This window comes from Seonamhaeicola algicola, assembly GCF_007997385.1.
Lineage (GTDB): Bacteria > Bacteroidota > Bacteroidia > Flavobacteriales > Flavobacteriaceae > Seonamhaeicola > Seonamhaeicola algicola.
Genome location: NZ_VOSC01000033.1, coordinates 775 through 116,117, shown reverse-complemented (window position 1 = coordinate 116,117; position 115,343 = coordinate 775). Strand labels below are relative to the sequence as shown.

The following is a 115,343-nucleotide window of genomic DNA, read 5'->3' as shown; positions in this document are numbered from 1 at the left end:
CGGAGCAAGTAGTGAACGTATGGAGCTTAATACGCACATAAACACTAAGGTTTCAAGTAAATGGCATACCGGTTTGTATGTGCATGGTAACAGCCACCAAGCTAAACATGATGTAAATGACGATGGTTTTTTAGATATGCCAATTTACAACCAAATAAATATTATGAACCGCTGGCAATACACCAATGCCGAAAAAGGTTTTGTTAGTTTTATTAATTTGAAGTTTTTAAATGACGACAAACAAGCTGGTGAATTAGACTTTAATCCTAATAACGACAAGCTTACTACAAACCATTGGGGAAGCGAAATAGATACCAAGCGCTACGAAGTTTCAGCAAAATTAGGCTATGTGAATCCTGAAATTCCATGGCAAAGCATTGGAGTGCAAACCGCTTTTAGTAGCCATGAGCAACAATCATATTTCGGATTGAATACCTATGATATAACCCATAACAGTTTGTATGCAAATGCTATTTATAATTCTATAATTTCAGATTCCAGACATAAAATAAAAACAGGCATTAGTTATACGTATGATGATTATGACGAGCTTGTTAATACAACAGATTATGAACGCACAGAGCAATCTGTAGGTGCATTTTTTGAATATAATTATGATAATTTAGAATTATTTAATGTTACAGCGGGCCTGCGTATAGATCATCATAACTTACTAGGTACTTTTATTACGCCTAGGCTACATGCAAGATATTCGCCTTGGAGCAAATCGGCATTTAGGGCTTCGGTTGGGCGTGGCAAGCGCAGTGCTAATATTTTTGCCGAAAATCAAAATATATTTTCAACATCAAGAAGCATTAATATAGTAAATACAACTGGTGAAATTTATGGTTTAAACCCCGAAATTGCATGGAATTACGGCGTATCGTATTTACAAGGTTTTAATCTCTTTGGAAGAAAAGCCGATGTTACTTTTGATTTCTATAAAACCGATTTTAAAAATCAAATTGTTGTAGATTTTGAAAATCCTCAAGAAATTAGTTTTTATAATCTTGAAGGCAATAGTTACGCTAATAGCTTTCAAATAGAAGTAAATTATAACCCGTTTGAAGGTGTTGATTTTAGAACGGCCTATAAATATTATGATGTTAAAACAGATTATAAATCAGGAACATTAGAAAAACCACTAACACCTAAACACAGGTTTTTTGCAAATTTAGGATATGCAACTAATAGAGAAGAAGGGGCACGTAGCCGTTGGAAGTTTGATGCCACATTTAACTGGCTAAGTAGCCAAAGGTTTGCATCAACATTAGGTAATCCATCTCAATACCAATTACCAGAAAGCACACCAACTTTGGCAACCTTAAATGCGCAGGTAACAAAAGTGTTTTCTCCTAAATTTGAAGTATATTTAGGTGGCGAAAACATAACAAATGTAAGGCAATCAAATCCTGTTTTAGGAGCTAATGACCCTTTTGGAGCAAATTTTGATACCACATTTGTATACGGCCCAATTTTTGGAAGCATGTATTATGCTGGGTTGAGGTTTAAAATTAAATAGTAGCTATCATTCTAATGAAGGAGTGAATTAAATAAAATAAATAATTTAAATAGATTTTCGCTTCCGCGGAAATGAAAAAAATAAAATAATCATGAAAAAAATATTAACACTAGCATTAATGCTAACCGCAACAATAACATTTTCACAAAATAAAAATGCAAGAGCCAGTTTAGAGGTTGATGGCGTTTGTATGATGTGTAAAAGCCGCATAGAAAAAGCAAGTTTAAACACAAAAGGTGTAAAATCTGCTTTATGGAATGTGAAAACGCACGAACTTAAATTAATTTTTGACGAACGAAAAACCAATCTAGATACTATTCAGGCAAATATTTTAGCTGTTGGACATGATGTTAAAGATAAAAAAGCTACAGATGAGGCTTACAATTCAGTACATCCCTGTTGTAAATATCGAGATGAAGAAGTAAAAGACGCTCATTAATTATAAATTAAAAACACAACAAATTTTTATGGATAGTATTTCGGTATTTTGGTTTAGAAGAGATTTAAGATTACACGATAATACGGCATTAAATAAAGCACTTTCTGGAACACAGAAGGTGCTTTGTGTTTTCATTTTTGATGAGCAAATTTTAAATGAATTACCAGAAGATGATGCCAGAGTTAATTTTATTTATGATCAATTGAAGGGTATAAACAATCAGTTAAAAAAACATAACACCTCATTATTAGTATTAAAAGGCAAACCACTTGATGTTTGGAAACAATTAACTGAGAATTATCAAATTAAAACCGTTTATACCAATAAAGATTATGAACCTTATGCCCAAAATAGAGATGCTGAAGTAGCTAAGTTTTTAAGTGATAATCAAATAACATTCAATACTTATAAAGATCAAGTAATACATGAAGAAAATGATGTTTTAAAAAATGATGGCAAACCATACACGGTTTATACGCCCTATAAAAATAAATGGTTAGCGGTGTATAAAGCTCAAAACCCTGAAGCACTAACAAACACCAATAATTTTTTAAATAAAACACACAGTTTTCCTGATTTAAGTGCAATTGGTTTCAAAGAATCAGGCATAAAGGTGAAGGCTTATAGCCTTGATAATTTGGATGTTTATAAAGAAAAACGCGATTTCCCAGATGCCGATATTACAAGTTATTTAAGTCCGCATTTACGTTTTGGTACGGTAAGCGTAAGAGAAATAATTAGCAAATTGAATGATAAGAATAGCGTTTTTTTAAGTGAATTAATTTGGCGAGAATTTTTTATGCAAATATTATATCATTTTCCTAAGGTGGTTACTGAAAATTTCAAACAAAAGTACGATGGTGTGCAATGGCGTAATGATAAAGCAGATTTTAAAAAGTGGTGTGAAGGAAAAACAGGTTACCCAATGGTTGATGCTGGTATGCGGCAATTAAATGAAACAGGCTATATGCACAACCGTGTAAGAATGATAACTGCTGGATTTTTATGTAAACACTTATTGATAGATTGGAAATGGGGTGAAGCCTATTTTGCCAAAAAGTTATTAGATTATGAGTTAGCAGCCAATAATGGTAACTGGCAGTGGGCAGCAGGAACTGGTTGTGATGCTGCGCCTTATTTCAGGATTTTTAATCCTATTGAACAGCTTAAAAAGTTTGATAAAGATTTGAAATATGTAAAACAATGGATTCCTGAGTTTGAAACATCAAAATATCCAGAGCCTATGGTTGAACATAAGTATGCCAGACAACGCGCTTTAGATGTTTATAAGGCTGGTTTAGATTAGAAAAAAACAATTTATTTTCATAAAAAAACGCTTTTCTAGAAATAGAAAAGCGTTTTTTTATTTATCACCTCACTGTAAAGCTTTAGTGAGATATGTGTTAATACCATTAGTTATTACATCATACCTGGCATACCACCACCATGTGCATGACCACCCATTGCAGGAGCCTCTTCAGGAATGTCAATTAATGCACATTCTGTGGTTAAAATCATTCCAGCTACAGAAGCAGCATTTTCTAAAGCAATACGTGTTACTTTTTTAGGGTCAATAATACCTGCTTTAAGCATATCAACATAAGCTTCAGATTTAGCGTCGTAACCAAAGTCTTTTTTACCTTCTAAAACTTTGTTTATTACAACAGAGCCTTCACCGCCAGCATTTTCAACAATAGTTCTTAAAGGCGCTTCAATAGCTTTGTTTACTATTTGTACACCTGTAGTTTCATCTAAATTAGCAGTTTCAAGGTTTGCTAATACAGTTTTAGCTCTAACTAAAGCTACGCCACCACCGGCAACAATACCTTCTTCAACAGCAGCGCGTGTAGCATGTAAAGCATCATCAACACGGTCTTTTTTCTCTTTCATTTCAACTTCAGATGCAGCACCAACGTATAGTACAGCAACACCGCCAGCTAATTTTGCTAAACGCTCTTGAAGTTTTTCTTTATCATAATCTGATGTAGTTGTTTCAATTTGCGCTTTAATTTGGTTTACGCGTGCTTTAATAGCTTCAGCATCACCATTTCCGTTAACAATTGTAGTATTGTCTTTATCAACTGTAACAGTTTCAGCAGTACCTAACATTGATAAATCGGCGTTTTCTAAAGTGAAACCTCTTTCTTCAGAAATAACAGTTCCGCCAGTTAAAATAGCTATATCTTCAAGCATAGCTTTACGTCTGTCTCCAAAACCAGGAGCTTTAACTGCTGCAATTTTTAAACCACCGCGTAATTTGTTTACAACTAAAGTAGCTAAAGCTTGTCCGTCTACATCTTCAGCAATGATTAATAACGGACGGCCAGATTGTGCTACGGGTTCTAAAATTGGTAAAATCTCTTGTAAGTTAGAAATCTTTTTGTCGAATAATAAAATGTACGGATTTTCTAAATCTGCAACCATTTTATCAGAATCTGTTACAAAGTAAGGAGATAAGTATCCTCTGTCAAACTGCATACCTTCAACAACATCAACATACGTGTCCATACCTTTTGCTTCTTCAACAGTAATAACACCTTCTTTTCCTACTTTTGAGAATGCTTGTGCAATTAACTCACCAATAGTGTCATCATTGTTTGCAGAAATAGCAGCTACTTGTTTTATTTTTTCAGAAGAATTACCAACTTCTTGTGCTTGTGCTTCAAGATCTTTAGTAATAGCATCAACAGCTTTATCTATGCCACGTTTTAAATCCATTGGGTTTGCACCAGAAGCTACGTTTTTTAAACCTTCTTTTACAATGGCTTGTGCTAATACGGTAGCAGTTGTAGTACCATCACCAGCTAAATCATTGGTTTTACTAGCAACTTCTTTTACCATTTGTGCGCCCATGTTTTCGTGAGCATCTTCTAACTCAACTTCTTTTGCTACCGATACACCATCTTTAGTAATGTGAGGTGCGCCAAAGCTTTTAGAAATTATTACGTTACGTCCTTTAGGACCTAATGTTACTTTTACAGCATTTGCTAATGCATCAACACCACGTTTTAATCCGTCGCGTGCATCTATATCAAATTTTATGTCTTTTGCCATGATTGAAAACTATTTTTATAATTCCTGTTTGTGCAGAAATTTTTTTAAAGTTAATATCGTTTTATTTTATAGGTTTTTTGTTTTTGCGGAAACTAACAAGCAATTATTTATACAATTGCAAGTATGTCACTTTCGCGCATAATTAGGTAATCTGTACCTTCTAATTTTAATTCTGTTCCGGCGTATTTACCATATAAAACGGTATCACCAACCTTAACAGTAATAGGTTCGTCTTTGGTGCCAGGTCCGGCAGCCACAACAGTTCCTTTCTGTGGTTTTTCTTTTGCATTATCAGGAATGATAATACCCGATGCTGTTTTAGTTTCAGCTGCAGCAGGTTCAATAACAACTCTGTCTGCTAAAGGTTTAATGTTTAAGCCCATTTTGTATATAGTTTTTATAAAATTAATATTGTTTAACGCCTTACCATTAAGCTAAAAATGTGCCAATGCCATTTAACTGACAAACTTTCAGATTAACTGTCTTTGAAATTATAAGGCATAAAAAAAGCCAGCTAATTTAGCTGGCTTTTAAATTTTTCTAATTGGTTTAGTTGGTTGCTGTAGAATCTGCCGCAGCACCATTATTTGTTGGTTCTGTAGCCTGTGTTGGTAATTCAATTTCATTTACCGCATCAGTGTCTAACGCTTTTGAGTCTGCAGACTCATTACCACCTTTTATAGCTATGTTTGATGCTAAAATTAACACCAATAAAAAGGTTGCTAAATACCAAGTACTTTTATCTAAAAAGTCTGTAGTTTTTTTTACGCCTCCTAATTGTTGAGTACCGCCACCACCAAAAGACGATGATAAACCACCTCCTTTAGGGTTTTGTACCATAATAACAACTATTAGTAAAAAAGCTACTACAACAATTAAACCTAAAAATATTGTAAAACTCATTATTCTTTATTGTTTTGTTTTTGTAATTGTTCTACTGCCTTAATTTGGTTTGCAAAGAAACTACTTTTTTCTGGATATTTCAAACTTAAAATTTTATAAGATTGAATTGCCTTTTTAAAGTTTTTTTGTTCCACATAAATTCGTGCCAAAGTTTCCGTCATTAACGCCTCGGGTTTTACCATTTGAGCTTTGGCTAAATTCCCTTTTTTACTAGGTGTTGCGCTGGGTGTTATTTTTGGGGTGTTGGTTATAAATTTATCTATAAGCTCAAACTTTTTAGCCTTTTCAGAATCAATTTTTTGTATGCTTTTTTGTGGTGCTTCTTCTTGTTTTTGGGCAGTTTTATTATTTATGTTTTTTCTTTCAATTGGTTTAAAACGTGTTAATTTTAACCATTCATTAAAAGAGTGTTTTTCATTTTTGTTAAATTGAAGCGGTTGGCCTAAGTTTAAAATTTCGGAAGGTGAGGGTGTTGTCTCTTTGTCATTTTTTGTGACATTTGAAATGCTTTCTGATGTGTCTAAACTAAAGTTTACGGCTTTTTTTTGAGGTTCTTTGGGTTGAAACAGTGCGGGGTCTAAAACATCTTTAGTATCATTAATGTGTTGTTTTAAAATTTCATCTTCAATAACCCTTCTGTTTACATTAATATTTTCAGAATCAACATCAATATTATTTAAATATACGCTGTTTCTTTTTATGATTTGTGATATTTCATTTTGCGAAAATGCTTCAGAAGTAATAAAATCAAAAAGTATACTACGGTCTGTAGTGTAAGCTGCTGTGGTTTTTAAGGCTTGGTTGTATTTTAAGCTGCTTTGGTTTTTTAAGCCTTTAAGGTAAATGGCGCGTGCTGCTTGAAAATACGGAAATTCATTAACAATATTTTGTAAAGCATCGGTTTGTTGGTGCGTTACTTGCTGCGGATTTTGCAATATGTTTGTTAATTGAGACGAATTCATTGATTTAGCCAAATTTACATATTATAAATAAATGTTGTTGTTTTTTGTATTTTAGGCTACCATCTGGCTAAAGTGGCATTAAAAATATCTTGTGTTAAGCGGTCTAGAATTTCTTCATGAGCTGTATCTTTTACAGAGCCTACTAATTGTGAGCTTGCAGGAAAATCATAAAAGAATGAGAAGCTTTGTTCTAAATCGTCTTCGCTATTATTAGTGTTAAAAAACCTAACCTTAACGGTAATAGTTAACCGGTTTTGTGCTGCTGTATTTTGTGCTGTTGATGTTGTAGGGGCAATGGTGTAATTGGTTATTTCGCCTTCGTAAATTAAATCAGCACCCGAGGGTTCTAGTCTGTAATTGGTTTGATTTTGTATTAAATCTTCTAACGCTAATTTAAAATCTCTATCTAAACCGGGTTCAAATAGTAGTGATGTGTTTTCAAACCTGTTAACCTGATACGTGTCTGCTTTTATTGATGTTGGTGGCGAAAACCCATATTGAACTTTGCAATTGGTAATTAATACTGCCAAGAAAACTAATAAAAATAAATATGTAGTGTGTTTCATTTTTTTTGAACTTGTTTATAGAAAGAACTAAAAATTACAAATCATATTGTTTAATTTTTCTATATAATGTGCGTTCGCTTATACCTAGTTCTGCCGCGGCTAATTTACGTTTTCCGTTATGACGTTCAAGTGATTTTTTAATTAATTCTAGTTCTTTATCTTGTAATGACAAGGTTTCTTCTTCCTCTATTTCTTCGGCAAAATGATATTTGTCTTGTGAATTATCAATAGTTTCAGAGTTGCTGGTATGCTCTGGTATTGATAATACCTCGGTTTCTTGTACAGGCTCTTCATAAAGCGCATCATCATCAGTGTTATTACCGTAAATTTTCTGAATTAAATGTTCGTTGTCTTTTTCAACATCTTTGGTATTACCATTTTTCATGAGTTCCATGGTGAGTTTTTTTAAATCGTTTAAATCACTCTTCATGTCCCATAAAACTTTATAAAGAATTTCGCGTTCGCTACTAAAATCGCTTTCAGATTTTGATGTTTTTATTACCGCGGGCAAATTGGTGTTAGCGCTTGGTAAATATGAGCGTAGGGTTTCGGCAGATATGTTTCTGTCTTGTTCTAAAACTGATAATTGTTCGGCAATGTTTCGTAACTGCCTAATATTACCGTTCCATCGGTATTTTACAAGTATATCAATAGCGCCATCGGTTAATTTAACGGTTGGCATTTTATATTTTAATGCAAAATCACTGGCAAATTTTCTGAATAATAAATGAATATCACTTTGTCTTTCACGAAGAGGCGGTAAGTGAATTTCAACAGTGCTTAGGCGGTAGTATAAATCTTCTCTAAACTTTTCTTTTTCAATGGCTTCAAACATATTTACGTTTGTAGCAGCCACAATACGAACATTGGTTTTTTGTACCTTACTAGAGCCTACTTTTATAAACTCGCCATTTTCTAAAACACGTAATAACCTAACTTGCGTGGTTAATGGAAGCTCGCCAACTTCATCTAAAAAAATAGTGCCGCCATCGGCTACTTCAAAGTATCCGCTACGGGTTTGGGTGGCACCTGTAAAAGCGCCTTTTTCATGGCCAAAAAGTTCACTATCAATAGTGCCTTCGGGTATGGCGCCACAGTTAACTGCAATGTATTTGTTGTGTTTTCGGTGCGATAATTGGTGTATTATTTTTGGTATACTTTCTTTACCAACCCCGCTTTCACCGGTTACCAATACCGAAATATCTGTAGGTGCTACTTGTATGGTTTTTTCAATAGCGCGGTTTAGTGCTGGCGTATTGCCAATAATACCAAAACGTTGTTTTATAGCTTGAACAGATTCCATTTAATTTATTAAGATTTAGATGAAAGAGAAGCATAACAAACGCTTTTTATTCACCTTTAGTCTGTATGTTTTTTTAATTGTTTTCAGAATAACCAACGGCTTCACCCATTAAGGTGGCGCTGGTGCAATTGGTAATTTTAACGTTTACAAAATCGCCTATTTTATAGTTTTCTTTAGGAAAAACTACCATGGTGTTTTGGCTGTTTCTTCCAGACCAATGAGCATCTGATCGTTTTGAAGTTTTTTCAATTAAAACCTCTTCAATTTTACCAACATGCTCTTGGGTACGCATTAAACCATGTTTTTGTTGCAGTGCTATAATTTCGTTTAAACGTCGTTTTTTTACATCTAAAGGAATATCGTCTTCCATTTTACGTTCAGCCAATGTGCCTGGTCTTTCAGAGTAGGCAAACATAAAACCAAAATCATATTTTACGTATTCCATAAGGCTTAATGTATCTTGATGATCTTGTTCGGTTTCGGTAGGGAAACCAGCAATCATATCTTGACTAATAGCACAATCTGGTATAATGCGTTTTATATTATCAATGAGTTCAAAATACGCTTCGCGGGTATGTTGGCGGTTCATTTCTTTTAAAATGCGGTTACTGCCACTTTGCACAGGTAAGTGTATATATTTACAAATGTTTTTGTATTTACCCATGGTTTCAATAACATCTAAGGTCATGTCTTGTGGGTTAGATGTAGAAAACCTAAAACGCATTTTTGGCTGCGCTTGGGCACATAATTCTAATAATTTAGAAAAATTGGTTGCTGTAGCTTTTTGTAAATCAGAAGCTTTATCAAAATCTTTTTTAAGGCCGCCGCCATACCAAAGATAGCTATCTACATTTTGGCCTAAAAGCGTTACTTCTTTATAGCCTTTGTTCCATAAATCATTAACTTCTTCTAAAATACTTTGTGGGTCTCTACTACGCTCACGCCCACGTGTAAAAGGTACAACGCAAAAGGTACACATGTTGTCGCAACCGCGGGTAATAGAAACAAAAGCAGTTACACCATTGCTGTTTAAGCGTACTGGGGCAATATCACCATAGGTTTCTTCTTTTGAAAGAATTACATTAATAGCATCTCTACCTTCATCAACTTCAGCTAAAAGATTTGGTAAATCTTTGTAAGCATCGGGGCCAACTACAAGGTCTACAATTTTTTCTTCTTCAAGAAATTTGCTTTTAAGGCGTTCTGCCATACAGCCTAAAACCCCAACTTTCATGTTTGGGTTGCTTTCTTGTTTTACAGCGTTGTATTTTTCTAGGCGTTTGCGTACGGTTTGTTCAGCCTTATCCCTAATAGAGCAGGTGTTAACTAAAACTAAATCGGCTTCTTCTAAAATTTGTGTGGTGTTGTAGCCTTGTTCGTTTAATATTGAAGCTACAATTTCACTATCAGAAAAATTCATTTGGCAACCATAACTTTCAATAAAAAGTTTGCGTTTATTGCCTTCCTTTTGTGCTAAAACTAAAGATTCGCCTTGTTTTTTTTCGTCTATAATCTTTTCCATAATATAATTCAACCAAATTACGGTCAATATTTATGCCTCTATTAATTTAGGCAGTTGCAAAGATACAATTAATTTGGGTTTTGTGACAAAGTGTCATATGCTATTTTTAGTTAAAATTTATAAGCTTTTTAAATGCGTAAAAACGCAACCATTTGGTGTTTAGTTCATCTTTTAAAAAAAAAGCATAAATGTTTAAAATTATGAAGCAACTTTTATTTTTAGTGGTGTTAATGGTGGGTTTTTTTAATACACAATGTAAAGAAGACGATAGTATTGAAAGTAATACATGTGATTTTACAATACTAGTTGATGAAGAGGCATACACTAAAGGTAATTTTGAAGGTTTAAATATTTTAGATGCTAGTATTGAAGCAGATTGTTTGCAGGTTACATTTGGAGCATCGGGTTGTAGTGGTACAAGTTGGGAGTTTCAGTTAATAGATTCTGGTACGGTTGCAGAGTCATTACCCGAACAACGTTATATGAAATTAAATTTTAAAAATAACGAAGCTTGTTTGGCATATTTTGAGCGTACGGTATCATTTAATTTACTACCAATAAGAGTGAAAGGTAGCCATAAAATACAACTACATTTGGAAGGGGTAAACGCACCCTTAACTTACAATTATTAACACTTTTTTTATGGGTTTTTGTTTGTAATTGAAAAAAATATACCTTTATTCGGTATTAAATAACTAACCCAAACATAATGAATACCTTATCAAATTTATTAGAGAAAATTCAAAATGCCAAAACTTTAGATTTCGGAACCATATTTGGCGAAGCCATAGAACTTTTTAAAAAAACATGGTTGCACGGTTTTTTACTGCAGCTTTTTACCATATTAATAATGCTGCCGCTTATAATTATATTTTATGTGCCTTTTTTAGGTTTAATTCTTGCTCAACAAGAAGGTGGTTATGGAAATGACCAAGCTATAGGTAACTTTTTTGCAGGCATGTCATTGTTATATATACTTGTAGTATTTGTTGGTGTGTTTGTTTTGGGGGCCGTATCTGTGGCGCTTAATGCTGGTTTTTACAGAATTATTAAGAAGTTTGATTATAATGAGCAGGTAACAACCTCTGATTTTTTTCATTTTGTAAAAGTGAAATATTTAACCAAGTTCTTTATGTTAATGTTAATTTCAATGCTAATAGCAATACCATCTGCGTTATTATGTTACATACCTTTATTATATGTAATTGTACCTATAAGCTTTTTTGCAATAGTAATGGCTTTTAATCCAGACTTATCAGTAGGAGAAGTAGTTAAAGTAAGCTTTAAACTAGGAACAAAAAAATGGGGAATTACCCTAGGTTTATTAATAGTTGCTAGTTTATTATCGCAAATAGTAGGTATGCTTTTATGTGGTATAGGTGTACTTTTTACAGGAGCATTTCCGTATCACACAACATATTTAGTGTATAAAAATGTTATTGGTTTTAAAGATAATGATGATATTAATCAAATAGGATTAATAGAAGAATAAACACTTCAAAAGCCCATATTTCCTCATTGAAATATGGGCTTTTTTTTAAAAATATTACAGGGTTAATCCATAAAATGGGGCACATAAACTTTTTTTCATATACATTTGTAGCTTCAAAAACGGAAGTATGGCGAAGAATTTAGTGATTGTAGAGTCACCTGCAAAAGCAAAAACTATAGAGAAATTTTTAGGAAAAGAATTCAAAGTAGAATCTAGCTTTGGGCATATATCAGATCTTCCTTCAAAAGAACTTGGGGTTGATGTAGAAGGTGATTTTAAACCAAAATACGAAGTATCAAAAGATAAAAAAGCAGTAGTAAAAAAACTTAAAGAACTTGCAAAAAAAGCAGAAACTGTTTGGTTAGCAAGTGATGAAGACCGCGAAGGAGAAGCTATTGCATGGCATTTGGCCGAGGCTTTAAAACTTGATAAGGACAAAACAAAACGTATTGTTTTTCATGAAATTACCAAGGCAGCCATAAAAAAGGCTATTGAAAATCCGCGAGGTATTGATTATGATTTAGTTGATGCACAACAAGCACGCCGCGTTTTAGATAGAATTGTGGGGTATGAGTTGTCTCCAGTTTTATGGCGAAAAGTAAAAGGAGGTTTGTCGGCAGGTAGAGTACAGTCGGTTTCAGTACGTTTAATTGTTGAGAAAGAACGCGAAATTCAAGATTTTACACCTGAAGCATCTTACAGAATTGATGCCGAATTTTCTAATGAAGACGGGCAATCTTTCAAAGCTAAACTCCCAAAAAACCTTACAAACAAAAAAGAAGCTCAAGCGTTTTTACAAAAAAATGCTTCTGCCAATTTTAAGGTAGCCGATTTACAAAAAAAACCGGCAAAAAAATCGCCTGCAGCACCATTTACAACATCAACATTACAGCAAGAAGCATCACGTAAATTGTATTTTTCAGTAAGTAAAACCATGACTATGGCGCAACGCTTATATGAAGCAGGTTTAATTACCTACATGAGAACCGATAGTACTAATTTATCTGATGAGGCACGCCAAGGTGCGCAAGCCGAAATAGAAAAAGCTTACGGAAACAATTACAGTAAACCACGTAATTATACAGGAAAAACCAAAGGCGCTCAAGAAGCACATGAGGCTATTAGGCCTACAGATTTTTCAAGGCATACTGTAAATATAGATAGAGATCAAGCGCGTTTATATGAGTTAATTTGGAAACGCGCCATTGCATCACAAATGAGTGAAGCAGAATTAGAGCGTACCAATGTTAAAATTGAAGCCTCTACACATAATGAAACTTTTACAGCTAACGGAGAGGTTATCACGTTTGATGGGTTTTTAAAAGTATATTTAGAAGGTACAGATGATGAAGATGTTGAGCAAGAAGGTATGCTGCCAGCAATGAAAACAGGTGAAACGCTTCTAAATAATTACATTACAGCAACAGAGCGTTATACGCGTCCGCCAGCACGATATACCGAGGCTTCATTAGTAAAAAAGTTAGAAGAGTTAGGTATTGGGCGTCCATCAACTTATGCACCAACAATTTCAACTATTCAAAATAGAAATTATGTTGAAAAAGGAACGGTTGATGGTGTAGAGCGCAATTACTCGCAACTTACTTTACAAGGCGGTACAGTTACAGATAAAACTTTAACCGAAAAAGTAGGCTCAGATAAAGGAAAACTTGTTCCAACAGATATTGGTATGATTGTAACAGATTTTTTGGTGAATCATTTCAACCAAATATTAGATTATAATTTCACCGCTAAAGTTGAAGAAGATTTTGATGATATTGCTGAAGGAAAAGAAGATTGGCAAAAAATGATGAAATCATTTTGGAAAGATTTCCATCCTAAAGTTGAAGATGTAAAAGAAAATGCTGATAGAGAATCTGGTGAGCGTATTTTAGGAACAGATCCTAAAACAGGCAGGCAAGTAAGTGTGCGTTTGGGTAAATTTGGGCCAATGGTACAAATAGGAACTGTTGATGAAGAAGAAAAACCACAATTTGCTAGTCTTAGCCCAGACCAACAATTAACAACCATAACCTATGAAGAGGCTATGGATTTGTTTCAATTGCCTAAAACTTTAGGAGAATACGAAGGCGAAGAAGTACAGGTTAATAACGGCCGTTTTGGTCCTTATGTTAAGTTTGGCAAAGCATACGTGTCATTGCCAAAAGGCACCGATCCTTTAAGTGTAGATTTAGATGATGCTATTGTTTTAATAAAAGAAAAACAAAAAGCCGATGCACCAATATACGTTTATAAAGATTTACCTGTGCAAAAAGGAAAAGGACGTTTCGGGCCATTTATTAAATGGAACAACATGTTTATTAATGTGAATAAAAAATACGACTGGGATAACCTATCGGAAGAAGATATTGTAGAGCTTATTGAAACCAAAATTCAAAAAGAAATTGATAAAGTTGTACATAATTGGGAAGACGAAGGTATTCGTGTTGAAAAAGCACGTTGGGGAAGACACAATGTAATACAAGGCAAAGTAAAAGTTGAATTAGCTAAAACGGTTGATGTTACCAAAATGACACTAGATGAAGCTAAAGCAATTATTGAAGCCAATGCACCAAAGAAAAAAACAACCAGAAAAAAAACTACAACAAAAAAGAAATAACATAAATGAATTTTAACTTTCTTTCTCCGGTATCAGATTTAGTGTTGGCTCACAATGAGTTGTTATCTGCTCAAGCATTAGGAAGAAAACTTAAAATACATTCAGAAAAAAATGGTATTCCAAATCTAGATGATGTAAACATTGCTATAATTGGCGTTTTAGAAAACAGAAACGATGTTAATTATATAGGAGAAACATTTGGTTTAGATGAAATTAGAAAAGCTTTTTATAGCCTTTTTCCAGGTACTTGGAATACCACCATGGCCGATTTAGGCGATATTCACAAAGGTGAAACTGTTGAAGACACCTATTTTGCTGTAAAAACAGCTATAAACTTACTTGTTAAAAAAAATATTATACCCATAATTTTAGGAGGCTCGCAAGATTTAACATACGCAAATTACAGAGCTTATGATAATTTAATCCCCATGGTAAATGTGGTTAATGTAGATAGTAAGTTTGATTTAGGTGATTCTTCAAAACCCATAAAAAATAACAGTTTTGTGGGTAAAATAATTCTTAACCAACCATACAATTTATTTAACTACGCAACTGTAGGCTATCAAACTTACTTCAATTCTCAAGAAGAAATAGATTTGATGAATCAACTGTATTTTGAGTCGTACAGGTTAGGTGAGGTGTCTCACAATATTTCTTTAGTAGAACCCGTTTTAAGAGATGCTAATATTGTGAGTGTAGATTTAACTTCGGTAAAAAGTTCAGAAGTAAGTTTAAAACAAAAATTCTCTCCTAACGGATTAAATGGTAAAGAAATTTGCGCCATTGCACGGTATGCAGGTATAAGTAACAAAGTATCGTCATTTGGTATTTATGAGTATAAACCTTCAAAAGATGATGAAATTACAGCTATGTTGGTTGCTCAAATGCTATGGTATTTTGTAGAAGGTGTAAACTACAGAGTAAAAGATGATGATTTTACTAATGATAATAACTATCAGAAATTCATAGCGTTAGTTGATGATGATGAGCTTATTTTTTACAAGAGCACCAAAACAGGAAGATGGTGGATTGAAATACCATTTATAACCGAAGTAAATAATAAATTAAAGAGACATACGTTATTACCTTGCACCCACGAAGATTACCTTGATGCATGTAATAATAAAGTGCCAGAGCGCTGGTATAAAGCCTTTAGGAAAAATTGCGTGTAAAATAGCTGTTAGGGTTGAAAAGGTAATTTCATCGGTGAAATGCCAAATTTTTACGATGAAACGTAATTTTTTTTTAAAAAAAGTTGGTTATTTAAAAATATATAGATATGTTTACGCCACAAATTAAGAAGCTGAATTAATTAACCTCGAGTTTACTATAGATATGAAGAAGTTTATTTTATTAACCGCAGTAATAACAATACTAGCTAGTTGTGGCTCTAAAGATAGAGGAGAACTAGTGGGTGTTAAAGGTAAAAAATGGCACCCAGAAAAACCTTACGGAATGGAGCTTATTCCTGGAGGCGCTTATATTATGGGTAAAGCTGATGATGATTTAGCTGGTATTAATGACGCGCCAGCAAAAACAGTAACAGTAAGAGCATTTTATATGGATGCTACTGAAATTACAAATAGTGAGTACCGTCAATTTGTTCATTGGGTTAGAGACTCTATTGTTAGAATGCGCTTAGCAGTTTTAGCTGATGAGGTTGGATTAACTCAAGAAGATGAAGGTACAATAGGTGAATTTGCATTTAAAGACGCAGACACTTCAAACATGACTGTTTACGAAAAGTATATGTTTGAAAACTACACAGGTTTAGGGCCTACTGGTTACGAAGGCCGAAAAATAAACAAAGACATTGATTTAATTTTTGATACATCAGAGTATATCGATGAGTATTATGCCGAAGTAATGGATACTATGTATTTACCATTAGAAGAATCATACAATGGGCAACGTACTTGGGATGTGAAAAAATTTAAGTTCCAGTATAATTACATGGACATTAAAGAAGCTGCCAAAAACAGAGGTATAGCTCGTAAAGATGTTATTAAAAAAGAAGAAGTAGAAATTTATCCTGATACCACAGTATGGATTAGAGATTTTGCTTACTCATACAATGAACCAATGCACAATGATTACTTTTGGCATGATGCTTACGGAGATTACCCTGTAGTAGGTGTTACCTGGAAACAAGCAAAAGCATTTTGTGAGTGGCGTACTATAAATAAAAACACATATCAAAAATCTAAAAAAGGCGCAGCTTTAGTTAACAGATTTAGATTACCATCTGAAGCAGAATGGGAATATGCCGCAAGAGGTGGCCTACAAGCAGCAACATACCCTTGGGGAGGCCCATACACAAAAAGTGATAGAGGTTGTTTTATGGCTAACTTTAAACCAGTAAGGGGTGATTATGCCGCAGACCAAGCTTTATATACTGTTGAAGCAAAGTCATATGAGCCAAATGATTATAATTTATATAACATGGCTGGTAACGTCTCAGAATGGGTAAATGCATCTTATGATCCTAACTCATATGAGTACACATCAACTATTAACCCTAACGTTAATGACGAGGATAATACCAGAAAAGTAATAAGAGGTGGCTCTTGGAAAGATGTAGCATACTTTTTACAAGTAAGCTCAAGAGACTATGAGTATGCAGATTCTGCAAGAAGTTATATAGGCTTTAGAACCGTGCAAGATTACATGGGAACCAAAGTAACTAGTAACGGAAGCAACTAACAACGTAACAAATCAAATTTAAATACTATTAATTAACCTACTTAAGTACTAGCGTACTTAAATTTTAAAAACCGAAAATTATGGCACAGTCAAAAGCAAGTAAAAGATTCATGAACATGGCTTATGGATTAGGAGCAGCAATTGTAATTGTTGGAGCATTATTCAAAATTATTCACTTTGAAATTGGTCCGTTAACAGGTAATGTAATGTTAACAATTGGTCTTGTAACCGAGGCTATTATATTTGCTATTTCAGCATTTGAACCAGTTGAAAACGAATTAGATTGGTCTTTAGTATACCCAGAATTAGCTGGTGGTGCTAAAAAAGAAAGAGCAACTTCAGATGAAAACCCTCAAGGATTATTATCTCAAAAGTTAGATAACTTATTAAAAGAAGCTAAAATTGATGGAGAATTAATTTCAAGCTTAGGTGAAAGCATTAAGAATTTTGAAGGTGCTGCAAAAAACATGTCATCTACTGTAGATTCTATTGAGGCTACTAAAAAGTACGGTGAAGAGCTATCATTAGCTGCAGCTCAAATGGAATCATTAAACAGCTTATACAAAGTACAGTTAGAAAGCATTAACAAACAAACGTCAATTAACGAAGAGTCTGTTGAAAACGCAGCAAAATTAAAAGAGCAAATGCAATCATTAGCATCTAACCTTTCTTCATTAAATGGTGTATATGGTGGTATGTTATCTGCAATGAATAAATAATTAGGTAATACCTAAAGTATTAACCCAAAACCTAATTTAAAATGGCAGGAAATAATTTATCACCAAGACAGAAGATGATTAATCTGATGTATTTAATCTTCATTGCAATGTTAGCATTAAATATGTCTAAAGAAGTGCTTTCAGCCTTCGGATTAATGAACGAAAAGCTTACACAGTCTAACAAAGCAGCTTCAGAACGTAATGAATCGTTTGTAGCAAGTTTAGACCAAAAAGCTGCAGATCAACCTGAAAAATATGAACCTTTAAAAGCTAAAGCTCATCAAATAGACGTTTTAGCTACAAACTTCAACAATTATCTTGAAGATTTAAAAGGTAAAATGGTTGCAAAAATTGATGATCCTACGGATTATGAAATTATGGATAAAGGAGATTATTTAGACCAAAATTTCTTTAAAGGCGATGTTATTAAGCCTGAAGGAAAAGAGTTTTTAAATCAAATTGCTACATTTAGAGATGGCGTTTCTGAAATTTTAAAAGATGAAAAAGGAATGCAAGATATTGTTAAAGATGTACAGAAAAACTTTAGCACAGACCAAGTAATTAATAGAGATAACAGACCTGTTGATTGGTTAGATTATCATTACAAAGGTTTCCCTTTAGTGGCATCATTAACCAAAATGACGCAGTTGCAAGCTGATATTAAAACTACAGAGTCTCAAGTGTTATCGGCTATGTTACAAGGAACACTTTCTAGTGAGGTGTCTATGACAAACTATACAACTTTAATGGAAACTTCAAAATCTGCTTATTTCAATGGCGAGCAGTTTGATGGGCAAATTGTTTTAGGTAGAAAAGATGCTTCAACAAAACCATCAAGAGTTGAATTAACATTAGATGGAAGAAAGCTTACTGAAAATCAATATTCAATTGAAGACGGTAAAGTAAAATTAAAAATAGGTACAGGTGGTGTTGGTGAACACAAAATTGAAGGAAAATTAATTTTTGCTCAAGATGGCGAAGAAATTGAAGTTCCTGTAAGTTCATCATTTGCAACTGTATCAAAACCAAATTCTGCAACTATTTCAGCAGATAAAATGAATGTAGTTTACCGTGGTGTTAAAAACCCTATGACTATTTCATTTGCTGGTGTGCCAGATAATAAAGTATCTGCAAGTGCTCAAGGTTTATCAAGATCAGGCGGAAGCAAATACATAATGGATGCTACATCAGTAAAAGGTAGAGAAGTAACAATTAATGTAACAGGTACATTACCTGATGGTGGTAAAGTTTCAGACAGAGCTACTTTCAGAATTAAAGATTTACCAAAACCAACAGGTACAGTTAGAGGAGAAGATGGTGCTTTAAAAATGCAAAGAAACTCTTTAGAAATTTCTACTGTTGGTGCTAAGTTTGATGATTTTGATTTTGAATTACCATTACGTGTAACAGGATTTAAATTTAAAGTACCAGGGCAGCCTACAATAACTGTAAACGGTAATAAGTTAGATAGTAGAGCAAAAGCAGCTTTACGTAAAGCAAAAAGAGGTTCGGGCGTTCAAATATTTGATATTGAAGCTAAAGCTAGCGGTGTTAGCGTAAGGCTTAAAAAAGTATCGCCAGTATTTATTGAGCTTACTAACTAGTACCATAGGTAATACCTAATAAATAAAAAGAAAAGACAATGAATTTAAGAAGTTTTTTATTAACCGTAGCAACTGTTTGTACAGCAACTACCATGTTTGCTCAAGCAAATATTTTAAATGCTAAAAGTCCTGAAGATATTGGGGTACGAACAGATGAACAAAAAGTAGTAGATAATGACAAGCCCTTAGAATACGGTTATGTTGATGATAGAGATATCTTATTTGCTAAAATGACGTGGGAACGCGTAGTGCTTAATGAGCGCTCTAACTTTCCGTTGTACTACCCAATTGATACTAATAACATTGGTAAAGACAGACGTAGTTTATATGATGTTTTAATGAAAAACATTAAAAACGGTAAAATAGAAAACATCTACGATGATTCATACTTTTCAACAAAACGTACTTTAAAAGATATTGAAGCCGCATTAACTAAAGTTGATACCACTGAACTTGGTATTGAGCAGTTAAATGCAGGTGAAACTTTATCTGCAGAGTACATTGATAGAAGAGAAATTACTGCTGCTGATATTGTTGAATACCGTATTAAAGGTTTATGGTATTTTGATAAAAGACAATCTGAAATGAAATACAGGTTGTTGGCAATAGCGCCGGTAGCACCCGATGTTAATTTTATAGACTCTGATAACCCAGATTTAGTGCCATTATTTTGGATATTTTTTCCAGATGCCAGACAGGTGTTACATGAGGCTAAAGCGTTTAACAATGAAAACAGTTCGCAACCATTCTCTTTTGATCATGTGCTAAACTCCAGACGTTTTCATGGATACATTTACAAAGAAGAAAATGTTTATGGAGACAGAAAAATTACAGAGTACGTATCAGACAACGCACTTATGCAGTTGCTAGAATCTGAAAGAATTAAAGATAAGATTAGAGATTTTGAATTAGATATGTGGACATATTAATTTGAAATACCAAAAAATCAAAAAATAGTAAAGCGCTCACTAATTCAAGTGAGCGCTTTTTTTGTATTTCATAAAAAAGAAAAACATCCATTTTATATCTTCGCAGTATGCAAGTAGATTATATTATTGTAGGTACCGGTTTAGCAGGTATTAGTTTTTGTGAGCAATTAAAGGCTAATAACAAAAGTTTTATTGTTTTTGATGATGGTTCGCAGCAATCATCAATGGTAGCAGGAGGTTTATATAATCCGGTGGTGTTAAAACGCTTTACAGCCGTTTGGAAAAGTACTGAGCAGTTAAATATGGCCTTACCAATGTATAAAACCATTGAAAGCAGGCTTAATATTACAATAGATTATAAAATACCAGTTTTTAGAAAATTTGCATCAACCGAAGAGCAAAATAATTGGTTTGCAGCATCAGATAATGCTATGCTTGCAAATTTTCTTTCTGAAGAAATAATAAAAAATACAAATACGGCTATTAATGCGCCTTTTGGCTTTGGTAAGGTTTTAAATACTGGTAGAATTGATGTTAAAACCTTAATTGAAGCCTATAAAAAAGACTTGAAAAATAATAATCAATTACAAGAAAAAGGTTTTGATTATGATGTGCTACAAGTAACAACTTCAAATGTAATTTATAATAAAATAGAAGCTAAACACATTGTGTTTGCTGAGGGTTACGGGTTAACTAAAAACCACTATTTTAATAACTTGCCTTTAGTGCCGGCAAAGGGGGAGTTACTTATAATACATGCCCCAGATTTAAAAATAGATTTTGTACTAAAATCGGCCGCTTTTTTAATTCCACTTGGTAATGATAATTATATTGTTGGAGCTACTTATGAGTGGAAAGATTTAAGTAATAAAACTACAAATAAAGCTAAAGTAACATTGTTAGAAAAGCTTAAAAATTTACTTAACTGCAATTTTACAGTTGTTAATCAGGTAGCGGGCATACGGCCAACAGTAAAAGACCGGAGACCTTTAGTAGGCCAACATGAAAACTATAAAAACTTATATGTTTTAAATGGTTTGGGCACACGCGGTGTAATGATTGGGCCATATGTTGCCCAAAAGCTTTACAATTTTATTGAAAACGGAGTGCCTTTAGATCCTGAAATTGATATAACAAGGTTTAAAGTATAACGCCGTTGCGTTAAGGATGGAAGCGGCATCCTTTTTAAAACGTGTTGTGTAGTGTGTTATTTAAAATACTAAATTCTAGTAATTATAATAGTATTAAACAAAGTGTGGGTGCGTTTTAAAAAGATATAGCGTATAGCCTGACCCTTTAGGGTAACGCCCAAATTATTTTTTAACTAAATCTTTATCATAACTCATAAAAAAGTTAATCCAAATATTTCTAGATAAACGCATAATTACAGGCATAAAAACAACCAATGTGCCAACAATAGAAATAAAAGTAACTTTTAAATTAGCGTTAAAAATTAAGTTACTAATTACAAAAGCAGCAACGGCAAAAGCAACACCAACAGCATAACTAACATACATTGCGCCGTAAAAAAACGAAGGTTCAATGCGGTATTTTGTATTACAGTGAGAGCAACGTTCGTTAATTTTTAAAGTTTCAGTAAGGTTGTAGGCATTTTTGTTAGTGTACATAGATTCTTGGTGGCATTTTGGGCAACTACCAGTAAAAATGCTATATAATTTGGTTCCTTTTGTAAACATTTATTTTAGTGTATTTTTGTACGCGTTTTACTTTACAAAAATAAATCTAATAGTTTTAATAACTGTAACAAAAGTCACATATCTATGCTTAATATACATAATCTTTCAATTTCCTTTCAAGGCGAATATCTTTTTGAAGATATTACATTTAAGCTAAGTGGTGGCGATAGTGTGGGGCTTATTGGTAAAAATGGTGCGGGAAAATCTACCATGCTAAAAATTTTATCAAAAGATTTAGAGCCCGATTCAGGCCAAATAGCTACAGATAAAGCTTTAAAAATTGGTTTTTTAAAACAAGATATAGATTTTGTTTTTGGTAGAACTGTTTTAGAAGAAGCCTATGAAGCCTTTACAGAAATTAAAAGTTTAGAGGCTAAAATGGAAGCTGTTAACACGCAGTTAGCCGAACGTACCGATTATGAAAGTGAAGCTTATAATCAGTTAATGATAGATATCAACGATTTACAACACCATTACGAAATTTTAGGCGGTTATAATTACCAAGGCGATACCGAGAAAATATTACAAGGTTTAGGTTTTAAGCGCGAAGATTTTAATAAACTAACCGATACCTTTTCAGGTGGGTGGCGTATGCGTATAGAGTTGGCAAAGCTACTGTTACAAAACAATGATATTTTACTTTTAGATGAGCCAACAAACCATTTAGATATTGAATCTATCATTTGGTTAGAAGGCTTTTTAAAAAGCTACACTGGCGCCGTTGTAATAGTATCGCATGATAAAATGTTTTTAGATAATGTTACCAACCGTACCATTGAAATTTCACTAGGTAGAATTTACGATTATCCTAAACCGTATTCAAAATATTTAGTTTTAAGAAAAGAGCTGAGAGAACAACAATTAGCATCACAAAAAAATCAGCAAAAACAAATAGAACAAACTGAAAAATTAATTGAAAAGTTTAGAGCCAAAGCATCAAAAGCAACCATGGCACAATCTTTAATTAAAAAGCTTGATAAAATTGATAGAATTGAAGTTGATGAAGATGATAATAGTGTAATGACGCTAAACTTTCCCGTATCTATAACCCCAGGAAAAGTTGTTGTTGAAGCCGAAAAAGTATCAAAAAACTATGGAGACAACCAAGTTTTAAGTGAAGTTAGTTTGCTTATTGAACGTGATAGTAAAACGGCTTTTGTGGGTCAAAATGGTCAAGGTAAATCTACTTTAGCCAAAATTATTGTAGGCGATTTAAAATATAACGGCCACTTAAAACTAGGGCACAATGTGCAAATTGGGTATTTTGCCCAAAATCAAGCAGAATATTTAGATGGTAACAAAACCGTTTTAAACACCATGATTGATGCTGCTAATGAAACTAATAGAAGCAAAGTACGTGATATTTTAGGCTCGTTTTTATTTAGAGGAGATGAGGTTGAAAAATATGTGCGTGTGCTTTCAGGTGGTGAGCGTAACCGCTTAGCGTTGGCTAAATTAATGCTTCAGCCATTTAATGTATTGGTAATGGATGAGCCTACAAATCACCTAGATATAAAATCTAAAAACGTATTAAAAGATGCCTTAACAAAATTTGAAGGCACTTTAATTTTAGTATCGCATGATCGTGATTTTCTTCAAGGCTTAACCAATAAAGTTTATGAGTTTAAAGATCAAAAACTAAAAGAATATTTAGGCGATATTGATTATTATTTAGAGCAACGTAGAGTTGATAATTTAAGAGAAGTTGAAAAACGCACTGTTGTAAAAGAAACTCCAAAAGTAAAAAAACAACAAACCTACGAAGAACAAAAAAAACTCAAATCTTTAAACAACAAGCTTAGTAATATTGAGGCCAAAATAAGCGATTTAGAACGTGCCATTAAAGCTATTGATGCAGATTTAGAGGTTAATTATGAGCAGGTAACATCACAACCCAATTTTTTTGATAACTACCAAAAAAAGAAAAAAGATTTGCAACAATTCATGGATAAATGGGAATTATTGCAAGAAGAAATAGAAATGCTAGAAAATTAAGGAGCCCATTCTTTATTTTATGTTTTTTTTAACTTTAATCACTTAGGGGTTTAGGTAATTTTGCGCGTATACACCATCAAAATTGTACTAAATGCGTAAAATTATACTGTCCGTTATTGGCGTTTTACTAATAGCAGTTTCTTTTTTTATTGCCAAAAGTTTAATTGAAAGCAAAAACAAACCTAAGCCAGTAAAAGGTAAAGTTGTAAAAACGGTTTTTGTTGATACCGTTAAAAATACCACCATTCCTATAGTTGTTACAGCAAGTGGCAATACTGTAGCAAAACGTAGGGTAGAACTCTATGCCGAAGTACAAGGTGTTTTTAAACAAACAGGAAAACTTTTTAAACCAGGACAAATTTATAAAAAGGGGCAACCTTTAATAAGAATTGATGCAGCAGAGTATTACGCAAGTGTACAATCGGCTAAAAGTAATTTGTATAATGATATTGCTGCAATTATGCCAGATTTAAGGTTAGATTTTCCTGAGGTTTATAGCAAATGGCAACAATATCTTTCAGGGTTTAATATTGAAAAAGCAACACCAAAATTACCTGAAATGACTTCTGAAAAAGAAAACTTTTTCATTACAGGTAGAGGTATAGTGTCTAGCTATTACAATGTTAAAAACTTAGAACAACGTTTAGCAAAATATGCAATAAATGCACCATTTACAGGTGTGCTTACAGAGGCTTTAGTAACCGAAGGTACTTTAGTAAGAAATGGGCAAAAACTAGGTGAATTTATTGATACTTCAGAATATGAAATTGAAGTAGCCATAAGCAAAACCTATGCAACGTTTTTAAAAACAGGCAAAAAGGTAGTATTAAAAACATTAGATGGTAACACAACATACAACGGTACGGTAGTAAGGGTTAATGGTAGTGTAGATTTAACCACACAAACCGTTACAGCTTTTATTGAAGTTAACCACCCAGATTTAAAAGAAGGCGTTTATTTAGAGGCAGAATTAGATGCTAAAGATGAAGAAAATGCTATTGAAATTAACAGATCGTTATTAACAGATGATAACACCATTTTTATTTTAAAAGATAGTGTTTTAGATGTTGTACCCGTAAAACCAGTGTATTTTACAGATACTAAAGTAGTTTTAAAAGGTGTTAAAGATGGTGTTGTTTACGTAAGTCAACCTGTGCCAGGAGCCTATAAAGGTATGCTGGCAAAACCAGCTATAACAAAACTAGCAACAACACAAGAATAATGAAAAAGATAATTGAATATTTTATACGCTATCACGTTGCTGTTAATGTGGTAATTTTAGCCTTTTTTGTGTTTGGTATTATTGGTATGCTATCGTTAAAATCGTCTTTTTTTCCGTTAGTAGAATCAAAAATAATTACAGTAGCCATTACCTATCCTGGTGCATCACCACAAGAAATAGAAGAAGGTATTGTGCTTCAAATAGAAGATAATTTAAAAGGCCTAAAAGGTATTGATAGAGTTACATCGGTTTCACGAGAAAACAGCGGAAGTATAACTGTTGAAATTGAAAAAGGTGAAAACTTAGATTTTATGCTTTTAGAGGTTAAAAATGCGGTTGATAGAGTGCCTTCTTTTCCAACGGGTATGGAGCCCTTGGTGGTTTCAAAACAAGAAGCAGTAAGAGAAACCATATCATTTGCAGTAAGTGGTAAAGACATTCCGTTAGTAACTCTTAAACAAATTGCACGCCAAATAGAAACCGATTTGCGCGCTATTGATGGGATCTCGCAAATTGAAATTTCTGGTTTCCCAGATGAGGAAATTGAAATTGCAGTAAATGAAACCAGCCTATTAGCTTATAATTTAACGTTTAATGAAGTAGCACAAGCCGTTAGTAATGCTAATATTTTAGTAACAGGTGGTAACGTAAAAACAGTTACAGAAGAATATTTAATAAGGGCCAATAACAGAGAATATTACGGTAGCGAGCTTTCAAATATTGTTGTAAGAGCCAGTAATGATGGTAAAATAATAAGGCTAAAAGATGTTGCCGAAATTCGTGATGTGTTTTCTGAAACCCCAAAAGCTACCTACTTTAATAAAGAATTAGCAGTAAATGTTTCAGTTACTAGTACTAATAATGAAGATTTAATTTCATCGGCAGATAAGGTTAAAGAATACATTGAAGAATACAACCAAAAATACACCAATTTAAAGTTAGATGTAGTAAGAGATTTATCAATAACCTTAAACCAACGTACTCAGTTATTAGCTGAAAATGCCATTGTAGGTATGATTTTGGTTTTAGTATTTCTATCTATATTTTTAAATACACGTTTAGCGCTTTGGGTTGCTTTTGGTTTGCCAATTTCGTTTTTAGGTATGTTTATTTTTGCAGGCCAGTTTGATGTAACAATAAATGTATTGTCTTTATTTGGGATGATTATTGTAATTGGTATTTTAGTTGATGACGGTATTGTAATTGCCGAAAACATTTATCAACATTACGAAAAAGGTAAAAAACCAATTCAAGCAGCTATTGATGGTACTTTAGAAGTTATTCCGCCAGTAGTATCGGCTATTATTACAACACTTTTAGCGTTTTCATTGTTCTTCTTTTTAGATAGTAGAATTGGCGAATTTTTTGGCGAAGTATCGGTAATTGTAATATTAACGTTGGCAGTTTCATTAATAGAGGCTTTAATAATTTTACCAGCACATTTAGCACATTCAAAAGCACTAAGAGTTAAAAAAGAAACACTTCATAATACCAAATCTTCAAACGGTTTTTTTGCATTTATGCGAGGCTTAAATAAAAGTGGCGATACGTTTATGGTGTTTTTAAGAGATAAAGTTTACACACCAGTATTAAACTTTGTGTTGGCATATAAAATTTTAGCATTAGGTATATTTATAATGCTGTTGGTTTTAACTATTGGCTCAATTGGCGGCGGTATTGTTAAAACAGCTTTTTTTCCAAGAATAGCTAGTGATACTGCAACTATTGAATTAGAAATGCCTGCCGGAACCAATGTTAAAATTACAGATTCTATTATTTCTATGATTGAAGAAAAATCATTCATAGTAAATAAAGAACTTACCGAAAAATTTTTAAAAGGTACAGGTAAAGAGTTGTTTGAAAATACTATTGTAGATATTAGTAGTTCATCAAGTGCAACACTTAAAATCAACCTTTTACCAGGAGAAGAACGTCCTGATGAAATTCAATCGTTTTTAGTAACCAATAGGCTAGAGGAGCTTGTGGGGCCTGTAATTGGTACTGAACGATTAATTTATGGTTCTGGAGGTAATTTTGGAGGTAACCCAGTATCGGTTTCCTTATTAAGTAATAATATTGAAGAGTTAAAAGCATCAAAAGTTGCCTTAAAGAAACACTTGCAAACAAACCCATTATTAAAAGATATTGGAGATAATGATCCTGCAGGAATAAAAGAAATTCGCCTTCAACTTAAAGAAAACGCCTATTTATTGGGGTTAGATTTAAGAACCGTAATGTCTCAAGTTCGCTCAGGCTTTTTTGGTGCTCAAGCACAACGTTTTCAACGCGGACAAGACGAAATAAAAGTTTGGGTACGTTATGATAAAGCCAACCGAAGCTCTATAAATAATTTAGATAATATGCGCATTGTAACCCCAACAGGTGCCCGCGTTACACTGAAAGACATTGCAAATTATAACATTGTAAGAGGTGATGTTGCTATAAATCATTTAGAAGGCAAACGCGAAATACAAGTGTATGCCGATTTAAAAGATCCAAGTAATAGCCCAACAGATATTTTAAATGATATAAAAGAAAATTTTATACCACAATTGCAAATTAAATATCCATCGTTAAGTGCATCTTTTGAGGGGCAAAATAGAGAGGCCAATAAATTAACAAGCTCATTAGGTTTATCAGGTTCAATAATATTACTGTTAATATACATTACTATAGCTTTTACTTTTAGAAGCTATTCGCAACCATTATTGTTAATTCTTTTAATACCATTTAGTTTAACAGCCGTAGCTTGGGGGCATTGGCTATCTGGTTTTCCTGTAAATATTTTATCCTTATTAGGTATTATAGCATTAATAGGTATTATGGTAAATGATGGATTAGTTTTAATAGGAAAATTTAATAGTAATTTAAGAGAAGGCATGAAGTTTGAAGAAGCGCTATCTGAAGCAGGAAAATCACGTTTTAGGGCTATTTTCTTAACATCATTAACAACCATAGCAGGTTTAGCGCCATTATTGTTAGAAAAAAGTAGGCAAGCACAATTTTTAAAACCAATGGCTATATCCATTTCATATGGTATTGGTTATGCAACTATATTAACACTGTTAGTTTTGCCTCTGTTTTTATCATTTAGTAATAGCATAAAGCAAGGGGTAAAATGGCTAATTACAGGAGAAAAAGTTACAAAAGAAGAAGTAGAACGCGCTATTATAGAGCAAAATGAAGAACAAGAACATGAAAATTAGTTTTGTAAGCCTATTATTTTTTACAACTGCTTTATTAGCACAACAAAAAATAACACCTAAAGATGCTGTGTCTTTAGCTTTAGATAATAATTACGGTATAAAATTAGCAGAAAACCAAGTTGAAGTAGCTAAAAATAATGCCAGTATATTAAATGCAGGCTATTTACCAACATTACGAGGTGTAGCCGGAGCAACTTATAATATTGATAATACCGAGGCTGAATTTTCAAATGGCGATGTTACAACCCTAACAGGTGCTGAAAGCTCTCGCTATAATGCATCAGTAGAATTAGGGTATACTATTTTTGATGGTTTAGGGCGTTCATACAATTACAAACAACTAAAAGAAACGCAACAATTAACTGCGCTGCAGGCCAGAGAAACTATTGAAAATACCATTTTACAACTTTTCACAGTATATTATAATGTAGCTGAATTTAAAGAAAATACAGCAGCATTAGCACAAACCCTTGAAATTTCAAACGATAGACTTACTAGAGCAGAGTATCAATTTGACTATGGGCAATCTACTAAACTTGAAATTTTAAATGCTGAAGTTGATATTAATAATGACAGTATTAACTTAATGAATGCCCAACAGCAATTACAAAGTGCAAAAAGAGATTTAAACCTAGTTTTAGGAAATGCCGTTACCAATGCTTTTGATGTTGAAACTAACGTTACTTTTACAAACCTATTAAATAAATCAGATTTGTTAAGTAAAGCAAAAGCTTACAACGCTAGTTTACTTCAAATAAATAAAAATATTGAAATAAATACACTCATTGTAAAATCTGAAAAAGCAGCTTATTTACCAACAATTGGTTTAACAGGTAGTTACGGTTGGAATAAAAATGATAACAATGCAGCATCATTTTTAGCAGTATCAACAAACACAGGCTTTTCAGGAGGTGTTAATTTAAGTTGGAATTTATTTGATGGCGGCAGTACTATAACGCGTGTAAAAAATGCTAAAATTAATTTAGAAAATCAAAACCTTCAAAAAGAAGAATTTTTAATAACCTTAGAACGCGATTTTAATAATGCTTGGGATGATTACCAAAACAAGCTGAACATTTATAAACTACAAGAAAAAAATATAGTTACAACTCAAAACAACTTTGATAGAACTGCCGAAAAGTTTAAGCTAGGGCAATTAAACTCTATTGAGTTTAGGCAAGCACAAATAAACTTGCTCAATGCAGAGTTAACAAAAAACCAAGCTAAATATGCTGCTAAAATAGCTGAATTAGAACTTTTAAAAATAAGTGGCGAAATTTTAAACATCAATTTTTAGCCATTAAAAGCTATGTTTTCGGATGAAATACATGTTTATCCGGATTAAGTGTTAAAGTTTCGTGTATTTAATCGATTAAAATGGTTTTTTATCCTGTTTTAACTTAGTTTCGTAATAGAATTAACCCCAAAACTAGTTCTACAATGAAAACTTTAAAACTTATAGCCCTTTGTTTATTTACAACAGCATATGCTTTTGCTGCTAACGTTTCATCAATTCAAAAAGATGCATTAATAGCATTTTACAATGCCACAAACGGTAGTAATTGGAATACAAAGTGGGATTTATCTGCCGATGTTAGCACTTGGTACGGTATTACTTTAGAAAATAATCAAGTAACCGAAATTAATTTACCTTTCAATAACTTACAAGGTGAGTTGCCACAAGAAATAGCAAATTTAACAAGTCTTAAAAAATTAAATTTAGGCTTTAATAAAATTTCAGGTAATATACCAGCATCATTAAGTGATTTGCAAGATTTAACATCTTTAGAGTTATTTATGAATGCTTTTGAAGGTGATATTCCATCAGAGCTAGGAAGTTTAAAGAATTTACAGTCGTTAAAATTATACAGCAATAAGCTAACGGGCAAAATTCCTGCAAGCTTAATGCAATTAACTAACCTTGAAGAATTGTTGTTAGGTAGCAACTTTTTAACAGGAACAATACCAACCAACATTGATGCCTTATCTAAACTTAAAAAATTAAGTTTAATGGATAACAAATTAGAGGGCGAAATACCAGTTCAAATAGGTAACTTAAATAATTTAGAAGAATTATTATTATCTACTAATAACCTTACAGGCGATTTACCAATTGAATTAATTAACTTAAAAAAGTTAAGCACAGTAATGGTAAGCGATAATAATTTAAACGAAGAATACATAAGTCTTTCAGGTAAAAATCCACCTGGAATGATGACAATAAATACAAACGCAACAGCCGTTTTAGACATTGAAAAAGAATAATTTTTTTAGAGTAAAGTTTTTATATTGTTAGTTTAAAGCAGTCTTTTAAAGGCTGCTTTTTTTATGTTTTAACTGAATGAACAAATTTTAATAATTAATAAAGCCTTAATATTCAGTAACTAAAAATTATTGCGAAAATATTTTTAAATTATTGCTTGTTAAATGTAAAAAGGGTTGTATATTTGCAGTCCAATATCGCGGGATAGAGCAGTAGGTAGCTCGTCGGGCTCATAACCCGAAGGTCACTGGTTCGAGTCCAGTTCCCGCTACTAAATTAAAACCCTAATCATTTCACAATCAAATGATTAGGGTTTTTTAATGCCTTAATCTTCCCAAAATCTACCCAAAAACCAAATGGTACAGTAAAATCATAAAATATTTTATAGGTAAAAGAAAATTTTATTCTTTGGGACTCCTAACATTTTATAAGTATATACTATTTAAATTTTTGCAAATATGGAGGGTTGGGGGAGAAAAAGCTTCACATACAGGGGCTAAACATGATGGTGGTTTCTAATCTGATATAAATAATAAATTAAAGGCTTTTTTTGCCTAAATTTATGATTAAACAAAATTTATGGCTAAAATTGGGAGAAATGAATTGTGTCCTTGTGGAAGTGGAAAGAAATACAAAAAATGCTGTATCGGAAAGTTAATTGAAGAAAATATAAATGAAAATGATTTTTTAAACTACATAAGAAATAATAACTCATTTGAACTTCTAAAAATATTTTCAGTACTTCAACTAATTCCTAAAAACCACTCTAAGCTTATTAGGTTAGAAACAATACAAGATACAATCATATCAAATTTGAATAGTATAAGCAAACCTATTAATTATATGGATTTACAAAATACTGTTCATGTTAATTATGAAACTGATTATCGTGAAGACCCAAGCGAATCTTCATTTACAGAAAATATAACTTTTTTTAATGGAAATAATGTTGTGTTCCCTGGTATAGCTCACGAATCTACAAACGTAAACCAATGTATTCTCCATTCGGTTTTTTTCATTGAGAATGATTTATCAGAATCAACAAAAGATAAAATTAAAGAGGGTACTGTTTTTCTTTTGTCTCTTTTACATGAAATAGCTTTAAAATTAGGTTATACTAGATATTTATTTGAAGATGATTATCGAAATAAGATTACATTTCCAGAAAAGTCTTTTCTCCAGAAACACAAAGAGCTATTTGCTTTTTCAGAAGATACTATTAAAAAGGTTTATAGGAAATACAAAATAAAATCAAACATCATTCAGCAGTTTACTTCTACTATTGAAGAAGTTAAAAGCAACAAAGGAGAAGAAACAGTTTTAATCAATAAGCCTTTTGTTAAAATAGAAGATGAATATTTACTTGTCCTTCCGAGTGCAGAAATGTATTCTCTTAATCAATTTATAATAAGAGTTGCTGAAGAAAATGGTGAGCTTGGTTTATTGGAAGAGAGTTATGATAAAATTATTAAAAATGAACTTACTAAATACCTTACTCCTTATTGGAATAAGGTTCATTTTGAAACTGAATTAAATTGTGACGAATCTATTTGGCAATTTGATAATAATAAATATGCGTATGTATGTTATTTATCTAATTCAGCTAAACCTAATTTAGAAAAAAGAGCTAATAATATTATTAAGAGCATAAAAAGAGAGATAAATAATGATGATGTAGAATTTTTAGCTCTTCATGTTTTTTCTCAATTTTCGATTAAGGAAATGACCGCAATAGGCTTTAACTTGATAAAAGAAGCAAGATACCAACTTGCAGTAAATGTTTTTGATTTGGGTAGACTGGGGTCGCATTGGGATATTGACAAGCTTACACTGTGGAAATATGCAAAAGCAAAGGAAAGAGCTGACAAAAAACGAGTTGAAATAACACCATTTTTTTCAATACTAACTTATTTTAAGTGGTACAAAAGAAATAAAGATTCTTTTTTCTTAACTGATGATGAATCGCCTAATTGGATAAGTTTTGATTTTGCAATGCAAGGTGAAGTTGTTGTGGAAACGAATAAAAAGGAAGATAAACATTTTATTTATTATATAAATGAAAGTAATGGTTTGGGGTACATACCTGTTATTAAGACAGAGACTTTTGCACCTATATATACTTCTGAAGAAATTTTTGATGGATATTTAAAAGTTGCTTTAGAGAAGTATAATTGCCCTATTTGGGTTACCTGTAAAAAAAGATACGATGTTGTTGGTAGAAATTTTGTGGAAGCAATTCTTTATTGGTTAAACGAGCTTGAAAAACCGTTGACGAACATACTAATTCCTTTTGATAAATACCCTTTAGAAATAGAGCTGACATTTGAAAAGGGGCTTTTGGAAATTACCGAAGATAATAACCCCAGTACAGGGAAAATTAATATTGGTTTCAACATAAATCCAAAGTTGAGAAAAATTGAACTAACAATACCGAAAAGTATTTTTGGAGCACTTCATAGAGTTGATAATCATGGGGAAAGAATTTTGATGGATGCAGTAATCCGAGGAATTAACAATTTACTTACTATTTATGATTGCGATAGAATTGAGGAAGGTCAAATTGAGCAGATTTTAAATGATTATATGCCTTTGAGTAGAGCAAAAATGATTTTAACCGCACATTCTGTTGACAATATTAAAATGAATGGGAGTCATATACCTAGAATAAGATTTGTTTATGATGCTGATATAGCTATTGTATTAGAAGATAATGTAAGTTGGTTGCCTGAAAAATCAAAAATTCCTGAGGTTATAAAAACTGAAAAAGAAAAAGAATCCCTATGCCTTAAATTAATAGACTCTCTGATTAAGCAATTAAGGAATAGATTAAAAGAATTTAATTTTGAATCATTATTGCCTTTTTTAATGTTAAGGCATGAAGCATTATCCCATAGTCTTGGTAGAAGAGATTTATCTGTTACTGCAAGAATAGAATGCTTTGGTAAGTATGAAGATGTTGTTGAGTCTTATCAAGAGTATAATGGAAAACTAGTAAAGGCATCACATTCAATAAGATGCTTGATTGAGTTTGTTGTAGCCGAACCGTTTTTTGGTGATAAGACTGTAAATGATGATGATGTGGATTTTCTACTAGCAATTATGACTGAAATAATCAATTACGGAGCAGTTAAAGATTCAATTAAGTTTAAGATTGATAACCCTAAAATGGGGCTTTTGCCTTCTGGAAGAATTGGTATATCTCATGACTTTTATGATAACGTTCTAACTAATTATAGGGAATCAGTTACAAAAGACGAAATTTTGGATTATGATGAATCTTTTGCTAATAAATTCAAAACAAAGAATGGTATTACTTCTGATAAGCAAAAAAAGATTGATGCCTACTATGATAAGGTTGATGAAGCTTTTTTAGCTGATTGGGGAATAACTTTGCCTATGATTATAGCGACAAATAACCTCTTATCAGATTATTGCTTTGAAAATCAAAAATCTTATTATTCCTGTACAGATGAAGAACTTAAATCTATGTTAAAAAGCAGAACAAATATGAATGAGAAAAATATAAATTCATATATAGAAAACATGGGTCTTGAAACTAGGGGTAAAATGGATAAGCCAAAAGTTTTAAATGATTATCCAGAGATATTCCCATGGAGATACAATCGAAAATATTCATATATAAGAAGACCTTTATTAAAAGTAAAAAACGGTAGTAATGGTTTTATTTTTTATTGGAGTGCTAGACATATTGATATGGCATCAGATAATTTATTAGCTCTTTTTCACAACGGCTCTTTAAAGGTTGAGGATGATTGTAAGGCAATTAATAAGTTATTAGCTGAGAGAAATAATATAAAAGGGAGGGAATTTAGAGAAGAAGTTTTTGAGTGGTTGATAAAAAAACCAAACCTAAAAGTTATTCCTTATGAAGTTAAAATAAAAGAAAATGGGCTATTTAATGCTGATAGAAACTATGGTGATGTCGATATTATGGCATTTGATATTAGAAGGAAAATACTTTATTCAATAGAGTGTAAGAATACCAAACAGGCGAAAATCATGTATGACTTTCAAAATGACTTAAAAAATTACATTGAAAAGCAACTTCCAAAGCATTTGAATAGAGAATTTTGGTTAAAGAAAAATATTGGTGATGTGCTACAAGTTTTTAAAATAGAAGACAAGGGATATAAAGTTAAATCAATGGTCATATCATCATATCAACTACCAATTAAGTTTATGGAGAAAACAAAAATTCCAATTTATTCTCTTAACGAGATTAAGATGAATGCTATAATTTGATATAAGAACCAATGACGTTATAAAAGTTTTCAATTTGATAATCAATAGCTTGGCTTGTAATCATTTCCATGGCTTGTTTTCGGCTTTTATTGGCTGTTCTAATTAAATCCTTATAAAATTTAAGCTTCTCTAAATTTTCATTGGTGTTATCAATTTTAAGCTCAATCACAGCATTATTAATTGTCTTACTTATCAATGAACCATTGTCTATTGTATGATTGGTTAAAATTGCACATATAGGCTCAAGATTATATAATTTGTCATTGTCATCTTGAGGGTAATTCTGCCTAACAGGATAAAAAGCCCAAAGAGAAGCTTTGCCTCTTGCTGCCAAAATTTCAACAGAATGAATCAGTACATTGTCAAGCTTCCATAAACCATTTAAAAGATGCTTGTATTCGTTTTGAAGTAATTTCAAGTATGTATCCTCGTTTTTAAAAAAATCGTTATCTCTAAAAATATCGTTAATGATATTGGTTAAACGAATTAAGGGTAATTTTAACATACTACCATATAAAGTTCCTGCATTAGGATGTGCATTCATATTTCGCATTTTCCTACCCCAATCCAATCTTTGTTTATAAATTTCAGAATGCCCATTAGATATTATCTTTATAAGATTGAATAATGATTTATTTTTTATTTCAACATTTAACTCGACAGCTTTAGATTTAACTGCCATTTCAAAAATTCGAGTTAGCCTTGAAAAAGCATCTCCGTAAACTGGATAATGAAAGTAACTTAATGACTGTAACTGTTCTGCAATAGCCATTTCTTTGACAATTTTTTCAGGGACATCAGAATGAACATTTTTTTTGATTAGAAATTGATTATGAAAATCATTTTTACTTTTTATGCTAAAAACCTCCCAAGTAGAATCAGGAGTGTAATTGATTTTTATTGATTGTTCAATAGCTGTTATTTCTTCATCATTTTTGTAATTATAGTTTTCGCTTATTCCCTTTAGTCTATCAAGAGCATCATCAAGATGATTTAAAAAACACTCTTGCTTTTTAATTATTTCCAAACTCTTATTATAAACATTCAAAGGACTATTGCCATTTAATTCTTGAGGGTATCTGGTTGAATTACTATGTTTGGCAGTCAGTATTGAACAAAATAAAAATACATTTGAAGCATAAGCTAAGCTTAATGTAATGTCAAGCAGGTTCTTAACTAATTTAATATAATCAACAAAATGTTCTTCGTTAGAGAGTATTTCTAATAATTCATCAGCTTCTTGATTTGTTTTTTCAGAATTAAACTTTTTGAGCCAAATTGCATAATCATGTAAACTTGTTTTAAGTATTTCAGAAAGGTTTGTAGGGAATTCAAGTTTAGATTCTTTAATTTCTTGAAGTGATTCCAATAGTTTTTTTAAATCAGATTCTTCAAAATCAGTTGCTTCTTGGTTTTTAATACTGTCAATAAATTTTAAACTGGTAGTTAAGTTATCTTTATATTCAGTAATATCAATACTTTTAAGTAATGGGTTTTCAGAAATGAAACTGATTTTATCCTCTAAGGAATTGATGTAATTGATATTGTCTTTTTGACTAATTAAGTTCTTCCTTAAAGGTTTAAATTGGTCATGTCCAACATTTTTAAGCTCACTTTCTTTTAATAGACCATTTAGCATCCAATTGGCTTTGTTCGCCTTTTCTGAGGCTTGTTGGAAATAAAAATATGATTGACTGAAACAGTCATTTTTCAATAGTATTTTTGAAGATTTAACATCGCTTTTTGCAATGTCAATCCATTTAATAATTTCATTCATGTATTATTTTTTAAAGCCCCCAGTCTCTTATAAATTCTTCCTTGATTTCTCTCTCGATTTCAGATTTCTTCCTAATTACTTTTTCATCTAAAATATTCACAAACTCCAAAAGATTTAAATCATTTAAGCTTTTTAAATAATCAATTACTTTTTGTAGTTCGGTTATTTGATTTCTAATTTTTGGAATTCTACTGCCTGTGGAAATCATGCCTTCAGGATAAAAACCAAGCCTGTTAAATTGTGAAGTGCTTATATTTTTATCAATTATTAGCTTTAAAAAATCAAACTTCTTATCTCTGTACTTGTTAACCACTATATTATAAATCATTGCTATACTAGATTCATCGTTTGATGAGATTAAATACTCTTTAAGTACATTTTCCTCCCTTTGATTATTCCCTTTAAAAACGGTTGAAATATCATCTGACCATGAGAATCTATCAAACTTTTTAAAGTATTCTAACATCTTATACATTACAACTTCATAATTACTTAAATCCAATAATTTTGTAAAATCATTTTGACTTAATTCTCGTCTGGATAAATAATCTTTGTAATCATAACTGTTTTTCAGTAGATCAGTTATAAAACTTGGATAGTCATTTAATATTAACTTTAACAACTTTAGGTCATAATCAAAATGCCTGTCTTTCTCGTCAAGAATAAGATAAGAGTGTTTAATTTGTTCAATTTTGCTATTAAACAGTTCAAAATGATTTTTATGAAGATATAAGAAAAAGTCTTTTTCTACATTTACCTTGTCATTGTTAATTCTCTCAATAACTATATCAAATATTTCATATAATTTGATTTTAAAATCATTAAAAACATTACTAGCCTTTTCAAGAAAATTAGGCAAAAACCATATATATTTTACATCATTTCTTTTTATATAGTTTAAGCATAGTAGATAGTCTTCATCTGTCAGCTCGTTATCAGACAAACCATTCCAAAAGAGATTTAAATATAATTGCCCTACACTATTGCTTTTTAACAAGTTTCTTAAACCCTTAATTTTTTGATTGTCGAATTCAATTTTTGAAAAAACCCTGCCAAAAGCAATCTCTTTACAGAAATCATACTGGAGTGTTTTCTTTAAGACTTTAAGAAATAAATGAAAATCCTTTTTGTGTAAATATTTTAAAATGGCTTCAAAGGAATGGTTTACACCAAAATAACCCCTTAATCCTTTAGTCTCTTGCTTATAGATAAAATCAATATCGTCTAAAAGTTTATAATATTCCTTTAATGAAAAATCAGCAATAAACTTTTCAACCTCTTTTTCTTTGTACTCTTCATATTTATCATAATCTCCATTAAAATCTTTGCGTTTAAGCTTGTCTTCACTTAATAATAGAAAAGTATTATATAAATCTCCACAGTGTAAATCTTCTAACCCTTTTTTGTATTTAATCTTATAAAGTCTCAATTTGGAAGTGTATCTATCAACTATAGAATTATCGGTATAATCATCTTTGTTGAAATTGTCCTCAATGAATGGTATTAAAATATTCATATCAAACTCAATAACATCATTTACTCTATCGTGATAAGATAATTTAGAAACATACTTAATTAAGGCGTTCCTACTTTCATTTTTTATTTTGATGTTTTTGTAACAGTTAAAAATAAATTCCCAAAGCTTAGTTCTAAATCTTTTTTGCTCTTCTGTTAAACATATAGGTTTCATGCTTATAGCAAATTTATTACCATAATTAACCGTACATCGATAACTATCAATTAAATAACTTGGTGCAATAAATAGTATTAATCTTGAGTAAAATAAAGGGTTCTCATCGATTTTGGAGTATAGGAAATCAAATAAGTTAATTTGGGTTCTGTATTTGTATTCGTAACTAAATTGACCGTATGTAAAACTTTGTGTATATACTTTAAGAAGTTTTGTGAAAAGTGTTTCATTTGACAATCCATAATCATGTAAAATAGCTAGTGCATGATTGAAGTCATCATGAAAGTTTTCAAACTTGACTAGTATGTCAATTCTTTTGTCTTTATATGAGTTTAAATGGTTTTCATCATAGACTTTAAAAGGGTATTCATTTATTTGTTTGGGAAATTTTAAACGTTCAAACTTGTTGAGATATATCAATGCTTCTGTAGTAAGGTAATACCAAAAGTCATCCAAAAAACGAATTGCAACCTCCTCTTTGTAAATTTCATTCCATACGGTTTTAATATCCTTAACGATTTGATTTTTAACTGATTCAAATCCATAATTGCTAACAATTGGAACTAAAATTCTACTTAATGGGAAAAATCTTTTTTCCACATAAACTTTAAGTAATTTATAGAAAGGTATTTTTTGTTCATTAATAAAAACTAGATAGAAAATATATTCTCCCAGTATTTGGTCGGCAATTTTGTAAGCATTTTTAAATTCATTTGTGATTTCTAGCTTGTATAGTGCCCTTAAATTTTCAATTAACTCATTTTTCGAGATTTCAAAATATTCCTCTATTTCATTAATAGTACTTTCATTATCAAAATCTATAACTCTAAAAAGCGATATTATTCCTGCTGTTTTGAGTAAATTTTCATTTCCAAATGTTTCTATATTGTCTTTTACAGATGAAAAATACTCTTCATATATTTCAGATGCGTTATTTAACTTTTCAATTTCTTTATTAATACCTGCAATTGCAGCCATTATAGCTATTCTTGGATTACCCTTAGAAATTGAGTAAATCCTATCAACATAATAATTAGTGATCTTAAAATCGGGGCTTTGAAGAATTTGTGCCAGTTCAGATTTTTCAAACTCTTTTAATTCAATATGCTTATAGTGTTTTAAAAACTGCTGGACATATTCCTTGACATAGTTTCTTACCGTAAGTATTAATTTAATTTTACCTTTTCTTTCTTCATTTTTAATAAAATTTAGAATTAGTTCAAGGTTTGCTTTAAGTTTATTTGCATCATCAAGAACTATGAGATAATTTCTATCTTTTATTAATTGAACTTTTAAATCCTCCCATATATCCAAACAACCATTATTGATGATATACTTTAAATGAAATTCTGGAAACTCATCTTTAAACCTTTTAGATAACTCCAATGAGAATTTAGTCTTGCCAATTCCAGCAATTCCAGAAATCAAAAGAATATCAGAATCCTTTAGGTACTGAATTCCATCATCTAAATCTTCTTTTCTATTAAAAAAATCATTAGATAACGTGGTTGCAAATTTTGATTTTTCATATTGATTAATAAAGGATTTGACTTCTAAAATTTGACCTGTGTCAATTGGTATATTAAGTTCTCTTGCTATTGAAGGGTAATCTCTATGTATGTGATTGGAAAAGTCAGCTAAATCAATGACCTCCAATTTTGTTGAATTTTGAAATGTATTTTTATATTCTGATAATTCATTAAATAATGAAGCACTAACCTCACTATTACACATCAAAATAATTTTGACAATCTTTTGTTTAGGTATGTCTTCTTGTTTAAAACAATGCTCAATATCCTTTTTAAGTTTACTTTTTAGTCTTTCTTTTTGAGTAGTAACTTCATTAAAAATATAATAATCTTCTATCGGAATAAAATTGTCAGGAGTTCCTTTTTTTGATTTTTCTTTTCCCAAAACAAACCCTGTAGGAATTACATTGTTATACCTGTATGATAAATATAATCGACAGAGGTTTGCATATTTGTCAGAATTGCATCTGATTAAAGCTTGTTCAATTTGTGTTAACATAGTAATTAATGTGTTACCAAATTTAATATTTATTGAGTTAAGAAAAACTGATAAAAACTAATGATTGTTAAATATGAAAATTTATTGGATAAGTGAATTACGGATGAGCTACTTTTCAGCTTTTGATGATTAAGTTGGTAAAATTTAAGTCTTTTTTAGGTTATAAAGTAAATATATAGTGGTAATCGTAACCTAATCGAGTTTACTTCATTATTTCATATTATTTTACTGTAAAAATATACTTGAGATTTTTCATCTTTGATGATAAAGAAATTTAACTAGTTGATTGCCTTTGGAAAAAAATAACCCAAAATAGGCTCAAAAATGGGGTTAAGACATATAGGTCTTTTGTGATTTATTTAAGAAATTTGAAATCGTAAACTTCTTTCATTTCAACTTCCAATGCGAGACAAATTTTAACGATTGTGGAAAATGTAAAATTTGTTCTGCCATTTTCAATTCGAGAAATAGTTGTTTTTTCAAAGCCAATTAAAGAAGCTAAAGCAGTTTGAGACATGCCTTTTTTTAATCGGATTTCCTGCAACCTTTCTCCAAATGCTTTTTTATAAATTTTAAGCTGTTGGGGAGTAAGTTCAATCTCGTTAGTTTTTTGCTCTTCTGTTGACATAGAAGTCAATATTACTTCTTATATTAGCGTACTCGGTAAGCGTATATGTCAACAGTGAAAAACTATGAAAAAAACAATTACTATAAATAAAGATATACCAAAATCAATCATAATTGGACTATTATTAAGTATAATATTGGTGTTTGTAATAGAGCATTTTGGGGACTTCTCATACGTTGCCAATGTAGAAAACACATATACTGGAGGAAAGATTAACCTAGTTGATTATGTTTCGCCTAAAACGCCTTTAGAAAGCATCTATCTCGATACACCTTTTGGTTCAAGATTCATCTTTGATGGTAACAATTTAACAATAGGAGATATGAAGTTTGTTGGTGGAGATTTTAAACCTTATACCAATAGAATTTCATATTACTTTAAAGCTACTTTTATGGATTTCAAGTATGTTTTATTAGTTGGCTTAATATTGACTGTGATAGTTTACTTATCAAAAAATTTTAAGCTAAAATTCAATTAGATATGGATTTGATAAATAATGACTTTATGCCTTTAATTAATTCCTTAGATAGTAAGTCTATTAAAGAGAGGGAAGTTATTGTCAATGAAATTAAATATCAAATGGAGCATATTCTTAGACACTTCATAAGATGCAATTGGGGAACTCATTATAATACTGTTTTCAAAAGCCTTATAAAACCATATCTCGACAACCCTCAAACTTTAGAGGTTGTTTTGAAATCGGAGATGATTAAAGATAAAAACACAGTAGTCGGAAGAACAGGAGTGAAGATATTTCCAAAACTAATGAACTATTTAAAGCGAGTAGATAGCCCTAATATACAAGAATATCTAAAACAAGAATTTAACCTATAACTTATGAAAACAACAATCTATTTTCGACTATTAATTATTACTCTTTTTGCTTGTTCTTGTTCATCCAACGATGACAGCAACAATGAACCAAATCAAACCAATTCGTTTAATATTAATGGCACTAACTATGAGTTGGAGAATGCTTATATCATAAAGACCGAATTAAATAATAATACTATATATGCCATTGCTTTAACCAAAGGAGAGGTTCTAACAATGGGAAACGGACAAAACGAAACAACCTATTCAAATGACTTTTCACACTCTTTTAGCTTTGGATTCCAATACAACAATGGAATTTTAAGTGAACTTCCTATAGGGACTTATGAATATGATGGCAATGGGGTTTTCAATTCTACAAATATCAAAAACCAGTATGTTATGGAAAACAATTTGGCTGTGTCATACAACAATGTTTTTAACCAATCTGATATTGTAGCAAATGAAGGCAGAATAATAATTGCAAAGTTGAGTGATGGAAATTATAACTTTAACTTCAATTTTGTTACTGCTTTGGGACAAATAAATGGTAGTTATACAGGAAGCACAACAGAATTTGTTTTACAATAGTGATGGGGCATTTTTTCAAACTCTGCTTATATTGTTGTGAAAAAAGGCTTTATAAAAGCAAACCTAATCTTTACTATTTTAAGCAACATTAGATAATGAAATATTTTGGTATACTTCAATAGAAATAGATGGGGTAAAGCCAGTATAGTTGAAAATTTCTTTTTCCATAATGTTTTTAACAATATCAACATATTCAGCAGTCGTCATAATAGAATCATGTATAGTAAACAAAGGAATGTTATTGTCGAATCTATTAATGCTTTTAATGCACTTATCTAATATTGCCGTAGCTTCTATATTCTGCAATAGTAAAGCTAGTTTTTGATACTTCTTCTCTTTAATTTTTTCAATTATAGAGTATATAGTTGGAAACTCTTTTTTAAACCAACTTTTCTCTTTTGTATATTGGTTATTCTTTGAGAAGATAACTTCAAAAGCTACTGGTTTCATAAGAGATTTAGGTTTATCGTAAAGGGTGTAGTTTGCTTTATTTGTTTTATGGTTGTATTTGCATTTTTCGTAAATACCACAATTACCTAAATCTGAAATCAATTTATTGCCAAGTACCTCATAAAAAGTCCCTGTAAGAACTAATTTCTTAAACCTTTGAAACTCGCTCTGGTCAAGGCTTTCAGGAGGAAGTGCCGAGATTATGTGTATGTCCTCTGTTATATCTTTAGTTTTATTCTTATTGATTTTATCAAGAAGAACTAACAAGAAGAAGATTTGGGAGCTGTTGATGTCGATATTGACAAGTGGCTCTCCCTTGAATTTGAGATGTTTTCTCACTTCACTTTTCATATTGGTCAAGTTGGTGTGTAGCCTTTTGTCTCCATTGTGTCTAATGAACCATTTGTTTCCATTTATGAAGTTGGATATACCATTTTTAATAGCCAATACTTTTCTTTGGTTAAAATGGAGGTTTTCTATTTCTTGCAATGCGGAGTCCACATCTAGTGTTAAATCATCACTATCAAACCATTTCCAAAGACATTTATATCTTTTTACAGCGGAAGGCATAATTCTTGATTTTTGCTTCTTTTTTAAATTCCAATCTGTAATTTCATATTCGATTAGCTTAGAATCGTCTATCCAATGTGGAATAAGATAAAATTGATTACACTTATTACATTGTTTGCAATAGTTGATTTTGCTTATAATTGTGTGTTTTACAAATAAATCTAGGTACTTGTTATGGTCTTTAGATACTATTTCTCTTAAAATATTGGAGCATAAAGAAACCCAACCAGTTTCTTCAAATTCATCATCATCATTTGTGCCACATAATATTAAGTTTAGTAGATATAATGCTTTGTCTTCTTTAAATTTGAAACCATTATCTAGTGTAGCCAATTCTTTGACTTTGTCAATGAGGCATTCATTTAATAAAATTCTCATAGGATTTAGTTTTTAGTGTTAGTAAATTCAAAATCCTCTAATGAGTCAGTAGTTCTGCTTAAATACTCATCAATTAATACATTAGAATATAAAGGTCTATTGCCACATTTGGCATCAGGGACAAGTTCTTGTTTTTTGTTCCAATTGTGTAGAGTAGTTCTGCAAACATCAAGCTTTTTACAAGTTTCCTCTATTGAGAAGTACTCTTTTGGCTGTTCAGGTTTAATGGGGTTGTGGCTTTCTAAAATATGTTTAAAGCCTTCTAATAGTTTGTTTGCAATGCTATCAGATAATTGTTTAATCATCTGACTTGCGATTTGGTTTAGGTCAATTTGAGACCTTTCAATAATTACTGGTGCGTTTTCCATATAACTAATATTTAGGGCATAAAAAATGCCATTAATAAATCAAGCCTACCAAATTCTTTGATAAGCCACCTTTGTGTTATATGTTGTTTATTTTAGTGGTGTGAAACCCAAAAATATCTTATGGATATTGGGTTTCAATAAAAAAATCAATCTAGCGACTGATTTTGTTTCCTAATGAAAACTAGGATAAGGTTATATTGTTGTTGTAAAGAATAACACAAGTATCGTGCCACATTTTATTTATGAAACGACCTTCATTTTAGAGTTTTTATTTTCTTCTTGTTCCCAATAATCTCTTATCATTTCTATGTATTGGTCATTGCCTATTTTGACGTAGTCTAGTAGCTGCTTTTCTGAAGCGTGAGTAGTAACTGCCATGATTGCTTGATTTGGAAGCTTACCATAGTGATTTGAACAGAATGACCTACGACATATATGCGAACTAACAAGCTCATACTTTGGATATAAACCACGAACATTTCTATTTGTATTTGGGTCTCTTTTGTCTCCAAGTATCACTTGGTCTATTTTAGCCATTTGACATATTTCTTTAATTTTCTTGTTAAAGAGATTTTCCCAAGATTTCTCGCCAATATCAATTTTGGGTAAAGCCCCATTTCGTTTCTTTAAAATATCTCTTACATGAGAATGTATGGGTATTTTAGCAGGAGCATGGGTCTTTTTTGTGCTAGACACTATAATAGTGTCATTTACAATATTCATTCTTTTAAGCTGCTTAAAATCGCTTACTCTTAATCCAGACCATAGTCCGATAATAAATAAATCTCGAATATTGTCTAATCTGTCGTCTTCAATTTCTAAATTATAAATCTTTTCAATTTCCTCTACTGATAAATATGGGTCTAAAGGCTTTTGCCTTCTAAAACTGAATTTAGGACTTTTAAACTCTGGGTTAATGTCGTATTTAGACACTTCTGCTTCTCTGCAAAACGTTTTTATTTGTCCTATGTATTTTTCAATAGTAGTATTCCCATAATTACAATCGATAGATAGATAACTGACGAAATTTTTATGAAAATCTAATCCAATATCTCTGTGCCTTAATCTAGTTGTGTGTTTTTCTTCAAACTCTTTCAGTCTTTCAAGGGTTGTGTTGTATTTTTGAATGGTTTTAGTGCTTATTTTTTTACCTGTACTTAAATTGATTCTGCCTTCTGATTCTTTTATGAACTTCTCTACAAATGGGACAAAGTAAACAGTATAGTTTTCGTTTGAATCTTTTGGGCGATTATTGTATTTGCTTATTACTGCTTTTAACCATATTCTGTCAATTGTTTCTCCATTTCCGTAAGCTTCATTAAACTCATTTAAGATAAAGTCTTTTAAGCCATTGATTTGCTCTCTTAATTTTTCTTTTGGGAATGGTTCAGAAACTGCATTAAATGCTTGTTTTTTGTTAGACCACCACTTGTTCTTAACTAATATGTTTGACTTCTCAAATAAGTCAATGGTTTTGCCGTTATCACTATAATTGAACCTCACATATAGGTTTATAGGGTCTTTTTTTGTTTTTGATAAGAGTGTAATACTAGCCATACAAAGGGTTTTAAGAGATTTCAATATACAAAAAATCTTCCCAAAATCTTCCCAAAAAAGACTGAATAGTGCTAAAAATAGATAAATTTCATTAAATAGTCGATTAAAGTATATTTCTTTTAAACCCTTGTAAATTATGATGTTTTGATGAGTTTTGTTTAATTGTGTTTAAGGCTGTTTAACTTGTTAGAGAGCAGTTCCCGCTACTAAACAAAGCCTTCAACAAAAGTTGAGGGCTTTTTTTATAAATCAAATCTTCTACTAAGCAAAACATAATATTAACTTAATTTTTTAGTAACCTACTCTCTTTTTTCAAAGCAATAATTTAGCAACTCAATTTTTAAGCTATTCTCTCTGCGTAATGAATAAAGATGAAATACTTTTTGAATGTGTTAAAAAAGATAACCAACAAGCTTTAGAGCAGTTGTTTCAAAAGTATTATTTCAACTTATGTTTATACGCAAAAAATTATGTTGGAAGTTCAGATTTAGCAGAAGAGGTAGTTGCCGATGTTTTTTTTAAAATTTGGCAAAACCGTAAAACACTATGCATTACCACATCATTAAAATCTTATTTGTACGTTGCTACTAAAAATCTGGCTATTAATGTAGTACATAAAACAAAAGTAGATGTTTTAAAGCAACAGATTACGGATGTAAACAGTAATTATTCACATTTAAATACCGATGAAACGTTACGCTATAATGAGGTTAAAATTCAAATAGACCAAATTATAGAAGCTTTACCACCACAACGAAAAATTATATTTAAACTTAATAGAATTGATGGTTTAAAGTATAAAGAAATTGCCGATAAGTTAGGTATTTCTGTAAGTACGGTACAAAAACAAATGCTTGAAGCTATTAAGTATGTTTCACAATTTGAATCGCAATTCATCACATTTATAATTTTTTTCTGTTTTAGTTTTATTCACGTTTAGATAACTATTTGTTAACAACCCTCAATGGTAGATTAAGTGTTCAAATTTGGTCTTAGTAGTAAAAGATCAAAAGATATGAACGATGCCGTTTTTTACGAGCTAGCACTAAAAGAAATAGCAAATGAAGCTTCTGTAAAAGATTTAGAATTGCTAGGGCAATACTTGGAAAACCCCGAGTATAAATACAAATATGATGAGCTGGTTGAAACCTTATCGCATGATGCATCTTCTAGTGTTTACAAAGAGTTTGACCTTAAGCGCGGACTAGAAAAGCTACGTTATAAAATACACCAAGAAGAAAAACGTAAACTTTTCATAAGTAAAAAAGCTATGGCTATTGCAGCTTCATTGGTGCTATTTTTAAGTGTTGGCTTGTTGTTAAATAATGTAAGCGGATCAAAAACTTCGGTTAATTATGTGTTAGCAACTAGTTTACAAGGGCAAAGAACAAAAGTTGTATTGCCCGATAGTTCTACGGTTTATTTAAATGCTGGTACAACGTTACGCTACCCAGAAAAGTTTACAAATAACAGTAGAACTGTATTTTTAAAAGGAGAAGCCTTTTTTAAAGTAAAACGAAATGAGCACAAGCCTTTTGTTGTAAACTCTGGTAATTTTAAAACTACGGTATTAGGTACTTCGTTTAACGTAAATAATACCTCTCAAGCTAATTTTAGTGTTGCTGTAAAAACTGGTAAAGTTAAGGTTGAAAATAGCAGTACAAAAAACCAATTTATCTTAATAAAAAACACCCAAGTTGCTTTTAATAAAGAGTTAAATGTTTTAGAGAAATCTAACGTTAATGCCAATTATATATGCAGCTGGCATGAAAATATACTTCGTTTTGATGCAATTACTGTAAAAGAAGCCTTTAGTAAAATTGAAGCATGGTATAATGTTAAAATTCAATGTGAATCTGAAGCTTTACTAAGTAAAAAAATCAAAGCAGTTTATAATAATGAACCTATAGATAAAGTACTTAAAAATTTAGAGTTTATGTTAGGTATTCAATATAACTTAGAAAACAACACCATAATAATTAAATAACTATAAGAGTAAACAAAAAACCAAAAAAAACTGGAGTTGCGTCACCAACTCCAGCCTATTAGATCTTTTAAAATCTTATTTACTAATAAAAGTAATTACTAAATTATGAAATTAAATTTATACCAAAAAAGAAAATTATTTCCCACACGGTTTTTGGTGCTATTTATTTTAACAATTACGTGTTTTGGTTTAACCACACAACGTATTATAGCTCAAACCAACTTAGAAACAACAACCACATTAAAAGTAAAAAATATTACGCTCAATCAAATATTTAATCAATTAGAGCAAAATACACCTTATCAGTTTAATTATTCTGATGCTATTTTGAATAACAAAAATAGTTTCACCTATAATTTTACAAATCAAAAATTACAAACAATTTTAGATAAAATATGTAAAGATGCTCAAATAAGCTACTTAGTTAACGGAACCAATATTACTTTAAGTGGTATTACAAAAGCAAAGGTTTATGGTAAGGTTACAGATGAGCAAGGTATGCCTTTGGCGGGTGTAAACGTAATTTTAAAAGGTACTAATACTGGAGTTTTAACTGATTTTGATGGTAATTATACATTAAACGTACCAGAAAAAAGTACACTGGTATTTTCATTTATGGGCATGCTTACGGTTGAAAAAATAATTTTAAATGGCGGCCTTTTTAACATCACTATGCAGGAAGATATAGTAGCTATTGATGAAGTTGTGGTAACAGCATTGAATATTACCCGCGAAGAAAAATCATTAGGATATTCTGTAGCTAAAATTGAAAGTGAAGAAATAACTAAAACAGTTTCTGGTAACTGGTTAAATAGTTTAAATGGTAAGGTAGCTGGTTTAACATTTACAACGGCTAATTCTGGCCCAAGTAGCTCTATACGTGTGTCTTTAAGAGGCGATCAATCTTTAAATTATGGTAACAACGAGGCGCTATTTGTTATTGATGGTGTGCCTGTAAACTCAGGAACAACAGCTACCCGAAGTGTTAGTAATTATGCCCAAGCCGATGCTCCGGTAGATTATGGTGATGGTATGAGTGATATAAATCCAGAAGATATTGAATCTGTATCGGTTTTAAAAGGACCAGCAGCTGCGGCCCTATATGGCTCGCGTGCGGCTAATGGCGCTATTATGATTACTACAAAATCTGGCCGAAAAAACAAAGGGTTAGGTATTACAGTAAACTCATCTGTAACTTTTGAGCAAGCAGGGTTTTTTCCAGATTTTCAAACACAGTTTGGTAATGGATCTGATATGGGCGCTAGAGAATATTCACTTTGGGAACTTACCTCTGAAATGGCTCCAGATGGTATAGAGCAGCCAAGGCATTATTCGCGCTATACGTTCGGAGAGGCTTTTAATGCTAACGAGTTACGGTATTTATACGCATCAAAAAACTGGGATGATAATACGTATACAAAATTACCATGGGTATATCAAGATGATTGGTACACAGGCTTGTTTCAAACCGGTGTAACCAGAAGTAATACCGTTAGTATTAATGGTAACAATGGTAAAGGTACATCAACCCGCTTTTCAGTAACCGATTTTAATAATGAATGGATTTTACCAAATACAGGTTTTAAGCGTAATACAGTTTCACTGGCTATTAACACACCTGTTTCAGATCATATTAAGTTAACTGCAAAGGTAAATTACAATAAAAAAACAAGTGATAACATGCCGGTAAGTGGTTATGATGAAACTAACCCAATGTATGCACTTGTTTGGGGTTTTAACGTAAACAGTATTAAAGATTGGAAAGACGAATATTTTAATGGCAGATATAATTACGCTAACTGGAATGCTGGTGGCGAAAACGGCATGGGACTTGTGTTTCCATCAGCAAATTCATTTAATCCATACCGTACGCTTTACGAAGCCTTAAACACACAAGATAAGAATCGCGTGTTTGGAAGCATTGGGTTAACATTTAATATTTTAGAAGGCTTAACACTAGATTTACGTTCGGGATTAGATTGGTCTGATGAGTTTAGAACCCAAAGAAAACCACACTACACAGCAGGATACCAAAACGGATTTTATAGAGAGCAAACCGTTAGAGTATTAGAAAACAACAATGATTTTATGCTGCGTTACAATAACACTTTTAGTAACGGGCGTTTTGGTTTTTCTGCCATGGTTGGTGGTAATAACCGTATTAATGAGTATTATAACAACAAAATTACCTTAAGTGAGTTAGGTGAAGAAGATATTTATCACACAACAAACGTACCAACAGGCGTAAATCCAGATCCATATAGCTACAGAAGTGAGAAAGTGGTTAACAGTTTATACGGGTTAGTGTCATTAAGTTGGGACGATGCCTATTTTTTAGATATTACAGGACGTAATGATTGGTCTAGTACGTTGGCAAGAGATAATTGGTCGTATTTTTATCCATCGGTTTCAGCCAGTGCATTATTAGATAAAACCTTCAACTTAAAAAAACATGCACCTTGGGTAGATATGTTAAAAGCACGCGTATCTTGGGCAAATGTGGGTAATGATACATCGCCCTATACTTTAGATCAGGTGTATAGTACAACCTCATTTCCGGGTGGCTATGTATTGCCAGGAAATATTCCAAATCCATTAATTCAACCAGAAAACGTTGAGAGTTGGGAAGCAGGAATTGAAGCTAAACTATTTAAAAATAGAGTGTCTTTTGATGTTACAGCATATCATTCTTCAACCACAAATCAAATCGTTTCGGTAGATGTAGATCAAATTACTGGTGCTACTGGAATGACCATTAATGCAGGAGAAATTTCAAATAAAGGTATTGAGGTTTCTGCAAATTTTGTACCTGTTAGAACTAACAATTTTAAGTGGGATTTTGATGTTACGTGGTCTAAAAACATAAATAAACTAGAGCGTTTGCAGGATGGTTGGGATGCTTCAGTGCCATTACAAACTGATATGGGAACAACTATTGGAAGTAGAACGTATGTGTACTCTTATGTTGGCGAAGAAATGCATGTTTTATACGGGCGTGGTTTTCAAAGAGCTCCAGAAGGTGCAACTTATGTAGATGAAAATGGTGAAACTCAAGATGCATCGGGTATGCATATTGTGAATTCTGAAGGGTATCCGGTGTTAGATAATGCTCCCGAAACTAGAATTGGTAGTGTTAATCCAGATTGGCGTGCTGGTATGGTACAGCGTTTTAAGTACAAAAACTTAATGTTATCTGCCACATTTGCGGGGCAATTAGGCGGTAATGCATTTTCGGTAACAAACTTTGCTTTATCATATCAAGGTAAACTTAATAATTCAATTGAGGGGCGTTATGATGGTATTGTGCATCCTGGTGTTAATGCTATTGAAAATACCGACGGTTCTATTACGTACACAAAAAATAATACAGTTACAAACAGCATTCAAACTTATTACAATACATACGTTTGGAACCGTAATAATACCGAAATGAACACCTTTGATACGTCTTATTTAAAACTAAGAGAACTACGTTTAGATTATCAATTACCTGCAAAATTGCTAAGTAAAATAGGGGTTTTTAAAGATATAAGTTTTGGTGCATACGCCACAAATGTGTTTATGATTACAGATTTTCCGCAGTATGACCCTGATACAGGTATGCTAAATGGCTCTAATATATATAAAGGTATTGAATCAATGACGTTTCCAATGACAAGAACTTACGGACTTAACGTTAAACTTTCATTCTAAAAAATAAGTTATGAATTATTTAAAAAAAATAATAACCCTTGGTTTAATTGGTGTTATACTGTCTTGTACATCAGATTTTGAAGAAACAAATACCAACCCAAACCGCACAAATGTTGGCGATATTAAAGCTAGCGGCATGTTTGAACCATTATTGTACAACGGTATTAATGCTTGGCAATACTACACGTGGTTTTGGAATAACGAATTAATACAGTTTACAGCCTTTACCGGTGGAACAACAAGACAAGAACACCGCTATTTTATAGGCGACCAAAACTGGCAAAATGTTTGGAATACCTATGCCCGCTATACCAACAATGCGCTGCATATGTACGATTTAAGTGTGGCCGAAAACGACAAATCTTTACAAGCAATAGCCTTAACATTAAAGGTGTTGTATATGTCTAATTTAACCGATATGTATGGTGATGTGCCTTACTCTGAGGCATTTAAAGTGCGTGAAGGTGGAACTGCCGAACCCAAGTTTGATGCTCAAAAAGAGGTTTATCTTCAAATGTTTAATGATTTAGAAACCGCTAATAGTTTATATGCCGAAAATCCTGTGTTTATTAAACCTGCTTTAGATGGTATGTATGGTGGTAGCATGGAGCAATGGAAAAAATTTAACAATGCCTTATACCTGCGTTTATTATGTCGTGTAAGTGGCAGAGCAGAAATGAATACCGCAACTTTAATAACTAAGATAATTAATAACCCAAGTGAATATCCAATATTCGAATCGAATGCAGACAACGCTACGGTTCAGTTTTCTGGAGCAGACCCATATCGTAGTGAGTTTGCTAACACTAACGAAAATGGTTTTACAAGTTCTGGAAGAAAATTAACAGAACAGCTTATTAAAATGACGGTTATAGCCGACGATTTTGGAAATCAAACTTACGAAGATCCACGATTGGCCATTTATGGTAAAAAAAATCCGAATTATTTAGTAAATGGCGAAAATGTTTGGAAAGGTACTGTTGCAGGTTGTACAGAAGCAGAGCAAAGCGAAGTTGATGCTGGAACATCGTGGTTAAACACAGCTGTATTTTGTAGAGCTGAAATGCCGGCAAGCTATATGGATTTTGCTGAAGTACAGTTTATTTTGGCCGAAGCGGCTTTAAAAGGCACTATTCCTGGTGGTGAGGCTCAAGCTAAGCAATATTATGAAAGTGCCGTTACAGCTTCTATTGAAAAATGGGCAGAATTAGGTGTGTTTAGTGAAGTGCCTGTTGAAATTTCAGAAGAACAAATAAACACATTTTTAACTTCAGAGTTAGCCTCATGGGATGCGGCAACAAATAAAGAAGCACTTATTGCAAACCAAAAATATTTAGCATTGTTCTGGATAGGTATGGAAGCTTACCATGAATACCGTCGTACAGGATATCCAGAGTTAACTATTGGTCGTGGGGCTGTGTTTAACGATTACATTTTACCAACACGTTTTGCATATCCAAATACAACAATGGCAACTAATAATGCTAACGCGCAAGAGGCTTTAACGCGTATGAATGGTGAAAATGATATGAAAACACCAGTTTGGTGGAGTAAACAAGCTATAGAAAGCGATAACTAAAACATAATACTAAAACAGATGAAAACAATTTATAAAATACATGTAAGTAATGTGTCAAAATTATGGGCATTATTGTTGTTAATGGTTGGCTTAGTTGCTTGTAGTGAAGACGAAACAGCTACCGAAGCACCTTATTTTTCAATAGAAGAAAATCCAACAGGCCTAACGGTTGATATTAATGGGGTAACCCAAAGCTATGTGGTACGTTCTAACCAACCTTGGGAGATTATAGCGCAAAGCGAAGGTAATTGGGTAAAAGCGTTTCCAAATAAAGGAGATGATGATGGTATCTTCAAATTTATTATTGAAGAAAATAACACGTTTGATGCCAGAGTTATGAATTTTGCTTTTGTAGTTAATGGTAAAGAACAACCTGCCTTATTTCGTGTTGAGCAAGCGGCTAATGTGCCATTTATAAATGTGCAAAATGCTAATGAAGGTATAGGCGTGCCATCTGCAGGCGGTAATTTTCAAATAAACTTAAATGCTAATGTAGATTGGGCGTATCAAATTACTAACGGTAATTGGATTTCAGAATTAGAAGTTTCTGAAACATTTATAAAACTTTCTGCAGAAAAAAATAAAGGTACAGAGCGCGTAGCTACCCTTACAATACAATCAGCTAATCATCCTTCATTAACAAAAAATATAACCATAACTCAATCTGATGGAAGTATTGTTTTAGAAGAACATTTCGATTGGTTAACCTACGGAAGTACTATTTTCTATACAACATCGGGTGAAAAACGTATGGATTCATGGACGGACGAAGAGCTTGATAGAGGCTGGACAAGTACACCAAATACAAATTCAAGCAATCAGCAAGTGGTGTACGCCAGAACAGGTTTTGTAAAACTTGGAAAAACAGGTTATGGTGGCGATTTAATTTCACCTAAATTTTCAATTCTTGATGAAGAAACAAACGTAAAAGTAACCTTTAAAGCGGTGCCTTACCAAACTAAAAAAGGTACGCAAGATGATAATCTTTTAAAAGTAGGAGTTGTTGGTCCTGGTACGGCCAGTGCAGAAGCTTTTACCATTAGCAATTGGCCAGATTATGATGCAGACCCAGAATGTACTGCAATTTGGGAAGATGCCGCATCAACTTATACCTTCACAATTACCGGAGCAACAAACCAAACACAATTAAGGTTGCTTGGTGGCGATTTTTCGCTTGTAGGTGTGGGTAAAGGTAAAAACCGCATTTTCTTAGATGATATTAAAGTAGAAATTATACCATAAATAGAGTTGATATGTTAATAAAGAATAATTTTTATTCATTAATATGTGTTGCTTCAAATGTTAGAATCTATTCTTTTTTGTTTTTGGCTTGTGTTTTTTTATCGAGCTGCACTAGCGATTCTGCAATTGAATACGATAACATTATTTTAGAGCAAAAACCTATTGGTTATTCTGCTGTTGCTACAGGTATTAGTGTTAACTATAGTGATGTAAGTAGTTATGTGAATAGTGGTTTTACGTTTCTTAATCCCACACAAGTAAATAAAAATAGAGAAGCCTTAGGTGGAAGTTCGTATACAGAAGTTTACGGGTTTAATGTGCCTGAAGCTAATAGAGCAAGAGGTATAAGATGGAACAGTGGTGATGAAACTACTAATGAATGGAGACCACAAGGAATAACAGGTTTTAAAAAAAATGGAGTTAGATACCTTTTAATTACTTGGTACGGGCGTGAAGGCTCAGATCATAAAGGTTCTCGCATTACCTTACTTGATATTAGTCCGAGTTCGAGCACTTATCTTAAATACAGGCATATACTATTGGTGCATTCTTCGGTTCCATCTTCTGTTAGTGAATACACACAATACAATACTTATGCACCTTTAAATATTCATGCCGGTGGTATAGCTTATTATAATGATAAAGTATATATCGCAAGCACAAATTTAGGTATGAGAGTATTCGATTTAAACAAGATAATAGAAGTGTCAACTGGAGCAGGGGCAAGCACAAAATGTGGTAAGGATACTAACGGAAATTTATATGCCTTTAATTACAGATATATTTTACCTCAAATAGAATATTATGATATTAATGGTGGGGCAAATCCATTTTCAACAATTCAAGTAAATGACGAAGGTAATGCTCTCTGGACGGCTCAATATTCTTCAGGGAGCTCGAGCTCTAGTGTTGTTCCTAAAGTTTATGGTTTCCCAATAGATTCTGGAGGAACAGTTCTTAATTCTGGAATTGAAGAAATAATTCCTAAAAACTCACTGTTTGACGATGATCATGCACATGGAATGCAAGGTATTTTTAGAAAAGGAAACAGAACTTGGTTGTCCTGCTCGGGGTCTCCATCAGAGTCTTATGGTTCAAAAGCAAGACTAGCAAGATATACAGATGGAGCTTCAAATACTGTGCGTTATCGCTGGCCATATGGCTCGGAATCTTTGTATTATGAAGCAGAGTACGATTATTTGTGGAGTTTAACAGAATGGGAGCCTAATGCTGGTGCAGATAATGGTAGTGAAGTAAATCGCTGCATTTTTGCGGTTCATTTTTCCGAATATGAGTAGGTTTTTTAACCGATGAAAAAATAATCTAAAGATTTTAATTAAATAATGAACAATCAATCAAGAAGAAAATTTATAAAGCTAAGCGGTTTAACAACAATTGCAAGTGTAAGCGGTTTAGGATTTACTTTATTTAATTGTACGAGTGATGATGAGGTGTTAATAGATGAGAATAACGAGTTAAATATTTCTGGTGTATCAATACCATCGTCGTTAAATGTAAGTAGAGAAGGAGAAACCACATTAACAGGAAAAGGATTTAAAGTTGGAGATACAATAGAGTTTGTATCTTCAACTGCTTCGCTAACTTTTTTAGGAACGGTAGTTGAAGTTACAGAAAACACATTCACGTTTACCATTCCTGCTAATTTTGAATCTGGAAATTATACACTCAGTGTTGCACGTAATACCAATAGCTTGCTTTTAGGTAAAGTTTTGTGTAATGTAATTGCTAATACCAACATTCCCGATGTTGCAGGTAAAAACATAAAAGGTGTGGTTTATAGTAATGGCGAAGGTATAGCAAATGTTACGGTATCCGATGGTTATGAGGTTACAGTTACCGATGCTCAAGGGCGTTATTATTTAGAGTCGCAAAAACAAACCGGATTTGTTTTTATTTCTGTTCCTGGAAATTACGAGGTTACAAATGTTGGTAGTGCACCTCAATTTTTTAAACGTGTAAGCAATAGTGTTGAAACAATAGAACAGAAAGATTTTTCGCTTATTCAAGTAGATAATAACAATCATGTTGTGTTGCCTTTAGCCGATTGGCATTTGGCTAATAGAAATAACGATTTGGAGCAGTTTAATACTAAGGTATTGCCCGATATTAATAGCACCATAGAAAAATATACAGCCAACGGCACAAAAGTGTATGCTTTAACTTTAGGCGATTTAACTTGGGATGCATATTGGTACGATAACAATTTTGGACTAAATGAGTATGTGCCGTATATGAATAAGGTAAACGCACCTGTGTTCAATCTTATTGGTAATCACGATAACGATCCTTATTACGCTAACGATTGGGAAGCCGAAAATAAATACCGCGATATTATTGGGCCTACATACTATTCGTTTAACTTAGGGAAGGTGCACTACGTGGTTTTAGATAGCGTAGAATATGTTAATTCTGGAGGTTCGCAAGGCACTGTTGGTAGTCGTAACTACAACGAGAAACTAACCAGCGATCAAATAGAATGGTTAAAGAAAGATTTAGCAACCATAACCGATAAAAGTACACCAATTGTTTTGGCAATGCATACACCATTGTATAAAAATCCAACGGTTGATGCAGGCGGAAATCAAATAAATGCTACCGATTTATCTAACGCCAATACACTTGTAAGTGCACTGGCCGATTTTTCTACAGTACACGTTTTATCTGGGCATGCGCATGTTAATTTTTCTGTAGAAGAAGAGCAAAATATCATGGAGCATAACACAGCAGCTTTGTGCGCTACTTGGTGGTGGACCGGCAAAAGCGGATATGCTAACAACCATATTTGTAAAGACGGTAGCCCTGGCGGATATGGCATTTGGCAGATAAATAATACCGATATACAATGGCGTTTTAAAGGGATTGGTTACAATGAAGATTATCAGTTTAGAACCTACGATGTTAATAGCATTCACATTACAGCAGCTAATTATGCGCCCAATGCGAGTGAAGCGGATTTAGAAAGTTATGCCGATGCATACGCAAGCCCAAGTGCCAATAACGAGGTGTTAATTAATGTTTGGGGTTACGATTCCCAATGGAAAATTGAGGTTTCAGAAAACAATCAATCCTTACCCGTAACACGTGTAAATGCTAAAGATCCGTTACATATTATTTCGTACGAAGCATTGCGTTTAAATGCTGGAGCAACACCAACAAGTGCTTTTGTAACTAATAAAACAGCCCATTTTTTTAAAGTTACTGCAGCCGCAGCAAATTCAACTTTAATAATAAAAGTAACAGACAGATTTGGTAATGTTTACACCGAAAATATGGTAAGACCCAAAGCACTCACTTTAAATATGGTTTAAAATATAAAACATGAAAATTTCAAAAATAAAACTATTAATAACTACTGTAATTTTTGGTGTTACAGTAATGCAAACAATAGCTCAAAATAAAGTTACGGGTTATGTGTTTCATGATACCAATAGCAACGGAAAAAAAGAAACCAACGAAAAAGGTATTGAAAACGTTGCAGTAACCAACGGTAAGGAAGTAGTGCTTACAAATGCAAAAGGTGTTTACCAGTTGCCTTTAACTAACGATGCTATAATTTCGGTTATTAAACCAAGCAATTACAAAGTGGCTGTAAATGCTAATAACTTGCCGCAGTTTTTTTACATTCATAAACCCAAAGGGTCGCCTAAATTAAAATTTAAAGGTGTTGAGGCTACCGGGAAATTACCACGTAACGTAAATTTTCCTTTAATAGCTTCTGAAGAAAATGAGGTGTTTACGGCACTAATTTTTGGAGACCCACAGCCTTATACACAACAAGAAGTAGATTATTTTGCAAAGGGTATTGTTGAAGAAGTAGCAAATATTAAAAATATACCTTTTGGTTTAAGTTTGGGCGATTTAGTTGGTAATGATTTAAGTTTGTTTAATCCGTATATAAAAGCCACCAAAAAAGCAGGTATTCCTTGGTATAATGTATTAGGAAATCATGATCTTAATTTTGATGTTGAAACCGATGCCCTTTCCGATGAAACTTACGAGGCTCATTTTGGGCCTGCAAATTATGCATTTAACTATGGTAAAGTTCATTTTATTATTATTGATAATGTATTGTACCCAGACCCACGAAACCAATCAAAATATTGGGGAGGCTTTAGAGAAGATCAATTTCAATTTTTAGAAAACGATTTAAAGTATGTACCAAAAGATCATTTAATTGTTTTGGCCATGCATATTCCGTTAAGCGAACCAGATGATAATGATACTTTTAATGACGAGCATCGCCAAAGGTTATTCAATGTATTAAAACCATTTTCAAATACCTTGTCATTATCGGCACACACGCATATTCAGCGTCAAGATTTTTTTACTAACACCCAAGGTTGGCCACAAGAAAAACCACACCATCATTATAATGTAGGAACTACCAGCGGCGATTGGTATTCGGGTAAATTAGACGCCAATAAAGTGCCTACTTCAACCATGCGCGATGGCACACCTAAAGGTTATGCATTTATAAACTTTAATGGCAATAGCTACAGTGTAGACTATAAAGTGGCGGGTAAGCCTAAAACACATCAAATGGAAATATTTGCCCCTAAAGTTGTGGCAAAGGATAAGAAAACTAAAGCAGCAATTTATGTGAATTTTTTCATGGGAAGCCCAAGCGATGAGGTGTTGTATAAAATTGATAATGGTGAATGGAAGGCTATGAAATACACCACAGAGCCAGACCCGTCGTATGTGTCTCAAATTGTTAGTTGGGATGAATCTGAAACCTTAATACCAGGTAAACGTTCATCAAATGCTATTGATTGTACGCATCTCTGGAAAGGTAAAATTTCAACAAAATTAAGTGTAGGTACACATACTATTGAAGTTAAGGCTACAGATATGTTTGGTAAAACGCATTACGGTAGTAAAACGTATCGTGTAGAGCAATCTAACTTCTAAAAACATATTATAAATGAAGATTTTAAATTATATAGTAGTTTTTCTAGTCGTTTTTGCTTGCAAAGAGCAACAAGAAAACGTTTCAAAAATGAAAATAGATCAGGGTAAAAAAGTAGAAGTTCAAGGACACAGAGGAGAGCGCGGGCATAGTCCCGAAAACACAATAATTGGTTTTAAAAATGCCATTTTAAAAGGTGTTGATGTTATTGAATTAGATGTTGTTATCTCAAAAGATAAAAAAGTGGTAGTATCTCACGAGCCTTACATGTCATCGCTTTACGTTTTAACGCCACAAGGCGATAGTATTTCAAAAGCTGAAGAGAAGCAGTACAATTTATACCAAATGCCCTACGATAGTATTAAAACATTCGAAGTGGGTTTAAAAGGAAATATTAAGTTTCCAGAGCAAAAGCGCATTAAAGCATATAAGCCATTATTGAGTGAGGTTATTGATAGTATTGAAGCGTTTGTTAGCGCCCATAAACTAACACCTGTAGGATATAATATTGAAATTAAATCGGTGCCATCTCAATATGAAGTTTACCAGCCACAACCTGGTGTTATGGTAGATTTAGTTATGCAGGTTTTAAATACTAAAACCATAGCAGGTAAATGGAATATACAGTCTTTTGATCCTGCAATTTTAAACGAAATGCACGAAAAATATCCAGATGTAACGCTCGCTTATTTAGTAAGTAAAGGCGATTTTAAAGAGAATTTAAAGTTGTTAAATTTTACGCCTCATATTTACAGCCCTAATTATAAATTAATTAAAACAAAAACTGTAGTAGATACTATTAAAGCCAAAAACATGAAACTAATTCCTTGGACGGTAAATGATTCTATTGCAATTAGTGAGCAAATACATTTTGGTGTAGATGGTATTATTACAGACTATCCAGAGCGCGTACTCATATACAATAACTTATAATTGATAGCTAGAAGCTAATTTTTTTAGTTAGTTTTTTTATTCAAGAGCCCAGTTTTATAACTGGGCTTGCTTTTTGGTGTTTTAAATGAGGGTGTTAGTTATCAGTTTTAAATAAATTTTAGTTTTATCAAACTAAAACAGTATTTTTAGCACTACCACAAATATCTGTTTTAAAATATGAGTAACGTACATACTTCTGCAAATACTAAAACCAATTACACACTGCCAATTATTATTATAGCAAGTTTGTTTTTTATTTTCGGATTTGTAACCTGGATTAACGGTGCACTTATACCTTTTATGAAAACTATAAATGAACTTACTGAAGCACAATCGTATTTGGTAGCTTCAGCTTCATATATTTCGTTTGTTGTTATGGCGCTTCCAGCATCTTTTATCATAACAAAATTAGAATATAAAAAAAGTATGTCTTTAGGTTTAATGGTAATGGGAATAGGAGCTTTGGTGTTTATTCCTGCAGCTAATGCCAGAACATATTGGTTGTTTTTAACCGGTATTTTTATTCAAGGTGCCGGTATGACGTTGCTGCAAACAGCTTCAAATCCTTATATAACTATTTTAGGGCCTATTGAAAGTGGTGCTAAACGAATTGCTATAATGGGAATTGCAAACAAAATTGCAGGTGCGTTAGGGTCGGTAATATTTGGCGCTATTCTATTATCGGGTATTGATGGTGTAAAAGAAAAACTAGCCATTGCTGATGTTTCAGAAAAAGAAATACTGTTAAATACCATGACCGATAGTGTTGTAACGCCTTACATTATAATGGCTATTGTGTTGTTTTTGTTAGGCGCATTAATTTTAAAAGCACCGTTACCGAATGTTGAAAACACATCGGCAGAAGTAGATAACAATGAGAAAACTACCAAAACAAGTATATTTCAGTTTCCTAACTTATGGTTTGGGGTGTTAGCTTTATTTGTATATGTTGGTGTTGAAGTAATTGCTGGCGATACCATAATTTCATATGGAATTGCATTAAATATTCCAGCTGATGAAGCTAAGTACTTTACATTATTTACATTAATGGCCATGGTAGCAACTTATGTTTTGGGCGTAATTTTAATTCCTAAATATGTAAGCCAATCATTAGCGCTAAGAGCAAGTGCTATTTTGGGGGTAATTTTATCACTTTGTATTGTATTTACAACAGGGTTCACATCGGTACTTTTAGTAGCGGCTTTGGGTATAGCAAATGCTTTGGTTTGGCCTGCGGTATGGCCCTTAGCTTTAAATGGTTTAGGTAAATTTACAAAAACTGCATCAGCATTATTAATTATGGCAATTTCAGGTGGTGCTATTATTCCACCATTGTATGGTGCTATTGTTGATGGTAGAAAAGACACTTTGTTAACAGAAGGAATAAATGAAACTACAGCAGCTGTAGAAGCTGCCAATAATGGTTATTGGATTTTACTACCATGTTATTTTATAATTTTATTTTATGCCTTTTGGGGTTATAAAATTGGTGTGGCAAAAAAAAGTTAATGGCTTTTTTTAATATCAGAAGAAGCTCTAATTACCAATTCAGCATCTAAAATTTGCTTATTCAAAGTTTGAGTAATAACATCCTTTTTAGCGTGCTCTAAAAATGTTAAAGCAGCCCGCTTGCCAATGTCTTCACTATGTTGATTAATACTTGAAATACTTGGCGTAACCATTGCGGTAAAAGGTTCATTGCCAAAACCAACAAGCGCAATATCTTTTGGTATATTTATATGTTGTTCGTTTAAAACTTGAAGTGCTCCAAGGGCAGCATAATCACCTGCTACATAAACCGCATCGGGCCGGTTTTTTAAATTAAGAAGTTGTTGCATTTTAGCCCTACCATCTTTAATAGATAAGTTGCTTTCAATGAGTAATTCATTTTCTAAAGGTAAATTATGCTTTTTTATGGCATCAATGTAACCTTTAATACGGTTGTTGTAAATTCGGGTGTGTTTAAAACCGCCAATATGGGCAATACGCTTACAGCCTTGATTTACTAAATGTTCAACAATCATATGGCTGCTATCATAATCATTAATACCAATATAATCTACATTCAAATCGTTTTCACCACGGTCAAATAAAATTAAAGGTATGCCTTTAGATTTTACTTTTTCATAATAATCTAAATCTACCGTTTCATTAGCCATAGAAGCAATAATACCATCTACTTGTGTAAATAAAAGCGTGTCAATATTGTCACATTCTTTTTTATATGATTCGTTAGATTGGGTAATAATAACATTATAACCTTCTTTATTTAAAACCTCTTCAATATTTTGAATAACAGACGAGAAAAAGTTACTATTAGTTCTTGGTACAATTAAGCCCACCAAATTGCTTTTACCTTTACGTAAAGCACTAGCCAAATGGTTAGGTTGGTAATTTAAGTTTTTAGCAACTTGCCTAACTGCTTTTTTGGTTTTATCGCTTATTCGGGAATCATTGTGCAACGCCTTTGATACCGCTGCTGGCGAGATGTTTAGCACATTAGCAATATCTTTTATAGTTGCTTTTTTTTTGTTTCCCAATTTTTTATATATTTGCTTAATCGTTTAAGCAAATATATTGCTTTAGTGCAAATAATCAAAACAACTTAATCTATTTAATACGTTTTGATTTATTTTTAAAACACTGCTTAAACGTTTAAGCAAAAAACTAATTTATTAAATAAGAATTTACAATGAGTAAAGTAGTCACGTTTGGAGAAATCATGTTAAGATTAGCTCCTCAAGGATTTTTAAGATTTTCACAAGCAAATAATTTTGATGTTATTTACGGAGGAGGAGAATCTAACGTTGCAGTTTCATTAGCAAACTATGGTGTTGATGTTGATTTTGTTACACGTTTACCAAAAAATGATATTGGTGAGTGTGCCATGATGGAAATGCGTAAAAGAGGCGTTGGTGTAGATAAAATTGTTTGGGGGGGAGACCGTTTAGGTATTTACTTTTTAGAAACTGGTGCCGTATCTCGTGGTAGTAAAGTAGTATATGATAGAGCACACTCTGCAATGGCTGAAATTGAATCTGGAATGATAGATTGGGATGCTGTTTTTGAGGGTGTTGAGTGGTTCCACTGGACAGGTATTACACCTGCAATTTCTCAAGGTTCTGCTGATGTTTGTTTAGAAGCTGTTAAAGCTGCTAGCGCTAAAGGTATTACTATTTCAACAGATTTAAATTACCGTGCTAAACTTTGGAAATATTGTGATGCTGCTCACAGAGAAGCTATCATGACTGAGTTAACTTCATACTGTGATATTGTTTTAGGTAATGAAGAAGATGCTGAAATGCACTTTGGTATTAAGCCAGAAGGTATCAGTGTTCAAACTGAAGGGCACAATGTAAAAGCTGAAGCATTTTTATCAGTTTGTCAACAAATGATGGAAAAATTCCCAAGAGCCAAAAAAGTTATCACAACATTAAGAGGTTCTATTTCTGCATCGCACAATACTTGGGCAGGTGTATTATATGATGGTAAAACATTATTTGAAACACGCCAATACCAAATTACAGATATTGTTGATAGAGTAGGTGGTGGAGATTCATTTATGGGTGGTTTAATCTACGGATTATTAAAATACCCAGAAGATGATCAAAACGCATTAGATTTTGCAGTAGCAGCTTCTTGTTTAAAACACACAATTAAAGGTGATGCTAACTTAGTAACAGTATCTGAAGTAGAAAAATTAATGGGTGGTGACGCTTCAGGGCGTGTTGCTAGATAATTATAAAATGTTTAAACGTTTAATTATTGATTTGTGTAAACAATTCAACAGTTAAATAAATAAACAAATAAACATTAAAAAAATGGCACAATTTACAAGATTAGAAGTTGCTCAGGCAATGAAAGAAACAGGGATGATTCCTTTGTTTTTTAACAACGATATAGAATTAAGTAAAAACGTATTAAAAGCATGTTATGATGGTGGTGCTCGTTTAATGGAGTTTACCGCTCGTGGTGATTTTGCGCACGAAGTTTTTGGTGAATTAACTAAATATGCAGTAGCTGAATTACCGGGTATGATTATGGGTGTTGGTTCAGTAACCGATGCAGGACAAGCATCTCTTTACATGTCTTTAGGTGCAAACTTTGTAGTTACACCAGTTTTAAGAGAAGATATTGCTATTGCTTGTAACCGTAAAAAAGTACTTTGGTCTCCAGGTTGCGGTACATTAACCGAAATTACTAGAGCTGAAGAATTAGGTTGCGAAATAGTAAAATTATTCCCAGGTGATATTTACGGTCCGCAGTTTGTAAAAGGTATAAAAGGGCCACAACCATGGACAAGTATTATGCCAACAGGAGGTGTATCACCAACTGAAGAAAACTTAAAAGGATGGTTTGATGCTGGCGTAACATGCGTTGGTATGGGGTCAAAATTAATTTCAAAAGAAATTATAGCTAACAAGGATTATGCAAAACTAGAGCAAGATGTAAAAAATGCTTTAGCTATAGTAAAAGCTGTTAGAAAATAAATAACCAAATTTTATACAAAAGAGCGCCTCAATTTATTGAGGCGCTTTTCTTTTTATTCTGAACATAAATTCGTTAATTCGCATCAATTAAAACAATAAACAAATTATATACAATGAAAATAGGAAAAATTTTTAGCGTTTTTGCCGTAGCTTTATTAGTGGTGTCTTGTAACCAAAATGGCGCTCAAAACAAACCATTAAATACAGCTGCAGATTCTTTAAGTTATGCCATTGGTATGGATGTAGCAAGAAATGTATCAGCTACATTTGATGAGGAGTTTGATCATGATTTATTTTACCAAGGTTACAAAAACGTTGTTGATTCTGCCGATGTTAAAATTGATAAAAACCTAGTACAAGGTATTATTCAAACTTACATGCAGAAAAAACAACAAGAAATGGCTGAAAAGCAACAAGCTGAAGCTGCTAAAAAAGCTGAAGAGCAATTTGGAGAATTAAAGGCTGCCGGCGAAAAATTAATGGCTGAAAACATTTCTAAAGAAGGTGTGCAAACTACAGAAAGTGGTTTACAATACATTGTTTTAGAAGAAGGTAATGGTGAAAAACCAACAGCTTCAGATAGAGTTAAAGTACACTACCACGGTACATTATTTGACGGTACTGTGTTTGATAGCTCTGTTGATAGAGGTGAGCCAACTACATTTGGTGTTGGGCAAGTAATTAAAGGATGGACAGAAGGTTTACAATTAATGTCTGTAGGGTCAAAATACAAATTCTTTATACCACAAGAATTAGCTTACGGTCATCAGCAACGTGGGCAACACATTAAGCCTTTTACACCTTTAGTATTTGAGGTTGAATTATTAGAAATAGTTAAGTAATAACACATTACTTTTAACAATATAAAAAAGCAGGAAGCATCGTCTTCCTGCTTTTTGTTTTAAATAAATTGCATAAAACAGCCGTAAGGTTGTAACTTTGCGTAACATTTAAAAAGAATATATGTCGCATAAAGCAGGTTTTGTAAATATAATAGGTAATCCTAACGTGGGTAAATCTACCCTAATGAATGCTTTCATTGGCGAAAAACTTTCCATTATAACCTCTAAAGCGCAAACCACGCGTCATAGAATTTTAGGTATTGTAAATGGCGAAGATTTTCAAGTAGTTTTAAGTGATACACCAGGTATTATAAAACCAGCGTATGAGTTACAAGAATCTATGATGGATTTTGTGAAATCTGCTTTTGAAGATGCCGATATTTTAATTTACATGGTAGAAATTGGAGAGCAAGCCTTAAAAGACGAGGCTTTTTTCAATAAAATTACCAACTCAAAAATACCAGTTTTATTGTTGCTAAATAAAATTGATACTTCAGATCAAGCACAACTAGAAACTCAAGTGCAATTATGGGCAGAAAAAGTACCCAATGCCGAAATTTATCCAATATCAGCACTCGAAGGTTTTAATGTAAAAGAAGTGTTTTTAAGGCTAGTTGAACTTTTACCAGAATCACCACCATTTTACCCAAAAGATCAATTAACTGATAAGCCAGAGCGTTTCTTTATTAATGAAAGTATTAGAGAAAAAATTTTAATACATTATAAAAAAGAAATACCATACGCAGTTGAGGTAGAAACCGAAGAGTTTCACGAAGAAGAAAATATCATCAGAATTCGATCTGTAATTATGGTTGAGCGCGAAACACAAAAAGGTATTATTATAGGGCATAAAGGAAGTGCATTAAAGCGTGTAGGTACAGAAGCTAGAAAAGATTTAGAAAAATTTTTCGGCAAGCAAATTCATATAGAGCTTTATGTAAAAGTGAACAAAAATTGGCGCTCAAACCAAAACCAACTAAAACGTTTTGGTTACAATCAGCGTTAAAAACTAACGCTATTTTTAAATTAGCATAACATTCTCTTTAATAAGGAGTTTCATATTTGCACCATCAAAGTTTGTTAAACTTTTGAGTTAGTTAGTTTAGTTATAAAAGTCTTAGTTTGCCCTAAATTAAGACTTTTTATTTTTTTATATAATTTCTGAATTAGCTTTCGTTTCACTTAGTATTTTATGCATAAAATCATGTAATGCATACATATTAGTTTTGCTAGAAGCTTTACCAATAATTCCAGCAAAATACAAAGCAAACCATATAATTATCATTAAAAGCATAATTGCAATTTGTACACTAAAATTAGTATTTAATTTCCAGTTGCTGTAAGCCCAAATACTAAAACCAATAAAAAGTGTAGCCACAATAAAATGCAAGAACATGAAAAGTGTCCAAACGGTTGGGTTTGGTCCAAATAAACCATTCAAAATACTTGTTTTGTTGTTTATGTTATCAATTTCTAAATGTAATTGAGGCGTCCAAAACTTTTGTTCTTTTTTAGGGTATTTTATAAAAACATGGTTGTCTATACGGTTAATAACAAAAGCGTTTTGGCTGGTTTTAGCAGTTTCAAAAGCATTTAATACTACTTGGTTGTTTACGTGTAATTTTAGTTTAAATCTGGGTCTTAAAGCAATAGTATTGTTGGCTGGCATTCCGTCTGTTTTACATCATTTAAAATAATAAAATTTATTTATAATATATAAACCTCTTAATAGTTTTAAAAAACAGTTACTAATGGCAGTATATTTTCTATTTTTGCAAAATATTTAGGCAGCATAATAACGCTAACCTTTTAATTTTATGAGCAATATAGTAGCAATAGTAGGAAGACCAAATGTAGGTAAATCAACGTTTTTTAATCGTCTAATTCAAAGACGCGAAGCCATTGTAGATTCTGTAAGTGGTGTAACAAGAGACCGTCATTATGGTAAATGTGATTGGAACGGGCGCGAGTTTTCTCTAATTGATACCGGAGGTTACGTAATTGGAAGTGATGATGTTTTTGAAGCTGAAATAGATAAACAAGTTGAGTTAGCTATTGATGAAGCTGATGCCATTATTTTTATGGTTGATGTTGAAACAGGCGTAACTGGAATGGATGAAGATGTTGCCAAGTTATTACGAAAGGTTGAAAAACCAGTGTTTTTAGCAGTTAATAAAGTTGATAACTCAAAACGAAGTGAAGATGCTGTAGAGTTTTATTCACTTGGTTTAGGTGAATATTATACCATTGCAAGTATTAACGGATCGGGCACCGGTGAACTTTTAGATGCTTTAGTTGAGGCTTTACCAGAAAAAGAAGAAGTAATTGAAGAAAACTTACCACGTTTTGCTGTGGTTGGTCGCCCAAATGCTGGTAAATCATCATTCATCAATGCGTTAATAGGTGAAGATAGATACATAGTAACAGATATTGCAGGAACCACACGCGATGCTATTGATACTAAATATAACCGTTTTGGGTTTGAATTTAATTTAGTTGATACGGCTGGTATTAGAAGAAAATCTAAAGTAAAAGAAGATTTAGAGTTTTATTCTGTAATGCGAAGCGTTCGTGCCATTGAACATGCCGATGTATGCTTACTTGTTTTAGATGCTAATCGCGGATTTGATGGCCAAGTACAAAATATTTTTTGGTTAGCTGAACGTAACCGAAAAGGTATTGTTGTTTTGGTTAATAAATGGGATTTAGTAGAGAAAGATCATAAATCAGTTAAGGAATACGAAAAAGCCATTCGAAAACAAATTGAACCATTTACCGATGTGCCAATAGTATTCATATCTGCACTTACAAAGCAACGTATTTATAAAGCTATTGAAACAGCTGTTCAGGTTTATGAAAACCGTAGTAAACGTATAAAAACAAGCGAACTTAATGAGGTGTTTTTGCCTTTAATAGAGCATTATCCACCACCAGCTTACAAAGGTAAATTTGTTAAAATAAAATACATAATGCAATTACCAACACCACAACCACAGTTTGCATTTTTCTGTAATTTACCACAATATGTAAAAGATCCTTACAAACGTTTTCTTGAAAATAAACTACGCGAAAATTTTGGGTTTACAGGGGTGCCTATAAGTGTTTACATGCGTAAGAAGTAGTTTTGTTAGTTGTTAGTTGTTAGTTGTTAGTTGTTAGTTGTTAGTTGTTAAGGGCAATACTTTTTTAAAAACAGTAAGCAATTAACAACTAAAAATTACCAACCGCCAGAAGCACCACCACCACCAAAACTACCGCCACCAAAGCCACCGCCAAAACCACCACCTGATGACCAACCGCCTCCAGAGCTACCCCAGCCACTGCTACCAGAAGAGCCACGGTAACTACCACGCCCCATATTACTTAAAATAATAGCATCTAAAATACTGGTACCATCAGTTCGGTTTCCACGGTTTCCGCCACCACCACGTCGGTTTTTTGAAATTGAAATTAAAATAATAAAGAATATAAAAAGCAGCATAACAACTAAACCTACCGGAAATTCACCACTGCTGTTTTGTTGCCTAGAACCTTTGTATTCACCATTTAAAACTTCAAAAATGGCATCGGCACCACGGTTTAAACCGCCAAAGTAATTATTTTGTTTAAAGTAGGGTATTATGTCGCGCTCAATAATACGTTTAGATAAGGCATCCGTTAATAAGTATTCAATGCCATAACCCGTGTTAATAGCAATTCTACGATCATTTTTTGCCAATAAAATTAATATACCATTGTCTTTGTTGTCTTGCCCAATACCCCATTTTTCACCCCATTGAGCACCTAAATAATTAATGTCTTCACCGTTTGTTGAGTTTATTATAGCAACAACAATTTGGGTTGAAGTCGTATCAGAATATTTTACAAGTTTACGCTCTAAATTATCTTTTTGAGAGGGATGCAACAAGTTTATATAATCATAAACACTTGTTTGGAATTTAGGTTTTTCAGGAATGTCAAATTGCGCAAACCCAATTGAAGTTGTAAAAATTAATAGTAATAATAACAGTTTTTTAAACGCAGTAAATGTTGTGGTAGCTTTTTTTTCAAATAAAGTAATATAAGCGTTGTGCATACTACTGTAAGTATTTGGAGTACAACCAACGGAACACTGATTACTTTTTACTGAATACTGCATACTGTAATTTTATCCTTTTGAAATATCGTTTGAAAGTTCGTTTGTGTCATTTTTGGTATATGGGAAATAATGTTTTAAAGCATTACCTGCTTTAGTAATACCATCAACTAAACCTTGTTTAAAATTTCCTTTTTTAAACTGCTGCTGAATGCTGTTTTTTGTACTGTCCCAAAAATCAGCTTCAACTAAGTCATTAATACCTTTATCACCATAAATAGCGAAGGTTTTGTCTTCTACTGCTACATAAATTATAACGCCATTTTGCGCTTTGGTATTTTCCATTTTAAGCATATAAAACACTTCTAAAGCTCTTTTAGAGGCGTTACCATTGCAAGTTTTTTCAATGTGTACGCGTATCTCTCCAGAAGTGTTTAGCTCTGCTAGCCTTATGGCTTCAATAATTTCTTGTTCTTCAGTTGCAGAAAGGAAATCTTCTATTTTAGACATTAAAATTCTACTTTAGGTGCTTTTTCACTTCCAGGATCGCTTTTATATCTTGGCATTTCTTCAAAACCAAATAGGCCTGCTAATAAGCTTCCTGGGAATTTTTTTATATGAATATCGTAAGTGTTAACTATTTGGTTATAACGATTACGTTCTACATTTATACGATTTTCAGTACCTTCTAATTGAGATTGTAGCTCTAAAAAGTTTTGGTTTGCCTTTAACTCTGGGTAGCGCTCTACTGTTAATAATAATTTAGATAAAGCACCTGTTAGCCCTTGTTGTGCTTGTTGAAATTGAGCCATGGTTTCTGGTGTTAAATTGTTGGCATCAATAGTTGTTTTTGTGGCTTCAGAGCGTGCTTTAATAACACCTTCTAAAGTTTCTTTTTCATGCGCAGCATATCCTTTTACGGTTGATACTAAATTAGGTATTAAATCGGCTCTACGTTGGTAAGCGCTTTCAACGTTAGACCACGCTGTTTTAGCATTAGCTTCATGCTCAACAGCTGTATTGTTAAATCCTTTTCCCCAAGAATATAGGCCTATTGCTAGAATTCCAACAACAATCCATGGTAAAAATTTTTTCATAATAATGTTAGTTTATAATGTTAATGGTTATAAATGTATGACACAACTTTGTTTAAAATGTTACTTATTTTAAATTTTTTTTAGAGCGTGTAAATTTACGTAAACGTTTCAAAGGTGTTCTTTTATTTTAAGCAGTTGCTCTTTAATATCTTCAAGTTTATTAATTATTTCAAAATTACTTAAAGCTTCTTTTTTTTCTTCTTTTAAATGAATTTTAGCGCCTTCTAGTGTAAACCCGCGTTCTTTTACTAAGTGATATATAAACTTAAGGTTTTTTATGTCTTCGGGAGTAAATTTACGGTTGCCTTTTGCGTTTTTTTTAGGCTTTAAAATGTCAAATTCTTTTTCCCAAAATCTTATTAATGATGTGTTTACATCAAAGGCTTTGGCAACTTCGCCTATGCCGTAATAACGTTTGTTGGGTAAATTAATATGCATTAGTCTAATGATTGGTTTTCCATTGAAGCGTGTTCAAGCATTTCGCTAAACTCTTCGGCAGTTAAACTTCCGTAGTAAAAATTAATAGGGTTAATATTTACGCCATCTTTTCTAATTTCATAATGTAAGTGGGGTGCTTGCGAACGTCCTGTGCTACCAACAAAACCAATTAAATCACCGCGTTTTACCTTTTGGTTTTTGCGTACGTTGTATTTGTATAAGTGGGCATAAAGGCTAATGTAGCCAAACCCGTGGTCTATTCTAATATGTTTTCCGTAGCCGCTAGAACCAGAATCTGCTCGTACTACAATACCATCGCCACTGGCGTAAATTGGTGTGCCACGAGGTGCTGTAAAATCCATGCCTTTGTGCATTTTTCTAACTTTGGTAAAGGGATCTGTACGCATACCATAACCCGAAGCCATACGCGTTAAGTCTTCATTGCTAACAGGTTGAATAGCAGGAATTGCAGCTAGTAACTTTTCTTTTTCTTCGGCAAGTAAAGCAACTTCATCTAAAGATTTTGATTGTACTACAATTTGTTTTTGTAAAATATCTAAACGTTTTGTGGTTTCCATAATAAGTTTAGAATTATCATAACCAGCTAAATCTTTATAGCGGTTAATACCACCAAACCCTGCTTTTCGTTGCTCATCAGGTATTGGGTTTGCTTCAAAATAAACACGGTATAAATTATTATCTCTATCGGCCACATTAGCTAAAACGGCTTCGGCTTCATCCATTTTTTTATTCAGAATTTCAAACTGAAATTGCATGTTTTGTAATTCGCGCTTTAAGGCTTTTTCTTTAGGAGATTCAATATATTGTCCTGCAATAAAAACAAAGCCAAAAGCAAATAAACAAGCAGCTAATAAAAACAAAAAAGCGTACTTAAACGTAGTTCTTTTTTTACGCTCAATTTTTCGGTAAGAAAGTGATTCTGGATCGTAGTAATATTTTACCTTACTCATTACGTTATTTATTCTATTTTTGCATGAGATTATCTAAACCTAATTAGCTTAAAATTTTAAAGCTAACGTGCCAAACCTGTAATTATTGTTTTTAATGTTTGGTACTAATTTTAAAGCTAAATAGGTACACTAACACCAAAGTAAAATAAAATTTGGTGAGTAAAGATAAAAATTGTTTTACAATTTAAATAATTTAACAAAAAAAGAGCAAATCTGCATTCATGAAGTCACAAGAAATTAGAGCTACGTTTTTAAATTTTTTTAAAGATAAACAACATGCCATAGTACCATCGGCACCAATGGTGTTAAAAGATGACCCTACGTTAATGTTTGTTAATTCTGGTATGGCACCGTTTAAAGAATTCTTTTTAGGCAATGCCGAACCTAAAAGCAGCAGAATAGCAGATTCTCAAAAATGCTTACGCGTTTCAGGTAAACACAATGATTTAGAAGAAGTTGGTTATGATACATACCACCACACACTTTTTGAAATGCTTGGAAACTGGAGTTTTGGCGATTATTTTAAAGAAGAAGCCATTGCTTGGGCTTGGGAACTTTTAACCGAAGTTTTTAAAATAGATAAAGATATTTTATACGTTACTGTTTTTGAAGGTGATGAAGGCGATAAATTACCTATGGATACCGAGGCTTATGATTTATGGAAGAAGCACGTACCTGAAAACCGCATTTTAAAAGGAAACAAAAAAGATAATTTCTGGGAAATGGGTGATCAAGGACCTTGTGGCCCATGTAGCGAAATTCACGTAGATATACGTTCGGCTGAAGAAAAAGCCAAAGTTGATGGTAAAGATTTAGTGAATATGGATCATCCGCAGGTGGTAGAAATATGGAACCTTGTATTTATGCAATACAACCGTAAAGCAAACGGCTCTTTAGAACCGCTACCAAATAAACACATTGATACTGGTATGGGTTTTGAACGTTTATGTATGGTGCTACAAAACGTACAAAGTAATTATGATACTGATGTGTTTACACCATTAATTAGAGAGGTTGAAACCATTACAGGTAAAAATTACAGCAAAGATGAAAAAGTTGATGTTGCCATTCGCGTAATATCAGACCACGTGCGTGCAGTAGCTTTTTCAATAGCCGATGGCCAACTACCAAGTAATAACGGTGCAGGCTATGTAATTAGGCGCATTTTACGTAGAGCTGTACGTTACGGCTTTACATTTTTAGATAAAAAAGAACCTTTTATTTACAGGTTAGTTGATGTGCTAAGTGAAAAAATGGGAAGCGCTTTCCCAGAATTAAAACAACAAAAGCAATTAATTCAAAATGTTATAAAAGAAGAAGAACAATCGTTTTTAAGAACTTTAGAGCAAGGTTTAATTCTTTTAAATAGAATTGTTGAAGAAACAAAAGGCCATACGGTTTCAGGTGAAAAGGCTTTCGAATTATATGATACTTATGGTTTTCCAATAGATTTAACATCGTTAATTTTAGGTGAAAACGGCTATAAGTTAGATGAAGCTGGTTTTAATAAAGAACTTCAAAAACAAAAAGACAGATCGCGTGCGGCAAGTGAAATGAGTACAGATGATTGGACGGTTTTAATTAATGATGCCGACCAAGAGTTTATTGGCTATGATGCTTTAGAAGCCAACGTAAAAATAACACGATACAGAAAAGTAACCTCAAAAAAAGAAGGTGATATGTATCAATTAGTATTCAATTTAACACCATTTTATGCTGAAGGCGGTGGGCAAGTAGGTGATAAAGGCTATTTAGAAGATGTAAACGGCGATGTGGTTTATATTTTAGATACCAAAAAAGAAAACAACGTAATTATTCATTTTACCAAAAACTTGCCTAAAAATGTAGAAGCAGCATTTAAAGCTGTTGTTGATGCTAAACAGCGTTACCGTACAGAGTGTAACCACACAGCAACACACTTATTACACCAAGCATTACGCGAAGTTTTAGGCACACACGTAGAGCAAAAGGGAAGTGCAGTACACTCAAAATACCTACGATTTGATTTTTCACACTTTTCAAAATTAACCGTTGATGAGTTACGCGATGTAGAAAACTTTGTAAACGCCAGAATTGATGGTAAATTACCTTTAGAAGAAAAACGAAATATTCCAATGGATGAAGCTATTGCCCAAGGAGCTATGGCTTTGTTTGGTGAAAAATATGGCGATACGGTAAGAGCTATTCGTTTTGGGCAATCTATTGAGCTTTGTGGCGGTACACACGTAAAAAATACAGCCGATATTTGGCATTTTAAAATAACATCAGAAAGTGCAGTGGCAGCAGGTATTAGAAGAATTGAAGCCATTACAAATGATGCTGTTAAAGATTTCTACCAAGAAAATAATAGAGCATTTTTTGAAATGAAAGATTTACTAAATAATGCTAAAGAACCTGTTAAAGCACTTCAAAATTTACAAGAAGAAAATAGTAGCTTAAAAAAGCAAATAGAAGCCTTATTAAAAGATAAAGCTAAAAATATTAAAGGCGAATTAAAAGGCGAATTGGTTGATGTTAACGGTATTCAATTTTTAGCTAAAAAAGTAGATTTAGATGCAGCTGGTATAAAAGATGTAGCTTTTGAATTAGGCGGACAATACAATAATTTATTCCTTTTGTTAGCAGCTGAACAAAATGGAAAAGCATTATTATCGTGCTATATTTCTAAAGAATTAGTAGCCAATAAAGATTTAAATGCAGGACAAGTAGTACGAGAACTAGGTAAATTTATTCAAGGAGGAGGAGGTGGTCAGCCGTTTTTTGCAACCGCTGGCGGTAAAAATCCTAGTGGAATTGAAGCGGCTTTAAAAGAGGCGAAAGCTTACTTAAATTAAGTTCACGCCAAGGCGTTAAGGTTAAAGTAAAAATGAAACTTCAAACCAGCATACCATTATTTAAACAAACCAATAATTTAATAAATTACGAGTCTAATATACTGTTGTTAGGCTCGTGTTTTGTTGAAAATATAGGTGAAAAGTTGGCGTATTTTAAGTTTAATAATAAGGTTAATCCGTTTGGTATTTTATTTCATCCTAAAGCCATTGAAAAACTAATTGAAAAATCACTTAGCTTAGCGTATTATTCTGAAAATGAGGTCTTTTTTCATAATGAGCAATGGCACTGTTTTGATGTACACTCAAAATTAAGTAATCCGTCAAAAGATAATTTGCTTGAACACTTAAATGATAGTATTAACTCAAGTTGCCATCAACTTAAAAAAGCAACACATATTGTTATTACGTTAGGTACAGCGTGGGTTTATTCGTTTTTAGAAAATAATAATACGGTGGCTAACTGCCATAAAATTGAGCAAAAGTATTTTGATAAAAAATTACTTTCAGTAAATGCTATTGTGGCTTCACTTCAAAATATAATTAAGCTTATAACAACTGTAAATAAAAAAGCGTCGGTTATATTTACGGTGTCGCCAATTAGGCACGTAAAAGATGGTTTTATAGAAAACACCCAAAGCAAGGCGCATTTAATTTCAGCCATACATGAGGTTATTAAAGCACAATTATTAACAGAAAATAACCAATTGTACTACTTTCCTTCTTATGAAATAATGATGGATGAGTTGCGTGATTACCGTTTTTATGCCGAAGATATGATTCACCCTAGCCAAACTGCTATCAATTATATTTGGGAAGCGTTTAAATACGTATGGATTTCAGAAAAAGCAGTGAAAACAATGGAAAATGTAGATGCTATTCAAAAAGGACTTCAGCATAAACCATTTAATCCAAATTCTGAAGCACACAAAAAATTTCTTCAAAAATTGGAAAGTAAAAAACAGGCCTTGAGTAAAAGCTTTCCACATATGTCTTTTTAAAATTTAAAATCGTATACCGGTAAATCAAAATATACGTAATTCATCGTATTGATTTCGCTTGTGCTTTGTTGCAGTTTTGTGATGCTATTAATCATAAAAAAATCAACAAAATGAAACACTTCAAAAAACAAGCATTATCAGTAGTTATTATTTTATCAATGGTATTCGTGTCATGTTCATCTTCTGATGATTCTGATGGCGATATAAAAGCAGCATCAGGTATTTTAGTGGCAAATGTAGATGGAACTTCGTATAAATCATTCGAAATATCTTCTTCAGCAACCATTTCAAACGTAAGTTCAACAGCAAAAAGTTTAATGATTATTGCTACAAACAGTGATGGTAAAGCGTTTTCAATGACCGTTTTTGGGTATGAAGGCGCGGGCACTTACGATTTTACAGGCGCCAATTTAGCAATAACAAATGTTGCCAGTTACTCTGAAACCGATGTGAATATTAATAACCCTACAGCATCAACAACCGAAATTTGGCAAGCACCTTATGACGATACTAAAGTAGGTTCTATAACAATTACCGAAGAAACAGATACTAAAATTAAAGGCACGTTTAGTTTTACATGTAAAAACGTAAACGGCAATAACTCTATAAAAAACATTACAGAAGGTTCTTTTGATTTGAACAAACAAGTACTGTAATAAGCTAATTAACATTAACCAAATTCAACAATGAGAACATTAAAAACTTTAGTTTTTCTATTAGCTAGTACGCTAATTTTAAACGCGCAAAAAGCAGAAACACCTGAAAATAGCTATAATTTAGGTGCAAACATTAATCAAATGACTTTAACTGTTGCAGGTACTTTAGTGGTTGCAACCAATGATGGTTTGGTGGGCATAAAGCCAGATACCAACCAACTACTATTTAATTTTACAGATTACGGCAGAGTAAAACCAGAAGAGTTAAATTTTGTACCTATGTCTCCGTACGTTATGGTGGGGCAAACAGGTATTGCAAACTTATCGGCTAAAAAAGCGGTAATAGACCATGTTTCAGGAAAGGTGTTATTTACAACTGAATCTAAAGGATGGAAAAACGTATTTACTTGCGATGTTATTATGCCACAAAACAAATTAGTAGTAAGCGGTTTTCAAAAAGGAGGCGGTAAAGCTGAAAATGTAACGCCTAAAGTAGGTGTGTATGATTTAGCTACAGGTAATTTAGATTATGAATTCTTTTTAACAAAACCAGGAAAAGTAACCATGAAATACTTTGCGGTTACCGGTACGCCAATGCTTCTAAAAGATAAATTATTGGTGCCAACATCACAAGGTATTTTAGCAAAATCTAAAACAGGAGAAACGCTTTGGGAAAACAAAGTGAAAAATGTTAATTGGATGACTACTAATGAAACCGAAAGCGATATTTATGCCTTTGCAGCCACAACTAACGGTAAAAACACAAGAATTTACAAGTTGAATGCTAGTGGCAATGAAGTCTGGACAGAAGAACGCAAAGTAAAAGGTAACGTTAGCAATTTTGAAATTTTGCCACAAGGTTTAGCCGTTGTTAGCGATGTTACTGGTGGTAGTGGAGCTTTAGGCGCAAAGGCAGAATCTAAAATAACCATGTTTAGTGCTGCAACAGGTGATGATTTATGGGAAAAAGCACCAAAAACTAAAGGCTACGTGCAGCATTTTTATGTACAAGATGATGGTATTTTATTTGGTGTGTATGAAGGCGGTATCAATAAAATTTCTTTTGATGGTAATACCTTATTTAAAAAGCCTTTAAAAACAGGTGAAAACATTATGCTTATGGCCCAAACACCGCAAGGTTTAATTTACATAACCAGTGAAGATGCCAATATTGTAGATTTAAAAACTGGTGAACAAGTTTGGAGCAAACCTTTAAAATATAAAAGAGCAGCATCGGTAGCTTCTACTTTTGATGCTAAAAACAATCGTTATTTAATTGCAGCTGATGGTAAAATTATGGCTATTGATGCTAATTCAGGTAGTGTAAGTGATTTTGCTAAATGTAATTTTGATGAAAAAGAAGATCCTAACACTATGCAAATTAGAAATGGTGGCGTTTTCTTATCATCAGACCAAAATATGACTTTAATAAACTTTGATGGTAAAGAAAACTATCATGCCTATTACAAATCACCAGGCAGAAGCACATTTGGTAAAATTGCTGGTGGTGTTTTAGCGGTAGCATCAACAGCTATGACAGTTGGTATGAGTATGAAGGCTGGCGCTAACCGTAGTGCTTTTGGTAGTGTAAATGATTTAGATAGCTATAATGAAACAGGAAAACAAGCAAAACGAGCTGCCGATATGTTTGCAGGTATTGCAAGTGCCTCTTTTGATTATTTATCAACCAGATTTAAAGCAACAGCCGCTACTGAAAATGCCCAATTTATTTTAACAAATTTAGATGGTGGTGCTGGCCTTGTAAAAGTGAATAAAGATTCAGGTAAAATTGATAAAGAAATTATGCTAAAAGATAAAAAACCAGAATATGAAGTAGATGAGCTTGGAGGATATTTATTTTATAAAGCCAATGATAAAACAATATATTCTTACAACCTTAATAAGTAAATCTTGTTGTTGAGATTTGTACTGATTGGGCGTGATAAATTCTTTTATTGCGCTTAATCTTTTTTAATAACTTTTAGTCGATATTTTACACCTTTAGAAAACTTATATTGTAAATTTCAAATGCTATTAATCAGTTCATATCAAAAACATCAATTGTTATTTTCTTGTGAAAGAGGAAAGCAGTTGGTGTTTTTTTTATGGGCAACCATAACTAATAATGTAAAACTTTTTAGTTATGTGTTTTAATATAATTTTTGAGGTTATAATTGGTTTGCTGTTATTGGTTTTAAGTATAGCCATTATCATTACAATTAAACGCATATTTGTGTTTAATGAAAACGCAAAAAAAAGAAATCAAGTACTTGCTTTTAAGGTATCTTTAGCAAAAAAGGAAAATGCACAATTACAACAAAAAACAGTGTTAGTAAATGCTATAAATACCACATTATACCCTCGTTTTTTTAGTATAATTGAACAAATACTTTCATTACAAAAAAATATATTTGATGAGAGTTTATAATTTTTATGAAAAAACTACTGTGCGCACTCGTATTAATATTCAGTAATTATAGCCATTCACAAAGCACTCAAAAAATAATTGATAGTTTAAAAACACTATTAAACTCTCAAAAGGAACTGCCTTTAGTTAATACACTTACTGAACTTGCATGGGAGTATGAAAACCGAAATATTGATAGTGCATTATTCTATTCAAAACAATCATTAAACATTTCCAAAAAAATAAAAAGCGATGAGGCTTTTGCAGCGTCATACAATAGTTTAGCTAGTTGTTTTGATGCTTTAGGAAAACTAGACAGTGCCATTTACTACCATCAAAAAAGTTTAGATTTAAAGCTAAAACTCAATAATAAAATAGGAGCAGCTAATTCATATAATAACTTAGGTATTGTTTATGATTTATCGGGCGATTTTGATGTGTCTTTACAAAATTACTTTAAAGCGTTAAATATTTTTGAAAGTGAAAATGTACCTTTTGATAAAGTGCCAATGGTGCTAGGTAATATTGGTATTGTTTACAAAAAGGAAAAAGAATTTGGTAAAGCTTTAGAGTATTATAATAGGGCCTTAGAAATTTATCAGGCCAACAATTATAATTTTGGTGAAGTAGTAACAAAAGGTAATATTGGCGCTATTTTAATTCATTTAAAACAATTTGAAAAAGCAATAAAATACTGTTCTGAAGCCCAAGAAGCTTATGCCAAATTAGGTTATAACAGGTATGTACCTTACATGTTAAGTAACATAGCTATTGCTAAAGATAGCTTAAAACGCTACAATGAAGCAGAAAAAGACTTAGAGCGTGTTATATCTTTATTTCAAAAAGAACAAAACTATTATGAATTGGTACATAATAAATTAAGTTTTGCACATAATTTACATAAACAGCAAAAGCTAACTCAAGCGTTTTTAAATGCAAATGATGCATTACAAATAGCAAAAAATAAAGGTTTTAAAGAGTGGGAAGTTAAAGCATACAAAGTTTTAGCTCATATTGAAAAGTCAAAACAAAATTATAAAGCTTATGCTACGTATTTTGAAATGTACGCCCAAAAGAAAGATAGTTTGTTTGAAGAAAAAAAAACCAAAACAGTTTTTGAGTTAGAAACCAAATACAAAACAGCTAAAAAAGAAAAAGAAATACTAGCGCAACGTGCTCAAATAGCAGAAAAAGAACTTAATATAAATAGAAAAAACATGCAATTACTAGGGCTTGGTGTTTTAGCTATTGTACTATCAGTTTTTGGGTATTTGGTATATAAACAACAAAAATTAAAAAACAAACAACTTCAAAAAGAAAACCAGTTAAAAGAAGCACTATCAAAAATTGAAACTCAAAATAAATTACAAGACCAACGTTTAAGAATTTCAAGAGATTTGCATGATAATATTGGCGCACAACTTACATTCATAATATCGTCTATTGAAAATTTACAATACGGTTTCAAAATTTCAAACACCAATTTAACCAATAAGTTAACAGGCATAAGTAGTTTTACAAAAGACACTATAAATGAATTAAGAGATACTATTTGGGCAATGAATAAAAACGAAATTTCGTTAACAGATTTGCAAATCCGCATATCAAATTTCATTGACAAAGCGCATGTATCTTCTCAAGGCATACATTTTAATTTTTTAGTAGCTGAAGAACTTAAAAACAACACTGTATTCACATCTGTACAAGGCATGAATATTTATAGAATTATACAAGAAGCCATAAATAATGCTATAAAATATGCCAATGCAAGTAGTGTAAATGTTGAAATATCTGAAAAAAATAATAAGCTGTTATTTGAAGTGTTTGATAACGGTACAGGTTTTAATTTAGAAGAAGTTGAAGCTGGCAACGGGTTAAACAATATGAAAAAAAGAGCTACCGATGTTGGTGCAAGCATAACCATACAAAGCAACAAAAACTCAGGAACCAAAATAGCAGTAACTTTATAAGCATGATAGTTAAAATAGCTATAGCAGAAGATAATAATTTTTTAATACGGGCGGTTAAAGAAAAACTCTCTTTTTTTGACGATTTAAAGGTGAGTTTTATTGCTACCAACGGACAAGATTTAATTGAAAAATTACAACACAACCATAACTTAGATGTAATTTTAATGGATATTGAAATGCCCATTAAAAATGGCATTGAAGCTACCGAGATTGTAAAACAAAAGCACCCGCATATTAAAATAATAATGCTTACAGTTTTTGATGATGATGAAAATATTTTTAAAGCAATTAAAGCAGGTGCCGATGGTTATTTGCTAAAAGAAGTAAACCCAAAAGATTTATACAACGGTATAGTTGATACTTTAGGAGGTGGTGCAGCCATGACACCCTCAATAGCCATGAAAACGCTAAAATTACTGCGTAAACCTTTACAAAATTCAATAACAACAACCTGTGAAGAAATTACACTTACCAACCGTGAAGTTGAGGTTTTAGAGCATTTAAGCAAAGGCTTAAGTTATAATGCAATAGCTGATAATTTAATTCTTTCAACAGGAACTGTTAGAAAACATATTGAGAATATCTATAAAAAACTACAAGTACATAATAAATTAGAAGCTGTACAAAAAGCAAAAAAAAATAACTTAATTTAAAGGTTGTTTAACCTTGTGGTAAACTAAAAATAGGGCAACCAATATATATTTGTAGTGTTAATTTACATTCCAAAAATGCATTGGTTAGACTTCTTATGTCGAAGGAAACTAATGTTTTTTTTTGCCTTAACTTTCCAGTTCAAATTAAAATATTTTAAATTAGTATATGCGAAAAATTCTATTTGGTGTTGTAATTACTTTAGTTGTTATTTTAACGTTTAAGTATTGTAATGATGAAAAAGAAGATGAAGTTCTGCTTAAAGAAAGCTCAACACTTATTCAAAAACAAATACAAAACGTTGGGAAACTTGTGGTTACCGAAGGCCATTTTAGTGAAGTGTTTAATTACCAAAACTCTAAAGATCTATTAGGTTCTTACATAACATCACAAAAAAAAGCATTGGTAGTTGTAAATGCCGATGTAACTATAGCGTATGATTTGAGTAAAATTCAATATAATATTGATGAAAGCACAAAAACACTTCATATATTAAGTATTCCTGAAGAGGAAATTAAAATAAGTCCAGATTTTGAATACTATGATATTCAAGCCGATTTTTTTAATCCTTTTGAGGCTAAAGACTATAATGCTATTAAAAATATAGTCAACCAATCTTTAGCTAAAAAAATTGAAGCCTCTGCGCTTAAAACAAATGCAAAAAATCGTTTATTAAGCGAATTGTCTAAATTTTACATTTTAACAAATTCATTTGGTTGGACTTTAATGTATCAACAAACACCACTTAGCACACCCGAATCTTTACAAAACTTAAAACTCTAATTTTTTAGATAAACTAAGCCAGCCGCCGCCATTAATACAATCTACACCTTTTTGTTTTAGTAGTTTACTAGCAATACCAGAGCGTACACCACTAGCACAACAAGTAATTACAGGTTTATTAAGTTTTTTTATGTTGTTAATATGCTGATTAAGTGTTTGTAACGGATAGTTTAAGGTGTTTGGTATAGCACCTTGCATAAATTCTGTTTCTGTTCTAACATCAACAATAACAGCTCCTTTGTTATAGTAATCTTTAATTTTCTTCTTCTTATTAAACAGGGCGTTAAAAAATGGCATTTTCTTAAGTTTTATACAAATATCCTTATTAATTTATTAAAGCAAAGTAACAAAAGTTACCATGTAATTTTAGTATATTCAACCACGCTTTCACAGGAAATTTAAAAAAATGAATAAAGCTAGTTTGCAAACCATTCATAATAACATTAAACCTTACATTCATAAAACACCGGTATTTACATCGCAATTGTTAAATGATATTTGTGAGGCTGAAGTATTTTTTAAATGTGAAAACTTCCAAAAAATGGGCGCTTTTAAAATGCGTGGTGCAACACATGCTATTTTAAATTTAACACAAGACCAAAAACGTAAAGGCGTTGTAACACATTCTTCGGGCAATTTTGCTCAAGCTTTGGCTTTAGCAGCAAAAAGCATTGGTGTTAAAGCTTATATTGTAATGCCAAAAAATGCACCGCAAGTAAAAAAAGAGGCGGTTTTAGGTTACGGTGGTATTATAAGTTTTTGTGAGCCTACTAACCAAGCCAGAGAAGCAATGGCTAAAAAAATACAACAAGAAACTGGGGCAACATTTTTACATCCTTCAAATAATATAGATGTTATAAATGGGCAAGCCACTGCAGCTATTGAGTTGTTAGAAGAATACCCTAACCTAAAGTATATATATGTACCAGTTGGAGGTGGCGGTTTACTTGCGGGTACTATTTTGGCCGCCAATGCGTATTCTAAAAACTGTAAAGTTATTGCTGGCGAACCCGAAAATGTTAATGATGCGTATAGGTCGTTATTATCAGGTAAAATTGAAAGTAACACAGCCAATAATACCATAGCCGATGGTTTAAAAACGCAATTAGGCGATAAAAATTTTCCTATTATAAAAAAGTATGTTGAAAGTATTCAACTGGTTACAGAAATAGAAATTGTGAAAGCCATGACATTAATATGGCAGCGATTGAAGTTAGTTGTAGAGCCATCAAGCGCAGTTGCATTAGCAGCAGTATTAAAACAAAAAAATAAAATAAAAGGAAAAAAAATAGGTGTGATTTTATCTGGCGGAAATGTAGATATTACTAATTTGCCGTTTTAATTGCGCTATAATTTAATTTAAAATTATGCAGGTTACAGAAGAACCCTATGTGCGTTTAAATACCGAAGGAAAAGTTGGAGTAATTGAATTTTTTCATCCCAACCGAAACTCAATGCCTAGTGATGTGTTAGCAAAACTAGAGCAAACCATTATTGAAGCCGGAAAAAATGATGCTATAAAAGTTATTATTTTAAAAAGTGGCGGTAACCGAACTTTTTGTGCTGGTGCAAGTTTTAATGAGTTAATAGCAATTGAAGATGCCGAAACAGGTAAGCAATTTTTTTCAGGCTTTGCTAATGTAATAAATGCTATGCGTAAATGTCCAAAACTTATAATTGGTAGAGTACAAGGAAAATCTGTTGGTGGTGGTGTTGGTTTATTAGCAGCTACAGATTATTGTTTGGCAACCCAATATGCATCAGTTAAGTTAAGCGAATTAAGTATTGGCATTGGGCCATTTGTAATTGAGCCTGCAGTATCAAGACGCATAGGAAAAACAGCCATGTCTCAAATGACTATAAATGCCGAAGCGTTTTATGCCGCTAATTGGGCAAAAGAAAAAGGTTTATATGCTGAAGTTTTTGATACTACAGATGAGCTAGACCAAGCCGTATTAAGTTTAGCAAATAAATTGAGTAGTTATAACCCCGAAGCTTTAAAAGAAATGAAAACAGTTTTTTGGGAAGGCACCAACAATTGGGACGATTTATTAAACCAACGTGCTCAAATTAGTGGCACGCTAGTTTTAAGTAAATTCACAAAAAAAACATTAAAGCGTTTCAGATAAAAAAAAAGCTCAAGAAAAGCGAAAGCTTTATCTTGAGCTAAACTAATACTTGCTAATAATTGTATCTTAGGATTTATAGCTTAGGTATTAGCCTCAAACTTTAAATTATTCATTATAGAATATTTTTAAGACACACCTTTTTAAATTAAGTCACAATTAAATATTTGATTTTTAGTTTGTTAAATTAAGTTGTAATGCTTTTGTTGTTAGTAATTATACTTAAACCATCATCAATTAAGTTGCCAAGGTTAGGTTTTTGTTGCTTAACAGTTTCTAAATAATTTAAAATATTATTGCATAAAACACGCTCATTATCAGCATGGGCTAATTCATAAAGTTCAATAGCAAGTAACCAATCTGTTGGGAAATTTTCAATAATTTCTTCAAGCACTTTTGTTCTAGAAATGGTTTTGTTTTTACCCAAACGGTAATCTCTAACTTGTTGGTAAAGGGCCTCAAGTTTAAGTTGTTTTTCAGTTTTTTTTATTTGAATTGTTTTTTCTGAGGGTACATGTGTTATTAAATCAAAACTATTTAAATCTGCGGGTCCGGAAAAAGCAGATACAATATCTTTACCAACAGCCATGTCATAATGGCCCCATTCTGGTTTAAATAAAACGGTGTCATTATGCGTAACTGTACAGTTTTTAAAACTTATTAAAATTATTTTGCCTTGTAAATTACGTTTTCCTGTAATAATTTCACCTGAAACTTTAACGCCGCCTTCAAACTCTAAAGTAGTTACTTTTTCTTCAAAAATGTTATAAGCCGCTAAATCTCTTGGGCTCATATCTTCAATAGCAATATTAATACCTTTTAATTTTCCAACCGGAAAACCAAAGCCTTTAGGGTGTGTTTTTATACCATGACCAACAAGTTCTTTTTCTCGGTAAGCAAGTGCTGTATTGCCTGTAGTTTGTACATAAATTGGGTTGTTTTTTAAACTAATTACATTTGTAAAAACACCTGAAATTTGTATACCTGTACTAAGCTCAATAGTGCCTAAAGCGTTAGAGTTTATTAATTTTTCAACACCAATAAGTCCGCCAGTTCTAACAGCCATAGTATTTGCAAATTCCTCTAAAATTAAACTTAAATGGGCAAAATTTGGTGTAACAAAAAGCTGAGGTTGAGGTTTTGTAATGTCAAAATCTTTAAAGGTAGCTTCAATATTGTAAGGTAGTTTTTTAACAGCATCGGTCATGCACCAAGCACTTTCTCCAATTGATGATAATAAGCCAGCACCATAAATTTTAGGGTTTTCAACAGTACCAATTAAACCATATTCAACAGTCCACCAATGTAAGTTTCTAATAAGAGCCATTTCACTGGGTTCGCCCATGTTTTCTTGTAAATATTCAACTTTTTTTTCAGCTTTGGTAATAGCGTCATTACTGGTGTTTGGTGCTTCTTTTATAATAGATAAATGTCTTACGGCTTCGTACAATTCATAGTCTTTTGCAGATGAAATAGCTTTACAGCCTATTTCGCCAAAGCGTCTTAAATATTCAGCATATTCAGGGTTTGCAATTATAGGAGCATGTCCTGCGCCTTCATGTATAATATCGGGTGCTGGGGTGTATTCAATATGTTCTAATTGCCTAATATCACTAGCAATAACAAGTACGTTATATGCTTGAAATTCCATAAAAGCGTTGGGTGGAATAAAACCATCAACAGCAACGGCTGCCCAACCAATATTTTTTAAAATACGGTTCATTCCGTACATATTTGGAATGCTATCAATTGAAATGCCTGTTTGTTTCAACCCGTCTAAATACGATTTATGCGCAACTGTACTTAAAAAATTTACATTTTTGCGCATTACATAACGCCATACAGCTTGGTCTATGGCAGAATACTCATTGTAGTTTTGAGGCTTGATAAATTGTTTTAAATGTTTGGGTAAACGATTTAAAATAGGATTAGGCTCAATTGCAGTGTGCATTTTAATAATTGTTAGTGATTGTTGTTTAAAAATACGAAATATTTAATAATTAAATAAAATTGATGTTATTTTTTAGTAATACTTTAATGTTAAGTGTGTTTTTTTTGTAGGTAATTTTGTATTTTTATTACAATAAAAGCATTTATAATATGTACCATTACAAAGCAAAAATTATTGATGTTTACGATGGCGATACTGTTACAGCCATGGTAGATTTAGGATTTTTACATTTTCAAGAAATGAAACTTCGTCTTTACGGTATTGATACGCCTGAGCTTAGAGGTAGTGAGCGTGAAGCAGGTTTAGTTGTTAGAGATATTGTTAGAGAGCTGATACTTAATAAAGAAGTTGAAATACACTCATATAAAGATAAACAAGGTAAATATGGACGCTATTTAGCAAATATAATTGTTAATGGTGTTGATTTGAACCAATGGTTGGTTGATAATGGACATGCAAAGCCTTATTATCCGTAAAATAAGAAGGTATCTAAAAAGCAATATTGTGATATCATTTTGTTATTAATGATATTTTAAAAACTTTTTAGATACCTCTTTTGTGTTATAATTATTGAGTAACTCCCGGAGGGTATTTTTCCATTATTTTAGAAACAAACTCCTTAATGCGTTCTTCTTTTTTCTCCATATTTCGGCTTAAATAGCCAGTGCCCATACCTTGCCAAACAAGTTCTTTTTTGGCAGCATCAATTAAATCTATGTAAAGCGTACCTTGAGTGCTGGTGCTAACAGTTGGTTGGTTCCAACCCCAACCCCAACCAGGTCCCCACCCTGGGCCCCAGCCACCCCAACCCCAGGCGCCGTAGCCCCAAGTATTGTTGTAAACATCAACACGTTGTTGAGATTTTGTAAATAGACTTACTAGTAAATCTGGATTGTCAGATTTTGTGTAGCCTTTGGCTAAAAGTTCGGCTTCAATGGCGCGTAAAATTCGGCGTTTATCTAAGTCGCTAATTTCAGCTTTGTCTATACCAGTTTTAAAAAAAGCAAAGGTTTTATAATTGTTAAACGGTGCTTTTTTATCGTAATCGGCCGCTACTCTTACAGAGCTGCAAGAGCTAGCAATAAACACAATTACTAAAAGTGGTAATGCTCTAAATAATGTTTTCATAATGCAATTTTTTTAACGGTTAAAGTAAATTTAATAAAGAAAAATTAACTGTTTTAGGTTATGAGCATTTTTAACTAAAAATGTTTTTCGGTTATGTTTACAGTAGCAATAATCATACCAATACTTTGGTTTGCAGTAGGTAGCTTACTAATAATTAGCGTTTTTTACCAGTAGTAGCATTAAAGCCGTAGGGGCAATGTCTGCAACCACTTTCACAACAATAACCACGTTTTAAATGGTATTGTTCAGTAAAACATCGGTAACCTTCGGGCGTTAAGTAGTAATCGCCTTCTTCAATAGGAATTATTTTTTTCATTACAGCAAATATAAAGCAATTTGGATTGATTTTTGATACTCAAAACCCAATGATACGTATTTCAAAACATATAGTACCCAAAGGTTATACAGGTATTACGTTATTCCCTTTTGTGTTTTTAAAAGCGGTACACTTAAAAAACAATAAAATATTAGTAAACCATGAGAAAATTCATTTAAAACAGCAAATAGAATTACTAATTTTACCGTTTTATGTTTGGTATGTTTTAGAATTTTTTATTAGACTTCTACAGTACAAAACATGGCGTTTGGCGTATGTTAATATTTCATTTGAAAGAGAAGCTTATGTTAATGAAAAGCAATTAGAATATTTAAAAAACCGACCATTTTGGGCATTTTTAAAGTACCTTAGCAAATAATGAATTTTAATATTGAAAACAGTATAAACCAACGTATAATTTTACCAGCAAATTATAATGTAGAATTATACATTAAGCGCGAAGACACTATACACCCTTTTATTTCTGGAAACAAATACCGAAAATTAAAATACAATTTATTAGAAGCAAAGTACCAAGGGCATGATACGCTTGTAACGTTTGGTGGTGCTTTTTCAAACCATATTGCAGCAGTTGCTTATGCCGGAAAATTATACGGTTTTAAAACCATAGGCATTATTAGAGGAGAAGAGTTAAAAGCCAAAGTAGCAGAAAACCCAACATTACGTTTTGCCGCTGAAAATAATATGCATTTTGAGTTTGTTACAAGAGCGGTTTATAAAGAAAAAACATCCGTAGCATTTTTAAAGCACTTAAACACTTTTTTTGGAAATTTTTATATGGTGCCCGAGGGCGGAACCAATACATTGGCTGTTAAGGGGTGTGAAGAAATTTTAACCAAAACCGATGCTAAATTTAATTACGTGTGTACAGCTGTTGGTACAGGTGGTACAATAGCTGGTTTAATAAATAGCGCACAACCAAATCAAGAAATTTTAGGATTTCCGGCCTTAAAAGGTGACTTTTTAAAAGAAGATATTAGTAAATTTGCAACACAAAACAATTGGCGTTTAATAACAGATTACCACTTTGGCGGATATGCCAAAGTAAATGAAGCATTGGTAACGTTTATAAATACCTTTAAAACTGAAAATAATATACCTTTAGATCCTGTTTATACGGGTAAAATGCTATTTGGAATTTTCGATTTAATAAAAAAAGGGTACTTTAAAAAAGGATCGAAAATTCTAGCTATTCACACAGGTGGTTTACAAGGTATTAACGGAATGAACACAGTACTAAAAAAGAAACAATTGCCATTAATTAAATAAATGAAAAAAATACTACTTATAATTTGCGTTAGCTGCTTTTTGTTTAATTGTAAAACAAAAAAACACGTTGTAACTAAACCTAAAAAACAACCTGTAGAGCGTGTAAGTAAAACCAATAAGGAAATACCTGCACAAACAACAGTGCCTGCTGTTAAAGTATATGCTAATGATACTGAAAGGTATATTGATACTTACAAAACCATAGCGCAAAGCGAAATGAAATTATATAACATACCCGCAAGTATAACATTAGCGCAAGGTATTTTAGAGTCGGCTTCTGGTAACGGAAGGCTATCTGTAAAAGCAAATAATCATTTTGGAATAAAATGTCATGATTGGACGGGAGCAAAAATTTATCATGATGATGATGCCAAAGGTGAATGCTTTAGAAAATATAAAGATGCTAAATATTCGTTTAGAGATCATTCATTGTTTTTAAAAGAACGTAAACGATATGCTGGTTTATTCGAATTAAAAGAAAACGATTATAAAGCCTGGGCAAAAGGATTAAGAGCCGCAGGTTACGCTACAGATAGAAAATATCCGCAGAAGTTAATTTCTTTAATTGAACGTTACAACTTACATCAATACGATAAAGAAGTACTAGGTTATGGTTATGTAGCACCCGTTGAACCGCTTAATAAAACTACAACTTATGTAGTTGAAAAAGGCGACACTTTATATTCAATTTCAAAAAAATACAACTTAACAGTTCAACAACTTCAAAATATTAATGGTTTAACAGATACAACGCTAAGTATTGGGCAAGAGTTAATTGTTAAACCTTAATTACAAAACTAATTTTTCATGATTTATAAAAGAAGCAGTGCTTTGTTTGCCGAAGCAGAAAAAGTAATTCCAGGCGGTGTAAACTCTCCCGTTAGAGCTTTTAAAGGTGTAGGTGGTACACCTATTTTTGTAAAAGAAGCCAAAGGCGCGTATTTGTTTGATGAAGATGGTAACCGATTGATAGATTATATTAACTCTTGGGGACCAATGATTTTAGGTCATGCCCACAAACCCGTAGTTGATGCTGTAGTTGAAAAAGCCAAAAAAGGAACATCATTTGGAATGCCAACTGAAATTGAAACTAAAATTGCCGAATTAGCTGTTTTAATGGTGCCAAATATTGATAAAATTAGATTTGTTAATTCTGGTACCGAAGCTTGTATGAGTGCCGTTAGGCTTGCACGTGGTTTTACAGGTAAAGATAAAGTAATAAAATTTGCAGGATGTTACCACGGGCATAGTGATTCGTTTTTAATTCAAGCGGGTAGTGGTGCTAGTACTTTTGGTACACCCAATAGCCCAGGTGTAACCCAAGGTACAGCCAAAGATACGTTGTTAGCAAAGTATAATGATATTGCTAATGTAGAGCAGTTAATTAAAGCTAATAATAACGAAATAGCGTGTGTTATTATTGAACCTGTTGCAGGTAATATGGGTTGTATACCTCCAAAAGAGGGGTTTTTACAGGCATTAAGAAGCTTGTGTGATGCTCATAATATTTTATTAATTTTTGATGAAGTAATGACGGGCTTTAGGCTTGCAAAAGGAGGCGCTCAAGAATTGTTTAATGTTAAGGCAGATATTGTTTGTTTTGGTAAAGTTATTGGCGGTGGTTTGCCAGTTGGTGCTTTTGCTGCTAGAAACGAAATTATGAATTATTTAGCACCACTTGGGCCTGTATATCAAGCTGGTACATTAAGCGGAAATCCATTAGCAATGGCTGCTGGTTTAGCCATGATTAGTGCACTTAATAATGATGCTGAAATATTTAAAAGGTTAGAAGAGAAAACTAAGTATTTACACCAAGGTATAGCAAATGTATTAACGCAAAACAATGTAGTTTATACTATTAATAGAGTTGGCTCTATGATTTCAGTACATTTTGATGAAGGTGCTGTAACAGATTTTGATACTGCGGCTAAAGGTAATAATGATACATTTAAAAAATTCTTTCATGGCTTGCTAAATCAAGGTGTTTATATAGCGCCAAGTGCTTTTGAAACTTGGTTTATTACAGATGCACTTACTTATGAAGATTTAGATTTTACAATAAATGCTGTAAACCAAGTTGCTAAAACTTTGTAAAAAGTATATGTTTTAATATAGAAAAAGGCAATTCAACATTCTGAATTGCCTTTTTCATTAACAAACTATAATCAATCAACAAACTAAATTTTTGTTTCCTTTTCACCATGCATTCTTTTTTTATGCATGCCTTTCTTTGCTTTTTTTCCGCGGTGCGCCATTTTAGCCTGCACTTTTTCCCACTTGGTAAATTGTGTTTCGTTTAAAATTTTCTTCATGCTAGCCTTCATTGCAATTTGATGGTCTAACCTGTCATTCATCATTTTTAAACGGTCTTCTTTTGTTGGTTTTTCAAATTCACCATTTTCTTTTTTAGCTTTAAAAGCATCCATTTTGGCTTTTCTTGCTTCGGCATTTTTTAAAAGTATATCTTTAACTTGTGCTTGTTGCTTTTCATTTAAATCTAAATGCAAAGTCATTTTTTTTGTTTGTAGTGTAGCAGCTTCTTCAGGAGTTAAGTCGTGCATTCTATGCATAGCATTTTTCTGTTTTCTATCTTGGTTTGGCTGCGCAAAAGCTTGTACTGAAACAAGAGCAATTGCAATTACTAGTATTTTTTTCATTGTATTTAAGTTTTTAATTTTAATGTGCCTTTTTGACTTAAACGAAATGAAAAGGTTTAATTGTAATTTTAATTTAACTTGAAATTAACAGAATGAGTTACTTTTTAATAGGTATGCTTAATTGAATGCCTGTTTGAAAATCGGGGGCGTTATTTACTTCTAAATCTTGTTTAAAATAGCATGATAGTTTGTAATTTGGGCGCTTGTATGTGTAGGTGGCTGCTATGGTTGATAAGGTTCTGTACAGTGTACTAACACCATTATGCCAACCGCCATTAATTTCGGCCCATTTGCCATTGAGTTTGTAATAACCAGTTTCTTCTTTTTTATTGTAGCGTGTTTGCATTTGGTAGTTAACCCCAAAAGCATGATAGTTTTTTTGTTTTGTGAATGTTGTGAATTCTATATTACCTTCAAAAGTTGCTAAAAACGGATTGTTACCTAAATCTATAGCATCATTACTAAACCTTACTATGTTCTTACGTAAAATATTTGTTCCGAAGGCAATATTAAAAGGATACTTTTTACTAATTGTATATTGCTTTACTATGTTTGCAGATATACCAAAATCTACCGATGGATTGTATTTTGAGGTATTTATGCCCAAATGTGAGCCAAAGTTTATATAAATATTTCGGGAGTTATTAATTTTTAAATTGGGGTAGAAGTAATGTGTAAATTCTAAACCACTTATAAAAAAATCATTGTTATCAAACTTTAAGGTATTGCCGTTTCTGTCTAGGTATTTAAAGTTTACTTGATTTAGGCCGTAGTAACGCCTTCCAAATGGGTCTTCACCTCCTGCAATATTACTATGAAACCATTCAATAGTTTCATCGCTTGTTAAAACCGAAAACGGATATTTCCCTTTTGTAATTAAATATGATCTTAAATTAATGCTTAATTCTTGTGTGTTATTTAGTGGCATGGTAAAACCTAGTCTAAATTCTTTAATAACGGCATCAACAACAATATTCATGTAATCTGCAGGTGTAGTTTCTTGGTCAATAAAATTAAAACGCCTGTAAAACCAAGTGGTATTACTTAATTGCTTTCTAACTTCAGGGTTTTTAGGGAAATAAGCTTCAACATACGGATGAAACGTATTACCACTATTATACTGAAATGTTATGTTTTTATTTTTGGTTGAGCTGTGTTTAAAGTTGGTGTTAATTCTAGCATTAAAAATTCCGAAGTGGTGTGTGCTTAATAATGATGGGTTTTCTATACCGTTTTTAATACTTAAACTGTTTTTTTCTTGGGCAAAAAAAACATTAGAAAGTAATGTAATTAATAGAATTAAACTTTTTTTAAGCATGGGGCAAATATAATGTAATTTAATAGTGCCTTTTAATTATGAATGGTTTAAGTAAGTTGTTTTTCTTAAAAAAAATATAAAGTGATGTTGTTTGTGTTAAACCTTTCTAAATGTGTATTGTTATGTGGTTTTTTTATTGTCAATTTGTACTATAATTTAGTTTTCATTAAGAGAATTACATCTAATAAGTGATTAGCACTTTTAGAGTTTTAACTTTTAGTATTAAATTTAGTTAAGTTGTTAGTTAGTTTTAAAACCCGATGATTTATAGTCATCGGGTTTTAATTTTTAATCAACTTCAAAAGTAGAAAAATGATAAACCGGTATGCCATCATCCGTTACACCTTCAATTTTTATGGCATAGTTACTTCTAATATCGCTTGTGTAAAATGAAATTTCTTTACTGCTTTTTTCTTGAGTTAATTGAATTTTGGGTTCCCAATGCAATGTGGTTCTAATATCTTTTTTATTGTTTCCGCCAAACGGATCAATATGGTTTGGTGCATAAAATTCGCGGGCAGTGTAAAACCCTTTTGAAGTAAAATCTATAATACCAGGTTTACGTTTTATGTTTTTTGTTAAAAAATCGGCACCTTCTTTTTGGTGTATTACAATAACGCCGTTACCACTATTAGGAAAAAATACGGCATCAGCGCCTTTTAAAACATCAATAAATTCTATTTCAGCCCCTGTCATTGTGTTAACATCATCAATTTGAACAGGAATGTTATTAAGGTAAATACTAGGTGAGCCAGCGCCTCTTATTGTAATGCTATCATTAACAACATTAACACCAGGTATCATACTAACCAATTCTAAAAAGCTTAAAGTTTCTAGGTTTTCATAATCTTTCATGTCTATTCTGTTAGTAGGAAAACCATAAATAGCTTTTTCGTTAAGTTCTTCAGTTCTTTTTTCTTCTTGGGTTTTTCGTGTTGCAGTAACTATAACTTCATCTAGTAAACGGGCGTCTTCAATAAAATCTAAATTAATATCATATATGTTTTTAGATTGTTTTATGAAGTTGTTAATTTTTGTAGAGTCGTTTAAATTAGGTTTTAAAACAGATTGCCTACTAATAATAGGGCTTGGGCTGTAGTTTGGTGTTAAATGAATATTTACCATTCTGTTAGCTTTTGTTTCTTCTTTTTGAAAATCGTTAACTCTAGCCTCAACAATAGTTGGCATGGTATCCATAAAAACAAATGGCCCATATTTAAAGCTGCCAGCAGAGTTTACACGTTTTTTTTCTTGGTGAGGAAAAGCGCCCATAAAAGTAAGTCTTGTGGTGCCTGTTTTAATATCTTTATTTTTTTGTGATGTAATTCTACCAGAAATATATAAACCTCTTTCTGGTTTAAAAATGGTTTCTTTGGTGGTTTTATATAAAATATCATTCCAAGTAAAGCGTCTCCAACCATGAGTTAACATTACTAAATCAAGTAAGTATTTACGTTTGTTATCATTGTTTTCAAAAAAATACCCCGGATTATCTATTTGCCCTCTTAAATCTGAATTTAATAATAAATATGTTTTAATGTTTTCTTGAAGTGTACTATGTTCAATAGCATCAATATCTGTTACAGCCATAGATAAATTACCAGTAACGGCATTACCATTGTTATCTTTTAAATTAACATGTAAACTTAGTTGCTCTCTGGTGCTAGGTGTTTTTTTGTTTGAGGTTAATTGTATGTGTACATTATTTTCAGGGTTATCAATATACACTAAACGTTCAGCAACAGGTTTACCTTCGTTGTTAAATAATGTAAAATGTGTAACCCCATCATTTAGTGTATTTGTGTTAAGTTTTATAACATAATTTTTAACGGTGGTAGTTTCTAATTTTTCAAAAACAAAATTACCACGTTGGTGAGCTACCAAATAAGCATTTTTTAAACCAATTGAGTTATTTGTAGTAACACCAATTAGTAAGTGGTTGCCGTTGTTAACAATGTTAAGATTATAACCTTCGGGAAGTGCTTTTGGTAACTGGTAGGTGTGTTCAGTGTTATTTATGGTAACGTGTGCAGTGTAGTTTTTTCCATTTTGTGGTATTAAACTAGCAATGCCTAAGCCAAATTGTAATGTTTTAAATGATGATACAACATTGTTGTCTGAATCTTTTATTACTCCACTAATAGCAATATCTCGGTTTAGTTTATCTTTTACTTTTATACCAATTTTAGAAGCTATACCATTAACTAAGTAACCGCCTTCTGGATAAAAATTAATGTCAGGTTTTTCTTTTAAAGTATTGTTTTTAGTTAAATTAAGTTTGGTTTTTGTAATGTTAGTAATTATGCTATCTGCGTTGGTAACATCCCAAATAGGAATTTGTTTTTTAAAGAAATAATCGGGGTCTTGGTTTCGCATGTAATTAGTATAGGCTCTAAGTATATACTTGCCTGATTTCCAGTTTTTTTCAATTTTAAAATCGCCAGCGGTATTAGGGGTGAACATATACAATTGTTTTTTTGAAACAATACTGTCTTGTTCATTTATAAGTTCAACATAAACCACTCTACTTTTATTACTTTTTTTATGGTTAATACCATTTACTAAATAGGTGCTAAACCAAATATCTTCACCTAAAGAATAGTAGGGTTTGTCTGTTTGAACGTATACTTTTTCAGGGTAATTATCAATGTAGCTATTTAATTTTTCTTGAATTAATTCTGAAAAATTATTTGTTATTGTGAACGAAAGTAACAAGCAAACAATAAAACCAAGCGTAATTTTTTTAAGCATTTTGTTTAGTGTAAAGTTTAGTTTTTTTGATAGATTTAAAAGTACAATATTTTAGTGTGAAAATTTTCTTAAAATTCAATAATAGAATTTTAGACTTTAGTTTTCGCTTTTAGTTTAAATCTGTGTCAAAAAAAAGAGGAATTGCTAACGCAAATTCCTCTTTGTAATATATATAAGTAATTGTTTATTAAATAATTGATACGAGTAAGTCGTCATCAGTTTTTTCAACTTTAGCAAGATTGTTTTTGGTAAGTTCTTTAATTGATTTATCCCATTTTTTATTTGATAAACCAGTTTGAGCTTTTAAATCTGCTAGAGGTAATTTTTCAGCTTTTTTCAAAATATCTAAAACAGCTTTAGCATCTTCAGTAATAGCTACTTTTTTCTTTTCAGGGCGCATTTGCGGGAAGAATAACACCTCTTGTATAGATTGATTGTTTGTTAAAAACATAATTAACCTATCCATACCAATACCCATTCCAGATGTTGGAGGCATACCATATTCTAAAGCACGTAAAAAGTCAAAATCTATAAACTCAGTAGCTTCATCATCACCTTTTGCAGCCAGTTTTAATTGGTGTTCAAAACGCTCGCGTTGGTCAATTGGGTCGTTTAATTCAGAGTATGCATTTGCAATTTCTTTACCGCAAACCATAAGCTCAAAACGTTCAGTTAATTCTGGGTTATCTCTGTGTTCTTTACACAATGGGCTCATTTCCTTGGGGTAATCTGTAATAAAGGTTGGCTGTATGTAGTTGCCTTCACATTTTTCACCAAAAATTTCATCAATTAGTTTGCCTTTACCCATTGTAGCATCAACTTCAATACCCATATCAATGGCAGCTTTTCTTATATCATCTTCGGTTTTACCAGTAATATCAAAGCCAGTAAATTCTTTAATAGAATCGGCCATGGTAACTCGTGCATAAGGAGCTTTAAAGTCAACCTCATGTTTACCAAAAGTAGCTTTAGTAGTGCCATTTACAGCCATAGCACAGTGCTCTAAAAGGCGTTCACAAAAGTCCATCATCCAATTGTAGTCTTTGTATGAAACATAAATTTCCATAGCCGTAAACTCTGGGTTGTGAGTTCTGTCCATGCCTTCATTTCTAAAATTTTTAGAAAACTCATAAACACCATCAAAACCACCAACAATAAGTCTTTTTAAGTAAAGCTCATTGGCAATACGCATGTATAAAGGTACATCTAGTGCATTATGGTGTGTAATAAAAGGTCTTGCGGCGGCACCACCCGGAATTGGTTGTAAAACAGGTGTTTCAACTTCAAAATAACCAGCATCGTTAAAAAACTGGCGCATAGCGTTAAATAGCTTTGTACGTTTAACAAACACGTTTTTAACATGTGGGTTAACAACCAAATCTGCATAACGTTGGCGGTAACGCTGCTCAGGGTCTGTAAAAGCATCAAACACAACGCCGTCTTTTTCTTTTGGTAGCGGTAATGGTTTTAAAGCCTTACTAAGTAATTTAAAATCTTTAACACGTACACTTTTTTCGCCAACTTTAGTGGTAAATAAATCACCTTCAATACCAATAAAATCACCAAAATCTAAAAGTTTTTTAAAAATTTCGTTGTATTTAGTTTTGTCTTCACCAGTACAAATTTCATCTCTGTTAAAGTATACTTGTATTTTGCCTTCTGCATCCTGTAATTGCGCAAAACTAGCTTTACCTTGCACTTTAACCATCATTAAACGTCCAGCAATGGTAACATCTTTACCTTCTTCAAACTGTTCTTTAATTTGTTTTGATGTATGGCTTACAGGATATAAATCTGCAGGGTACGGATTAATACCCAATGCACGTAATTTTTTTAATTTTTCTCTTCTAACTAGCTCTTGTTCTGATAATTGCGACATAATCTAAAAACTGTGTGTAAATTTAAGTGCACAAAGATAATCATTTGATTTACAGTTTACCATTTTTTTTTGGGCGTTACCCCGCTTAAGGCGCGGTCGGGCTTTACGCGCTACACGGTAGCTTGCTGCAATCCCTAACGCAAACAGAAATTTTTTAAACATTGCATAATTGTATGTAACAAAACCAGAACAACTACGTCATATATATACATCAATCAAATCAAAATAAATAACAATGAGTTTTTGGAGAGTTTTATTATCCATTATATGTCCGCCACTAGCCGTAATAGATAAAGGCTGTGGTTCTATTTTAATAGTTTTTTTATTGTGGTTATGCGGCTGGGTACCAGGTGTAATTGCAGCATTAGTTATACTTAACAACCCCAAACAATAAACCCAAAAAATGTTGTATTTTTGTGGGCTATGAATAAGGAAATAAAAGTAACAGATTTAGGTCATAAAGACTATAAAGATACTTGGGATTACCAAGAGCAACTCTTTAAAGGTATTGTTGATGCCAAAGTAAAAAATAGGCGTGAAGACGCCGGTTTAAAAACCAATAATTACTTTTTGTTTGTAGAGCATCCGCATGTGTATACTTTAGGTAAAAGTGGCAATTTTTCAAACCTTCTTCTAAATGAAACGCAACTTCAAGAAAAAGGTGCTACATTTTATAAAATAAACCGTGGAGGCGATATTACATACCATGGACCTGGACAAATAGTTGGGTATCCTATTTTAGATTTAGAAAACTTTTTTACTGATATACACAAGTACTTGCGCTTGTTAGAAGAAATGATAATTTTAACACTTGCAGAATATGGTTTAAAAGCTGAGCGAAGCGAAGGTGAAACAGGTGTTTGGCTGGATGTAGGTACGCCTTTTGCAAGAAAAATTTGTGCTATGGGTGTGCGTGCTAGCCGCTGGGTTACTATGCATGGTTTTGCTTTAAATGTGAATGCAGATTTGGGCTATTTTGACAATATTATACCTTGTGGTATTAGAGGGAAAGCTGTAACAAGTTTACATGTTGAGTTAGGTAAAGATAAGGTTGATGAAACCGAAGTTAAAAACAAACTCTTAAAGCATTTTAAAACACTTTTTGAAGCCGAATTAGTATTTAGCAAAGCAACGGTTTTTTAATTATTTTATTCTTTTAGCCTGTGTTGTGAATGATAAACCTTGTTGCCCCATAGTAGAATTCATGATGCCTTCAAATAAAGGTTCAGGGCAGTTTTTAGGAATTTTCCACTCAAAAATAAAGTTTGAACCTGTACCGCCAGACGTATCAGTTTCATCAATAACAATATCAGCAGTTTCCATGGGCGCTAAAAATATGGGCTTATTAAAATATGCTCTTAATGGTTTACCGTGTGTATCATAATACTGAGCATTTAAAATGTAAATAGTATCAGTATCACTCGTATTTCTAAGGCTAACCATGGCAGTTAGGTTGTGCGTTTTGTTTTCAGTTAAACTATAAATTTGAGAATAAATAGATAGGTATGATTTACCGTATTCTAAAGAATCAGTAGCGCTTAAGTTAGCAATATGCCTTTTTGCCCAATTATCTGGGTTTATAGAGCTTATTTGTTTTTTTTCTTCGCAGTTGTAAACTAAAAGGGCTGTAAAAAAAAGTGCGAATGCGGTTTTCATAATACCAGTTTTTTCTTTGAGATGGTTAACTAAATGTACTAATTTTTTTTAAAACATAACATTGTTGCTTTTTAGCTTTCGGCATTAAAAAATACTTTGTAGTAATGCATTTTTTTCTCATCGTCATAACCGCGTTCTAAATATTCGGTTGAGGCATCGGGGGCATCAATATCTAATTTTATTTGTATGTTGGTGTCTAATTTAATATCGGTTTTTAGTTTCTTTTTTTCTTTGTTTACAACACGTTCAACAACATCAAACTGGTTTCTAATTAATAAATTTTGTTCGTCTTCAAAGGTTTTTTTGTATTGATCAAATTCAGTTTTGTATTTGTCTTCTTCAAAAATTTCGTCTTTAAAGCGTTCAACGTTTACTATTTCATTTTCTTTAAAAAAGTCTATTGTTTTAGCTAAAAAAGTGTTTTGCTCTTTAGCACCGTAGTTTGTTTTTATTATTTCGGTTGAAAAATCTTTACAAAGTTCTAAATATTGTTGTGTATGGCTGTTAGAGTCATCGGCATATTTGATGTTTAAAAACTGATTAATCCAATATTGTGCATCGTAATTATTGTTATCTACACTAAAAATTATATTGCCTTGTGCATCAGTTTGGTTTAAAATAAGGCAACCTTTATCAACTTTTTTTGAGCTAATACCTTTTTGTACTAAAACATCATAACTATTGTTTTCTAAATATGTTTGAAAAAAGTTTATTTTGCTTTCAATTTTAAAAATACCTATAGCATTTGTAGTAATTTCATTGTATTCTATACCTTCAAAAAGTGCTACAATAACATCGCCAGTTTTAATGTTTGCAGAGTTTGATTGTTCATATAAATGTGTAACTATGTGCTTTGAGGTATCAATAAAAGCAGCTTCGTCTTTAAATATTTGAGCACTATAATTGTTAATTTCGTTAAGGCTAATGCTTGAGTGGTGGTTAAACCTGTAGCTTTGTACGGCGCTACCAAATGGTTTTAATAAAAAGGGCAACATGAGCTCATAACTGGCTTCATCAAATTCTACTGTTTTTTCAGAAAAGGCGTTTTTGGTATCGTTAAACTTATTACCAACTTTATGAATAATTAATTGAGTTATTTCGGCGTTTTTTCTAGAAATCATATTACCAATTTTGTTTTTGCAATAGTATTAAAAGTTAATTACAAAGTTTGTTTTTTATATATTATTTAGCAAAAAAATAGAGCGCCAAAACAAGAAGTTTTGGCGCTCAAGATTTGAGGACTTCGGGTAAATCTACCAAATCGTACCCTTACTTTTATATTTTTACAAACTCTACGCGTCTGTTTTTTGCTTTGCCATTTGCAGTATTATTGTCTGCTACGGGTTCTGTTTCTCCTTTGCCTTGGGTTGATAGCCTGTTTTCTGAAATTTTATAAACATTAACTAACGCATTTTTTACGGCTTCGGCTCTTGCTTTTGATAATTTTAAGTTACTGTCATTGCTTCCATCAGTATCTGTATGGCCAATAATATTAAGTTTTATGTTTTGGTCTTGATTTAAAACTTGAGAAATTTGACGAATTATTCCAAATGACTGTGGTTTAATGGTTGCTAAACCAGAATCAAACAATATGCCGTTGGTTGAAACTTTGCCCTCAGCCATTAATTGTCTTCTTAAATCAATACCACCTTCGGCTATTTTTAAATTACTAATAAAAATGTGTTCTTCACCTTCGGCAGTACCTCTTAATTCAAATTTTAAAAATGCAATGTTTGTGTTATATATTAATTGTGGTATATCAATATACTTGGTTTGGTTAACCCACAAACGAAAGCGTTTTTTATTAACGGCAATAGAAATATGTGGATTGTTTAAAACTTTATTTCTTAAATCTGCAGTAACAGTTACGTTAATGCGTTGGTTTGAACCGTTATTGTTATCTACATCAATACCAAAGGCTGAATATTGCCCAAAAGGTATAGCGGCTTTTGCATAATTGTTACCGTAGCTAAAGCCTTGGTTGTCATCAAAAATAATATTAAGTTTTGCTGTTGAAGATGTATTATTGCTTAAACCTTCTGTAAATAAATCAAACTCAATGGTGTATTCTTCAGGTAATTTATTGTCTATTAAAGGCATAAAATAAATGCCGTACCCCGATTTAAATTCAAACCACTTTCCGTTGGCTTTACTTAGTTTAACAACTTCGCCAGAGCCGTTAGTGTTCCATTTACTTGGGAAATCACCAATGAAATCTTGCGAAAAATCATCAAAATATATTAGTTCATCTCCAGGAACAAAGTCAAACTTACTATAAATTTCAAGGTTATCAGATGCGTTTGTGCTTTCAGGTTTTGTACTAGTTGTTGTGCTTTCAGGTTTTATACTAGTTGTTGTGCTTTTAGTGTTTTGGTTTTGTGGTTGTTTGGTTGTGTTGTTTTCAGAATTAGTATTGGTTTCTTCTTCTTGTTCTTGTTCTTGTTCTTCGCCTTTACGCTGCCCTAACAATAATTCTTTAGCTGTTTTTATACTGTATTTTAATGCTTTTTTTGCCTTGTTTATTTGAAGCGTTGCTTTACCTTGTTTTAAAACGCTAGCGCCATCAATGTCACTTAAAATATCTGGAGCACTAGCGCTAAGTACATCTAAATCTTCAAGCGCCTCTTCTAAGGTATCAATATCATCGTCATCTAAAGGAGTACCAGCTTGTGCATAACCATCGTATTTATATACTTTATCATAAATATCAAATGATTCTCTAACAAAGTTGTCTACATTAGTTAAGCCAACGGTGCTTTTAGGTCTTTTCAGTTGTTTGGTTTGAGAGTAAACAGATTGCATACTAAGTACAATAAAACAACCTATTATACTTAAGGTGAACTTTTGAAACATGTTAGTTTGTGATGTAATTAATAGCAGGCTAAAGATAGAGATTAGTTTTGTATAAGCAAATAGTTTCTCACAATAAAAAAATAGATGTGTTTTTGGTTTAGTTTATTTGATATATAATAATGGAGTTAGTATCTCCTTTAGTTACAAATTCTAAAGGCGCATCTTTATCAATGTTACTTAAAGTAATTTTAGAGTTTCCGTAAACAGGAAAGTTGGGTAATATTTTAGATTGGCTATCAAACATATATACTTTATGTGATTGTGTATCTGTAACTGTAACATAAATTTTATCATTTATATAAAAAATTTGTGGCGCGGTATAGTTGCCAAAATCTAGTTCAGTAGTTTTATTTTTAATGTTTAGCTTGTTTTCAGTTAGTGTAACTAGTGTTTTGCTTGTGGTTGCTAAATAGTGTTTTTCGTTTAAATTAAGGTTTTGTATGCCTACATTACCATTGGTTTTTACGTTAAGTAAATTACCTGTGTTTGTGGTAGTTGTAAATGTGTTTTTATATAAAAATACGGGTTGGTTTGAATATAAGTTATTTGTTTTTGGTGTAACTCTATGTTTGCCAGTTCGGTCTAAAATATAAAGTTTGTTTTGCGTTTTAAAGCTTATGTAGTCTTTACTACCAATTCTAAAATGTTCAGGTTGATTTATTATAGGGCCATTAGCAGCTTTAAATGTAAAACCATTTACTATTTGAGCTTTTACATTGTACATTAAAATGTTTTTACCTTGGGTTACTAATAGCCTGTAGTTTTTCTTTTTATCATAATCAAAAACAGATAATGGTTGGGTAATAGCCTCATTAAATTTCATAGGGAATGGTGCTACATTATTACCATTTCTATCAATTACATACACATTATTTGGTGTTGAAAAGCATAGTTGTAATCGGCCGTTTTTGTAAATATCAATTTGGTTTATAGTACCTAAAACAGGACCACTTAATTGTTTTTTCCAAAGAATTTTTCCTTTGTTAGAAATTAAATATAAGTTGTTATTAACATCTTGCACTACAATTTCTTTCTCTTTTGTTATGTGGTTGGTTACAAACTGTGGTGTGTTTAAAATAGCTTTTTCTAGTGTAATATTAAGTTCTTCAGAAACTGTATTTTGTGTAGCATTTGTTTTATTCTTTTTTATAACACCGTTAACGTGAGCAAAATTGGTGTCATAAATAAATTGAAGCGCCGTAGCCTTATAATCATTTAAATTTAAATTAGTAGTACCCGTTAAATTACTACTTAAAATGCTATTGAATGCATGTGAGTTGTAAACCATAAGCATTGAAGCTTCATCACTTAAATGTGTTTTTATGTTGTTAAAGTAGTCACGGTCATTTATAGTAGTTTTATTTTGGTAACTAGCTATAATGTTATGAAGCATTTCTTTAGTTTCAGCAAATACAAAAAAGGTATCTATAACGCAATACACATTGGCTTTGTTAAAAGATACAAAAGGGTGTAAGTGCTTTGTAAATAGTAGGGAATCATCAAAATCAAATATGGTAACTTCACGATAAGTTTCAACTTCTTTTTTATTGTTACTTAAAGCATCTTTGGTAGCAATATTATCAATAGAATTTAAAACAATAGCTTGGTTTTCGCCTTCGTAAATTATACCAAATTCAATAATATCTTTAAGTAAGTTAGCAGATGCGTATGTGGAGTCTTTTTTGTTGTATTTTGTTAAATTAGTTTCAAAAGTTTTAAAATCATTAAAAGTAACACTCATGAAACCATCACTATTTGCTGGCGCAATGGTTTGAATTTTGTTTTCTTGCGCAATAGTACCTTTAAAAATATTAATTGTACTTTTTAATGAATCTGTAGCTTTTGCTATACCATTAATAATAATTTCATTTTGGCTAGCATCAACATCAAAAGCTAAGTAGTTAGTAAATGTTTTTAAGTTTAGTTTGGGTTCTAAAGAAAAGTGATTAACAAAGGTTGTATCTGCTTTTAAAATTACTGAGCATGTTTTGTTATCACTTAAAGTGCTGTAAACTTTCTTTAAATTAGTGTTGGTTTTAAAAGTATTAAAAACAGCATCAATAATAGGTTTTGATGATGATGCAAAAAGAACACTATCAATTACTGTACTGTAAAATACGTTATTGTTTAAAGTAGATTTTACAATGGTTTTATTTTTATACGTTAATGTTTCTTTGGTGTAATTTTTTAAAGAATCGGTTTTAAATAACGTAGAATCTTGTTTGGTTATAAAACTGTATTGTATGCTGTCATTTTTATCTTTTGAAAAACAAATTAAAGCAGTGTTGTTGGGTTTTAAAACAGATGTGTTTTTTAAGGTTTCTTCTAAACTTAAATAGGTTTTACTTTTTGAAAGTGTTTTTAAGAAATGATTATTGTTAATTGTATTTTTAAGACTTTCAAAATTTGAAGTTTTAATTATTATATCACTGTTTTTTGGTGCAAAATCAATAAGTTCAGTACGTTTTTTTGTTGGGTTTGAGCAATTAAATAAGGTTAGTACTGCAATAAATATTATAGCGTAGGGTTTCATGAACAAATTAATTTTATGTAAAGATAAAAACTTGAAATAAAAAGGTGTTTTAAAATCTGTTTATAAATTTAAAGAGAGTTGATCTGGCAATAATTTAAACGATTTTCGGTGGTGCTTAGTAATACCATGTTTTTTTATAGCAGCTCTGTGCTCTTTGGTTGGGTAGCCTTTGTTTTTTTTCCAATTATACATGGGAAATTCTTCATGAATTTTGTCCATATATAAATCACGGTATGTTTTAGCTAAAACAGAAGCTGCTGCTATGCTAAGGTATTTACTATCGCCTTTAATTATGGTTTTATGCGGAATGCTTTTGTAAGGTTTAAATTTATTTCCATCAACAATAATAAATTCGGGTGTAATTTTAAGATTGCTTATGGCGTTATGCATGCCCAAAATAGAAGCATTCAATATATTAATATGGTCTATTTCTGTTTCAAAAATATGGGCAACGCCAAATGATAATGCATCACTTTCAATAATTGGTTTTAAAAGCATGCGTTTTTTTTCACTGAGTTGTTTTGAATCTGTTAAAATTTTATTACTAAATTCTTCTGGTAAAATAACAGCAGCAGCAGTAACAGGTCCTGCAAGGCAACCTCGGCCAGCCTCATCAGTACCACATTCAAACGAAAAATTAGAATAATTTTTTAATAACATATAATATTGGTTTAAGCAAAGCTATAAAACTTTAAAAACTAAAGTGTTATGCGCGCATTGTAATTGTGTAGATTCTGGTGGTTTTAGTTTAATTTTGAATAATTGATATTTTTAAAGGTTTTTATTAAGCATTTTACATTATTTTTTAGCTTAAATAAAGAATAATTCAAAATAAAAACCTGTTTTTTAGCAGTTTTTTTTATGTTTTTTGTGTTTTTGCTTGGTTATTAATTATAATATTGTGATGTTTGCAACCGACTAACTCAATATAAATATTCTTGTTTAATATTTAAAAGAAAGCCAGCTTTATGTTGGCTTTCTTTTTTTTTGTTTCTAATCTACATATTGTTATAATTTACATGTGAAAATTGCTAAATGATTAATAATTGGGGTTATTTCTTTATTTTATGTTACAAATTTTGTTCTTTGAATGAAATATGCTGATATTTACAATTGACTAATTCAAATTATTAATTTTATGAAATTAAACTACGCGTATTTGGTAGCACTTTTTCTCATGCTATCATTTCAAGTGTCCAGTGCGCAAAATGGACAGGTTAATGGAACAATTATTGACTCGGGCGGCGTTCCTCTAGATGGAGTTACCGTTATTGTGCAAGGAACTTCACGAGGTGTTGTTTCAGATTTTGATGGAAATTATGCCATTAATGCAAAAAAAGGCGAGGTGTTAAAGTTTAGTTACATTGGTATGAAAACCCAACTTGTTACTGTTGGTGCTACTAATGTTATAAACGTAACACTAATTGAAGATTTAGAAGGTTTAGATGCCGTTGTAATTACTGGGTATCAAAATGTAAAGCGTGAGCTTTTTACAGGAGCCTCTCAAACAATTAAAGCTAAAGATGTTAAATTAGATGGTGTTGCTGATATTTCTAGGGCTTTAGAAGGTAGAGCAGCAGGTGTAAGTGTACAAAATGTTACAGGTACTTTTGGTGCCGCCCCTAGAATTACAATTAGAGGATCGTCATCTATTTTAGGTGATACTAAACCTATTTGGATTATTGACGGCGTAATACAAGAAGAAATTGTAAATCTCTCTGTTTCTGATTTAGTGTCAGGTGATCCTAACACGCTTTTAAGTTCAGCTGTAGCTGGTTTGAATGCAGCCGATATTGAAAGTTTTGAAATTTTAAGAGATGCTTCAGCAACGGCTTTGTATGGTGCTAGAGCTTTAAATGGCGTTGTGGTTATAACTACAAAATCTGGTAGAAAAAACCAAAAACCTACATTCAATTATGCTGCAGAATATGCAGTAAGAGATATTCCAAGATATTCAAATTTCGATTTGTTAAATTCACAAGAAACCGTATCGGTATACCGTGAAATGGAATCAAAAGGGTTTTTAAATTTGCCATCTTCGTTTCAAGGCAGGTATGGTGGCATATACAATATAATGTATAGAGCTATTAATAATTTCAATGAAACTACAGGTGAATATGAGCTAGAAAATACACCAGAAGCAAAAGCTAAGTTTTTACAACAATATGAATTAGCTAATACAGATTGGTTTAAAACCTTATTTAGAGCAACTCCAACACAAACCCATACTTTAAGTTTTTCTAGCGGAAGCGAAAACTCAACATCATACGCCTCATTAGGTTATTATACGGATGCAGGTTGGACGGTTGCAGATCGTGTAAGAAGAATTACAGGTAACCTAAGAAATACATTTTTTCTTTTTGATGATAAATTAAAACTAACAACACAGTTACAAGGTTCTGTTAGAAATCAATTGGCTCCAGGAACATTATCAAGAGAAGAAGATACTTTTTTCGGGTCGTTCACAAGAGATTTTGATATCAATCCATTTAGCTACGCAATTAATACAAGTAGAGCTTTACGCCCAAGAGATAATAATGGTAATTTAGAATATTCAAGGTACAACTGGGCGCCATTTAATATTATAAATGAGTTAGATAATAACTCTTTAGAGTTGAATGTAAATGATATAAAAATGCAATTGCAAGCAGATTATCAAATTAACGATAAGCTTAAATATACACACTTAAGTTCTGCACGTTATGTAACGTCTGTTGGTGAGCAAGGAGCAACCGAAAACTCAAATGTAGCAGCAGCTTACAGGGCAGATGAAACTACCATTGTACAAGATGCTAATACATTTTTGTTTACAGACCCAGATGAGCCTAACTCAAGACCAAAAGTAGTATTACCTGTTGGAGGTATTTTAACAAATACTAAAAATACACTTGTAACATATACCTTTAGAAATACTTTAGATTATACAACAAGATTTAAAGATGATTTACATGGGTTACGTTTATATGCAGGGCAAGAATACAGGCATACAGATAGGTCTAGCAGCTCAAATACGGGCTACGGCTATCAATTTGATAGAGGAGGCACTGTTTTTACAGATCCTGATATCTTAAAAAAGGTAATTTTAGAAGGGAACGATTATTTTTCATCACAAGAAACAAGACAACGTGAAGTATCACTATTTGCTAACGTAACATATGATTTTGATAAGAAATACGTTTTAAACGTTTCAGGAAATTACGAAGGCTCTAATAGAGCAGGTAAATCATCAGATTCAAGATGGTTGCCAACATACTCTATTGGAGGAAAATGGAATATTGATAAAGAGGATTTTATTCAAAATTCAAATGTAATTTCTAGTATGGCATTCCGCCCAAGTTACGGGCTAGTTGGGTTATTAGCTGATAATGCAACCAATAATCTAGCAGTTTTTAGAAACCAAGTAACAGACAGATTGAACCCTGATGACAGAGAAAACTTTATAAATATTGAAGATTTACAAAATAGCGAATTAACCTATGAAAAAACCCTAGAGTTGAACCTTGGATTAGATTTAGGCCTTTTCAATAACCGCATTACTATGAATTTTGATGCTTACTTTAGAAGAGGTAAAGATTTAATAGACTTAATTAGAACAACGGGTATTGGTGGTGAAGAGTTAAAACTTGGTAACAATTCTGAAATGACAACAAACGGTATAGAGTTTCAGCTTAACACCGTTAATATTGATAACGATAATTTCTCTTGGAGAACAAGTTTCAATATTTCGCACTTCAATCAAGAAATTACAGATTTAAAACAAGAAACAAATGTTTTTGATTTAATTACAGGAACGGGTAGAGGTAATGCTGTTGGTTTTCCAAAAGGTGCTTTGTTTTCATATGAATTTCAGGGCTTAAATGAGTTTGGTTTACCTCAGTTTTTAACCGATCAGGAAGATTATGACCCTGCAGACCCGTTTGCATTAATTGATTTTCAAGATACTGATGATGTATTAGATTACCTTGTTTATGAAGGCCCAACAGAACCAAACTTAACAGGAGGTATAGCTAATAATTTCAAATATAAAAACTGGGATTTAAGCTTTTTCGTTTCGTTCTCTGCAGGTAATAAAGTGAGGTTAACACCTAGCTTTAAATCGCAATACACAGATTTAGATGTGTTTCCAAGAGAGTTTGTAAATAGATGGATTGCTCCTGGTGATGAAAACATTACTAATGTACCTGTAATTGCATCGCAATCTTTACTACAAGCCTATGGAGATACAGACTTAAGGCAGTTATATAACGCCTATAACTACTCTACAGAGCGTGTTGCTGATGGTGGTTTTGTGCGTATGAAAAACATAACATTAGGTTACTCATTAGATAAGCAAACAGTACAAAAACTAGGTTTATCTTCTTTTAGAATGAGTTTACAAAGCACAAACCCATTCTTAATCTATTCAGATTCAAAATTAGGTGGTCAAGATCCTGAGTTTTTTAGGTCAGGTGGTGTAGCGTTACCAATTTCTAAGTTATATACGTTCTCACTTAATATTGGCTTTTAATAAAAAATACTATGAAAAATATTTATATAAGAAAAATACAGATACTTTTTGGCGTGTTGTTGCTTGTTTCATGTAGTGATATTCTTGATGAAACACCCGATAATAGAACAACTATTGATACGCCAGATAAAATAGCAGAACTATTAGTTGCTGCATACCCAGAAGCTGCATATGTGTCGTTTTTAGAACCAATGTCAGATAATGCCGGAGATAAAGGCTCTAGTGCAACTGTAGAGTTTAGAGTAAACGAAGAAATGTATTTCTGGAGAGATTTAAATGATATTGATACTGATACGCCAACAAATTACTGGAATGAAGCATACAAAGCTATTGCACAAGCAAATCAGGCTTTAGCTTCAATTGAAGAGCTTGGTGATGGTATTGAACTTAGTGCATTAAAAGGTGAAGCTTTATTATGTAGAGCTTACGCACATTACATGTTGGTTAATATTTTTTCTAAAGCTTTTAATCCGTCAACTTCAAGTTCAGATTTGGGTATTCCTTATGTATTAGAACCCGAAACTGTTTTGCTAGCAGATTATGAAAGAGGAACTGTGGCCGATGTATACGCTAATATTCAAAAAGATTTGGAAGAAGGCTTGCCATTAATTCAAGATAACTACGAAATAAAAGCCTTTCACTTTACAAAGAAGGCTGCTAGTGCTTTTGCTTCAAGATTTTATTTGACTGTAGGAGACTGGGAAAAAGTTATTGAGCATAGTAATATAGCTTTAGGCGATGGCAATACATTAGCTGTATTAAGAAACATAGCATCTTCAAGTAACTTAACTTTTAATGAGCAAGTAGCGCTTTATACATCATCAACAGTAGAGCCTGCTAATTTGTTACTGGTAACTGGTAGTTCACTGTATAACAGAATAGATGCAAGAGCACGATACCAAATGGCACCAAATATTGTAAACAACTTGTTTAATAGTGCCAATATTACCGGTAAAGGTTGGGCTTATAGTTTGTTTTTTAGAGGAGGAAGTGATAATAACTTCATTCCTAAATATCAAGAATATTTTAGAGTAACAAACCAGGCAGCAGGTATTGGTATTCCGTTTGTAACTTTTGTGTTATTCTCAACAGATGAAGCATTGCTTAACAGGGCAGAAGCCTATGCTATGTTAGGGCAGTATGAAAATGCAACAAACGATATTAATATGTCTTTAGCTGTAAAAACCGATGGATACAATCCAAGTACAGATACATTAACACCTGAAGATATAGCGGCAATATATCAAGGTGTTCCTACAGATTTGTACACACCGTTTTACACTATTTCAAATGAAGCTTTGCCGTTTGTTAGCGCAGTTTTAGATATTAAACAAACTGTTTTTTATAATGAAGGTTTAAGATGGTTTGATGTTAAAAGGCATAACATAGCTATAGAGCATTTAGATTTCTTTGGAAATAGTTATGAATTACCAAAAGGAGATAACCGAAGAGCAGTACAAATACCAGAAGCAGCTCAATCATTTGGTGTAGAAGCTAACCCTAGATAATATAAAAAAGAGAAGTATGAAAAACATTATAAAAATAATATACCTACAAGTACTTTTATTAGCAATAGTATCTTGTGGTAATTCTGATGCTGTTGGTGATAGTCAAATTGATACTGATCCACCAATACTAAACGATTTAGATCTTTGGTTAAGAGATAACTTTGTAGAGCCATACAATATTGAAGTACAATATAAATGGAATATTAACGAAACCGATATCGACAGATTTTTACATCCGCCATTTGAACAAAATGTAAAACCAATAGCCGAAGCTTTATTAAAAGCCTGGATAGAACCATACACAGCATTGGGCGGAGAAAACTTTATAAAAAACATAGCGCCAAGGCAGTTTACTTTATCAGGTGGTTTTAACTTTAATCCTAACAGTCCTACAATTACATTAGGCGTTGCAGAGGCAGGAAGTAAAATCACACTTTTTAATGTAGATTATCTAGATTTTTCTGATGTTGATATAATTAAACAACCATTAAAAACGGTGCAGCATGAGTATGCACATATTTTAAACCAAACGGTGCCTGTAGATCCTATTTATGGTCAAATAAACCCTGAAAATTATAATTCAAATTGGTTTAATAGATCTGATGAAGAAGCAAGAGAGTTGGGGTATATTACAGCATATGCATCAAGTCAAGAAAGTGAAGATTTTGTTGAAATGGTTTCCGAAATTCTAACTAACTCAAAAGAAGATTATGATGCCATTGTTGATGGTATAGCTAGTGAACAAGCTAGAGCAATTATTAGGTTTAAAGAATCTTTAGTAGTCGAGTATTACAAAGAAAACTTTAACATAGACCTGTATGAGTTACAAGCTTTAACTGAAGCAGCAACTTTAGAATTGATAAATTAAGAAATATGAAAAAAATTAATATAAAAAAGTACGGGTTGTTAATAGTGCTATTGTTAGCATTGTTTTCATGTAGTAATGATGACACAACCGAATTGTTTGATACTGCACCAGCAGAAAGGCTAGCACAAAGAAATTCAGAGCTATTAAACCTGCTTACATCGGAAAGCCAAGGTTATAAAGCAACATATTTTACTAAAAATGATGAGTTTGGTGGTTTCACATTTTACATGAAGTTTAATGAAAATGGAACAGTTGACATGACTTCAGATTTTAATAGTGAAACCGAAATTCAAACGTCATCATTTGATGTTAGATTTGGAACTACTAATGAGTTAATATTTACAACCCGAAACCACATACAGAAAGTAAGTGATCCTTTATTTGATGGCTTAATAGCTACGGGCTATAAAGGTACATCAGTATTTCAATATTTTAATTTTGAAGACGGTAAAATTATTTTCAAAGATGTTAGAAACAGAAATACATCTAGCCTAGTATTAGAACCAACAGGCTTTACCAATTTTGAAGCCGAAAGTGTACAAAAAGCTGAGGCTTCATTAGCACAAAGGCAAAATATATTACCAAAGCCAACATCATCAGTATTTCAAATACTAAGAATTGAAAATGGAGGAGGCGTTTCAAATTTTAATCTTAACTATGATTCTTTAAGGCATTATGCAAAACCAACACTTACATCTGATAGCGGAGAGGTAAGCGAGTTAGCTTTCGGGATGTTATTTACTGAAACAGGTTTAATATTAAGTCCAGCACTTGAGTTTGAGGGGCAAACCTATGAAGAATTCACGTATGATGTAGCTTCAAATAGCTACATATCTACTGTAAATGGTACCACAGCAACAATTCTATTCGCAGATTGGCCAGCTTACATTTCGCCTAATATTTTCAACATTGCCCAGTTAGATGGTGGAGCTCCTATTTTTCTTTACAGACCTTCTTTAGGAGCAAACAGTTTAACTTCTGTAGGACATGATGCTATTATTGATGGATTAAATGATTTTTTAGGAGGATTTGGAATTTCTGTGTTTGACTATATTTTCTTTTTTGATTTCGATGATAATGGTCAAATTTGCGAAGGTCAGTTCCGTCTTAGGTTTAATGGCTTCCCAGATTTAAACTACTGTTTTTCAGCGGCAACAATTAATGATGATAGAACATTTAATGTTACATTTCAAGGGCCGTTAGATCAGGATAGTTTAGATTTTCAATTCTTAGCACAAGATTTAATAGACTTTTTTAATAGCTCCAATGGTATGGTGGGCGAGCTACACGGTGGTTTCGAAACAGATTCGGCTAGATTTAGTAATCTATCAGTATCATTCGCTAGTTTAGATAGTCCAAACCTAAGGGTTTACGGTTTATTCTTTTAGTAGGTAGCGCATTTAAATAAATATTTAAAAAAACCACACTGATAATTTCTGTGTGGTTTTTTCTTTATTTAAAATAATTTAAGCCTCTTTCCGTTCAAATAATTACTTTTGCTGTTTAAAAAAATAAGCTAAAACAAAGCACAATTTATTTTTAATAAAACATAGAAAATAAACATGCCAAATATATATACAATTAAAACCAAGAAAATTATAGTTAAAACATTGTTGGTGTGTTTATTTATGGGTGTATCATTTAGTGTAAAAGCCCAAAATATTACAGAAGGTGGTAAAGTAAAGCCTCCAACTGTAACACAAGATTCGCTTCAAGAAACAAAACTTCAAAAAAGGCCTGTTTCAAAATCATCAAAAACAGATAAAGACGAAAAAGCTAAAATTCAAGATTATTCTATTATTTCAATAGAAAATGATACAACGTATGTAGATACTACGTTAACCATAAAAAAAGACTACAAGTTTAATTATTTGCGTAAAGATAATTTTGGTTTACTACCTTTTGGTAACTTGGGGCAAACTTATAATAGTTTAACTCATGATTTTCAAAGCACAAGTTTAATGCCTGGTTTTGGGGCAACAGCAAGACATTTTAATTATTGGGAAATTGAAGATGTTTTTTATTACCGTGTACCAACACCGTTAACTGAGCTTTTTTTTAAAACCGCTTTTGAGCAAGGGCAGTTAGTAGATTCCTTCATAACAATAAACACCACGCCACAATTTAATTTTTCAATAGCCTATAAAGGTTTACGCTCTTTGGGTAAATACCAAAATGCATTAACCAGTACAGGTAATTTTAGGTTTACTTCAAATTATCAAACTAAAAATAAAAGGTATAATATACGCGGCCACATAATTACACAAGATTTAATGAATCAAGAAAATGGTGGATTAGATAACGTTAGTACCGAAAATTTTATTGAAGGTGATGAGGAGTTCCTAGATCGTTCCATTCTAGAAGTAAATTTTGAAAATGCCGAAAGCATATTGGTAGGTAAGCGCATATATTTAGAGCATGATTATACTTTGATAAAAAAAGACTCATTATCTTCAAACGAAATAAAATTAGGCCACATTATGGCTTTTGAAGATAAATATTTTGAGTATGAACAATCTTCAGCTGTAAACAGTTTTTTTGGTGATGCCTTTGTAACATCAAATTTAAGAGATAAAGCAACACTAGAAAACTTCTATAATAAAGTATTTGTAAATTACAGCAATAAACTATTAGGTAGCCTACAATTTAACCTAAGCAATAACAATTACAATTACGGTTACAATAAAGTAGTGGTTTTAAATAATAATACCATTATTAATAGGTTAAAAGGAAATGTTTATGCCGCAGGAGGTAGTTATATAAAACAATATAAAGGTTTTGAACTCAATGGGCAATTTGGTTTAAACCTCTCAGGAGATTTTACCGGTAATTACATAAAAGCCAAAGCAACCTTCAATTTAAACGAAGATATTGCTGCATCAGCCTCATTAAATCACAGCTCAAAAGCACCAAATTACAATGCGTTGCTTTATCAAAGCGATTATAAAAACTATAATTGGCAAAATAGTTTTAATAATACCGAAACCCAGCAAATAGCATTTAACCTAAAATATAAAAACTGGGCAAACTTAACGGTAGATTTTAATACCATAACAGATTATGTATATTTCAAACAAGATGAAAATATACCAGTTAATGAAACAGCCCAATCCATAAGGCCATACCAAAACAATAGCACAATAACCTATTTTAGAGCAAAATTTCAAAATGAAATTAGGTTAGGTAAATTTGCACTAAACAATACAATAATGTATCAAAACGTGCAAGACGATAATAATACATTAAACGTACCCGAAATAAACACCCGTAACACGCTCTATTTTTCAAGCCATCTCTTTAAAAAAGCCATGTACCTGCAAACTGGTGTTACGCTAAACTATTTCACAAAATACTATATGAATGCATACAACCCGCTATTGGCAGAGTTTTATGTGCAAAACAATGAAGAAATTGGAGATTTCCCAAGGCTAGATTTTTTCATAAACGCAAAAATCCGTCAAACACGTCTCTTCCTAAAAGCAGAACATTTCAATTCAGCATTTACGGGCTACAATTATTTTTCGGCACCAAATAATCCATACAGAGATTTTACTGTGCGTTTCGGTGTTGTCTGGAATTTCTTTTTATAAAATTA

Annotated in this window: 92 protein-coding genes and 1 tRNA gene (1 of these 93 running past the window's edge); 59 read left to right on the top strand and 34 right to left on the bottom strand. The window is 32.2% G+C overall.

Annotation, left to right across the window (positions count from 1 at the left end; genetic code table 11):
* The 3 genes from FUA26_RS14240 to FUA26_RS14230 all read left to right on the top strand — a co-directional run.
* Positions 1-1,522, top strand: the 3' portion of a protein-coding gene (locus FUA26_RS14240) for a TonB-dependent receptor (protein ID WP_147137581.1). Its footprint begins 719 nt before the window's first position; 1,522 of the gene's 2,241 nt are visible here — the last part of the coding sequence; its start codon lies off the left edge, out of view; it ends in the stop codon at positions 1,520-1,522.
* Positions 1,523-1,613: 91 nt separating this feature from the next.
* Positions 1,614-1,961 (top strand): heavy-metal-associated domain-containing protein, encoded by a 348-nt coding sequence (locus FUA26_RS14235; RefSeq protein ID WP_147137578.1) that lies wholly within the window; start codon positions 1,614-1,616, stop codon positions 1,959-1,961.
* Positions 1,962-1,983: 22 nt separating this feature from the next.
* Complete coding sequence (locus tag FUA26_RS14230; protein WP_394344926.1) at positions 1,984-3,267, top strand: cryptochrome/photolyase family protein; 1,284 nt, start codon at positions 1,984-1,986, stop codon at positions 3,265-3,267.
* A gap of 113 nt (positions 3,268-3,380) precedes the next feature.
* Here FUA26_RS14230 and groL read toward each other — a convergent pair whose 3' ends face one another.
* The 7 genes from groL to miaB form a co-directional block, all read right to left on the bottom strand.
* A complete protein-coding gene (gene groL / locus FUA26_RS14225; protein ID WP_147137572.1) occupies positions 3,381-5,015 on the bottom strand; it encodes a chaperonin GroEL in 1,635 nt (544 codons plus the stop codon).
* Between the two features lie 107 nt (positions 5,016-5,122).
* Complete coding sequence (locus FUA26_RS14220; RefSeq protein ID WP_147137569.1) at positions 5,123-5,398, bottom strand: co-chaperone GroES; 276 nt, start codon at positions 5,396-5,398, stop codon at positions 5,123-5,125.
* A gap of 166 nt (positions 5,399-5,564) precedes the next feature.
* Entirely contained in the window at positions 5,565-5,921 is a 357-nt protein-coding gene (secG, locus tag FUA26_RS14215) for a preprotein translocase subunit SecG (protein ID WP_147137565.1), read from the bottom strand.
* A complete protein-coding gene (locus FUA26_RS14210) occupies positions 5,918-6,880 on the bottom strand; it encodes a hypothetical protein (RefSeq protein WP_147137562.1) in 963 nt (320 codons plus the stop codon). The genes secG and FUA26_RS14210 overlap by 4 nt, the downstream gene beginning before the upstream one ends.
* Positions 6,881-6,936: 56 nt before the next feature.
* A complete protein-coding gene (locus tag FUA26_RS14205) occupies positions 6,937-7,446 on the bottom strand; it encodes an LptE family protein (protein ID WP_147137558.1) in 510 nt (169 codons plus the stop codon).
* 34 nt (positions 7,447-7,480) lie between these two features.
* Positions 7,481-8,749 carry a sigma-54 interaction domain-containing protein gene (locus FUA26_RS14200; protein ID WP_147137555.1) on the bottom strand — a complete coding sequence of 423 codons (1,269 nt, stop codon included), beginning with the start codon at positions 8,747-8,749 and terminating at the stop codon, positions 7,481-7,483.
* Between the two features lie 73 nt (positions 8,750-8,822).
* Entirely contained in the window at positions 8,823-10,271 is a 1,449-nt protein-coding gene (miaB, locus tag FUA26_RS14195; RefSeq protein WP_147137552.1) for a tRNA (N6-isopentenyl adenosine(37)-C2)-methylthiotransferase MiaB, read from the bottom strand.
* Between the two features lie 200 nt (positions 10,272-10,471).
* On the opposite strand from miaB, the gene FUA26_RS14190 reads away from it, so the two are divergent.
* The 9 genes from FUA26_RS14190 (at position 10,472) to FUA26_RS14150 (ending at position 21,486) form a co-directional block, all read left to right on the top strand.
* Positions 10,472-10,903, top strand: a complete 432-nt coding sequence (locus FUA26_RS14190; RefSeq protein ID WP_147137549.1) for a hypothetical protein — start codon at positions 10,472-10,474, stop codon at positions 10,901-10,903.
* Between the two features lie 77 nt (positions 10,904-10,980).
* The gene (locus tag FUA26_RS14185) at positions 10,981-11,763 is read left to right on the top strand and encodes a hypothetical protein (RefSeq protein ID WP_147137546.1); all 783 of its coding nucleotides are present in this window, start codon (positions 10,981-10,983) and stop codon (positions 11,761-11,763) included.
* Positions 11,764-11,890: 127 nt separating this feature from the next.
* On the top strand, positions 11,891-14,380 hold the full coding sequence (gene topA, locus FUA26_RS14180) for a type I DNA topoisomerase (RefSeq protein WP_147137544.1): 2,490 nt from the start codon (positions 11,891-11,893) through the stop codon (positions 14,378-14,380).
* Between the two features lie 5 nt (positions 14,381-14,385).
* A complete protein-coding gene (locus FUA26_RS14175; RefSeq protein WP_147137541.1) occupies positions 14,386-15,552 on the top strand; it encodes a formimidoylglutamase in 1,167 nt (388 codons plus the stop codon).
* Between the two features lie 163 nt (positions 15,553-15,715).
* Entirely contained in the window at positions 15,716-17,083 is a 1,368-nt protein-coding gene (gene porK / locus FUA26_RS14170) for a T9SS ring complex lipoprotein PorK/GldK (RefSeq protein ID WP_147137538.1), read from the top strand.
* Between the two features lie 80 nt (positions 17,084-17,163).
* Positions 17,164-17,802, top strand: coding sequence for a type IX secretion system motor protein PorL/GldL (gene porL, locus FUA26_RS14165; RefSeq protein WP_147137535.1), 639 nt, complete (start codon positions 17,164-17,166; stop codon positions 17,800-17,802).
* Between the two features lie 41 nt (positions 17,803-17,843).
* On the top strand, positions 17,844-19,406 hold the full coding sequence (gene porM / locus FUA26_RS14160; RefSeq protein ID WP_147137532.1) for a type IX secretion system motor protein PorM/GldM: 1,563 nt from the start codon (positions 17,844-17,846) through the stop codon (positions 19,404-19,406).
* A gap of 38 nt (positions 19,407-19,444) precedes the next feature.
* Positions 19,445-20,335: a type IX secretion system ring subunit PorN/GldN gene (porN, locus tag FUA26_RS14155; protein ID WP_147137529.1), complete on the top strand. Its 891-nt coding sequence runs from the start codon at positions 19,445-19,447 to the stop codon at positions 20,333-20,335.
* Positions 20,336-20,442: 107 nt separating this feature from the next.
* Positions 20,443-21,486 (top strand): NAD(P)/FAD-dependent oxidoreductase, encoded by a 1,044-nt coding sequence (locus tag FUA26_RS14150; RefSeq protein WP_147137526.1) that lies wholly within the window; start codon positions 20,443-20,445, stop codon positions 21,484-21,486.
* 162 nt (positions 21,487-21,648) lie between these two features.
* Here FUA26_RS14150 and FUA26_RS14145 read toward each other — a convergent pair whose 3' ends face one another.
* The gene (locus FUA26_RS14145) at positions 21,649-22,032 is read right to left on the bottom strand and encodes a DUF983 domain-containing protein (protein ID WP_147137523.1); all 384 of its coding nucleotides are present in this window, start codon (positions 22,030-22,032) and stop codon (positions 21,649-21,651) included.
* Between the two features lie 84 nt (positions 22,033-22,116).
* Here FUA26_RS14145 and FUA26_RS14140 point away from each other — a divergent pair, with 84 nt between their 5' ends.
* The 7 genes from FUA26_RS14140 (at position 22,117) to FUA26_RS15780 (ending at position 34,981) form a co-directional block, all read left to right on the top strand.
* Positions 22,117-24,027: an ABC-F family ATP-binding cassette domain-containing protein gene (locus tag FUA26_RS14140; RefSeq protein ID WP_147137520.1), complete on the top strand. Its 1,911-nt coding sequence runs from the start codon at positions 22,117-22,119 to the stop codon at positions 24,025-24,027.
* Positions 24,028-24,118: 91 nt separating this feature from the next.
* Positions 24,119-25,249 carry an efflux RND transporter periplasmic adaptor subunit gene (locus tag FUA26_RS14135; protein ID WP_147137517.1) on the top strand — a complete coding sequence of 377 codons (1,131 nt, stop codon included), beginning with the start codon at positions 24,119-24,121 and terminating at the stop codon, positions 25,247-25,249.
* The gene (locus FUA26_RS14130; protein WP_147137514.1) at positions 25,249-28,455 is read left to right on the top strand and encodes an efflux RND transporter permease subunit; all 3,207 of its coding nucleotides are present in this window, start codon (positions 25,249-25,251) and stop codon (positions 28,453-28,455) included. Before FUA26_RS14135 ends, FUA26_RS14130 begins: the two co-directional genes overlap by 1 nt.
* A complete protein-coding gene (locus FUA26_RS14125) occupies positions 28,445-29,752 on the top strand; it encodes a TolC family protein (protein ID WP_246109147.1) in 1,308 nt (435 codons plus the stop codon). The genes FUA26_RS14130 and FUA26_RS14125 overlap by 11 nt, the downstream gene beginning before the upstream one ends.
* A 143-nt stretch (positions 29,753-29,895) precedes the next feature.
* On the top strand, positions 29,896-30,720 hold the full coding sequence (locus tag FUA26_RS14120; protein ID WP_147137508.1) for a Two component regulator three Y domain protein: 825 nt from the start codon (positions 29,896-29,898) through the stop codon (positions 30,718-30,720).
* Positions 30,721-30,916: 196 nt separating this feature from the next.
* A tRNA-Met gene (locus FUA26_RS14115) sits at positions 30,917-30,989 on the top strand.
* 308 nt (positions 30,990-31,297) lie between these two features.
* The gene (locus FUA26_RS15780) at positions 31,298-34,981 is read left to right on the top strand and encodes a YecA family protein (RefSeq protein ID WP_222611774.1); all 3,684 of its coding nucleotides are present in this window, start codon (positions 31,298-31,300) and stop codon (positions 34,979-34,981) included.
* Here FUA26_RS15780 and FUA26_RS14105 read toward each other — a convergent pair.
* The 3 genes from FUA26_RS14105 to FUA26_RS14095 form a co-directional block, all read right to left on the bottom strand.
* Entirely contained in the window at positions 34,971-36,758 is a 1,788-nt protein-coding gene (locus tag FUA26_RS14105; protein WP_147137505.1) for a HEPN domain-containing protein, read from the bottom strand. The genes FUA26_RS15780 and FUA26_RS14105 overlap by 11 nt on opposite strands.
* A gap of 10 nt (positions 36,759-36,768) precedes the next feature.
* Positions 36,769-40,476: an nSTAND3 domain-containing NTPase gene (locus FUA26_RS14100; protein ID WP_147137502.1), complete on the bottom strand. Its 3,708-nt coding sequence runs from the start codon at positions 40,474-40,476 to the stop codon at positions 36,769-36,771.
* Positions 40,477-40,831: 355 nt separating this feature from the next.
* A complete protein-coding gene (locus FUA26_RS14095) occupies positions 40,832-41,104 on the bottom strand; it encodes a helix-turn-helix domain-containing protein (protein WP_147137499.1) in 273 nt (90 codons plus the stop codon).
* Between the two features lie 64 nt (positions 41,105-41,168).
* On the opposite strand from FUA26_RS14095, the gene FUA26_RS14090 reads away from it, so the two are divergent.
* The 3 genes from FUA26_RS14090 to FUA26_RS15750 are packed head-to-tail and all read left to right on the top strand — an operon-like array spanning position 41,169 to position 42,508.
* Positions 41,169-41,582, top strand: coding sequence for a hypothetical protein (locus FUA26_RS14090; RefSeq protein WP_147137496.1), 414 nt, complete (start codon positions 41,169-41,171; stop codon positions 41,580-41,582).
* Positions 41,583-41,584: 2 nt separating this feature from the next.
* Complete coding sequence (locus FUA26_RS14085) at positions 41,585-41,938, top strand: hypothetical protein (protein WP_147137493.1); 354 nt, start codon at positions 41,585-41,587, stop codon at positions 41,936-41,938.
* 3 nt (positions 41,939-41,941) lie between these two features.
* Entirely contained in the window at positions 41,942-42,508 is a 567-nt protein-coding gene (locus FUA26_RS15750) for a hypothetical protein (protein WP_186826923.1), read from the top strand.
* 78 nt (positions 42,509-42,586) lie between these two features.
* On the opposite strand, the gene FUA26_RS14075 is transcribed toward FUA26_RS15750, so the two are convergent.
* From FUA26_RS14075 to FUA26_RS14065, 3 genes are all read right to left on the bottom strand, one after another.
* Positions 42,587-43,906 (bottom strand): hypothetical protein, encoded by a 1,320-nt coding sequence (locus FUA26_RS14075; protein WP_147137487.1) that lies wholly within the window; start codon positions 43,904-43,906, stop codon positions 42,587-42,589.
* 5 nt (positions 43,907-43,911) lie between these two features.
* Positions 43,912-44,274, bottom strand: coding sequence for a helix-turn-helix domain-containing protein (locus tag FUA26_RS14070; protein WP_147137484.1), 363 nt, complete (start codon positions 44,272-44,274; stop codon positions 43,912-43,914).
* A gap of 240 nt (positions 44,275-44,514) precedes the next feature.
* On the bottom strand, positions 44,515-45,831 hold the full coding sequence (locus FUA26_RS14065) for a phage integrase SAM-like domain-containing protein (RefSeq protein WP_147137482.1): 1,317 nt from the start codon (positions 45,829-45,831) through the stop codon (positions 44,515-44,517).
* Between the two features lie 361 nt (positions 45,832-46,192).
* Here FUA26_RS14065 and FUA26_RS14060 point away from each other — a divergent pair, with 361 nt between their 5' ends.
* The 10 genes from FUA26_RS14060 to FUA26_RS14015 all read left to right on the top strand — a co-directional run bounded on the left by FUA26_RS14060 (position 46,193) and on the right by FUA26_RS14015 (position 61,704).
* Positions 46,193-46,771 carry an RNA polymerase sigma-70 factor gene (locus FUA26_RS14060; RefSeq protein WP_147137479.1) on the top strand — a complete coding sequence of 193 codons (579 nt, stop codon included), beginning with the start codon at positions 46,193-46,195 and terminating at the stop codon, positions 46,769-46,771.
* A gap of 75 nt (positions 46,772-46,846) precedes the next feature.
* The gene (locus FUA26_RS14055; protein WP_147137476.1) at positions 46,847-47,818 is read left to right on the top strand and encodes a FecR family protein; all 972 of its coding nucleotides are present in this window, start codon (positions 46,847-46,849) and stop codon (positions 47,816-47,818) included.
* A gap of 105 nt (positions 47,819-47,923) precedes the next feature.
* Entirely contained in the window at positions 47,924-51,511 is a 3,588-nt protein-coding gene (locus FUA26_RS14050) for a SusC/RagA family TonB-linked outer membrane protein (protein ID WP_147137473.1), read from the top strand.
* A 10-nt stretch (positions 51,512-51,521) separates the two neighbouring features.
* Positions 51,522-53,090 (top strand): SusD/RagB family nutrient-binding outer membrane lipoprotein, encoded by a 1,569-nt coding sequence (locus tag FUA26_RS14045; RefSeq protein WP_147137470.1) that lies wholly within the window; start codon positions 51,522-51,524, stop codon positions 53,088-53,090.
* An 18-nt stretch (positions 53,091-53,108) separates the two neighbouring features.
* Complete coding sequence (locus FUA26_RS14040; RefSeq protein WP_147137467.1) at positions 53,109-54,332, top strand: BACON domain-containing protein; 1,224 nt, start codon at positions 53,109-53,111, stop codon at positions 54,330-54,332.
* A gap of 11 nt (positions 54,333-54,343) precedes the next feature.
* Positions 54,344-55,630, top strand: a complete 1,287-nt coding sequence (locus FUA26_RS14035) for a hypothetical protein (protein ID WP_147137465.1) — start codon at positions 54,344-54,346, stop codon at positions 55,628-55,630.
* Positions 55,631-55,675: 45 nt separating this feature from the next.
* Entirely contained in the window at positions 55,676-57,661 is a 1,986-nt protein-coding gene (locus tag FUA26_RS14030; protein WP_147137463.1) for a calcineurin-like phosphoesterase C-terminal domain-containing protein, read from the top strand.
* A gap of 10 nt (positions 57,662-57,671) precedes the next feature.
* Positions 57,672-59,264 (top strand): calcineurin-like phosphoesterase C-terminal domain-containing protein, encoded by a 1,593-nt coding sequence (locus FUA26_RS14025; protein WP_147137461.1) that lies wholly within the window; start codon positions 57,672-57,674, stop codon positions 59,262-59,264.
* 13 nt (positions 59,265-59,277) lie between these two features.
* Positions 59,278-60,195 carry a glycerophosphodiester phosphodiesterase family protein gene (locus FUA26_RS14020; protein WP_147137459.1) on the top strand — a complete coding sequence of 306 codons (918 nt, stop codon included), beginning with the start codon at positions 59,278-59,280 and terminating at the stop codon, positions 60,193-60,195.
* A 177-nt stretch (positions 60,196-60,372) separates the two neighbouring features.
* Complete coding sequence (locus FUA26_RS14015) at positions 60,373-61,704, top strand: sugar MFS transporter (protein WP_147137457.1); 1,332 nt, start codon at positions 60,373-60,375, stop codon at positions 61,702-61,704.
* On the opposite strand, the gene FUA26_RS14010 is transcribed toward FUA26_RS14015, so the two are convergent.
* Positions 61,701-62,735: a LacI family DNA-binding transcriptional regulator gene (locus tag FUA26_RS14010; RefSeq protein ID WP_246109146.1), complete on the bottom strand. Its 1,035-nt coding sequence runs from the start codon at positions 62,733-62,735 to the stop codon at positions 61,701-61,703. The two genes, FUA26_RS14015 and FUA26_RS14010, sit on opposite strands and share 4 nt — an antisense overlap.
* A gap of 152 nt (positions 62,736-62,887) precedes the next feature.
* Here FUA26_RS14010 and FUA26_RS14005 point away from each other — a divergent pair, with 152 nt between their 5' ends.
* From FUA26_RS14005 to era, 4 genes are all read left to right on the top strand, one after another.
* On the top strand, positions 62,888-63,934 hold the full coding sequence (locus FUA26_RS14005) for a sugar kinase (RefSeq protein ID WP_147137454.1): 1,047 nt from the start codon (positions 62,888-62,890) through the stop codon (positions 63,932-63,934).
* 82 nt (positions 63,935-64,016) lie between these two features.
* Entirely contained in the window at positions 64,017-64,685 is a 669-nt protein-coding gene (locus FUA26_RS14000) for a bifunctional 4-hydroxy-2-oxoglutarate aldolase/2-dehydro-3-deoxy-phosphogluconate aldolase (RefSeq protein WP_147137451.1), read from the top strand.
* Positions 64,686-64,798: 113 nt separating this feature from the next.
* The gene (locus FUA26_RS13995; protein ID WP_147137448.1) at positions 64,799-65,527 is read left to right on the top strand and encodes an FKBP-type peptidyl-prolyl cis-trans isomerase; all 729 of its coding nucleotides are present in this window, start codon (positions 64,799-64,801) and stop codon (positions 65,525-65,527) included.
* A 121-nt stretch (positions 65,528-65,648) separates the two neighbouring features.
* Positions 65,649-66,533 (top strand): GTPase Era, encoded by an 885-nt coding sequence (era, locus tag FUA26_RS13990; RefSeq protein WP_147137445.1) that lies wholly within the window; start codon positions 65,649-65,651, stop codon positions 66,531-66,533.
* 144 nt (positions 66,534-66,677) lie between these two features.
* Here the strand turns inward: era and FUA26_RS13985 are convergent, their stop codons facing one another.
* Positions 66,678-67,196 carry a GTP-binding protein gene (locus tag FUA26_RS13985; RefSeq protein WP_147137442.1) on the bottom strand — a complete coding sequence of 173 codons (519 nt, stop codon included), beginning with the start codon at positions 67,194-67,196 and terminating at the stop codon, positions 66,678-66,680.
* Positions 67,197-67,344: 148 nt separating this feature from the next.
* Here FUA26_RS13985 and der point away from each other — a divergent pair, with 148 nt between their 5' ends.
* A complete protein-coding gene (der, locus tag FUA26_RS13980) occupies positions 67,345-68,649 on the top strand; it encodes a ribosome biogenesis GTPase Der (RefSeq protein WP_147137440.1) in 1,305 nt (434 codons plus the stop codon).
* A 95-nt stretch (positions 68,650-68,744) separates the two neighbouring features.
* Here der and FUA26_RS13975 read toward each other — a convergent pair whose 3' ends face one another.
* The 5 genes from FUA26_RS13975 to FUA26_RS13955 all read right to left on the bottom strand — a co-directional run bounded on the left by FUA26_RS13975 (position 68,745) and on the right by FUA26_RS13955 (position 72,108).
* Positions 68,745-69,665 (bottom strand): TPM domain-containing protein, encoded by a 921-nt coding sequence (locus FUA26_RS13975; protein ID WP_246109145.1) that lies wholly within the window; start codon positions 69,663-69,665, stop codon positions 68,745-68,747.
* 9 nt (positions 69,666-69,674) lie between these two features.
* Positions 69,675-70,112, bottom strand: coding sequence for a TPM domain-containing protein (locus tag FUA26_RS13970; protein WP_147137438.1), 438 nt, complete (start codon positions 70,110-70,112; stop codon positions 69,675-69,677).
* Positions 70,112-70,699 carry a LemA family protein gene (locus FUA26_RS13965; protein WP_147137436.1) on the bottom strand — a complete coding sequence of 196 codons (588 nt, stop codon included), beginning with the start codon at positions 70,697-70,699 and terminating at the stop codon, positions 70,112-70,114. The genes FUA26_RS13970 and FUA26_RS13965 overlap by 1 nt, the downstream gene beginning before the upstream one ends.
* 108 nt (positions 70,700-70,807) lie before the next feature.
* A complete protein-coding gene (locus tag FUA26_RS13960; protein WP_147137433.1) occupies positions 70,808-71,137 on the bottom strand; it encodes a MerR family transcriptional regulator in 330 nt (109 codons plus the stop codon).
* Positions 71,137-72,108, bottom strand: coding sequence for a M23 family metallopeptidase (locus FUA26_RS13955; protein WP_147137430.1), 972 nt, complete (start codon positions 72,106-72,108; stop codon positions 71,137-71,139). Before FUA26_RS13955 ends, FUA26_RS13960 begins: the two co-directional genes overlap by 1 nt.
* 221 nt (positions 72,109-72,329) lie before the next feature.
* Here FUA26_RS13955 and alaS point away from each other — a divergent pair, with 221 nt between their 5' ends.
* The 8 genes from alaS (at position 72,330) to FUA26_RS13915 (ending at position 82,407) form a co-directional block, all read left to right on the top strand.
* Positions 72,330-74,942, top strand: a complete 2,613-nt coding sequence (gene alaS / locus FUA26_RS13950) for an alanine--tRNA ligase (protein WP_147137427.1) — start codon at positions 72,330-72,332, stop codon at positions 74,940-74,942.
* A 32-nt stretch (positions 74,943-74,974) separates the two neighbouring features.
* Positions 74,975-75,940 carry a GSCFA domain-containing protein gene (locus FUA26_RS13945; RefSeq protein ID WP_147137424.1) on the top strand — a complete coding sequence of 322 codons (966 nt, stop codon included), beginning with the start codon at positions 74,975-74,977 and terminating at the stop codon, positions 75,938-75,940.
* 110 nt (positions 75,941-76,050) lie between these two features.
* Positions 76,051-76,596, top strand: coding sequence for a DUF6252 family protein (locus tag FUA26_RS13940; RefSeq protein ID WP_147137421.1), 546 nt, complete (start codon positions 76,051-76,053; stop codon positions 76,594-76,596).
* A 30-nt stretch (positions 76,597-76,626) separates the two neighbouring features.
* Positions 76,627-78,504, top strand: a complete 1,878-nt coding sequence (locus FUA26_RS13935) for an outer membrane protein assembly factor BamB family protein (RefSeq protein WP_147137418.1) — start codon at positions 76,627-76,629, stop codon at positions 78,502-78,504.
* A 235-nt stretch (positions 78,505-78,739) separates the two neighbouring features.
* Entirely contained in the window at positions 78,740-79,024 is a 285-nt protein-coding gene (locus tag FUA26_RS13930; protein WP_147137415.1) for a hypothetical protein, read from the top strand.
* Between the two features lie 5 nt (positions 79,025-79,029).
* Positions 79,030-80,973, top strand: a complete 1,944-nt coding sequence (locus tag FUA26_RS13925; RefSeq protein WP_147137412.1) for a tetratricopeptide repeat-containing sensor histidine kinase — start codon at positions 79,030-79,032, stop codon at positions 80,971-80,973.
* A 2-nt stretch (positions 80,974-80,975) separates the two neighbouring features.
* Positions 80,976-81,626 (top strand): response regulator, encoded by a 651-nt coding sequence (locus FUA26_RS13920; RefSeq protein WP_147137410.1) that lies wholly within the window; start codon positions 80,976-80,978, stop codon positions 81,624-81,626.
* 166 nt (positions 81,627-81,792) lie between these two features.
* Positions 81,793-82,407, top strand: coding sequence for a DUF4230 domain-containing protein (locus FUA26_RS13915; protein ID WP_147137407.1), 615 nt, complete (start codon positions 81,793-81,795; stop codon positions 82,405-82,407).
* Here FUA26_RS13915 and FUA26_RS13910 read toward each other — a convergent pair.
* Positions 82,396-82,704, bottom strand: a complete 309-nt coding sequence (locus tag FUA26_RS13910; protein WP_147137404.1) for a rhodanese-like domain-containing protein — start codon at positions 82,702-82,704, stop codon at positions 82,396-82,398. The genes FUA26_RS13915 and FUA26_RS13910 overlap by 12 nt on opposite strands.
* 109 nt (positions 82,705-82,813) lie before the next feature.
* Here FUA26_RS13910 and FUA26_RS13905 point away from each other — a divergent pair, with 109 nt between their 5' ends.
* A complete protein-coding gene (locus FUA26_RS13905; protein ID WP_147137400.1) occupies positions 82,814-83,749 on the top strand; it encodes a pyridoxal-phosphate dependent enzyme in 936 nt (311 codons plus the stop codon).
* Positions 83,750-83,774: 25 nt separating this feature from the next.
* Positions 83,775-84,536 carry an enoyl-CoA hydratase/isomerase family protein gene (locus FUA26_RS13900; RefSeq protein WP_147137397.1) on the top strand — a complete coding sequence of 254 codons (762 nt, stop codon included), beginning with the start codon at positions 83,775-83,777 and terminating at the stop codon, positions 84,534-84,536.
* Between the two features lie 184 nt (positions 84,537-84,720).
* Here the strand turns inward: FUA26_RS13900 and FUA26_RS13895 are convergent, their stop codons facing one another.
* Entirely contained in the window at positions 84,721-86,484 is a 1,764-nt protein-coding gene (locus FUA26_RS13895; RefSeq protein ID WP_147137394.1) for an aromatic amino acid hydroxylase, read from the bottom strand.
* A gap of 149 nt (positions 86,485-86,633) precedes the next feature.
* Here FUA26_RS13895 and FUA26_RS13890 point away from each other — a divergent pair, with 149 nt between their 5' ends.
* Positions 86,634-86,960: a thermonuclease family protein gene (locus tag FUA26_RS13890; protein WP_222611773.1), complete on the top strand. Its 327-nt coding sequence runs from the start codon at positions 86,634-86,636 to the stop codon at positions 86,958-86,960.
* Positions 86,961-87,051: 91 nt separating this feature from the next.
* Here FUA26_RS13890 and FUA26_RS13885 read toward each other — a convergent pair whose 3' ends face one another.
* The gene (locus FUA26_RS13885) at positions 87,052-87,612 is read right to left on the bottom strand and encodes a DUF4136 domain-containing protein (protein ID WP_147137391.1); all 561 of its coding nucleotides are present in this window, start codon (positions 87,610-87,612) and stop codon (positions 87,052-87,054) included.
* 154 nt (positions 87,613-87,766) lie between these two features.
* Entirely contained in the window at positions 87,767-87,928 is a 162-nt protein-coding gene (locus FUA26_RS15745; RefSeq protein ID WP_186826922.1) for a DUF5522 domain-containing protein, read from the bottom strand.
* Positions 87,929-87,977: 49 nt separating this feature from the next.
* Between FUA26_RS15745 and FUA26_RS13880 the strand changes: the two genes are divergently transcribed.
* From FUA26_RS13880 to hemL, 4 genes are read left to right on the top strand one after another with little or no spacing between them, the layout of a single operon-like run.
* The gene (locus FUA26_RS13880) at positions 87,978-88,307 is read left to right on the top strand and encodes a hypothetical protein (protein WP_147137388.1); all 330 of its coding nucleotides are present in this window, start codon (positions 87,978-87,980) and stop codon (positions 88,305-88,307) included.
* Positions 88,307-89,218 (top strand): 1-aminocyclopropane-1-carboxylate deaminase/D-cysteine desulfhydrase, encoded by a 912-nt coding sequence (locus FUA26_RS13875; protein ID WP_147137386.1) that lies wholly within the window; start codon positions 88,307-88,309, stop codon positions 89,216-89,218. Before FUA26_RS13880 ends, FUA26_RS13875 begins: the two co-directional genes overlap by 1 nt.
* Positions 89,219-90,007, top strand: a complete 789-nt coding sequence (locus tag FUA26_RS13870) for a glucosaminidase domain-containing protein (protein WP_147137383.1) — start codon at positions 89,219-89,221, stop codon at positions 90,005-90,007.
* Between the two features lie 18 nt (positions 90,008-90,025).
* Positions 90,026-91,312: a glutamate-1-semialdehyde 2,1-aminomutase gene (gene hemL, locus FUA26_RS13865; protein WP_147137380.1), complete on the top strand. Its 1,287-nt coding sequence runs from the start codon at positions 90,026-90,028 to the stop codon at positions 91,310-91,312.
* A gap of 83 nt (positions 91,313-91,395) precedes the next feature.
* On the opposite strand, the gene FUA26_RS13860 is transcribed toward hemL, so the two are convergent.
* The 4 genes from FUA26_RS13860 to lysS form a co-directional block, all read right to left on the bottom strand.
* Positions 91,396-91,875: a hypothetical protein gene (locus FUA26_RS13860; RefSeq protein ID WP_147137376.1), complete on the bottom strand. Its 480-nt coding sequence runs from the start codon at positions 91,873-91,875 to the stop codon at positions 91,396-91,398.
* Between the two features lie 97 nt (positions 91,876-91,972).
* Positions 91,973-93,193 carry a hypothetical protein gene (locus FUA26_RS13855; RefSeq protein WP_147137373.1) on the bottom strand — a complete coding sequence of 407 codons (1,221 nt, stop codon included), beginning with the start codon at positions 93,191-93,193 and terminating at the stop codon, positions 91,973-91,975.
* 288 nt (positions 93,194-93,481) lie between these two features.
* Positions 93,482-95,944, bottom strand: a complete 2,463-nt coding sequence (locus FUA26_RS13850) for a TonB-dependent receptor (protein WP_147137370.1) — start codon at positions 95,942-95,944, stop codon at positions 93,482-93,484.
* Positions 95,945-96,131: 187 nt separating this feature from the next.
* Complete coding sequence (gene lysS / locus FUA26_RS13845; protein ID WP_147137367.1) at positions 96,132-97,823, bottom strand: lysine--tRNA ligase; 1,692 nt, start codon at positions 97,821-97,823, stop codon at positions 96,132-96,134.
* Between the two features lie 235 nt (positions 97,824-98,058).
* On the opposite strand from lysS, the gene FUA26_RS13840 reads away from it, so the two are divergent.
* Positions 98,059-98,217, top strand: a complete 159-nt coding sequence (locus tag FUA26_RS13840) for a YqaE/Pmp3 family membrane protein (protein ID WP_147137364.1) — start codon at positions 98,059-98,061, stop codon at positions 98,215-98,217.
* A 29-nt stretch (positions 98,218-98,246) separates the two neighbouring features.
* Positions 98,247-98,966 carry a lipoyl(octanoyl) transferase LipB gene (lipB, locus tag FUA26_RS13835; RefSeq protein WP_147137361.1) on the top strand — a complete coding sequence of 240 codons (720 nt, stop codon included), beginning with the start codon at positions 98,247-98,249 and terminating at the stop codon, positions 98,964-98,966.
* Here lipB and FUA26_RS13830 read toward each other — a convergent pair whose 3' ends face one another.
* The 5 genes from FUA26_RS13830 to FUA26_RS13810 all read right to left on the bottom strand — a co-directional run bounded on the left by FUA26_RS13830 (position 98,967) and on the right by FUA26_RS13810 (position 105,525).
* Positions 98,967-99,479 (bottom strand): DUF3124 domain-containing protein, encoded by a 513-nt coding sequence (locus FUA26_RS13830; protein ID WP_147137358.1) that lies wholly within the window; start codon positions 99,477-99,479, stop codon positions 98,967-98,969.
* Between the two features lie 71 nt (positions 99,480-99,550).
* Positions 99,551-100,600: a nucleoid-associated protein gene (locus FUA26_RS13825; RefSeq protein WP_147137355.1), complete on the bottom strand. Its 1,050-nt coding sequence runs from the start codon at positions 100,598-100,600 to the stop codon at positions 99,551-99,553.
* Positions 100,601-100,754: 154 nt separating this feature from the next.
* Positions 100,755-102,281 carry an OmpA family protein gene (locus FUA26_RS13820; RefSeq protein ID WP_246109144.1) on the bottom strand — a complete coding sequence of 509 codons (1,527 nt, stop codon included), beginning with the start codon at positions 102,279-102,281 and terminating at the stop codon, positions 100,755-100,757.
* A 148-nt stretch (positions 102,282-102,429) separates the two neighbouring features.
* A complete protein-coding gene (locus FUA26_RS13815; RefSeq protein WP_147137349.1) occupies positions 102,430-104,865 on the bottom strand; it encodes a ribonuclease HII in 2,436 nt (811 codons plus the stop codon).
* 60 nt (positions 104,866-104,925) lie between these two features.
* Complete coding sequence (locus tag FUA26_RS13810; protein WP_147137346.1) at positions 104,926-105,525, bottom strand: ribonuclease HII; 600 nt, start codon at positions 105,523-105,525, stop codon at positions 104,926-104,928.
* A gap of 478 nt (positions 105,526-106,003) precedes the next feature.
* On the opposite strand from FUA26_RS13810, the gene FUA26_RS13805 reads away from it, so the two are divergent.
* The 5 genes from FUA26_RS13805 to FUA26_RS13785 all read left to right on the top strand — a co-directional run bounded on the left by FUA26_RS13805 (position 106,004) and on the right by FUA26_RS13785 (position 115,338).
* Entirely contained in the window at positions 106,004-109,372 is a 3,369-nt protein-coding gene (locus FUA26_RS13805; RefSeq protein WP_147137344.1) for a SusC/RagA family TonB-linked outer membrane protein, read from the top strand.
* Between the two features lie 11 nt (positions 109,373-109,383).
* Complete coding sequence (locus tag FUA26_RS13800; protein ID WP_147137341.1) at positions 109,384-110,880, top strand: RagB/SusD family nutrient uptake outer membrane protein; 1,497 nt, start codon at positions 109,384-109,386, stop codon at positions 110,878-110,880.
* 16 nt (positions 110,881-110,896) lie between these two features.
* On the top strand, positions 110,897-111,748 hold the full coding sequence (locus FUA26_RS13795) for a substrate import-associated zinc metallohydrolase lipoprotein (RefSeq protein ID WP_147137338.1): 852 nt from the start codon (positions 110,897-110,899) through the stop codon (positions 111,746-111,748).
* 5 nt (positions 111,749-111,753) lie between these two features.
* Positions 111,754-113,136, top strand: a complete 1,383-nt coding sequence (locus FUA26_RS13790; RefSeq protein ID WP_147137335.1) for a DUF4302 domain-containing protein — start codon at positions 111,754-111,756, stop codon at positions 113,134-113,136.
* A gap of 174 nt (positions 113,137-113,310) precedes the next feature.
* Entirely contained in the window at positions 113,311-115,338 is a 2,028-nt protein-coding gene (locus FUA26_RS13785; protein WP_246109143.1) for a putative porin, read from the top strand.
* The last annotated feature ends 5 nt before the right edge of the window (positions 115,339-115,343 follow it).

Coding starts and splice junctions, on each gene's coding strand:
- FUA26_RS14235 (WP_147137578.1), top strand. CDS start 1,614: ATGAAAAAAATATTAACACTAGCATTAATGCTAACCGCAACAATAACA.
- groL (WP_147137572.1), bottom strand. CDS start 5,015: ATGGCAAAAGACATAAAATTTGATATAGATGCACGCGACGGATTAAAA.
- FUA26_RS14220 (WP_147137569.1), bottom strand. CDS start 5,398: ATGGGCTTAAACATTAAACCTTTAGCAGACAGAGTTGTTATTGAACCT.
- FUA26_RS14210 (WP_147137562.1), bottom strand. CDS start 6,880: ATGAATTCGTCTCAATTAACAAACATATTGCAAAATCCGCAGCAAGTA.
- FUA26_RS14205 (WP_147137558.1), bottom strand. CDS start 7,446: ATGAAACACACTACATATTTATTTTTATTAGTTTTCTTGGCAGTATTA.
- FUA26_RS14200 (WP_147137555.1), bottom strand. CDS start 8,749: ATGGAATCTGTTCAAGCTATAAAACAACGTTTTGGTATTATTGGCAAT.
- miaB (WP_147137552.1), bottom strand. CDS start 10,271: ATGGAAAAGATTATAGACGAAAAAAAACAAGGCGAATCTTTAGTTTTA.
- FUA26_RS14190 (WP_147137549.1), top strand. CDS start 10,472: ATGAAGCAACTTTTATTTTTAGTGGTGTTAATGGTGGGTTTTTTTAAT.
- FUA26_RS14185 (WP_147137546.1), top strand. CDS start 10,981: ATGAATACCTTATCAAATTTATTAGAGAAAATTCAAAATGCCAAAACT.
- topA (WP_147137544.1), top strand. CDS start 11,891: ATGGCGAAGAATTTAGTGATTGTAGAGTCACCTGCAAAAGCAAAAACT.
- FUA26_RS14175 (WP_147137541.1), top strand. CDS start 14,386: ATGAATTTTAACTTTCTTTCTCCGGTATCAGATTTAGTGTTGGCTCAC.
- porK (WP_147137538.1), top strand. CDS start 15,716: ATGAAGAAGTTTATTTTATTAACCGCAGTAATAACAATACTAGCTAGT.
- porL (WP_147137535.1), top strand. CDS start 17,164: ATGGCACAGTCAAAAGCAAGTAAAAGATTCATGAACATGGCTTATGGA.
- porM (WP_147137532.1), top strand. CDS start 17,844: ATGGCAGGAAATAATTTATCACCAAGACAGAAGATGATTAATCTGATG.
- porN (WP_147137529.1), top strand. CDS start 19,445: ATGAATTTAAGAAGTTTTTTATTAACCGTAGCAACTGTTTGTACAGCA.
- FUA26_RS14150 (WP_147137526.1), top strand. CDS start 20,443: ATGCAAGTAGATTATATTATTGTAGGTACCGGTTTAGCAGGTATTAGT.
- FUA26_RS14145 (WP_147137523.1), bottom strand. CDS start 22,032: ATGTTTACAAAAGGAACCAAATTATATAGCATTTTTACTGGTAGTTGC.
- FUA26_RS14140 (WP_147137520.1), top strand. CDS start 22,117: ATGCTTAATATACATAATCTTTCAATTTCCTTTCAAGGCGAATATCTT.
- FUA26_RS14135 (WP_147137517.1), top strand. CDS start 24,119: ATGCGTAAAATTATACTGTCCGTTATTGGCGTTTTACTAATAGCAGTT.
- FUA26_RS14130 (WP_147137514.1), top strand. CDS start 25,249: ATGAAAAAGATAATTGAATATTTTATACGCTATCACGTTGCTGTTAAT.
- FUA26_RS14125 (WP_246109147.1), top strand. CDS start 28,445: ATGAAAATTAGTTTTGTAAGCCTATTATTTTTTACAACTGCTTTATTA.
- FUA26_RS14120 (WP_147137508.1), top strand. CDS start 29,896: ATGAAAACTTTAAAACTTATAGCCCTTTGTTTATTTACAACAGCATAT.
- FUA26_RS15780 (WP_222611774.1), top strand. CDS start 31,298: ATGGCTAAAATTGGGAGAAATGAATTGTGTCCTTGTGGAAGTGGAAAG.
- FUA26_RS14105 (WP_147137505.1), bottom strand. CDS start 36,758: ATGAATGAAATTATTAAATGGATTGACATTGCAAAAAGCGATGTTAAA.
- FUA26_RS14100 (WP_147137502.1), bottom strand. CDS start 40,476: ATGTTAACACAAATTGAACAAGCTTTAATCAGATGCAATTCTGACAAA.
- FUA26_RS14095 (WP_147137499.1), bottom strand. CDS start 41,104: ATGTCAACAGAAGAGCAAAAAACTAACGAGATTGAACTTACTCCCCAA.
- FUA26_RS14090 (WP_147137496.1), top strand. CDS start 41,169: ATGAAAAAAACAATTACTATAAATAAAGATATACCAAAATCAATCATA.
- FUA26_RS14085 (WP_147137493.1), top strand. CDS start 41,585: ATGGATTTGATAAATAATGACTTTATGCCTTTAATTAATTCCTTAGAT.
- FUA26_RS15750 (WP_186826923.1), top strand. CDS start 41,942: ATGAAAACAACAATCTATTTTCGACTATTAATTATTACTCTTTTTGCT.
- FUA26_RS14075 (WP_147137487.1), bottom strand. CDS start 43,906: ATGAGAATTTTATTAAATGAATGCCTCATTGACAAAGTCAAAGAATTG.
- FUA26_RS14070 (WP_147137484.1), bottom strand. CDS start 44,274: ATGGAAAACGCACCAGTAATTATTGAAAGGTCTCAAATTGACCTAAAC.
- FUA26_RS14065 (WP_147137482.1), bottom strand. CDS start 45,831: ATGGCTAGTATTACACTCTTATCAAAAACAAAAAAAGACCCTATAAAC.
- FUA26_RS14060 (WP_147137479.1), top strand. CDS start 46,193: ATGAATAAAGATGAAATACTTTTTGAATGTGTTAAAAAAGATAACCAA.
- FUA26_RS14055 (WP_147137476.1), top strand. CDS start 46,847: ATGAACGATGCCGTTTTTTACGAGCTAGCACTAAAAGAAATAGCAAAT.
- FUA26_RS14050 (WP_147137473.1), top strand. CDS start 47,924: ATGAAATTAAATTTATACCAAAAAAGAAAATTATTTCCCACACGGTTT.
- FUA26_RS14045 (WP_147137470.1), top strand. CDS start 51,522: ATGAATTATTTAAAAAAAATAATAACCCTTGGTTTAATTGGTGTTATA.
- FUA26_RS14040 (WP_147137467.1), top strand. CDS start 53,109: ATGAAAACAATTTATAAAATACATGTAAGTAATGTGTCAAAATTATGG.
- FUA26_RS14035 (WP_147137465.1), top strand. CDS start 54,344: ATGTTAATAAAGAATAATTTTTATTCATTAATATGTGTTGCTTCAAAT.
- FUA26_RS14030 (WP_147137463.1), top strand. CDS start 55,676: ATGAACAATCAATCAAGAAGAAAATTTATAAAGCTAAGCGGTTTAACA.
- FUA26_RS14025 (WP_147137461.1), top strand. CDS start 57,672: ATGAAAATTTCAAAAATAAAACTATTAATAACTACTGTAATTTTTGGT.
- FUA26_RS14020 (WP_147137459.1), top strand. CDS start 59,278: ATGAAGATTTTAAATTATATAGTAGTTTTTCTAGTCGTTTTTGCTTGC.
- FUA26_RS14015 (WP_147137457.1), top strand. CDS start 60,373: ATGAGTAACGTACATACTTCTGCAAATACTAAAACCAATTACACACTG.
- FUA26_RS14005 (WP_147137454.1), top strand. CDS start 62,888: ATGAGTAAAGTAGTCACGTTTGGAGAAATCATGTTAAGATTAGCTCCT.
- FUA26_RS14000 (WP_147137451.1), top strand. CDS start 64,017: ATGGCACAATTTACAAGATTAGAAGTTGCTCAGGCAATGAAAGAAACA.
- FUA26_RS13995 (WP_147137448.1), top strand. CDS start 64,799: ATGAAAATAGGAAAAATTTTTAGCGTTTTTGCCGTAGCTTTATTAGTG.
- era (WP_147137445.1), top strand. CDS start 65,649: ATGTCGCATAAAGCAGGTTTTGTAAATATAATAGGTAATCCTAACGTG.
- FUA26_RS13985 (WP_147137442.1), bottom strand. CDS start 67,196: ATGCCAGCCAACAATACTATTGCTTTAAGACCCAGATTTAAACTAAAA.
- der (WP_147137440.1), top strand. CDS start 67,345: ATGAGCAATATAGTAGCAATAGTAGGAAGACCAAATGTAGGTAAATCA.
- FUA26_RS13975 (WP_246109145.1), bottom strand. CDS start 69,665: ATGCAGTATTCAGTAAAAAGTAATCAGTGTTCCGTTGGTTGTACTCCA.
- FUA26_RS13970 (WP_147137438.1), bottom strand. CDS start 70,112: ATGTCTAAAATAGAAGATTTCCTTTCTGCAACTGAAGAACAAGAAATT.
- FUA26_RS13965 (WP_147137436.1), bottom strand. CDS start 70,699: ATGAAAAAATTTTTACCATGGATTGTTGTTGGAATTCTAGCAATAGGC.
- FUA26_RS13960 (WP_147137433.1), bottom strand. CDS start 71,137: ATGCATATTAATTTACCCAACAAACGTTATTACGGCATAGGCGAAGTT.
- FUA26_RS13955 (WP_147137430.1), bottom strand. CDS start 72,108: ATGAGTAAGGTAAAATATTACTACGATCCAGAATCACTTTCTTACCGA.
- alaS (WP_147137427.1), top strand. CDS start 72,330: ATGAAGTCACAAGAAATTAGAGCTACGTTTTTAAATTTTTTTAAAGAT.
- FUA26_RS13945 (WP_147137424.1), top strand. CDS start 74,975: ATGAAACTTCAAACCAGCATACCATTATTTAAACAAACCAATAATTTA.
- FUA26_RS13940 (WP_147137421.1), top strand. CDS start 76,051: ATGAAACACTTCAAAAAACAAGCATTATCAGTAGTTATTATTTTATCA.
- FUA26_RS13935 (WP_147137418.1), top strand. CDS start 76,627: ATGAGAACATTAAAAACTTTAGTTTTTCTATTAGCTAGTACGCTAATT.
- FUA26_RS13930 (WP_147137415.1), top strand. CDS start 78,740: ATGTGTTTTAATATAATTTTTGAGGTTATAATTGGTTTGCTGTTATTG.
- FUA26_RS13925 (WP_147137412.1), top strand. CDS start 79,030: ATGAAAAAACTACTGTGCGCACTCGTATTAATATTCAGTAATTATAGC.
- FUA26_RS13920 (WP_147137410.1), top strand. CDS start 80,976: ATGATAGTTAAAATAGCTATAGCAGAAGATAATAATTTTTTAATACGG.
- FUA26_RS13915 (WP_147137407.1), top strand. CDS start 81,793: ATGCGAAAAATTCTATTTGGTGTTGTAATTACTTTAGTTGTTATTTTA.
- FUA26_RS13910 (WP_147137404.1), bottom strand. CDS start 82,704: ATGCCATTTTTTAACGCCCTGTTTAATAAGAAGAAGAAAATTAAAGAT.
- FUA26_RS13905 (WP_147137400.1), top strand. CDS start 82,814: ATGAATAAAGCTAGTTTGCAAACCATTCATAATAACATTAAACCTTAC.
- FUA26_RS13900 (WP_147137397.1), top strand. CDS start 83,775: ATGCAGGTTACAGAAGAACCCTATGTGCGTTTAAATACCGAAGGAAAA.
- FUA26_RS13895 (WP_147137394.1), bottom strand. CDS start 86,484: ATGCACACTGCAATTGAGCCTAATCCTATTTTAAATCGTTTACCCAAA.
- FUA26_RS13890 (WP_222611773.1), top strand. CDS start 86,634: ATGTACCATTACAAAGCAAAAATTATTGATGTTTACGATGGCGATACT.
- FUA26_RS13885 (WP_147137391.1), bottom strand. CDS start 87,612: ATGAAAACATTATTTAGAGCATTACCACTTTTAGTAATTGTGTTTATT.
- FUA26_RS15745 (WP_186826922.1), bottom strand. CDS start 87,928: ATGAAAAAAATAATTCCTATTGAAGAAGGCGATTACTACTTAACGCCC.
- FUA26_RS13880 (WP_147137388.1), top strand. CDS start 87,978: ATGATACGTATTTCAAAACATATAGTACCCAAAGGTTATACAGGTATT.
- FUA26_RS13875 (WP_147137386.1), top strand. CDS start 88,307: ATGAATTTTAATATTGAAAACAGTATAAACCAACGTATAATTTTACCA.
- FUA26_RS13870 (WP_147137383.1), top strand. CDS start 89,219: ATGAAAAAAATACTACTTATAATTTGCGTTAGCTGCTTTTTGTTTAAT.
- hemL (WP_147137380.1), top strand. CDS start 90,026: ATGATTTATAAAAGAAGCAGTGCTTTGTTTGCCGAAGCAGAAAAAGTA.
- FUA26_RS13860 (WP_147137376.1), bottom strand. CDS start 91,875: ATGAAAAAAATACTAGTAATTGCAATTGCTCTTGTTTCAGTACAAGCT.
- FUA26_RS13855 (WP_147137373.1), bottom strand. CDS start 93,193: ATGCTTAAAAAAAGTTTAATTCTATTAATTACATTACTTTCTAATGTT.
- FUA26_RS13850 (WP_147137370.1), bottom strand. CDS start 95,944: ATGCTTAAAAAAATTACGCTTGGTTTTATTGTTTGCTTGTTACTTTCG.
- lysS (WP_147137367.1), bottom strand. CDS start 97,823: ATGTCGCAATTATCAGAACAAGAGCTAGTTAGAAGAGAAAAATTAAAA.
- FUA26_RS13840 (WP_147137364.1), top strand. CDS start 98,059: ATGAGTTTTTGGAGAGTTTTATTATCCATTATATGTCCGCCACTAGCC.
- lipB (WP_147137361.1), top strand. CDS start 98,247: ATGAATAAGGAAATAAAAGTAACAGATTTAGGTCATAAAGACTATAAA.
- FUA26_RS13830 (WP_147137358.1), bottom strand. CDS start 99,479: ATGAAAACCGCATTCGCACTTTTTTTTACAGCCCTTTTAGTTTACAAC.
- FUA26_RS13825 (WP_147137355.1), bottom strand. CDS start 100,600: ATGATTTCTAGAAAAAACGCCGAAATAACTCAATTAATTATTCATAAA.
- FUA26_RS13820 (WP_246109144.1), bottom strand. CDS start 102,281: ATGCAATCTGTTTACTCTCAAACCAAACAACTGAAAAGACCTAAAAGC.
- FUA26_RS13815 (WP_147137349.1), bottom strand. CDS start 104,865: ATGAAACCCTACGCTATAATATTTATTGCAGTACTAACCTTATTTAAT.
- FUA26_RS13810 (WP_147137346.1), bottom strand. CDS start 105,525: ATGTTATTAAAAAATTATTCTAATTTTTCGTTTGAATGTGGTACTGAT.
- FUA26_RS13805 (WP_147137344.1), top strand. CDS start 106,004: ATGAAATTAAACTACGCGTATTTGGTAGCACTTTTTCTCATGCTATCA.
- FUA26_RS13800 (WP_147137341.1), top strand. CDS start 109,384: ATGAAAAATATTTATATAAGAAAAATACAGATACTTTTTGGCGTGTTG.
- FUA26_RS13795 (WP_147137338.1), top strand. CDS start 110,897: ATGAAAAACATTATAAAAATAATATACCTACAAGTACTTTTATTAGCA.
- FUA26_RS13790 (WP_147137335.1), top strand. CDS start 111,754: ATGAAAAAAATTAATATAAAAAAGTACGGGTTGTTAATAGTGCTATTG.
- FUA26_RS13785 (WP_246109143.1), top strand. CDS start 113,311: ATGCCAAATATATATACAATTAAAACCAAGAAAATTATAGTTAAAACA.